Origin of the sequence: Achromobacter pulmonis (assembly GCF_902859765.1) — a bacterium.
Taxonomy (GTDB): domain Bacteria; phylum Pseudomonadota; class Gammaproteobacteria; order Burkholderiales; family Burkholderiaceae_B; genus Achromobacter; species Achromobacter pulmonis.
Window position 1 is genome coordinate 1 of record NZ_CADIJV010000025.1, and the last position, 87,380, is coordinate 87,380.

General features: G+C 67.4%; 75 protein-coding genes. 51 read left to right on the forward strand and 24 right to left on the reverse strand.

Features of this window, described 5'->3' with window-relative positions:
* The 3 genes from HV701_RS19250 to HV701_RS19260 all read left to right on the forward strand — a co-directional run.
* Positions 1 to 838, forward strand: an 838-nt coding sequence (locus tag HV701_RS19250) for an ATP-binding protein (protein WP_420867823.1), incomplete at its 5' end; no start/stop codon positions are given.
* 177 nt (positions 839 to 1,015) lie between these two features.
* Positions 1,016 to 1,189, forward strand: coding sequence for a hypothetical protein (locus HV701_RS19255; RefSeq protein ID WP_175134621.1), 174 nt, complete (start codon positions 1,016 to 1,018; stop codon positions 1,187 to 1,189).
* 163 nt (positions 1,190 to 1,352) lie between these two features.
* Complete coding sequence (locus tag HV701_RS19260; protein WP_175134622.1) at positions 1,353 to 2,228, forward strand: DMT family transporter; 876 nt, start codon at positions 1,353 to 1,355, stop codon at positions 2,226 to 2,228.
* A gap of 132 nt (positions 2,229 to 2,360) precedes the next feature.
* On the opposite strand, the gene HV701_RS19265 is transcribed toward HV701_RS19260, so the two are convergent.
* Complete coding sequence (locus HV701_RS19265) at positions 2,361 to 3,242, reverse strand: hypothetical protein (protein ID WP_175134623.1); 882 nt, start codon at positions 3,240 to 3,242, stop codon at positions 2,361 to 2,363.
* A 488-nt stretch (positions 3,243 to 3,730) separates the two neighbouring features.
* Positions 3,731 to 4,717: a Bug family tripartite tricarboxylate transporter substrate binding protein gene (locus tag HV701_RS19270; protein ID WP_175134624.1), complete on the reverse strand. Its 987-nt coding sequence runs from the start codon at positions 4,715 to 4,717 to the stop codon at positions 3,731 to 3,733.
* A gap of 551 nt (positions 4,718 to 5,268) precedes the next feature.
* Between HV701_RS19270 and HV701_RS19275 the strand changes: the two genes are divergently transcribed.
* From HV701_RS19275 to HV701_RS19355, 17 genes are all read left to right on the forward strand, one after another.
* Positions 5,269 to 8,184 carry a monovalent cation/H+ antiporter subunit A gene (locus HV701_RS19275; RefSeq protein ID WP_175134625.1) on the forward strand — a complete coding sequence of 972 codons (2,916 nt, stop codon included), beginning with the start codon at positions 5,269 to 5,271 and terminating at the stop codon, positions 8,182 to 8,184.
* Positions 8,184 to 8,528 carry a Na+/H+ antiporter subunit C gene (locus HV701_RS19280; RefSeq protein ID WP_175134626.1) on the forward strand — a complete coding sequence of 115 codons (345 nt, stop codon included), beginning with the start codon at positions 8,184 to 8,186 and terminating at the stop codon, positions 8,526 to 8,528. Before HV701_RS19275 ends, HV701_RS19280 begins: the two co-directional genes overlap by 1 nt.
* Positions 8,525 to 10,156 carry a monovalent cation/H+ antiporter subunit D gene (locus HV701_RS19285; RefSeq protein ID WP_175134627.1) on the forward strand — a complete coding sequence of 544 codons (1,632 nt, stop codon included), beginning with the start codon at positions 8,525 to 8,527 and terminating at the stop codon, positions 10,154 to 10,156. The genes HV701_RS19280 and HV701_RS19285 overlap by 4 nt, the downstream gene beginning before the upstream one ends.
* The gene (locus tag HV701_RS19290; protein ID WP_175134628.1) at positions 10,156 to 10,638 is read left to right on the forward strand and encodes a Na+/H+ antiporter subunit E; all 483 of its coding nucleotides are present in this window, start codon (positions 10,156 to 10,158) and stop codon (positions 10,636 to 10,638) included. Before HV701_RS19285 ends, HV701_RS19290 begins: the two co-directional genes overlap by 1 nt.
* Positions 10,635 to 10,916 carry a K+/H+ antiporter subunit F gene (locus HV701_RS19295; RefSeq protein WP_175134629.1) on the forward strand — a complete coding sequence of 94 codons (282 nt, stop codon included), beginning with the start codon at positions 10,635 to 10,637 and terminating at the stop codon, positions 10,914 to 10,916. Before HV701_RS19290 ends, HV701_RS19295 begins: the two co-directional genes overlap by 4 nt.
* On the forward strand, positions 10,913 to 11,254 hold the full coding sequence (gene mnhG / locus HV701_RS19300; protein ID WP_175134630.1) for a monovalent cation/H(+) antiporter subunit G: 342 nt from the start codon (positions 10,913 to 10,915) through the stop codon (positions 11,252 to 11,254). The genes HV701_RS19295 and mnhG overlap by 4 nt, the downstream gene beginning before the upstream one ends.
* A gap of 203 nt (positions 11,255 to 11,457) precedes the next feature.
* Positions 11,458 to 11,979 carry a hypothetical protein gene (locus tag HV701_RS19305; protein ID WP_236756535.1) on the forward strand — a complete coding sequence of 174 codons (522 nt, stop codon included), beginning with the start codon at positions 11,458 to 11,460 and terminating at the stop codon, positions 11,977 to 11,979.
* A 133-nt stretch (positions 11,980 to 12,112) separates the two neighbouring features.
* On the forward strand, positions 12,113 to 12,961 hold the full coding sequence (locus HV701_RS19310; RefSeq protein WP_175134631.1) for an HAD family hydrolase: 849 nt from the start codon (positions 12,113 to 12,115) through the stop codon (positions 12,959 to 12,961).
* A 10-nt stretch (positions 12,962 to 12,971) separates the two neighbouring features.
* Positions 12,972 to 13,463, forward strand: a complete 492-nt coding sequence (gene tadA, locus HV701_RS19315) for a tRNA adenosine(34) deaminase TadA (RefSeq protein ID WP_175134690.1) — start codon at positions 12,972 to 12,974, stop codon at positions 13,461 to 13,463.
* Positions 13,460 to 14,509, forward strand: a complete 1,050-nt coding sequence (locus tag HV701_RS19320; protein WP_175134632.1) for an LD-carboxypeptidase — start codon at positions 13,460 to 13,462, stop codon at positions 14,507 to 14,509. Before tadA ends, HV701_RS19320 begins: the two co-directional genes overlap by 4 nt.
* A gap of 145 nt (positions 14,510 to 14,654) precedes the next feature.
* Positions 14,655 to 16,259: an ABC-F family ATPase gene (locus HV701_RS19325; protein ID WP_175134633.1), complete on the forward strand. Its 1,605-nt coding sequence runs from the start codon at positions 14,655 to 14,657 to the stop codon at positions 16,257 to 16,259.
* Between the two features lie 108 nt (positions 16,260 to 16,367).
* The gene (locus HV701_RS19330) at positions 16,368 to 17,579 is read left to right on the forward strand and encodes an MFS transporter (RefSeq protein WP_175134634.1); all 1,212 of its coding nucleotides are present in this window, start codon (positions 16,368 to 16,370) and stop codon (positions 17,577 to 17,579) included.
* 111 nt (positions 17,580 to 17,690) lie between these two features.
* A complete protein-coding gene (locus HV701_RS19335) occupies positions 17,691 to 18,461 on the forward strand; it encodes an ABC transporter ATP-binding protein (protein ID WP_175134635.1) in 771 nt (256 codons plus the stop codon).
* 73 nt (positions 18,462 to 18,534) lie between these two features.
* Positions 18,535 to 19,533, forward strand: coding sequence for an ABC transporter substrate-binding protein (locus HV701_RS19340; protein WP_175134636.1), 999 nt, complete (start codon positions 18,535 to 18,537; stop codon positions 19,531 to 19,533).
* Positions 19,534 to 19,550: 17 nt separating this feature from the next.
* A complete protein-coding gene (locus HV701_RS19345; RefSeq protein WP_419761653.1) occupies positions 19,551 to 20,306 on the forward strand; it encodes an ABC transporter permease in 756 nt (251 codons plus the stop codon).
* A gap of 8 nt (positions 20,307 to 20,314) precedes the next feature.
* A complete protein-coding gene (locus tag HV701_RS19350; RefSeq protein WP_175134638.1) occupies positions 20,315 to 21,130 on the forward strand; it encodes a transporter substrate-binding domain-containing protein in 816 nt (271 codons plus the stop codon).
* A 74-nt stretch (positions 21,131 to 21,204) separates the two neighbouring features.
* On the forward strand, positions 21,205 to 21,792 hold the full coding sequence (locus tag HV701_RS19355; protein ID WP_175134639.1) for an IMPACT family protein: 588 nt from the start codon (positions 21,205 to 21,207) through the stop codon (positions 21,790 to 21,792).
* A gap of 33 nt (positions 21,793 to 21,825) precedes the next feature.
* On the opposite strand, the gene HV701_RS19360 is transcribed toward HV701_RS19355, so the two are convergent.
* Together HV701_RS19360 and HV701_RS19365 are read right to left on the reverse strand one after the other, a co-directional pair.
* A complete protein-coding gene (locus HV701_RS19360; RefSeq protein ID WP_175134640.1) occupies positions 21,826 to 22,200 on the reverse strand; it encodes a thioredoxin family protein in 375 nt (124 codons plus the stop codon).
* Positions 22,201 to 22,385: 185 nt separating this feature from the next.
* A complete protein-coding gene (locus HV701_RS19365; RefSeq protein ID WP_175134641.1) occupies positions 22,386 to 23,408 on the reverse strand; it encodes an LLM class flavin-dependent oxidoreductase in 1,023 nt (340 codons plus the stop codon).
* A gap of 239 nt (positions 23,409 to 23,647) precedes the next feature.
* Between HV701_RS19365 and HV701_RS19370 the strand changes: the two genes are divergently transcribed.
* Both HV701_RS19370 and HV701_RS19375 read left to right on the forward strand, forming a co-directional pair.
* A complete protein-coding gene (locus HV701_RS19370; protein WP_254595214.1) occupies positions 23,648 to 24,439 on the forward strand; it encodes a helix-turn-helix domain-containing protein in 792 nt (263 codons plus the stop codon).
* 96 nt (positions 24,440 to 24,535) lie between these two features.
* Positions 24,536 to 24,892 carry a VOC family protein gene (locus tag HV701_RS19375; RefSeq protein ID WP_175134642.1) on the forward strand — a complete coding sequence of 119 codons (357 nt, stop codon included), beginning with the start codon at positions 24,536 to 24,538 and terminating at the stop codon, positions 24,890 to 24,892.
* Positions 24,893 to 24,926: 34 nt separating this feature from the next.
* Here HV701_RS19375 and HV701_RS19380 read toward each other — a convergent pair whose 3' ends face one another.
* The gene (locus HV701_RS19380) at positions 24,927 to 26,219 is read right to left on the reverse strand and encodes an NCS2 family permease (RefSeq protein WP_175134643.1); all 1,293 of its coding nucleotides are present in this window, start codon (positions 26,217 to 26,219) and stop codon (positions 24,927 to 24,929) included.
* Between the two features lie 108 nt (positions 26,220 to 26,327).
* Between HV701_RS19380 and tsaD the strand changes: the two genes are divergently transcribed.
* Entirely contained in the window at positions 26,328 to 27,359 is a 1,032-nt protein-coding gene (gene tsaD / locus HV701_RS19385; RefSeq protein ID WP_175134644.1) for a tRNA (adenosine(37)-N6)-threonylcarbamoyltransferase complex transferase subunit TsaD, read from the forward strand.
* A gap of 80 nt (positions 27,360 to 27,439) precedes the next feature.
* On the opposite strand, the gene plsY is transcribed toward tsaD, so the two are convergent.
* On the reverse strand, positions 27,440 to 28,081 hold the full coding sequence (plsY, locus tag HV701_RS19390; protein ID WP_175134645.1) for a glycerol-3-phosphate 1-O-acyltransferase PlsY: 642 nt from the start codon (positions 28,079 to 28,081) through the stop codon (positions 27,440 to 27,442).
* 215 nt (positions 28,082 to 28,296) lie between these two features.
* Between plsY and surE the strand changes: the two genes are divergently transcribed.
* The 7 genes from surE to rlmD all read left to right on the forward strand — a co-directional run bounded on the left by surE (position 28,297) and on the right by rlmD (position 35,012).
* Positions 28,297 to 29,055, forward strand: coding sequence for a 5'/3'-nucleotidase SurE (gene surE, locus HV701_RS19395; protein ID WP_175134646.1), 759 nt, complete (start codon positions 28,297 to 28,299; stop codon positions 29,053 to 29,055).
* A complete protein-coding gene (locus HV701_RS19400; RefSeq protein WP_254595215.1) occupies positions 29,040 to 29,864 on the forward strand; it encodes a protein-L-isoaspartate(D-aspartate) O-methyltransferase in 825 nt (274 codons plus the stop codon). Before surE ends, HV701_RS19400 begins: the two co-directional genes overlap by 16 nt.
* A 17-nt stretch (positions 29,865 to 29,881) precedes the next feature.
* The gene (locus tag HV701_RS19405; protein ID WP_175134647.1) at positions 29,882 to 30,727 is read left to right on the forward strand and encodes a peptidoglycan DD-metalloendopeptidase family protein; all 846 of its coding nucleotides are present in this window, start codon (positions 29,882 to 29,884) and stop codon (positions 30,725 to 30,727) included.
* Positions 30,724 to 31,503 carry a 3'-5' exonuclease gene (locus HV701_RS19410; RefSeq protein WP_175134648.1) on the forward strand — a complete coding sequence of 260 codons (780 nt, stop codon included), beginning with the start codon at positions 30,724 to 30,726 and terminating at the stop codon, positions 31,501 to 31,503. Before HV701_RS19405 ends, HV701_RS19410 begins: the two co-directional genes overlap by 4 nt.
* Positions 31,504 to 31,664: 161 nt before the next feature.
* Positions 31,665 to 32,273: a DNA recombination RmuC family protein gene (locus HV701_RS19415; RefSeq protein WP_175134649.1), complete on the forward strand. Its 609-nt coding sequence runs from the start codon at positions 31,665 to 31,667 to the stop codon at positions 32,271 to 32,273.
* A 329-nt stretch (positions 32,274 to 32,602) separates the two neighbouring features.
* Positions 32,603 to 33,355, forward strand: coding sequence for a TorF family putative porin (locus HV701_RS19420; RefSeq protein WP_175134650.1), 753 nt, complete (start codon positions 32,603 to 32,605; stop codon positions 33,353 to 33,355).
* Between the two features lie 163 nt (positions 33,356 to 33,518).
* Entirely contained in the window at positions 33,519 to 35,012 is a 1,494-nt protein-coding gene (gene rlmD, locus HV701_RS19425) for a 23S rRNA (uracil(1939)-C(5))-methyltransferase RlmD (protein ID WP_175134651.1), read from the forward strand.
* 77 nt (positions 35,013 to 35,089) lie between these two features.
* On the opposite strand, the gene cueR is transcribed toward rlmD, so the two are convergent.
* Both cueR and HV701_RS19435 read right to left on the reverse strand, forming a co-directional pair.
* Positions 35,090 to 35,482, reverse strand: coding sequence for a Cu(I)-responsive transcriptional regulator (cueR, locus tag HV701_RS19430; RefSeq protein ID WP_175134652.1), 393 nt, complete (start codon positions 35,480 to 35,482; stop codon positions 35,090 to 35,092).
* A complete protein-coding gene (locus HV701_RS19435; RefSeq protein ID WP_175134653.1) occupies positions 35,479 to 37,785 on the reverse strand; it encodes a heavy metal translocating P-type ATPase in 2,307 nt (768 codons plus the stop codon). Before HV701_RS19435 ends, cueR begins: the two co-directional genes overlap by 4 nt.
* A 163-nt stretch (positions 37,786 to 37,948) precedes the next feature.
* On the opposite strand from HV701_RS19435, the gene HV701_RS19440 reads away from it, so the two are divergent.
* The 3 genes from HV701_RS19440 to HV701_RS19450 all read left to right on the forward strand — a co-directional run bounded on the left by HV701_RS19440 (position 37,949) and on the right by HV701_RS19450 (position 40,689).
* Entirely contained in the window at positions 37,949 to 38,149 is a 201-nt protein-coding gene (locus HV701_RS19440) for a heavy-metal-associated domain-containing protein (protein WP_175134654.1), read from the forward strand.
* Positions 38,150 to 38,317: 168 nt separating this feature from the next.
* Positions 38,318 to 39,046: a glutathione peroxidase gene (locus HV701_RS19445; RefSeq protein ID WP_175134655.1), complete on the forward strand. Its 729-nt coding sequence runs from the start codon at positions 38,318 to 38,320 to the stop codon at positions 39,044 to 39,046.
* Positions 39,047 to 39,252: 206 nt separating this feature from the next.
* Positions 39,253 to 40,689, forward strand: a complete 1,437-nt coding sequence (locus HV701_RS19450; RefSeq protein ID WP_175134656.1) for a dihydrolipoyl dehydrogenase — start codon at positions 39,253 to 39,255, stop codon at positions 40,687 to 40,689.
* A 104-nt stretch (positions 40,690 to 40,793) separates the two neighbouring features.
* Here the strand turns inward: HV701_RS19450 and HV701_RS19455 are convergent, their stop codons facing one another.
* The gene (locus tag HV701_RS19455) at positions 40,794 to 41,684 is read right to left on the reverse strand and encodes a 23S rRNA (adenine(2030)-N(6))-methyltransferase RlmJ (protein ID WP_175134657.1); all 891 of its coding nucleotides are present in this window, start codon (positions 41,682 to 41,684) and stop codon (positions 40,794 to 40,796) included.
* 12 nt (positions 41,685 to 41,696) lie between these two features.
* Positions 41,697 to 42,446, reverse strand: coding sequence for a glycerophosphodiester phosphodiesterase (ugpQ, locus tag HV701_RS19460; RefSeq protein ID WP_175134658.1), 750 nt, complete (start codon positions 42,444 to 42,446; stop codon positions 41,697 to 41,699).
* A 288-nt stretch (positions 42,447 to 42,734) separates the two neighbouring features.
* On the opposite strand from ugpQ, the gene HV701_RS19465 reads away from it, so the two are divergent.
* Positions 42,735 to 44,702, forward strand: a complete 1,968-nt coding sequence (locus tag HV701_RS19465; RefSeq protein ID WP_175134659.1) for a SurA N-terminal domain-containing protein — start codon at positions 42,735 to 42,737, stop codon at positions 44,700 to 44,702.
* Positions 44,703 to 44,742: 40 nt separating this feature from the next.
* Here HV701_RS19465 and HV701_RS19470 read toward each other — a convergent pair whose 3' ends face one another.
* Positions 44,743 to 45,405 carry an arylesterase gene (locus HV701_RS19470; RefSeq protein WP_175134660.1) on the reverse strand — a complete coding sequence of 221 codons (663 nt, stop codon included), beginning with the start codon at positions 45,403 to 45,405 and terminating at the stop codon, positions 44,743 to 44,745.
* On the opposite strand from HV701_RS19470, the gene HV701_RS19475 reads away from it, so the two are divergent.
* Positions 45,404 to 46,075 (forward strand): ABC transporter ATP-binding protein, encoded by a 672-nt coding sequence (locus HV701_RS19475; protein WP_175134661.1) that lies wholly within the window; start codon positions 45,404 to 45,406, stop codon positions 46,073 to 46,075. The genes HV701_RS19470 and HV701_RS19475 overlap by 2 nt on opposite strands.
* A 121-nt stretch (positions 46,076 to 46,196) precedes the next feature.
* Here HV701_RS19475 and fabV read toward each other — a convergent pair whose 3' ends face one another.
* Together fabV and HV701_RS19485 are read right to left on the reverse strand one after the other, a co-directional pair.
* Positions 46,197 to 47,393 (reverse strand): enoyl-ACP reductase FabV, encoded by a 1,197-nt coding sequence (gene fabV, locus HV701_RS19480; RefSeq protein WP_175134662.1) that lies wholly within the window; start codon positions 47,391 to 47,393, stop codon positions 46,197 to 46,199.
* A 107-nt stretch (positions 47,394 to 47,500) separates the two neighbouring features.
* Entirely contained in the window at positions 47,501 to 48,460 is a 960-nt protein-coding gene (locus HV701_RS19485; RefSeq protein WP_175134663.1) for a DMT family transporter, read from the reverse strand.
* 87 nt (positions 48,461 to 48,547) lie between these two features.
* On the opposite strand from HV701_RS19485, the gene HV701_RS19490 reads away from it, so the two are divergent.
* The 7 genes from HV701_RS19490 (at position 48,548) to HV701_RS19520 (ending at position 55,960) form a co-directional block, all read left to right on the forward strand.
* Positions 48,548 to 49,453, forward strand: a complete 906-nt coding sequence (locus HV701_RS19490; protein WP_175134664.1) for a LysR family transcriptional regulator — start codon at positions 48,548 to 48,550, stop codon at positions 49,451 to 49,453.
* 416 nt (positions 49,454 to 49,869) lie between these two features.
* A complete protein-coding gene (locus HV701_RS19495) occupies positions 49,870 to 50,916 on the forward strand; it encodes a TRAP transporter substrate-binding protein (RefSeq protein ID WP_175134665.1) in 1,047 nt (348 codons plus the stop codon).
* A gap of 82 nt (positions 50,917 to 50,998) precedes the next feature.
* Positions 50,999 to 51,619 (forward strand): TRAP transporter small permease subunit, encoded by a 621-nt coding sequence (locus tag HV701_RS19500; RefSeq protein ID WP_175134666.1) that lies wholly within the window; start codon positions 50,999 to 51,001, stop codon positions 51,617 to 51,619.
* Positions 51,616 to 52,899 (forward strand): TRAP transporter large permease, encoded by a 1,284-nt coding sequence (locus HV701_RS19505; RefSeq protein ID WP_175134667.1) that lies wholly within the window; start codon positions 51,616 to 51,618, stop codon positions 52,897 to 52,899. The genes HV701_RS19500 and HV701_RS19505 overlap by 4 nt, the downstream gene beginning before the upstream one ends.
* A 76-nt stretch (positions 52,900 to 52,975) precedes the next feature.
* Positions 52,976 to 53,659 (forward strand): DUF2848 domain-containing protein, encoded by a 684-nt coding sequence (locus HV701_RS19510; protein WP_175134668.1) that lies wholly within the window; start codon positions 52,976 to 52,978, stop codon positions 53,657 to 53,659.
* 92 nt (positions 53,660 to 53,751) lie between these two features.
* A complete protein-coding gene (locus HV701_RS19515; RefSeq protein WP_175134669.1) occupies positions 53,752 to 55,098 on the forward strand; it encodes an amidase in 1,347 nt (448 codons plus the stop codon).
* A gap of 55 nt (positions 55,099 to 55,153) precedes the next feature.
* Complete coding sequence (locus HV701_RS19520; RefSeq protein WP_175134670.1) at positions 55,154 to 55,960, forward strand: putative hydro-lyase; 807 nt, start codon at positions 55,154 to 55,156, stop codon at positions 55,958 to 55,960.
* A 126-nt stretch (positions 55,961 to 56,086) separates the two neighbouring features.
* Here the strand turns inward: HV701_RS19520 and HV701_RS19525 are convergent, their stop codons facing one another.
* The 4 genes from HV701_RS19525 to HV701_RS19540 all read right to left on the reverse strand — a co-directional run bounded on the left by HV701_RS19525 (position 56,087) and on the right by HV701_RS19540 (position 60,269).
* A complete protein-coding gene (locus HV701_RS19525; protein ID WP_175134671.1) occupies positions 56,087 to 57,157 on the reverse strand; it encodes a porin in 1,071 nt (356 codons plus the stop codon).
* 335 nt (positions 57,158 to 57,492) lie between these two features.
* Positions 57,493 to 58,794 (reverse strand): TRAP transporter large permease, encoded by a 1,302-nt coding sequence (locus tag HV701_RS19530; RefSeq protein WP_175134672.1) that lies wholly within the window; start codon positions 58,792 to 58,794, stop codon positions 57,493 to 57,495.
* Positions 58,787 to 59,287 (reverse strand): TRAP transporter small permease, encoded by a 501-nt coding sequence (locus tag HV701_RS19535; protein WP_175134673.1) that lies wholly within the window; start codon positions 59,285 to 59,287, stop codon positions 58,787 to 58,789. Before HV701_RS19535 ends, HV701_RS19530 begins: the two co-directional genes overlap by 8 nt.
* A 7-nt stretch (positions 59,288 to 59,294) precedes the next feature.
* A complete protein-coding gene (locus HV701_RS19540; protein ID WP_175134674.1) occupies positions 59,295 to 60,269 on the reverse strand; it encodes a TRAP transporter substrate-binding protein in 975 nt (324 codons plus the stop codon).
* A gap of 278 nt (positions 60,270 to 60,547) precedes the next feature.
* Here HV701_RS19540 and nudC point away from each other — a divergent pair, with 278 nt between their 5' ends.
* The 3 genes from nudC (at position 60,548) to HV701_RS19555 (ending at position 65,694) form a co-directional block, all read left to right on the forward strand.
* The gene (nudC, locus tag HV701_RS19545) at positions 60,548 to 61,318 is read left to right on the forward strand and encodes an NAD(+) diphosphatase (RefSeq protein ID WP_175134675.1); all 771 of its coding nucleotides are present in this window, start codon (positions 60,548 to 60,550) and stop codon (positions 61,316 to 61,318) included.
* A 157-nt stretch (positions 61,319 to 61,475) separates the two neighbouring features.
* Positions 61,476 to 61,985, forward strand: a complete 510-nt coding sequence (locus HV701_RS19550; protein ID WP_175134676.1) for a winged helix DNA-binding protein — start codon at positions 61,476 to 61,478, stop codon at positions 61,983 to 61,985.
* 85 nt (positions 61,986 to 62,070) lie between these two features.
* On the forward strand, positions 62,071 to 65,694 hold the full coding sequence (locus HV701_RS19555; protein WP_175134677.1) for a hydantoinase B/oxoprolinase family protein: 3,624 nt from the start codon (positions 62,071 to 62,073) through the stop codon (positions 65,692 to 65,694).
* A gap of 79 nt (positions 65,695 to 65,773) precedes the next feature.
* Here the strand turns inward: HV701_RS19555 and HV701_RS19560 are convergent, their stop codons facing one another.
* Both HV701_RS19560 and HV701_RS19565 read right to left on the reverse strand, forming a co-directional pair.
* Positions 65,774 to 65,926: a hypothetical protein gene (locus HV701_RS19560; RefSeq protein ID WP_175134678.1), complete on the reverse strand. Its 153-nt coding sequence runs from the start codon at positions 65,924 to 65,926 to the stop codon at positions 65,774 to 65,776.
* Positions 65,927 to 66,092: 166 nt separating this feature from the next.
* Positions 66,093 to 67,133: a C45 family autoproteolytic acyltransferase/hydrolase gene (locus tag HV701_RS19565; protein WP_175134679.1), complete on the reverse strand. Its 1,041-nt coding sequence runs from the start codon at positions 67,131 to 67,133 to the stop codon at positions 66,093 to 66,095.
* Positions 67,134 to 67,297: 164 nt separating this feature from the next.
* Here HV701_RS19565 and glnH point away from each other — a divergent pair, with 164 nt between their 5' ends.
* From glnH to glnQ, 3 genes are all read left to right on the forward strand, one after another.
* Positions 67,298 to 68,050, forward strand: coding sequence for a glutamine ABC transporter substrate-binding protein GlnH (gene glnH / locus HV701_RS19570; RefSeq protein ID WP_175134680.1), 753 nt, complete (start codon positions 67,298 to 67,300; stop codon positions 68,048 to 68,050).
* Between the two features lie 166 nt (positions 68,051 to 68,216).
* Positions 68,217 to 68,873: a glutamine ABC transporter permease GlnP gene (glnP, locus tag HV701_RS19575; RefSeq protein ID WP_175134681.1), complete on the forward strand. Its 657-nt coding sequence runs from the start codon at positions 68,217 to 68,219 to the stop codon at positions 68,871 to 68,873.
* Positions 68,870 to 69,598, forward strand: a complete 729-nt coding sequence (gene glnQ / locus HV701_RS19580; protein ID WP_236756546.1) for a glutamine ABC transporter ATP-binding protein GlnQ — start codon at positions 68,870 to 68,872, stop codon at positions 69,596 to 69,598. The genes glnP and glnQ overlap by 4 nt, the downstream gene beginning before the upstream one ends.
* A 140-nt stretch (positions 69,599 to 69,738) precedes the next feature.
* Here glnQ and HV701_RS19585 read toward each other — a convergent pair whose 3' ends face one another.
* The 5 genes from HV701_RS19585 to HV701_RS19605 form a co-directional block, all read right to left on the reverse strand.
* Positions 69,739 to 72,033, reverse strand: coding sequence for a RelA/SpoT family protein (locus HV701_RS19585; RefSeq protein ID WP_175134682.1), 2,295 nt, complete (start codon positions 72,031 to 72,033; stop codon positions 69,739 to 69,741).
* Between the two features lie 23 nt (positions 72,034 to 72,056).
* Positions 72,057 to 72,260, reverse strand: a complete 204-nt coding sequence (gene rpoZ / locus HV701_RS19590; protein ID WP_006219679.1) for a DNA-directed RNA polymerase subunit omega — start codon at positions 72,258 to 72,260, stop codon at positions 72,057 to 72,059.
* A gap of 46 nt (positions 72,261 to 72,306) precedes the next feature.
* The gene (gene gmk / locus HV701_RS19595; protein WP_175134683.1) at positions 72,307 to 72,939 is read right to left on the reverse strand and encodes a guanylate kinase; all 633 of its coding nucleotides are present in this window, start codon (positions 72,937 to 72,939) and stop codon (positions 72,307 to 72,309) included.
* Positions 72,940 to 73,105: 166 nt separating this feature from the next.
* Entirely contained in the window at positions 73,106 to 74,035 is a 930-nt protein-coding gene (locus tag HV701_RS19600) for a c-type cytochrome (RefSeq protein ID WP_175134684.1), read from the reverse strand.
* Entirely contained in the window at positions 74,032 to 74,748 is a 717-nt protein-coding gene (locus HV701_RS19605) for a c-type cytochrome (RefSeq protein WP_175134685.1), read from the reverse strand. The genes HV701_RS19600 and HV701_RS19605 overlap by 4 nt, the downstream gene beginning before the upstream one ends.
* Before the next feature lie 225 nt (positions 74,749 to 74,973).
* Between HV701_RS19605 and HV701_RS19610 the strand changes: the two genes are divergently transcribed.
* From HV701_RS19610 to HV701_RS19620, 3 genes are all read left to right on the forward strand, one after another.
* Complete coding sequence (locus tag HV701_RS19610) at positions 74,974 to 75,744, forward strand: SDR family oxidoreductase (RefSeq protein WP_175134686.1); 771 nt, start codon at positions 74,974 to 74,976, stop codon at positions 75,742 to 75,744.
* Positions 75,745 to 76,041: 297 nt separating this feature from the next.
* A complete protein-coding gene (locus tag HV701_RS19615; RefSeq protein ID WP_175134687.1) occupies positions 76,042 to 77,745 on the forward strand; it encodes a ShlB/FhaC/HecB family hemolysin secretion/activation protein in 1,704 nt (567 codons plus the stop codon).
* Positions 77,746 to 77,783: 38 nt separating this feature from the next.
* On the forward strand, positions 77,784 to 86,882 hold the full coding sequence (locus HV701_RS19620; RefSeq protein WP_175134688.1) for a two-partner secretion domain-containing protein: 9,099 nt from the start codon (positions 77,784 to 77,786) through the stop codon (positions 86,880 to 86,882).
* The last annotated feature ends 498 nt before the right edge of the window (positions 86,883 to 87,380 follow it).

Below are 87,380 nucleotides of genomic sequence, written 5' to 3' on the forward strand. Positions count from 1 at the left end.
CTTGGATGCCGACAGCGCCCGCGCCCAACTGCTGGAGACCCAGGCCGGCGCGCGCGGCGCCGAACTGCAGTCGCCCGAGCGCGCGGCGCAGCGCCAGGCCCGCGCCGGCCGGCTGGCCGAAGCGCGCAATGGCCATGACCTGCTCGAACAACGCCTGCGTCAGGCGCAAGCCGCTTTGGAGGCGCTGCGCCCGGAATTGCTGGAACAGGACGCCCAGCGCTACGAGAAATCCGCCGCGATCGAACGCGACGCGCAGCACAAACGCCATAGCGAGATCCAGCAACTGCTGGGCAAGCTGGAACAGGCCGGCGCGCAAGGCCTGGGCGAGCGCCTGTCCGAAGCCGAGGCCGCCTGCGAACGCCTGCAGCGCCGCCGCGACGAATTCCAGCGCCGCGCGCAGGCGCTGGATCTGCTGTCGACCCTGCTGGCGAGCAAGCGCGATGCCGCCACCCAACGCCTGCAGGCGCCGCTGGCGCGCCGCCTGGGTCACTACCTGGCGCTGCTGTTCCCCGATTCCGCGCTGCGCCTGGACGAGGCCTTGCTGCCTGCGGCCTTGCAACGCGCGGGCGGCGAGGACCCGCTGGACGCGCTCAGCTTCGGCACGCGTGAGCAATTGGGCATCCTGGCGCGCTTTGCCTATGCCGACCTGCTGCGCGAGGCCGGTCGGCCGACGCTGTTGTTGCTGGACGATGCGCTGGTGCACACCGACGATGGCCGCCGCGACCTGATGAAGCGCGCGTTGTTCGATGCCGCCACGCGCCACCAGATCCTGATGTTCACTTGCCATGGCGAAGCCTGGCGCGACCTGGGCGTCGAACAGCGCCGCATCGGCGGTTGACGCATCGGCGCCAAGCCCAAGCCCGGTGCGGACCGGTGCCGGCAAGCGCGTGGGCGGCGGCGTGTGCGGGCGCCGGTCAGCTTGACGCCGCTTTCCGGCGTCGGTAGCCTATGCGGGTTCCTCTCCGAACCTGACGCCTTCCACATGCCCAACTTCACGCCCTCCGCCGAATCTGCCTTGGCTGTCCTCGCAGCCGGCGCCGGCCTGCGCGTGAGCCTGCGGCATGGCGTGCAGTCTCCCGTGGTTTCTCCTGTCGTCTCGACGGTCGTGTCGCCGCCGGCCGCGCCGCCGTGCGATGTCGTCGTCGGTGTCGCGGGCGCCTATCCGCCCGTGGCCGCCGTCGCCGGCTGACCGCCGCACACTTCCCGCTCCCGCTTTACCGCCTGGATCCGCCGCGCTGATGCGCCGACGCGTTCGCGTCCGCCCGCCGCGAGTCCTGGCCTGATCCGTCCGCGCATCGCAAGGCGCGCGGCGCCGCGGGAGCCTGTTCCATACCCGACAGGTAGAAATTCTCATGTCTTCAAATCGCAATGCGTGGGCCGCCTACGGCTCCACCACGTTGTTCGTGCTGCTGTGGAGCGGCGGCGCGATCTTCGCCAAATGGGGCCTGGCGCATGCCTCGGCCTTTGGCTTCCTGCTGCTGCGCTTCGTCCTGGCCCTGGCTGTCCTGCTGCTGATCTGCGCGGGGCGGCGGCGCTGGCTGCCGGCGCCGGGCACGCGCGGCATCGTCGCGCTGACCGGGCTGCTGTTGATCGGCAGCTATTCCATCTGCTATCTGCTGGCGCTGGACCACGGCATCACGCCGGGCGTGCTGGCCACGCTGCTGGGCGCGCAACCCATCCTGACCCTGGCGCTGCTGGAGCGCCGCTTTGCGCCGCGACGGCTGGCGGGCCTGCTGCTGTGCCTGGGCGGATTGGGCATGGTGATGTTCCAGAGCATCGGCATGGCGCGTTTCTCGCTGGTCGGCATGGCCTTCGCTTTCGCGGCGCTGCTCAGCATGACGGCCGGCGCCATCCTGCAAAAGCGCGTGCGCCAGGCGCCCATGGACGTCATGCCGCTGCAGTACGTGGTGAGCCTGGCGCTGTGCCTGCTGTTCGCGCCGTTCCAGCCGCTGCGCGCGGATTGGAGCCCGGGCTTCATTCTGCCGCTGCTGTGGATGGGCCTGGTGATTTCGGTTGGCGCGACACTGCTGTTCTACCGCATGATCCAGTCCGGCAACCTGGTCAACGTCACCAGCCTGTTCTACCTGGTGCCGGCCGGCACCGCGGCGCTGGATTACCTGGTGCTGGGCAACCGGCTGTCGCTGCTGAGCCTGGGCGGCATGGCGGGAATTCTGCTGGGGTTGATGCTGGCGCTGCGCGCGCCGGCGGCGGTGCGCTCGGGCGGTTGACCGGGAGGGGCGTCGCGTGGGGCGGGAGTCTCTCCGCGCCGTGCACGTGGGGTGCCGCGTTGCGCATGGGCATCGCGGCGGCGCCAGCCGCGCCACGCGGGTGTCCACGCGTGGCCTGTCGTTTCGTCCGTGCTACGCGTGCGCGGCTGCTTCCTGGCCGGCCCAGTGTCCGCTGACCAGTTGCAGCGGCCGTTCGCGGGCCTGGACGCGGGCGCAGACCGCCCAGGCGTCCAGGCGCACGTTCAGGCCGGCGTAGACGCCATGGCCGTCGCCGGCCTCGATTCGGCCGTCGGCCTGCACGCCTTCGCCGGCGCGGATCGCGCCGTCGGCGCGGATGTCTTCGCCGGCGATCAACCCCCAGCCGGCGGCCAGGTGGCCGCCGCAGGCGATCGTGGCGCCGGCCTGGATGCCGCAGGCGGCGTTGATGTCCTTGGCGGCCTGGACGTTGCCGCCGGCTTTGATTCCTTGGCCGCACTTGAGGCCGCCTTGCACCTGCACGTCCTGGCCGGCCCGCAGGTGACCGGTCACGGCCAGGTCCTGGCCGGCGCAGATGTCCCACTTGGCGCGCACGTTGCCGCGGCAATCCAGCATCGTGGCGACCTCGATGCCCCATTCGGCGGCAATGTCGCCGCCCGCGCGCAGGTCGCCGGCGCTGGCGATATTGGCGCCGGCGGCGATGTTCTCTCCGGCGACGATCGACTCGCCGGCGCGGATGCCGCCGCCGGTGACGATGCTGCGTCCGGCGCGCACCACGCTGTCGACGTTGATGCCCATGCGCACTTCGAGCGTGCCGGCGAAGACGATGGCGTGGGCATCCAGCGTGTCCAGCTTCAACACCGCATCGGTAGGGCCGAACTGGTCCAGCAGCCAGCAAGCGTCACCGACGCGCCCGTCGGCCACCAGGGCATCGAGGACTGCCTGGTAGTCCCCCTGGCCGTTGTGGTCGCGCAGGAACCATTTGTAGCCGCCCGCGCAGGGGTTCTTGGCTTTGACGAATTTCTTGGTGAGTTGCATGGCGTTCGGTGGCAATCGAGGCGTGGCGCCGCCCGCCGGGCTGGGCCGGCGCGCGGACGAAACAGGGAGCAAAGACCGCCTGGCCATGAAGCGAGGCGGCGGTGCCGGCCGGCCGGGCGCCAGACCGTGCGCTACGTCATCGGGACGTACGGACGTGCGGGCGGCCGGCGGCGGGCCGGGGAGGGCGAGACGGAAGGGAGAGGGAGCGGGCGCTTAGCCGGGCTTGGAACGCGCGTAGGCGCGGCGCGCGGCGACTTCCTGCGAGCTCAACAGGGTCGAGCGCAGGGCGCAAAGGACGCAGGCGGCGTCGGCGGGAGGAGAAAAACGGGTTCGCACGGCCGAGATGGTATCAGAGCGCGGCCGGCGCCGGCGACCCTTGCGGCGCCGGGGCGGCCCTGAATGGTCCGAGTTTCATGCGCCGGGGCCGTTGAACGGGCCGCCGGCCGGCGGCGGCCGGCAACGACGGCCACCGCCCCGCAGCGCGCGGATCAGTTGGTCGACTGGATATGGCGTTCCTTGGCGATGCGCTGGCGCAGTTCCAGTTCACGCTTGATCTGCGCGGCGTACTCGGCCGGCGTGTTGCCGTCGATCAGTGAACCGCCGTCGGCCAGGCGCTGGACGATCTTCGGATCCTTCAGCGCCTTGACGGCGGCGTCGTGGACGCGGTCGATCACGGCCTGGGGCGTGCCCGCGGGGGCCACCAGGCCGTACCAGGCCATGTTGTCCATTTCCGGCAGGCCGCCTTCGGCGAAGGTGGGCACGTCGGGCAGGGCGGGCAGGCGCTTGGGCGCGGCCACGGCCATGGCGCGCAGCTTGCCGGCCTGGATGTGGGGCATGGACGAGGGCAGATTGTCGAACTGGGCGTTGACCTGGCCGGCGATCACGTCGTTGAGCGCGGGACCCGAGCCGCGGTAGGGCACATGCACCATATCCGTCTTGGTCAGCGATTTGAACAGTTCGCCGTCCAGGTGGCCGATGCCGCCGGCGCCCGACGAGGCATAGCTGTACTTGCCGGGATTGGCCTTGAGCAGGGCGATGAACTCGGCCAGCGACTTGGCCGGCACCGCCGGATTCACCGTCAGCACATTGGGCACGTTCACCAGATTGGTGATGGGCGCGAAGTCCTTGATCGGGTTGTACGGATTCTTGGGATTGGTGGCCGGGTTGGTGGCCATGGTGCTGACCGTGGCCACGCCCAGGGTGTAGCCGTCCGGCGTGGCGCGCACCAGCGCATCCGCGCCGATCGAGCCGCCGCCGCCGCCGCGGTTTTCCACCACCACGGGCTGGCCGAGTTCACGGCCCAGGCCTTCGGCCACGATGCGCGCGACGATGTCGGTGGTGCCGCCGGCCGCAAATGGCACGATCAGGCGGATGGGCTTGTTGGGGTAGGCGTCGGCGGCATGCGCGGTGCCGCTGAGGCAAAGGCCGGCGAGGGCGGTGGCCAGGATGGCCTTGGCTTGGGATAGCACGGTCAAGAGTCTTCTCCATATTATTGAATCCGAGCCGGCCGGCTTCGTTGGCCGGCATCGGCGAAGCGCGCCCGGCTCGGGTTCTGGCCAGGCCGACGCTTCGTGGGCGCCATTGCACACAGTTACAGATCGCGGGTCAATCGGGATTCCCCCTGGCCGGCATGGGGGTATTTGCGCGCGGCAAGAAGGCGCCCGGATCGCCGACGTTGTTGCAAAAAAACGCATGCTGACAATAACTTGAATCGATGTCCGGGCATCTCGCCTGCGTAACGATTGCGCATCGAACATGCTGTCATCGCCTCGGTACATGCATAAATTTCTGCATAACTTACAAGAATCTGATATTTTTCGGATGAGATTCCTGGCCGGTCCTGCAAGAAAGTTATTGCGCTTGTTTCTGTCTGCGCCGTTCAATGGGGCGTTGGTCGATGTCCCCGCGGGGCAACGTGTAGTGCTGCGACGCACCGGGCCAGGGTTCCGTCCGTTTTTCAATCCCCGGTCCGTTTCGTCTCTCGCTGCCGCGCTGGCGGGAGGGGCCCGGACACTCTCGGAACGCCATGTCGCTGATACTGATCCTCGCTCTGCCGTTTGCCGGCAGCCTGTGCGCCGCGCTGTTGCCGTCCAACGCCCGCAATGCCGAGGCCTGGTTGGCGGGCATCATCGCGCTGGTCTGCGTGGTGCTGGTGGCGAGCCTCTACCCCGAGGTCGCAAACGGCGGGGTGATCCGCGTGGACATGCCCTGGGCGCCGGCGCTCGGACTGCAATTCACGTTGCGTATGGACGGGTATGCCTGGCTGTTCGCCCTGATCGTCTCGGGCATGGGCGGGCTGGTGGTCCTGTACGCCCGCTACTACATGTCGCCGGAAGATCCGGTGCCGCGGTTTTTCTCGTTCTTCCAGGCCTTCATGGCCGCCATGCTCGGCGTGGTGCTGTCGGGCAACCTGATCCAGCTGGTGATGTTCTGGGAAATGACCAGCCTGGCCTCGTTCATGCTGATCGCCTACTGGCATCACCGCCTGGATGCCCGCCGCGGCGCGCGCATGGCACTGACCGTGACCGGCGCCGGCGGCCTGTGCCTGCTGGCCGGGGTGCTGATCCTGGGCCACATCGTCGGCAGCTACGACATGGACCGGGTGCTGGCCGCTGGCGACCTGGTGCGCGCCGATCCCTGGTATCCCGCGGTGCTGCTGCTGGTGGCGCTGGGCGCGCTGACCAAAAGCGCGCAATTCCCGTTTCATTTCTGGCTGCCCAACGCCATGGCCGCGCCCACGCCGGTGTCGGCCTATCTGCACTCGGCCACCATGGTCAAGGCCGGGGTGTTCCTGCTGGCGCGCTTCTGGCCGGTGCTGGCCGGCACTGATGAGTGGTTCTGGGTCATCGGCGGCGCGGGGCTGATCACGCTGGTGCTGGGCGGCTATGCCGCCATCTTCCAGCAGGACATGAAAGGGGTGCTGGCGTATTCGACCATCAGCCACCTGGGCCTGATCACATTGCTGCTGGGACTGAACAGCTCGCTGGCGCTGGTGGCGGCGGTGTTCCACATGGTCAACCACGCTACCTTCAAGGCCTCGCTGTTCATGGCGGCCGGCATCGTCGACCACGAAACCGGCACGCGCGACCTGGGCCGCCTGTCGGGCCTGTACAAGGCCATGCCGATCACCGCCACGCTGGCCATGGTGGCGGCGGCCTCGATGGCCGGGGTGCCACTGCTCAACGGCTTCATTTCCAAGGAAATGTTCTTCGCCGAAACCACCTTCGTCAGTGGCGATGTGGTGACGAAGGTGGGGCTGCCGCTGGCGGCCACGGTGGCGGGCGCCTTCAGTGTGGCCTATTCGCTGCGCTTCATCCTGCAGGTGTTCTTCGGCCCGCCGGCCACCGACCTGCCGCGCGCGCCGCATGAACCGCCCGGATGGATGCTGGTTCCCAGCGGTTTGCTGGTGCTGATGTGCCTGGTGGTGGGTATTTTGCCGGGCGTGACCCTGGGGCCATTCCTGGCCACGGCGGCGCAGAGCATCCTGGGCGCCGACATGCCCCAATACAGCCTGTCGGTGTGGCATGGCGTCAATCTGCCGCTGGTGATGAGCTTCGTGGCCATGGCCTCGGGCGTGATTCTGTACCTGGCGCTGCGCGCGCACCAGCGCGCCAACCCGGGCCGGGTGCCGTTCATCTACCGCCTGGACGGCCGCCGTTCGTTCGAGGCGTTGCTGGATGGCTCCAGCGTCGCCGCCGCTTGGCTGTTGCGCTGGCTGGCCTCGTCGCGCCTGCAGGTGCAGATGGGGCTGATCGTGCTGGGCACGCTGTTCGTGGCCTGGCTGCCGCTGCGCGGCGGCGGCTGGCTGGACGGGACCGGGCGCGCCAGCGCGGTCGATCCGGCGTTCGCGCTGCTGTGGCTGGTGGGCGGCGTCTGCGCCGTGGCCGCCGCCTACCAGGCGAAATACCACCGCCTGGCATCGCTGGCGCTGGCCGGCGGCGCGGGGCTGGTGACCTGTCTGACGTTCGTCTGGTTCTCCGCGCCCGACCTGGCCCTGACGCAGCTGTCGGTGGAAGTGGTGACGGTGGTGCTGCTGCTGCTGGGCCTGCGCTGGTTGCCGCGCCGTATCGCGCTGGACGAGGACGAAGGCCTGGGGGCGACGCTGCGGGCCCGCGGCCGCCGGCTGCGTGACCTGCTGCTGGCGACCGCCGCCGGCACCGGCATGGCAGCGCTGGCCTACGCGGTGCTGGTGCGGCCGCAGACCGACACCATTTCTTCGTATTTCGTCGATCGGGCGCTGCCCGACGGCGGCGGCACCAATGTGGTCAACGTGATTCTGGTGGACTTCCGCGGATTCGATACGTTTGGCGAGATCACGGTGCTGGGCGTCGTGGCGCTGACGGTCTATGCGCTGCTGCGCCGCTTCCGGCCGGCGCCCGAGAGCGCCGACCTGCCGCGCCAGCAGATCGACCAGGACGGCCCGGTGCCGGCCGCCCCCGACATCAAGTCGGCGGTGCCCAGCGGTTCGATGATGGTGCCCACGGTGCTGGTGCGCCTGCTGTTGCCGACGGCGGCCCTGATCTCGGTGTATTTCCTGCTGCGTGGCCACAACCAGCCCGGCGGCGGCTTCGTCGGCGGTCTGGTCTTTGCCACCGCGGTGATCCTGCAATACATGGTGGGCGGGGTCTACTGGGTCGAATCGCGCAGCCGTCTGAACCCGCAGAACTGGATCGGCATCGGCCTGCTGTTCGCGGGCTCGGCGGCCCTGGCCGCCTGGCTGGCCTACAAGCCGTTCCTGGCGGCGCTGGCCTGGGATATCTCCTTGCCACTGGTGGGCCACGTGCATTTGTCCAGTGTGCTGCTGTTCGACCTGGGGGTCTACATGCTGGTGGTCGGGTCCACCGTGCTGGTGCTGGTGGCGCTGGCTCACCAATCGCTACGCGCGCAACGCAAGGCAGCCGCCGACAGCCAGGCGGCCGCCGCACAACCAGGGGAAGCCTGATGGAATTGATTTACGCCGTCGCGATCGGCGTCCTGGCGGGCTCGGGGGTCTGGCTGCTGCTGCGGCCGCGCACCTTCCAGTTCATCATGGGCCTGTCGCTGGTCTCCTACGCGGTCAACCTGTTCATCTTCGGCATGGGCCGGCTGAACTCGGGCCGCCCGCCGGTGATCGATCCGGCCACGGCCCATGATCCTTCCTGGTATGCCGATCCGCTGCCCCAGGCCCTGGTGCTGACGGCCATCGTGATCGGCTTCGCCACCACCGCGCTGTTCCTGGTGGTGCTGCTGGCTTCGCGCGGTTTGACGGGCACCGACCACGTCGATGGACGGGAGTCCCAATCTTGAGTTTCTGGCTGCAACATCTTCCCATCCTGCCCATCATCACGCCGCTGCTGGCCGGCGCCGCGATGCTGCTGCTGGGCGACACCCGGCGCTACACGCGCGGCGCCATCGCCATGGTGTCCACGCTGGCCCAATTGGCCGCCGCCATTGCGCTGCTGGCGGTCGCCGGAGGCGTGGTGCCAGGCGTCTGGCCGGAGGGCGTCGGCGTCTATCTCGTGGGCGACTGGCCCGCGCCGTTCGGCATCGTGCTGGTGGTGGACCGCCTGGCCGCGGTCATGCTGACCCTGACCGCGGTGCTGGGCCTGGCCACGCTGACCTATGCGCTGGCGCGCTGGGACCGGGCCGGGGTGCATTTCCATTCGCTGTTCCAGTTCCTGCTGATGGGCCTGAACGGCGCCTTCCTGACCGGCGACCTGTTCAATCTGTTCGTGTTCTTCGAGGTGCTGCTGGCGGCGTCCTATGGCCTGCTGCTGCATGGCTCGGGCGTGGCGCGCGTCAGCGCGGGCCTGCAGTACATCGCCGTCAACCTGGTGGCCTCGTTCCTGCTGCTGATCAGCATCGCGCTGATCTATGGCGTGAGCGGCACGCTCAACATGGCCGACCTGGCCTTGCGCGCCGGCAACCTGACCGGGTCGGACCGCATGCTGTTCGAGGCTGGCGCCGCCATCCTCGGCGTGGCCTTTCTGGTGAAGGCGGGCGCCTGGCCGCTGAATTTCTGGCTGGTCAAGGGCTATGGGTCGGCCGGCGCGCCGGTGGCGGCCATGTTTTCCATCATGACCAAGGTCGGCATCTACGCCTTGCTGCGCATCGGCTCGCTGCTGCTGCCGAGCGGCGCGCCCGCCGCTTTCAGCCTGGACTGGATGTTCGCGGTCGGCCTGGCCACGCTGCTGTTCGGCGCGCTCGGGCTGCTGGCCACGCAGCAGCTGGAGAAGATGGTGGGCTATTGCGTCATCGTCTCGGCCGGCACCTTGCTGACGGCGCTCGGCATGCCCGGGGTGACGCTGACCGGCCCGGCGCTGTTCTACCTGATCAGCTCGGTGCTGACCACGGGCGCCTTCTTCCTGCTGGCCGAACTGATCGAGCGCACGCGCAGCTTCGGCGCCAATGTGCTGGCGGTCACGCTGGATGCGTTCGACCTGGACGACCCGGCCTCGGTCAATCGCTCGGACGACGTGGTCGGGGTGGCGATTCCGGCGGCGATGGCATTCCTTGGGCTGGCATTCATCAGTTGCGCCCTGTTGGTGACCGGATTGCCGCCCTTGTCCGGCTTTGTCGCCAAGCTGTCGCTGTTGTCGGCGGCGGTTTCGGCGGCCACCGAGTCGGCGCCGCCGATGGACGCCTGGGTGCTGGTGGCGGCGGTGCTGGTGTCGGGCCTGGCCGGGCTGATCGGCCTGGGCCGCACCGGCATCCGCGTGTTCTGGGCCAGCGACGAGCGCAGCACGCCGCGCCTGCGGGTGATCGAGGCCGGACCAGTCGCGGTGCTGGTGCTGCTGTGCGTCGGCCTGGCCGCCGGGGCCGGGCCGGTGTCGGCCTATCTGGACGACGCCGCCCGCTCGCTCGACCAGCCCAGGAGTTATATCGACGCCGTCATGTCGGCGCAGACGGCGCGCGCCGCGCAAGGGGGACATTGATGCGCCGCCTGTATTTGCTCTTCCTGCCGGTATTCCTGTTCCTGCTGTGGTTGGTGCTGAACCAGAGCCTGTCGGCCGGCCAGATCGCGCTGGGCGCGGCGCTGGCGCTGTGGTTCACCTGGGCCGCTTCGCGCCTGCGTCCGCTGCGGGCGCGGCCGCATCGCCTGTGGAAGGCGATTCCGCTGTTCCTGCATGTCACGCTGGATATCATCAAGTCCAATATCGCGGTCGCCAAGCTGATCCTGAACCCGCGGCGCAATGATTTTTCGCCCGGTTTCATCCGCATCCCGCTCACCATGCGAGACCCGCACGGACTGGCCCTGCTGGCTTGCATCGTGACCTACACGCCCGGCACGGTCTGGGTCGAACTGACCGATGACCACCGCCTCAAGCTGCATGTGCTCGACCTGCAGAACGAGGACTACTGGGTGCGCCTGGTGCAAGACCGCTACGAGCGTCCCCTGATGGAGATATTCGAATGAACGCCATACTGTATTGGTCGGCTTCCTTTGCCCTGGTGTGTTTCGCGCTGGGCATGGTGTTCGCCACCGTCCGCCTGTTGCGCGGCCCCACCGCGCAGGACCGCGTGCTGGCGCTGGACACGATCTATATCAACGGCATGCTGATGATGCTGGTATTTGGCATCCGCTCGGGCACGCCGGTGTATTTCGACATCGCGCTGCTGATCGCGCTGTTCGGTTTCGTCGGGTCCACCGCGATGGCCCGCTTCCTGTTGCGCGGCGAGGTGATCGAGCCATGATCGATACCGCCATTCCGCTGTGGGCCGGAATTCCCGCCAGCATCCTGCTGGTACTGGGCGGCCTACTGACGCTGACCGGGTCGGCCGGGCTGCTGCGCTTTCGCAGCTTCTATGCCCGCATCCACGCGCCGACGCTGGGCAACACGCTGGGCTGCGGCTGCGTGCTGGCCGCCTCGATGCTGGTGTTCTCGGCGTTGTCGGCGCGTCCGGTGTTTCACGAAGTGATCATTACGCTGCTGTTGGTCGTGTCGTCGCCGGTGACGGCGATGCTGCTGATGCGCGCGGCGGTGTACCGTAACCGTTTGACCAAGGCCGATGCCGATCTGGATGCGCGCTGACGGGGACGGAGCAGCGCAAATCCGGGGACGAGTTGCGCTGGCGCAATGAATATTGCGCCGCGGCATCGGAAACTTCGGCTTACGATTGCACGTTGCTGGACATGTCCCCGAAGCCTCATCGTGGGATAGTGGTATCAAGCAGATGGCCGCGGCCTCCAGGCCGCGCCGTCCGGGTTCAATCCTCTTTCTCCAAGGAGCTGGCCATGAATGTACGTCCCATGCACCCCAAACGCCTTGCCGCATCCCTTTGCGCGGCGGGCCTGCTGCTGGCCGCGGGAGCGGCCCAGGCGGCCGACCCGATCGGCCGCGCCGGCATCCAGGCGCAATACGAACAGGATGTGGCGGCTTGCAAGAGCGGCAGCACCGGGCAGGAGCGCACCGCTTGCATGCGCGAGGCGGGCGCCGCTCGCCAGGAAGCCAACCGTCAGCACCTGAGCGATGGCACCGCCGAACAGCACCGCCAGAACATGCTCAACCGCTGCAACCGCCTGCCGGCCGCTTCGCGCCAGGATTGCATTACGCAGATGACTTCGCCGACGCAGGTGCGCGGCAGCGTCCAGGGCGGCGGCGTGCTGCGTGAAACCGTGATTCAGGTGCCGGCCGCCGGTATGCCGCCGCCCCCGCCTGCGCCCGGCATGGCGCCGGCTCCTGGTACGGCGCCCGCCCCGGGCATGGCACCCGCTCCCGGCATGGCGCCACCGCCGCCCGCGCCGATGCGTCAGTAAAGGCGAGCTGCGGGCCAGGAGAGGGCGGCCGCGTCCTTTCCCCGCGCCCCGGGGCGCGGCCGCCGCCACAATCAGGCAAAATGGCGGCTGTTCCCTTCAGGCTGCCGCCTTCACTCACGCATCACGCATAGCCATGTCCGATGTCATCGCCCTGATTTTCGACTTCGACGACACGCTGGCCTCGGACAGCACGTCCGGTTTCCTGGACAGCATCGGGGTGGACACGGCGTCGTTCTGGAAAGACCAGGTCGACCCGCTGCTGTCCAACCAGGACTGGGACCCGGTTCCCGCCTATCTCTACCAGATGATCCAGCTCTCGCGCGAGGGCAGGCACGGCCTGATCACGCAGCAACGGCTGCGCGACTGGGGCGCGCGGCTCGAACTGCATGACGGCGTGACGACGCTGTTCCAGCGGCTGCGCGCGGCGGTACGGGCCGCGCAGCCGCAGGTACAGCTGGGGTTCTACCTGATCTCCAGCGGCATCGGCGACGTGGTCCGGTCCACGCCTATCGCCCACGAATTCACCGAGATCTGGGCATCCGAATTTACCTATGGCGCCGACGGCGGCATCGAGTTTCCGCGCCGCATCGTCAGCTTCACCGACAAGACGCGCTACCTGTTCCACATCCAGAAGGGCATCATCGGCCGCGATTTCCGCAACAAGCCGTTCGAGGTCAACCGCAAGGTGCCCGAGGACCGGCTGCGGGTGCCGTTCGACCAGATGGTGTTCGTCGGCGACGGCTACACCGACATCCCGTGCTTCTCGCTGATCCGGCGCGCCGGCGGTTACGCCTTCGGCGTCTGGGACCCCAAGCACCGTGACAAGCGCAGCCGCGCCTGGGGCTTCATCGAGGAGGGCCGGGTGTCGAACCTGAACCAGGCCCGCTACGACGAGAACGCCGAGCTCTACCAATGGCTCGAAGAGGCCGTGACCAGCCTGGCCGGCCGCATCGCGCTCAAGTCGCGGGTGTACCGTGGTTGAGCCGCTCGCCATGGCGGCGGTGCCGCCCTGGACCGCGCAGGATGCCGATTTCATGACCCAGGCGCTGGCGCAGGCGCAGGCGGCCTATGACCTCGGCGAGGTGCCCGTGGGCGCGCTGGTGGTCTCGGCCCAGGGCGACATCCTGGGGCGCGGCTACAACCGCACCATCATCGACCACGACCCCACCGCGCACGCCGAGATCGTGGCCTTGCGCGGCGCCGCCCGCGCGCTGGAAAACTACCGGCTGCCGGGCATCACCGTGTACGTCACGCTGGAGCCCTGCGTCATGTGCATCGGCGCCATGCTGCACGCGCGGCTGGCGCGGGTGGTGTTCGGCGCCTACGACCCCAAGACCGGGGCTTGCGGCAGCGTGCTGGACGTCGGCTCGGTGCCCAAGCTCAATCATCACACTTCAGTCACCGGCGGCGTGCTGGCGGAACCCTGCGGCGAGCTGCTGCGCCGGTTCTTCCGCGAACGCCGCGCCAAGGAATCCATCGCATGAGCAATACCCGAGGCGCCAAGGCGCGCGGCGCCAAAGCGGCCGCCGCCCCGGCCCAACCGCACGCCAGCGGCGCGCACGACCCCGATCACGAATGCGGCGAGGCCTGCGGTCATGACCACGGCCACGAGCCGGGCCATGTCCACGGCCTGCCGGACGCGCGCGGCATCTATCTGATCTCGCCGTCGTCGGCGGTGCGTGATCCGCGGACCGTCGAATTGGCGCGCGAGCGCCTGGCCGCGCAGGGCTTCAAGACCGCGCTGGACCGCAGCGCGCTGGCCCAGCACCAGCGCTTTGCCGGCACCGATGCGCAGCGCCTGGCCAGCCTGACGCGCGCCACCAAGCAGAAGCTGCCGATCGTCATGGTCACGCGCGGCGGCTACGGCATGGGCCGGCTGCTGCACATGGTTGACTGGAAGGCCATGGCCGACAGCGGCAAGCGCTTCGTCGGCATGAGCGACTTCACCGCGTTCAATCTGGCGCTGCTGGCGCAGACCGGCGCGGTCAGCTACACCGGCGCCACTGCCATCTACGACTTCGGCGGCAAGAAGGTCGACGACCTGACCGAAGCGCTGTTCGGCGAGATCATGCGCGGCGAGCTGGAGATCCTCAGCTTCGAGACCCAGGACGCCGACCCGGTCGATTGCCGCGGCATCCTGTGGGGCGGCAACCTGGCCATGCTGACCTCGCTGGTGGGCACGCCTTACCTGCCCAAGGTGCGCGGCGGGATCCTGTTCCTGGAAGACGTGGCCGAGCATCCCTACCGCATCGAACGCATGCTGATCCAGCTGTGGCAGGCGGGCATCCTGGCCAAGCAGAAGGCCATCGTGCTGGGCCGCTTCTCCGACTACAAGCTGGCGCCGCACGACCAGGGTTACGACCTGCACGAGGTGGTGGCGTGGCTGCGCAAGACGGTCAAGGTGCCGGTGGTGACCGGCCTGCCGTACGGCCACGTGGCCACCAAGGCAACACTGCCGATCGGCCAGAAGGTCGGCATCGCCACCGAGAAGGGCCTGGCCCACCTGGTGCTGGACGAGCACCACCATTGAGGGCTCCGCCCGCCTGGTTTTTCCAGCCGCCCGGCCCGTGCCGGGCGGCATGCCATCCGGGCTTGGTACACTATCAGGTTTCGCCGCATGCCGGCGTTGTCGCGCCATCCTGGCGCCACATCCATTCTCCCGCTGCTAAAACACTGTGATATCCACCGCCAATCTCACCATCCAGTTCGGTCCCAAGCCCCTTTTCGAGAACGTCAGCGTCAAGTTCGGGGAAGGCAACCGCTACGGGCTGATCGGGGCCAACGGGTCCGGCAAGTCGACGTTCATGAAGATCATCGGCGGCGACCTGGAGTCGTCGGCCGGCAACGTTTCGCTGGAGCCGGGCGTGCGCCTGGGCAAGCTGCGCCAGGACCAGTTCGCCTTCGAGGACCTGCGCGTGCTGGACGTGGTGATGATGGGCCATACCGAGATGTGGGCCGCGATGTCCGAGCGCGACGCCATCTACGCCAACCCGGAAGCGACCGAAGACGACTACATGCGCGCGGCCGACCTGGAGGCCAAGTTCGCCGAATATGACGGCTACACCGCCGAAGCCCGCGCCGGCGAGCTGCTGCTGGGCCTGGAGTTGGGCGTCGACCAGCACAACCTGCCGATGCGCGAAGTGGCCCCGGGCTGGAAGCTGCGCGTGCTGCTGGCGCAGGCGCTGTTCTCGAACCCGGACGTGCTGCTGCTGGACGAACCGACCAACAACCTGGACATCAACACCATCCGCTGGCTGGAAAACGTGCTCAACAGCTACCAGAGCACGATGATCATCATCAGCCACGACCGCCACTTCCTGAACCAGGTCTGCACCCACATGGCCGACCTGGACTATGGCGAGATCCGCATCTATCCGGGCAACTACGACGACTACATGCTGGCCTCGACCCAGGCGCGCGAGCGCCTGGTGGCCAACAACGCCAAGGCCAAGGAGCGCGTGGCCGAACTGCAGGACTTCGTGCGCCGCTTCGCCGCCAACAAGTCCAAGTCGCGCCAGGCCACCTCGCGCCTGAAGCAGATCGACCGCATCAAGGCCGAGCAGGTAGTGGTCAAGCCGTCCTCGCGCCAGAACCCCTACATCCGCTTCGAGCAGAACAAGGTCATGCACCGCCTGGCGGTGACCATCGAGAACCTGTCCAAGGCCTACGACGCGCCCGTGATCCGTAATTTCTCGGCCATGATCGACGCCGGCGAGAAGATCGCCATCATCGGCGCCAACGGCGTCGGCAAGACCACCTTGTTGCGCCTGCTGGCCACCGACCTGGCGCCGGACGCGGGCTCGGTCAAGTGGTCGGACAATGCCGATCTGGGCTACATGGCGCAGGACGTCTCGGATCAGTTCCTGCAGACCGACATCAACCTGCTCGACTGGATGGGCGAGCACCGCCAGCCGGGCGACGACGACCAGTCGATCCGTTCGGTGCTGGGCCGCCTGCTGTTTTCGGCCGATGACCTGCCCAAGGCGCCCAAGGTGCTGTCCGGCGGCGAAAAGAACCGCATGACCTTCGGCCGCCTGATGCTGGGCCGCCACAACGTCATGCTGCTCGACGAGCCGACCAACCACCTGGACATGGAATCGATCGAATCGCTGCAGTTCGCGCTGGAAAAATACGAAGGCACGCTGTTCTTCGTCTCGCACGACCGCGAATTCGTCTCCGGCCTGGCCACCCGCGTGATCGAAATCCTGCCCTCGGGCGAGATCGTCGACTACCGCGGCGGCTACGAAGACTACCTGTCCTCGCGCGGCATCGAGGCCTGATACCCGCCTCGGGGCGGCTGGCTGGCTCCCTTTCAGCCAGCCGCAATCCTGCTGGGCTATCATCCGGGTAAACCCTGGCCTGTCGCGCCAGGTTCCACCCTGTCAGCCATGCCTCCCACACCGCATACCACGCCCGATGGCCAGCCCATCGGGACGTTCGCATTGACCGCGCGCATTGTCGCGATCGCCTTCTTCACCTTCATCTGCTATCTGGCCATCGGCCTGCCGCTGGCCGTGTTGCCGGGCTATGTGCATGGCCAGCTCGGCTACGGCTCCGTACTGGCGGGGCTGGCCATCAGCGTGCAGTACGTGGCGACGCTGCTGAGCCGCTCGCACGCCGGCCGCATGGCCGATACCGTAGGACCGAAGCAGACCGTGGTGATCGGCATGGCGGCCTGCGCCGCCAGCGGCGTGTTCCTGCTGCTGGCCTATGCCTTCGAGCGCAGCGCCTGGCTCAGCCTGGGCGCCATCATCGTCAGCCGGCTGGCGCTGGGCTTTGGCGAAAGCTGGGTCGGCACCGGTTCGGCCACCTGGGCAATTGCCCGGGTCGGCCCGCTGCACACGGCGCGGGTGATCTCCTGGAACGGCATCTGTACCTATGGCGGGCTGGCGCTGGGGGCGCCGCTCGGCGTCTACCTGGAAACCGAATGGAGCCTGGGCGCGCTGGGCGGCGCGGTGCTGCTGTTGGGGCTGGCCGGGCTGGCGCTGGCGCGCACGGCGGTGGCCATCGTCGGCGGCCATCGCATGGCGTTCAAGAGCGTGGTGCTGCGGGTGTTTCCGCATGGCATGGCGTTGGGGCTGGGCTCGGTCGGCTTTGGCTCGCTGGCGGCTTTCGTGGCGTTGTACTACGCCAGTTTCTCGTGGGACGGGGCGGCGCGCGCGCTCAGCGCCTTTGGTTGCGCCTTCATCGGCGTGCGCCTGCTGTTCGCGGGCACCATCACGCGCTATGGCGGCTTCAAGGTGGCGCAAGTGTCGTTCCTGGTGGAAGCGGCCGGCCTGGCGCTGTTGTGGCTGGCGCCCAATCCCACCGCCGCGCTGTTGGGCGCGGCCCTGACCGGCTGCGGCTTCGCGCTGGTGTTCCCGGCCATCGGGGTCGAGGCGGTGGCGCGCGTGCCGGCCGGCAGCCGCGGCGCGGCGTTGGGGGCTTATTCGGCGTTCCTGGACCTGGCGCTGGGCGCTACCGGGCCGGTGGCGGGCTACATCTCGGGCGGCTTCGGCTATCCAGCGATCTTCCTGTCGGCGGCGGTGGCGGTGCTGTTCGGCTTCCTGATCGCGCTCGGCCTGCAGCGCCACGCCGGCCGCCAGGCAGTCGTAACCTGAAGACGTTTCATATAACCAAGAGACGTAAGAACATTCGATATTTATCGTTGGGGTTCATATAGCGAATTGTTAGATTAGGCCCGTTTCCCACGCGCGCCCACGATTCGTTCCATGAACCTGACCTTTGACCACGTCCACAAGCAATTCGGCGACCTGCCGGTCGTCGACGGCTTCCGCAGTGAATTCAAGACAGGCGAGCTGGTCGCGCTGGTGGGGCCGTCGGGTTGCGGCAAGTCGACCCTGCTGCACCTGGCCGCCGGCCTGGAAAAACCCACGCAAGGGCAGGTGCTGGCCGACGGCAAGGCCGTGACCGGCCCGCACCCCAGCCGCACGCTGGTGTTCCAGGAGCACGCGTTGTATCCGTGGCTGACGTTGGAAGACAACGTGGCGCTGGCGCTGGAGTTCCAGAAAACCCCGAAGAAGCGCGCGCGGGACGCGGCGCGCGAGTGGCTGGCGCGCGTCAGCCTGGCGGGTTTCGAGCACTATTACCCGCACCAGGTCTCCGGCGGCATGCGCCAGCGGGCGGCGCTGGCCCGCGCCTTCATCGCGCAGCCGCAGACCATGCTAATGGATGAACCCTTCGGCGCGCTCGACGCGCTGACGCGCCTGGCGCTGCAGGATGTGCTGCGCCAGCTGATCGCGCAGGAAAAGCCCACCGTGCTGCTGGTGACCCACGACGTCGACGAGGCGCTGTTCCTGGCCGACCGCATCGTGGTGTTCAGCCCGCGCCCGGCGCGGGTGCTGCGCGAATTCAACCTGGCGCACCGCGCCAAGAGCCACGACCTGTCCGACCTGGCCGCTGAAAAGCGCGAGATCCTGCGCCTGCTGGGCATCGCCGTGGATGGTTCGTCCGCGCACGCCGACCTGGCGCTGGCCGCCTGATTTCCCCGATTCCGCGCTTTCCGGACGGCGCCGCCGGCGCCCCCCCCATCCCCGATTCCCTGGAGCTTTTCCCATGAAATTCAAGCAATGGCTGTCCCTGCCGCTGGCCGCGGCGCTCCTGGCCGCGGCGCCCGCCATGGCCGCCGAGAAATTCCGCGTCGGCTACCTGCGCGTGATGGACGACGCGCAGGCCATCGTGGCGCAGGAAGGCGGCTATTACCAGAAAGCCGGGCTCGATTCCGAATTGATCGAGTTCAAGTCGGGCACCGACTTGATCAAGGCCATCGTCGGCGGCCAACTGGACATCGGCGTGCTGGGCTTCACCAATGCCGTGGCCTGGGCTTCCAAGGGCGCAGACCTGAAGGTGGTGGGCGGCGCGCAGCAGGGCTACCACTCGCTGGTGGTGCGCGATGATTCCGGCATCAAGGACATCGCCGGCCTGAAGGGCAAGACGCTGGCCTCGCAGGCCGAAGGCAGCACGGCGGATGTGGTGCTCAAGGGCGTAGTGCTCAAAGAGGGCAAGCTGACGGCCGATGATGTCAACGTGATGGGCGTGAGCCCCGCCGTGGCGGTGCAGTCGCTGGTGGGCAAGCGCGTCGACGCGGCTTTCCTGTTCGAGCCGTACGACCGTATCGCGCAGTTGGTGGCGCCGGTCAAGCAGATCTACGAAGTGGGACAGGCCTGGCCGTTTCCGTGCATGGTGGTGATCACCTCGGGCGAAACGCTGGCTAAGCGCAAGGACGACGTCTGGAAGGCGCTGGACGCGCAGAACCAGGCCATCGCGCTGCTGCAGCAAGAACCGGCCCAGGCTTCCAAGCTGATCGCCTCGTACTTCATCGCCGAACCCACCCTCAAGACCCTGAGCCGCGGCGAGCTGCCGCGCGAAACGGTGATCGCCGAAGCCATCCGCACCCAGGTCTTCACGCCCAAGCTGACCACGAAAGACACGGCGCGCATGCAGGAAATCGCCGATATCCTGCAGGCCCAGGGTTCGCTCAAAACGCGCGACGGCAAGCCGTATGACGTGTCCAGCATCATCGACCTGTCCTGGCAGGAGGCTCGCAAGCTTTGAGCGCGTCGACCACCCGTGTGACCGGCGCCCGCAAGCATCTGGCGGGTGTGCTGGGCGTCCTGTTCATCCTGGCGCTGTGGCAGGCGGCGGCGTTCTCGCTGCCGGACTTCCTGATGCCCGGCGTGCCCGCGGTGCTTGAGCGCCTGTTCGAGGACCTGGGCAAACAGTCGTTCCACCAGAGCCTGCTGGGCACGCTGGGCCGGCTGGGCGCGGGCTACGGCCTGGCGCTGGCGGCGGGCATCGGCTTCGGGCTGGTGGCGGCGGTGCTGTTTTTCTTCCGTGAAGTGCTGCGCAGCGCCATCGTCATCCTGCAATCGATTCCATCTATCGCCTGGGTGCCGCTGTTCCTGATCGTGATGGGGTTCGGCAGCACGCCGATCATTGTCGTGGTGGCGTTGGCGGCCTTCTTCCCGGCGGCCCTGAGCGTGATGAACGCGACCGAGTCGGTGCAACGCGTGCATGTGTCGGCCGCCCGTGTGATGGGCGCCACGCCGTGGGGTCTGGTCAAGCGGGTGTACCTGCCGGCCGTCATGCCCGAGCTGATCACCGGCGCCCAGCTGGCGTTCGGCAACGCCTGGCGCGCGCTGATCTCGGCTGAGATGCTGATCGGCTTCGGCAAGGGGCTGGGCCGCTCGCTGGCCTATTCGGGCGAGATCGCCGACATGACTGGCGTGATGACCAATATCCTGGTCATCGCGGTGCTGGCGGCGCTGATCGACCAGTTCGTGCTCGAGAACCTCAAGCACCGGCTGCTGCGTTACCAGTACGTGTGAGGCCGGCGATGCGGCGCGGTTTTCATCTCCTGGCCCTGATAGCGGCCTTGCTGTCCGCCTCCAGCGGCGCGGCAGCGGCCGACCGCCTGGCAGCCGCGCGCCAACGCGGCGAGCTGGTGGTGGGCGTGCCGTACCTGGCGCCCGCGCCGGCGGCCGGCGCCAAGATCCGCACCCCGGAAGGGCTGGACATCGCCATGGCCGAGCGGCTGGCGCAGGACCTGGGCCTGCCGTTGCGCCTGCGGCAAGTGGCGGCCAGCGATGCTGCCCGGCTGCTGGGCGCGGGCGAGGTCGATGTGGTGCTGGCGGACCGCTCCCCCGCGGCGCAGGCGCTGCCCGACAATCTGGCTGCGGTGGCCACGGGCTACGCCGCGCGCCCCAAGGCTGTGATCCGCAGCGATACCGGCATGCGCCAGGGGGCCGATGCCCGCGGCCGCAGCGTCTGCATGGCCGAGGCCGCTGCTGGCGCGCAGGCATTGGCGCACAGCTGGGGCGCGCGGGTGCGCACCTTTCGGGTGCCATCCGACGCGCTCGTGGCGGTGCGCGAAGGCAACTGCGATATCGGTCTGGTCGATGACGCGGTATGGGAGCCGCTGATGCGCTTTCCCGAATGGAAGAAGTTCTCGGCCACGCTGCCTGCCGATGGCGCCCGCCATGAGCGCGTCTGGCTGCTGCCGGCGGCCGACTCGGCCACGCGCTCCTGGCTCGATGCCCGCATGCGCGAGTGGGCGCGAGCCGGCGCCTGGCAAGCCCTGCCGGCCAAATGGGCGCGCGACGTGGCCTTCGACGTCTACCTGGACCAGGAAGTGCCGGACTGCCACGGCTGACGGCTGCGCGGCAGGCCCCGGCGCGGCCCATGTCGGACCCTTGGCCGCCGGCCTGGCCCTTACAATGCCGGGCTATGACCTCCACCCTGACTGCTGTCTGCTCGCACGAGGAAGACATCAAGAAAAGCCGTTTTGTCGCCCACGCCGCGCCCGTCGCCTCCATCGACGAAGCGATGGCGTTCTTCGCGGCGCACAGCGATCCCGAGGCCACCCACAACTGCTGGGCCTACCGCATCGGCCAGGAATACCGCTTCAATGACGACGGCGAGCCCGGCGGCACCGCCGGCCGCCCGATTCTGCAGGCGATCGAAGGGCAGGACATGGACCGCGTGGCGGTGCTGGTGGTGCGCTGGTTTGGCGGGGTCAAGCTGGGAGCGGGCGGACTGGTGCGCGCCTATGGCGGTTGCGCGGCCAATTGCCTGCGCCACGGGCCGCGCGCCCAGATCGTGGATCTGGCCACGGTGGCATGCGTCTGCGGCTTTGCCGAATTGCCCCTGCTCAAGTCGCGCTTGGCGCAGGCCGGTGCGGTGATCGTGCAAGAGGACTTTGGCCCGGCGGGGGCGGCGCTGCGCTTCACGGCGCCGCGCGGCGCCTTGGCCGAGCTGGAGATGACGGCCGCCAACATCACGCGCGGCCGTTCGGCCTGGGAACAGTTGGCCTGACGAACCACAAGGGCCCCGCGGGGCCCTTGTGGTTTACGCGTCCTGGCCGTCCTGGGCCGCCGCGATCTCCTGGTGGACTTTTTCCATGTCCACTTCCTTGATCTTGGTGAGCAGCTCGTTGAGCTGGCCGCCCGACAGGGCGCCCGGTTGCGAGAACAGCAGCACTTTTTCGCGGAACACCATCAGCGTGGGAATCGAGCGGATGCCCAGTGCGCCGGCCAGTTCCTGTTCGACATCGGTGTTGACCTTGGCAAAGGTGACGTCGGGATGCTCGGCGGCGGCCTGTTCGAACACCGGCGCGAAGCCGCGGCAGGGGCCGCACCAGGGCGCCCAGAAGTCCACGATCAGGGTGCCGTCCGGCGTGATGGCGTCCTGGAAGCTGTCTTTGGTGAGTTCAACAATACTCATTTTGGATCCTTGCCGCTGGCGCGGCGCAAAGTGTCGGTATCGGCGGCACGGGGAGAATGGCCCGGGCCGGATTCGGCGACGCGGTATTGCCGGTCCATAGTAGAGCGAGGACCGGCCGGGTCGCAATGGTTGGCGCTATGGCGAGCGCAGTCTGCGGCGCAACGAGGCTGTGGCGGTGCCGGGCCTCAGGCCGTGGTTGTTGTGGATACCCCTTCGCCCTGTTTGAGCGAGGCGACGATCTCGAAGGAACGCAGGCGGTCGGCGATGTCGTAGAAATCCGAGACGATCATCACTTCATCGGCCTCGGTCTCGGCCACCAGGGCTTCCAGCTTGCGCTTGACGGTGTCGGGGCCGCCCACGATGGCGGCGCCCAGGCGCTGGTTCACGGCCTCGCGCTCCCATTCGTTCCACAGGCCGTCCATGCTGTCGACCGGCGGTTGCAGCTGCAGGCGGTTGCCGCGCACCAGCGACAGGAACTTGAGCTGCTGTGTGGTCGCCAGGTGACGGGCCTGGTCATCTGTCGGCGCGGCCACCACCGGCACGCCGATCATGGCGTAGGGACGCGCCAGCGTCTCGGACGGCTTGAACAGGTGACGATACAGCCGCATCGCCGCCATGCCCTCGGGCGAGAAGTGCCCGGCGAACGAGAACGGCAGGCCGAGTTCGGCGGCCAGGCGGGCGCTGAAGTCGCTCGAACCCAGCAGCCAGATCGGGATGTCCAGGCCTTCGCCGGGAATCGCGCGCACCGGCTGACCAGGGCGCGACGGCGCGAAAAAGCCGCGCAACTCGTCGACCAGCGCCGGGAATTCGAGGCCACTGCGCGGACCGCGCCGCAGCGCGTGCTGGGTGGCGCCATCGCTGCCCGGCGCGCGGCCCAGGCCCAGGTCGATGCGGCCGGGGTAGAGGGTTTCAAGCGTGCCGAACTGCTCGGCGATGATCAGCGGCGCATGGTTGGGCAGCATCACGCCGCCCGAGCCCACGCGCAGGGTCGTGGTGTGCGAGGCGACATGGCCGATCAGCACCGCCGTGGCGCTGCTGGCCACGCCGTTGATGTTGTGGTGCTCGGCCAGCCAGAAGCGCTTGTAGCCCAGCCGCTCGACGTGCTGCGCCACCGCCACGCTGTTGCGGAAGGCGTCGGCGGCATCGCGGCCCTGCACGATCGGGGCCAGGTCCAGCACCGAGAAGGGGATGCGGGCGAGGGGGCTCATACGCGGCGCTCGATGTGGCGGCGGAGGCAGGAGGAATGCGGGGTGTGGCGAGACAAGGTCGGCTCCATAGTCTTATATACATGGGGAGTGTATCGGCGAAATCAACCGCTGCCGCCAGCAACCATGCGGGCCGGCGGGTTGATAGCGGAGCTCAATGGCGGCGATTGGCCGCACGGCCGGCGAACCCCTGGCAGCCGTACCGGTATAGTGGTCATTTCGGCTTCGCAGGCACCGTTCCCATGGCCGCTGGCCCGACCCCCGATCCCGCCACGCCCGCCGTCGCGGGCATGACCGGCAGCTATCACGAGACCTCGCCGGCGGCGCTGTTGCGTCCGCATTTCCTGTGCGCGTGGCGCAGCGAACTGGCGCCGGGCCAGCCCGCCGATGTCGCGGTGCTGCCCGACGGCTGCGCCGACATCCTCTGGACCGATGGCCGCCTCAGCGTTGTCGGCCCCGACGTGGTTGCCGCGCGGCCGCAGCTCGCGCCGGGCGCGCGGGTGCTGGGCCTGCGCTTCCAGCCGGGCGCCGCCCGCGGCTGGCTGGGCGTGCCGCTTTCCGAGTTGGTGGGGCGCCGGATCGAGCTGGGCGCGCTGTGGGGCGACGGCCGCGCCGGGCGCATCGCGCGGCGCGTGCGCGAGGCCGCCATGCCCGAGGCCCAGATGCTGGCCCTGCAGCAGGCGCTGGCGGGCGAAGCGCCACGCCACGCGTCACCCGCGCCACGGGCCGCTGCCTTGTTCCACTGGCTCGCGGCCGCGCCTCAGCCCGGCGGGCGCGGTCTCGAAGACCGCCTCGAGATGAGCGAACGCAGCCTGCGCCGCCTGAGCCACGACCATTTCGGCTATGGCCCCAAGATGCTCGAACGTATCCTGCGGCTGCAACGCTTCATCGCGCTGCTGCGCGGTCCGGCGGACATCCCGCTGGCCATGCTGGCCGCGGACGCCGGCTACGCCGACCAGGCCCACCTGAGTCGCGAGGTGCGGGCGCTGTGCGGCATGACGCCCTCGGCGCTGCGTGGGCAGGCGCAGGGCTAGTGGCGCATGGCCCGTCGCGCATGGCCGTTTCGTTCAAGACGCGGCCGCGCGAATCGGGGATGATGCGGTTTTCTTCGATATTCGCGGGAGACACGCATGGGCGCCACCGGCAACAACCACCAGATCGACAACATCGAGTTCAACGTCGCCGACATCGCGCGCAGCAAGCGCTTCTATGGCGATGCATTCGGCTGGTCCTGCACCGACTACGGGCCGACCTACACCGAATTCACCGATGGCCGCCTCAAGGGTGGCTTCACCACTGGCGAGCCGGTGCGTCCGGGCGGCCCGCTGGTGATCCTGTATGCCGATGACCTGGCCGCCGCCCAGCGCCGGGTCATCGCGGCGGGCGGCCGTATCAGCCGCGAGGCCTTCGATTTCCCCGGCGGCCGGCGCTTCCATTTCACCGACCTGGACGGCTACGAGCTGGCGGTCTGGACCGCGGTGGCCTGATGGCGGGTTCGCGGAAAGGTGCGCCTGGCGGGCGTTATTCCGGGAAGAACGCGTAGCGGATCACGAACAGGATCGCCACCAGCCAGGTGGCCGGGTGCACGTCGCGCACGCGGCCGGTCGCGGTCTTGAGCACCACGTAGCTGATGAAACCGAAGGCAATGCCGTTGGCGATGGAGTAGGTGAACGGCATCACCAGCGCGGTCAGCGCGGCCGGCGTGGCTTCGCAGACGTCGTTCCAGTCGATGTCGATCAGTTCGCGCATCATCAGGCCGGCCACGTAGAGCAGGGCGGGCGCGGTCGCGTAGGCAGGCACGGCGCCGGCCAGCGGCGAGATGAACAGCGCGGCCAGGAACAGCAGCGCCACCACCAGCGCGGTCAGGCCGGTGCGGCCGCCGGCCTGCACGCCCGAGGCGCTTTCGACGTAGGCAGTGGTGCTGCTGGTGCCCAGCATCGAGCCGGCGACGATGGCGGTGCTGTCGGCGAACAGGGCGCGGCCCAGGCGGTTGGGGCGGTTCTCCGGCACCAGGCCGGCGCGCTTGGCCACGCCCACCAGGGTGCCGGTGGCGTCGAACACTTCGACCAGCACGAACACCAGGATCACGTGCACGAAGCCGGTGTGCAGCGCGCCCAGGATGTCCAGCTTGAACAGCGTCGGCGCCAGGCTCGGCGGCGCGGCGAACACGCCCTTGAATTCGTTGTAGCCCAGCGCCATCGACAGCACTGTGACCACCAGGATGCCGATCAGGATGGCGCCGCGCACACGCAGGGCATCCAGCGCGGCAATGATGAAAAAGCCCAGGATGGCGAACAGCGGCCCCGGCGCGGTCAGGTTGCCCAGCGTGACCTTGGTGACCGGATGCGCCACCACGATGCCGGCGCTGGACAGCGCGATAATAGCCAGGAACAGGCCGATGCCGGCGGCGATGGCGCTGCGCAGCGAATGCGGGATGCCCTTGACCAGCCAGACGCGGATGCCCGAGATCGTCAGGATCAGGAAGATCACGCCCGAGATGAACACGGCGCCCAGCGCCTGCTCCCAGGTGTAGCCCATGGTCTTGACCACGGTGAAGGCGAAGAAGGCGTTCAGCCCCATGCCCGGCGCCATGCCGATCGGCCAGTTGGCGATCAGCGCCATGACCAGCGAGCCCAGCGCGGCGGCCAGGCAGGTGGCGACGAACACGGCGTTGCGGTCCATGCCGGTGGACGACAGGATGTCCGGGTTGACGAAGATGATGTACGACATGGTCAGGAATGTCGTCAGGCCGGCCACGATTTCGGTTCTCGCGGTCGTGCCGTGTTCACGCAGGTTGAATAGCTTCTCCAGCATTCTTATCCCCAGGGTGCTTGCAGGCTCGGGTTGTCGGGAGAGGGCGTGGGCGCCCTCGGTCATTTTGTAAACGGGCGTATTTTCGCATCAGTTGTAAACTCTGCCGCCATGATTATTCTCGGCTTTGAAAGCTCCTGCGATGAAACGGGTGTCGCAGCCGTCTGTACGGAACGCGGCCTGCTCGCGCACGCCTTGCACACCCAGATCGCCATGCACCAGGAATACGGCGGCGTGGTGCCCGAACTCGCCTCGCGCGACCATATCCGGCGCGTGGTGCCGCTGACCCGCCAAGTGCTGCAAGAGGCGGGCCTGAACATGTCCGACATCGGCGCGGTGGCCTATACGGCCGGGCCCGGCCTGGCCGGCGCGCTGCTGGTGGGCGCCAGCGTGGCGCAGTCGTTCGCCTGGTCGCGGCACCTGCCCGCCATTGCCATCCATCATCTGGAAGGCCATCTGCTGTCGCCGATGCTGGCCGATCCGCGGCCTGACTTTCCGTTCGTGGCGCTGCTGGTGTCTGGCGGCCATACGCAATTGATGCGGGTCGACGGGGTGGGGCGCTACGAATTGCTGGGCGAAACCCTGGACGATGCCGCTGGCGAAGCCTTCGACAAATCCGCCAAGCTGATGGGGCTGGGCTATCCCGGCGGCCCGGCGCTGGCGCGCCTGGCGGAGCAGGGCGATGCCGCGCGCTTCGACCTGCCGCGCCCCATGCTGCACAGCGGCGACCTGGATTTCAGCTTCAGCGGCCTGAAGACCGCCGTGCTGACCCGGGTCAAGGCGGCCGAGCAGAACGGCGGGCTGGACGACCCGACCCGCGCCGACCTGGCGGCGGCCACCCAGGCCGCCATTGTCGAGGTGCTGGCGGCCAAGTCGATCCGCGCCTTGAAGCAGACCGGCCTGCGCCGCCTGGTGGTGGCCGGCGGCGTGGGCGCCAACCAGCTGCTGCGGGCCAGGCTGGCGGCTGCGCTCAAGCCGCTCAAGGCACAGGCCTATTTCCCGCCGCTGTCGTTGTGCACGGACAACGGCGCCATGATCGCCTTCGCGGCGGCCGAGCGGGTCAAGGCCGGGCTGGTGACGCTGGACCCGGACGCGCATGGCTTTACCGTGCGGCCGCGCTGGGACCTGGCCGAGATCGCCTGAGACGGCAATGAAAAAAAGGGGCCTTGGCCCCTTTTTTTACCCCGTATTGCGGCGCCCGTGCCGGCCGCGCCCTGTGCGGATCACTTCTTCTTGCCGCCGCCGATGCGGCTTTCGGTGCCCTGCATCAGGCGCGCGATGTTGGCGCGGTGGCGGTAGAACAGCAGCACGCCGATGATGGCCAGGGCGATGCCCATGGCCGGCTGGGCGCGCCAGGCCAGACCGGAGCCGAACACGTAATAGACCGGCGCGAAGAACGCGGCCACCAGCGAGGCCAGCGAGGAATAGCGGAAGAACACCGCGATGATCAGCCAGGTGGCCGCGGTGGCGAGCGCCAGCCACGGCTGGATGGCGACCAGCACGCCGAGCGCGGTGGCCACGCCCTTGCCGCCCTTGAAGCCCAGGAAAATCGGGTACAGATGGCCCAGGAAAGCCGCCACGGCCACCGCCGCCAGCGGGCCGGGGGTGATGCCGGGCGCCAGGCGCTGCGCCAGCCAGACCGCGAACCAGCCCTTGGCGGCGTCACCCAGCAGGGTCAGCGCGGCGGCGGTCTTGTTGCCGGTGCGCAGCACATTGGTGGCGCCGGGGTTCTTCGAGCCATAGCTGCGGGGGTCCTGCAGCCCCATCAGTTTGCTGACCACCACCGCGAAGGGCACGGAGCCGATCAGGTAGGCCAGCAGGATGAGCGCCGCGGAGAACGCCAGGGAGGGTTCGGTGATCGCCATATGGAGGAGGTCCGTTGTTGTCGTGTTGTTGTCTCGATGGCTGCGGATTCTACCCCGCCTGCCGCGACGGCGAACACGGCGGCGGCCGGCGCGCGGGCCGGACAGGGGGCGCGGCGGCTCATCCGGCACCGGTTCCAGGTCGGACATGCCGCTGTCGCCCGCGGACGGTACAATCCAGCCGGTCCACCCGCGTTTTATTTTCTTTCGGATGCACAATGCGAATTCTGGTTTCGAACGATGATGGTTACTCGGCCCCCGGGCTCGAAGCGCTGGTCAAGGCGCTGCAAGGCCTGGGCGACCTGACCGTCGTCGCGCCCGAGACCAACCACAGTGGCGCGTCCAACTCCCTGACGCTGAACCGCCCGCTGTCGGTGCGCACCGCCGCCAACGGCTTCATCGCCGTCAGCGGCACGCCGTCCGACTGCGTCCACGTCGCCCTGACCGGGCTGATGGACACCCGCCCCGACCTGGTCGTGTCAGGCATCAACAACGGCGCCAACATGGGCGACGACACGCTTTATTCGGGCACGGTGGCCGCCGCCAGCGAAGGCTACCTGTTCGGCATCCCGGCCATCGCCTTCTCGCTGGCCGAGAAGGGCTGGGAACACATCGAGTCGGCCGCCCGCGCCGCGCGCCTGGTGGTCGAGCGCCATCTGGCGCAGCCGCTGGCCGCGCCGGTATTGCTGAACGTCAACATCCCCAGCCGCCGCTTCGAGGACATGCATGGCTTCCAGGTCACGCGCCTGGGCAAGCGCCATCCGTCGCAGCCGGTGGTGCGCACCACCACTCCCTACGGCGACGAGGTCTACTGGATCGGCCCGGTGGGGCAGGCGGCCGACGCCACTCCCGGCACCGACTTCCACGCGGTGGCGCAGGGCATGGTGTCGGTGACGCCGCTGCGCCTGGACCTGACCCAGCACAGCCAGCTCGACGAAATCCGGACCTGGGCGGAGCCGCTATGCGCCGACGCATAAGCCAGCCAGACGTCTCGCAAGCCGTGCCCGGGCGCCCCAGCCCGGTGCGTTACGACTCCGGCCGGCTCAGCCCCGGCGTCACGCCGGCCAACAGCAATACCCGCATTTCCGCCGCCACCCTGCAAAGCCAGGCCAAGACGCCGGCGCCCGCCGCCGGCGGCAATCTCGGGCTCAATTCCGACCGCCTGCGCCAGGCCATGGTGCAGCGCCTGCGGACCCAGGGGGTCTCGGACGAGCGTGTGCTCAACGCGATGGCGGCGGTGCCGCGCCACCTGTTCGTCGACGAGGCGCTCGCCAGCCGTGCCTATGAAGACGCGGCCCTGCCCATCGGCCATTCGCAGACCATCTCGCAGCCGTGGGTGGTGGCACGCATGATCGCCGCCATCTGCGAAGATCGCAGCCCCACTCGTGTGCTCGAAGTGGGCGCCGGCTGCGGCTACCAGGCTGCGGTGCTGGCGCAATTCGTGCGCGAAGTCCATTCGATCGAACGCATTCGCGGGCTGTACGAACTGGCGCGCGATCACCTGCGCGCCTTGCGGCTGACCACCCGGGTCCGCTTGATCTATGGCGACGGCATGCTGGGCCTGCCCGGCGTGGCGCCTTTCGATGCTATCGTTGTGGCTGCCGCCGGCCTGGCCATCCCGCAGGCGCTGCTGACGCAGCTCGCGCCGGGTGGTCGCCTGATCGCTCCCGAGGGGGGCGCCAACCAGCGCCTGGTGCTGATCGAACGCACCGGCGCAGCCAGCTGGAAACGTACTGAACTAGAGGCCGTGCGCTTTGTGCCGCTGCGTGCCGGAATACAATCTTGAGCAAACAGGAGAAACGTATGCTCAACGGGCAGTTGCAACTGACCGATATGAACCTTGGCGTGTCCATCACGCGCCTGCGCCGCCCGGTATTCGTGGCCGGCGTCCTCAGCCTGGCCATCCTGGCTGGCTGCGCATCCAAAGGCACGCGTGCCCCGGTCGTGGACCTGACCGGTGGCCAGCCGTCCGCCGTCCAGTCCGGCGGCAGCTATGTCGTCAAGCCGGGTGACACGCTCTACAAGATCGCCCGCGCCAACAACGTCGATGTCGAGAACATCAAGCGCTGGAACAACCTCAGCGATCCCAACCAGATTTCAGTCGGCCAGGTGCTGAAGATGTCGGGCGCGTCCGGTAGCGCCGCGCAGCCGGCGCCGATCGCCAGCTCCAAGCCGCAGCCGCGTCCGCTGGACCAGCCGGACGACACCTCGGCCACCGCCACGGCCTCCCTGCCGCCGCCCGCGCCGGCCGAGACCAAGCCCACCACGCGCGCGGCCGATGCCGGCGTGATCAACTGGACCTGGCCGGCCAACGGCCAGATCATGCAGGGCTTCAACAACAACAGTAAGGGCATCGACATCGTCGGCGCGCTGGGCGACCCGGTCAACGCCGCGGCCGACGGCAAGGTCATGTACAGCGGCAACGGTGTGCGTGGCCTGGGCAACCTGATCATCGTCAATCACCAGAACGGCTTCATCACGGCCTACGCGCACAACCGCACGCTGCTCGTGAAGACCGGCCAGGACGTCAAGCGTGGCGCCAAGATCGCCGAGATCGGCCAGAGCGACACCACCTCGCCGCGCCTGCATTTCGAGATCCGCCGCCAGGGCACCCCGGTTGACCCGATGCAATACCTGCCCGCCAAATGACGCCCACCCTGGTATTCGACCTCGAGACCATCCCCGACGCGGATGGCCTGCGCAAGCTCAACGGCTGGAGCGCCGACGTTCCCGATGCCGAGGTGGTCGAGCGGGCGTTGACCGCGCGTCGCGAAGCCGTGGGACACGACTTCCTGCCGCTGCACCTGCACAAGGTCGCGGTGGTGGGGTGCGTATTCCGCGACGACCAGGGGTTTCGCGTCAAGACCCTGGGCCAGGCCGATGACCCCGAAGCCGCCTTGCTGGCGGGCTTCTTCAAGACCATCGAGCGCTATACGCCCCGGTTGGTGAGCTGGAACGGGTCGGGCTTCGACCTGCCCGTGCTGCACTACCGCAGCCTGATCCAGGGCGTGCCCGCGCCGCGCTATTGGGACATGGGCGAGGAAGATCGCGATTTCAAGTTCAACAACTACATCTCGCGCTATCACAACCGCCACATCGACCTGATGGACCTGCTGGCCAAGTACAACGGCCGCGCCAATGCGCCGCTGGACGAACTGGCCAAGCTGTGCGGCTTTCCCGGCAAGCTCGGCATGGACGGCAGCAAGGTCTGGGAAGCCTGGAGCCAGGGCCGCGCCGACGAGGTCCGCGCCTATTGCGAAACCGACGTGGTCAACACCTGGCTGGTGTATTGCCGCTTCCGTTTCCTGCGGGGCGAGCTGGACCGCACCGCCTACGATGCCGAGATCGCGCTGGTGCGCGAGACGCTCGCGGCCAGTGACGCGGCGCATTGGCAGGAATACCTGGCGGCCTGGGACGCCAACTGAGCGGGCGCGTCCCGCCGCCGATCCACAACGGGGCCTGCGGGCCCCGTTGTCATGCCGGCAGAGGGCGCAATCGACTGAAACATAGCTTGCGGGGGCGAAACCTGAATGAAACCGGGCAAATCGCACAATGGCCTCGCTTTCTTCACTTTCAGGAGACCTACATGTCCCGATTCGCACTCCGCACCAACCTGGCCGCCCTGGCCATGGTCGCCGCCACCGGCGGTCTGCTGGCAGGTCCCGTCATGGCGGCGGCGCCCGCCGACGGCGGCCCGGCCGCCATGCACCAAGGCCAACGTGGTGGCGGTTTCCACAAGGGCATGCGCGATGGCCTGTGGATCCCGGGGCTGGGCCCGGTGTCCAAGGCGCAACTCGATCAGCTCAAGCTGGATCAGAAGCAGCAGGCCCTGGTCAAGACCGCGCAGGACGGCCAGCGCGGCCTGCATGAAGCCATGCGTGCCGCCGGCGGCCAGCGTCACGACCTGCTCAAGGCGCAACTGGACAGCGGCAAGCTGGACCCGCGCGCGCTGCTTGAACAATCCGACAAATCGCGTGACCAGTTCAGCGCCCAGGCCAAGCAGGTGCGCGACCAATGGCTGGCGGTGTGGGACAGCATGAACGACGCCCAGCGCACCCAGCTGACCCAGATGCTGAAGGAGCGCCAGGCCAAGATGCAGGACCGCCACGCCAAGATGGAAGGCCGTCATGGCAGGGGGCCGGGTAATGCACCCGGCGCGGTGCCGCCGCCGCCCGCGCCGCCCGCCGCCAACTGACCTGCCGTCCTGCCGCCGCCCGGCGGCGGGCCGTCCAGCCCCGTTCCGCATACCCGCGGGCCGGGGCTTTCTTTTGTGCGTCGGGGGCCGCCATGGCGCGCCAGGCCCCATATTGAAGCACCGCCTGCCTGCCGGCGCGGCGTGGCGCACCGCGATGGTGCGCAAAGGGCGTGGCGCCAGGGCATCGCCAGCGCGCTGACACGTGAATGAAACCTGGCACGGACATTGCTTCAAAGACGGTGAGCCGGTTACCTGCCGTTGCAAGACCGGCCTGACGGATGCGCCCCCGGCCTTCCTCCTCCTCGTTAAATCCGATCAGGACACGCACCATGAAGAAGACGTTGCTAGCCTTGCCCGCCGTGCTCGCCGCTTGTTTCGTTGCAACGGCACAGGCCGAACCCACTGACCTGGGCGGCGGTTTTTCGCTCAGCGGCAATGCCACGATCGTCAGCGACTACCGTTTCCGCGGCTACTCGCAGACCGACTTCCGTCCGGCCGCCCAGTTGGGCTTCGATCTGACCCACAGTTCCGGCTTCTACCTGGGCAACTGGAACTCGAATGTGTCCAACTTCGTCTTCACCGACGGCAATCTGGAAATGGACTTCTATGGCGGCTGGAAGGGCGACGTGGGCGGCGGGTTCTCGCTCGACGCCGGCGTGCTGCACTACTACTATCCGGGCTCCAGCTCGCCCAAGGGCGGCAACTACAACAACACCGACCTGTACCTGGGCGCGACCTACGGCAACTACACCCTCAAGTATTCGTACACGCCCAGCGATTTCTTCAGCACGCCCGACAGCAAGGGCACCTGGTACCTGGACGGCACCGCCAATTTCGACCTGGGCGATGGCTGGGGCCTGGTGGGCCACGTCGGCTACCAGAAGCTCAAGAACCAGGTCAACATGAACGGCGATTCCATCAGCCACTACGTCGATTACAAGCTCGGCGTGACCAAGGACCTGAAGGGCTGGGTGCTGGGCCTGGCGGCGGTCGGCGCCACCAAGGACAACTGGCTGCCGACCAAGTACGGCCATCCCTCGGGGCGCCTGGGGGCGGTGTTCTCCGTATCGCGTTCGTTCTGATACCCATCCGTGGCGGCGTCCTGACCGGCGCCGGCTTTTGGGGGGCTTGATGGAGACTGCCCGGCGGGCCGTCTCCGGCAAGTCCCCCTTTTTTTGGCGCAGGCGGGGCGCCGCCGAATCCTCATACAATGCCGGGTTGCGTGAATTTTCTGGACTGCGTGAGATGTCTGACGTTTTGAGTATCGAATCCCTGGACCTGGAAGCCCGGGGCATTGCCCGCCGCGATGGCAAGGTCGTGTTCGTGGAAGGCGCCCTGCCGGGCGAGCGGGTCACCACCACGACCGTGCGCCGCAAGCCGTCCTATGAAATCGCGCGGGTGGATCAGGTGCTGCGTCCGTCGTCGCAGCGCGTGGTGCCGCGCTGTCCGCATTTCGGCGTCTGTGGCGGCTGCGCCATGCAGCATCTCGAACCCACCACGCAGGTGGCGATCAAGCAGCGCGCGCTGGAAGACACCTTCTGGCATGTCGGCAAGCTGCGCCCGGCGCGCATCCTGGCGCCGCTGCACGGCCCGACCTGGGGTTACCGCTACCGTGCCCGCCTGTCGGTGCGCGTGGTGCCGAAAAAGGGCGGGGTGCTGGTGGGTTTTCACGAGCGCAAGAGCAGCTACGTGGCCGACATGCGCGAATGCCATGTGCTGCCGCGCCACGTCAGCGACCTGCTGATGCCGCTGCGCGCCATGATCGCGTCGATGTCGGCGCCCGATCGCCTGCCGCAGGTGGAAGTGGCCCTGGGCGAGGGCGTCACGGCACTGGTGCTGCGTCACCTGCTGCCGCTGACCGACCACGACATCGCCGTGCTGCGCGCCTTTGCCGACAAGCACGACGTGCAATGGTGGCTGCAGCCCAAGGGCCCGGACACGGTGCACCCGCTGGTGTCCGAGCACCGCGATGCGCTGACCTACACCATGCCCGAGTTCGGCCTGCGCATGCCGTACCGGCCGACCGACTTCACCCAGGTCAACCACGCCATCAACCGCGCGATGGTGTCGCGCGCGCTCACGCTGCTGGAAGTGCAGCCGACCGACCGCGTTGCCGACCTGTTCTGCGGCCTGGGCAACTTCACGCTGCCGCTGGCCACCCAGGGACGCGAGGCCGTGGGCGTGGAGGGCAGCAAGGCCCTGACCGACCGCGCCCACGAGGCCGCCGCGCGCCACGGGCTGGGCGAGCGCACGAGCTTCGCCACGCTCAACCTGTTCGAGGTCGACGTCGAATGGCTGCGCGGCCTGGGCTTTTTCGACCGCATGCTGATCGACCCGCCGCGCGAAGGCGCGCAGGCGGTGGCGCAGGCGCTGTCGCAACTGACGGTCCAGGAGCGCCCGCGTCGCATCGTCTACGTATCCTGTAATCCCGCCACGCTGGCGCGCGACGCGGCCATCATGGTGCACGAGGGTGGCTACCTGCTCAAGAGCGCCGGGGTCATCAACATGTTCCCGCACACCGGGCACGTGGAGTCGATCGCGGTATTCGAATCGCTGGACGCCGAGGGCGTGCGCGAAGTGCAGGAGCGCGCCCGCCAGCGCGCCTTGCAGCAGGCCGCCGAGGCCCTGGCGGCGGAAGCGGAAAAGGCGGCCGCGGCCGCCGAGAAGGCCGCGGCCAAGCAGGCGGCGACCGACGCCTATCACGCCCGTGTCGCGGCCGAAGGCGAAGCGTCGGCGTAACGCCAGGCGTGAGACTTGCGGTCGGCATACCCCCGGCCCCATGCACGAAGGGCAAGCCAGCTGGCTTGCCCTTTTGCTTACGGGGCGCGCCCCAGGTTTTCCAGGATGGGGCAATCGGGCCGGTCGTCGCCGTGGCAATGGTGTGCCAGGTGCTTGAGCGTGGCCGCCATGTCGCGCAGGGCACAGGCCTTGCGTTCCAGTTCGGCCACGTGTTCGAGCGCGATGCGCTTGACGTCGGCGCTGGCGCGGCTGCGGTCGCGCCACAGCGCCAGCAGCTCGTTCATCTGCTCCACCGAAAATCCCAGGTCGCGCGCGCGCCGCACGAAACGCAGCGTGTGCAGGTCGTTCTCGCTGTAGACGCGATAGCCCGAGTCCTTGCGCAGCGCCGGGCCGATCAGGCCGATGCTCTCGTAGTAGCGGATCATCTTGGCCGAGATGCCGGATTCCTGCGCGGCCTGTCCGATGTTCATGCGTGGTCTCCCAGAGAGGCGGCGCCTGGGCGCGCGGCGCGCGGCGGACGGAAGGTCTTCAGGCGCAGCGCATTGCCCAGCACGAAGACGCTGGACAGGGCCATGGCGCCGGCCGCGAAGATCGGCGACAGGGACAGGCCGTAGGCCGGGTACAGCGCGCCCGCCGCCAGCGGGATCAGCGCGGCGTTGTAGGCGAAGGCCCAGAACAGGTTCTGGCGGATATTGGCCAGCGTGGCGCGGCTGAGCGCGATGGCGTTGGGCACGCCGTGCAGGTCGTCGGCCATGAGCACCACGGATGCGGCCTCGATGGCGACATCGGTGCCGGTGCCGATGGCGATGCCGGTATCGGCGGCCGCCAGCGCCGGCGCGTCGTTGATGCCGTCGCCCACGAAGGCCAGCTTGCGGCCGTCGGCGCGCAGCGCGGCGATGGCCTCGACCTTGCCGTCGGGCAGGACCTCGGCGCGCACTTCGTCGATGCCCAGTTGCCGCGCCACGGCCTGCGCCGTGTGGCGGTTGTCGCCGGTGATCATGGCGATCTTCAGGCCTTGCGCGTGCAGCGCCGCGATGGCGTCCGCCGCGGACGGCTTGACCGGGTCGGTCACGGCCATCATGGCGGCGGCCTGGCCGTCAATGGCGACGTAGATGGGTGTCTTGCCCTCGTTGCCCCATTGCTCGGCGCGCTGGCCGAAGGCGCTGACGTCCACGCCACGTTCGGCCATGAGGCGATCGGCGCCGGCCAGCACGTGCTTGCCGGCCACGCTGGCCTCGACCCCGGCGCCGGTGATGGCGGCGAAGCCTTCGACCGGCGGCAGTTCGATCTTGCGTTCGGCGGCGGCCGCCACGATCGCCAGCGCGATCGGATGTTCCGAACGCGCCTGCACCGCGGCGACCCATTGCAGCACGTCGCGGTCATCGAAGCCGGCGGCCGCTTGCAGATCGGTCAGGGTGGGCTTGCCCAGCGTCAACGTGCCGGTCTTGTCGAATGCCACCACCTGCACGTCGCGCAGCGTCTGCAAGGCATCCCCCTGGCGGAACAGCACGCCCATGTCGGCGGCGCGGCCGGTGCCGACCATGATCGAGGTGGGCGTGGCCAGGCCCATGGCGCACGGGCAGGCGATGATCAGCACCGCCACCGCGTTGACCAATGCGTGCGACAGCGCCGGCGACGGGCCCAGGAAGAACCAGGCCAGGAAGGTCAGCAGCGCCATGCCCATCACCGCCGGCACGAACCAGGCGGTGACCTGGTCCACCAGGGTCTGGATCGGCAGGCGCGCGCCCTGGGCCGCTTCGACCATGCGGATGATGCGGGCCAGCATGGTGTCGGCGCCGGTGTGGGTGATGCGCAGCGTGAAGCTGCCCGAAGTATTGAGCGTGCCGCCCGTGGCCTGCATGCCCGGCTGCTTTTCGACCGGCACGGGTTCGCCGGTCAGCATCGATTCGTCGACGTACGAGCTGCCTTCGATGATCTCGCCGTCCAGCGGGATCTTCTCGCCCGGGCGCACCATGACGATGTCGCCCTTGCGCACCAGCTCGATGGCGATGTCCTGGGGCTGGCCATCGCGCAGCACGCGCGCGGTGCGTGGCTGCAGGCCGATCAGGCGCTTGATGGCGGCGCCGGTCTTGCCCTTGGCGCGCGCTTCCAGCGTGCGGCCCAGCAGGATCAGCGTGACGATGACGGCGGCGGCTTCATAGTAGACGTTGCGGGCCGCCTCCGGCAGCCAGCCGGGCGCGAAGGTCGCCACCACCGAGTAGCTCCAGGCGGCGCCAGCGCCCAGCGCCACCAGCGAGTTCATTTCCGGCGCGCGGCGCCACAGCGCGGTCAGGCCCTTGGTGAAAAAGTGGCGGCCGGGCCAGGCCAGCACGGCGGTGGTCAGCGCGAATTGCAGCAGCCAGCTGTTCTGCTGGCCAAGGGACGTCATGACCCAGTGATGCATGGCGGGAACCAGGTGCGAGCCCATCTCCAGCGCGAACACCGGCAGCGTCAGCACCAGCGCGGCGATGAAAGCCTGACGCAGGCGCTGCGCCTCGGCGTCACGCGCTTCGGACTGGCGCTCGGCGTGATCGTCCTGGGCTGCGATGGGGCGGGCCTCGTAGCCCATTTTGACGACCGCCTCGACCAGCGCGCCGGGCTGTGCCGCGGCCGGGTCGTAGGACACCAGGGCGCGTTCGGTGGCCAGGTTTACCTGGGCCTGGGCCACTCCCGGCACGCGGGTGAGGGCCTTTTCCACGCGCTTCACGCAGGACGCGCAAGTCATGCCTTCGATGGCAAGTTCAAGCTCGACGGAAGGGTTGGCAGCGCTCATGGCAGTCTCGGTTGAGGTAAGAAGACCTCAGTGTCGACCTTCCCATCGTGGGAAGGTCAAGGATTATTCTACGCTTGACCTTCCTATGATAGGAAGGTTTAAGCTGGGTACCAGATCGCACCGGAGGCGGCGCGACCATCCTTGATTCACTCGGAGAAACACCATGAGCATCGAATTCAACGTGCCCGACATGACCTGCGGCCATTGTGTCAAGACCATCACCGGCGCGGTGACGGCGGCGGCGCCGGGCGCCAGCGTGGCGGTGGACCTGCCCACGCATCGCGTCACCGTCAGCGGCACCGACCAGGCCGACAAGGTCGAGGCCGCGATCCGCGATGCCGGCTACGAGCCGCAACGCGTGTGAGGGGCGGCCGCCGCGAGCGTATGATAGATAGCGTCTCGCGGCCGCTCACGTGATATTGCTAAAAACTATTAATCAATTAAGTTAATTAAATTTGATTAATTGATAGCTGGGATTTATCATTCTTTCCATGGTGGTTGATCAGACCCCGCTACCCCAAGGAGAGATTGCATGCTGCAAAACCGTGAAGGCCAACGTGTTCCCACCGTAACGTTCCCCGTTCGCGAGGGCAACACCTGGAAGAAGGTCACGACCGACGACCTGTTCAAGAACAAGACGGTCGTGGTCTTTTCGCTTCCCGGCGCTTTCACGCCGACCTGCTCGTCGACCCATCTGCCGCGCTACAACGAACTGGCCCCGGCCTTCGCCGCCGTCGGTGTCGACAGCATTGTCTGCGTGTCGGTCAACGACACTTTCGTCATGAACGAATGGGCCAAGGACCAGGAATCGTCCAACATCACGCTGCTGCCCGACGGCAACGGCGAATTCACCGAAGGCATGGGCATGCTGGTCGACAAGAGCGACCTGGGCTTCGGCAAGCGCAGCTGGCGCTACTCCATGCTGGTCAAGGACGGCGTGGTGCAGAAGATGTTCATCGAGCCCGAAAAGGAAGGCGACCCGTTTGAAGTGTCGGACGCCGACACCATGCTGGCTCACGTCGCTCCGACGGCCAAGAAGCCCGACCAGGTGGTGGTGTTCTCCAAGCCCGGTTGCCCGTTCTGCGTGGAAGCCAAGGCGCTGCTCGAAGACAAGGGCTACGCCCCGATCGAGATTCCGCTGGAGAACAAGGTGCGCGGCCGCGTGATCGGCGCCGTGTCCGGCAAGGGCACCGCTCCGCAGGTGTTCATCAACGGCTCGCTGATCGGCGGCCTGGACGACCTGAAGGCGCACTTCGCCTGATGCCGGCCGGGAAAGGGGCCGCGCCTCTTTCCCTCGCCGTGGCCGCGCCGACAGGACGCGGTCCGGCGCACCGGTTTCCCTTGTTCCGCATCTTCGCGCGGCCCCGACCGGGCGCCGCGGGACGGCTTTCGTCCCGAGGGTGCGCAACAAGGCGGAACCGCCTTTGACAATATCTGCGCCACGCTACACCCCGGGGGACCCCACTGATGAAGACTCTGCACACCGATATCGCCATCCTCGGCGCCGGCACCGCCGGCCTGGCCGCCTATCGTGCCGCCAAGGCCGCCGGCAAGCGCGCGCTGCTGATCGAGGGCGGTCCTTACGGCACCACCTGCGCCCGGGTCGGCTGCATGCCGTCCAAGCTGCTGATCGCGGCCGCCGAAGCCGCGCACCAGGCGGCACACACCGCGCCGTTCGGCGTGCACGTCGAAGGCGAGGTCACCGTCAATGGCGAAGAAGTGATGGACCGCGTCAAGCGCGAGCGCGACCGTTTCGTCGGCTTTGTGCTCGAGGGCGTGGAGAACATCCCGGCCGAAGACAAGATCCGCGGCTATGCCCGCTTCGAGTCGGATACCGTGCTGCGGGTCGACGACCATACCGAGATCCACGCGTCGCGCGTGGTCATCGCCACCGGTTCGCGGCCCTCGGTGCCGCCGCCGTTCCGGGCGCTGGGCGACCGCCTGGTGATCAATGACGACGTGTTCGCCTGGGATGACCTGCCGCGGCGCGTGGCGGTGTTCGGCCCCGGCGTGATCGGGCTGGAATTGGGCCAGGCGCTGGCGCGGCTGGGCGTGCAGGTGCGCGTGTTCGGCGTCAGCGGCAGCCTGGGCGGCATCAGCGATCCGCAGGTGCGCCATAGCGCCCGCAAGATCTTCCAGCGGGAGTTCTACCTGGACCCGGATGCGCGCGTGCTGGAAACCCAGCGCGTCGGCGACGAGGTCGAGGTGCGCTACGTGGCGCTGGATAACAGCGAACGCACCGAGCGTTTCGATTACGCGCTGGTGGCTACCGGGCGCCGTCCCAATGTGGACGGCCTGGGCCTGGAGAACACCTCGCTGCAACGGAACGCGCAGGGTGTGCCGCTGTTCGACCGCGACACCATGCAGGCGGGCGAGTCGGTCATCTTCATCGCTGGCGATGCCAACGCCGACGCGCCGCTGCTGCACGAGGCGGCCGACGAAGGCCGCATCGCCGGCGAGAACGCGGCGCGCTATCCGGAAGTGCGCCAGGGCCTGCGCCGCACGCCGTTGGCGGTGGTGTTCTCGGACCCGCAGATCGCGCTGGCGGGGCAGGGCCACGCCCGCCTGACGCCGGGCACCTTCGTGACGGGCGAGGTCGATTTCGGCGACCAGGGCCGCTCGCGGGTGATGCTGAAGAACCGCGGCCTGCTGCACGTGTACGCCGACATTGCCAGCGGCCGCTTCCTGGGTGCGGAAATGGTCGGCCCCAGCGCCGAGCACATCGGCCACCTGCTGGCCTGGGCCGTGCAGCAGGAACTGACCGTGGCGCGCATGCTGGAAATGCCGTTCTACCATCCAGTCATCGAAGAAGGCCTGCGCACCGCGCTGCGCGACGCCGCCGCCAAGCTGGCGCGGGCGCAGGAGGCGCTGCGCCAGGTGGAGGCGGAGGACGCCGAGGCCTGAGCGCCGGTGGTGATTGAATGCAAAAAGGGCTGCCCCGGTGTGAGGCAGCCCTTTTGCTTGCCGCGGCGCTCGCGAGCCCGGCCGCGATGTCAACGCGGCCGGTATCAGTCGTCCGACTGCTTCTTGGGCGCGGGGAAGGGATTCTCGCGGAATTGCAGCGTGAAGCCGGCGCGCTCGTCCTGACCCAGTTCACGCGCCAGGTAGGGCATGGCCTGCTTGAGGGCGTCATGCAGCGTCCAGGGCGGGTTGATCAGGAACATGCCGCTGCCGTGCAGGCCGTAGCCGTCGATGGTGGCCTTCTTGACCGTGAGGGTGGCGTGCAGCCAGCTCTTGACCTTCAGGTTCTCGAAGTGGCGCGCCATTTCGCTGGCCTCGCGCCGCTGCACCAGCGGATACCAGACGGCGATGGTGCCGGTGGCGAAGCGCTTGACGCATTCCTTGACGGTGATCAGCGTGCGGCGGTAGTCGTTCTTGTCTTCATAGGACGGGTCGATCAGCACCATGCCGCGGCGCGTCGGCGGCGGCAGCAGGGCCTTGACACCCTCGAAGCCGTCGTCGCCGTAGATGGTGGTCTGGCGCTGGGCGGCGCGGTCCATGTGTTCGAGATTGCCGACCAGGGTGTCGATCTCGGTCGGGTGCATCTCGAACAGGCGCAGGCGGTCGGACGGACGCAGCGCGTCCAGCGCCAGCCAGGGCGAGCCGGGATAGCGCTTGAGGCGGCCGTTGGTGTTGAAGGCGCGAATGCGGGCGACGTAGTCGGCCAGCAGCGGCGGCAGGTCGTCGCGTTCCCACAGGCGGCCGATGCCGTCGGCGAATTCCGAGGTCTTGGCGGCCCAGTCGCTGTCCAGGCTGTAGAGGCCGGCGCCGGCATGGGTGTCGATGACCCAGTAGGGCGCGTCCTTGCGGTTGAAGTAGTCCAGGGTGTGGACCAGGATGGCGTGCTTGAGCACGTCGGCGTGGTTGCCGGCGTGGAAGGCGTGGCGATAGCTGAACACGGGGCGGGGGCCTCAGGCGGCCGGCCGGATGGCGGCCAGTTCGTCGGTGAAGATGCCGTCGATGCCCCAGTCGAGCAGCAGACGCGCGCGCTCGGGGGCGTTGACGGTCCAGGCGGCGATGCGATAGCCGGCGGCGTGCACGGCATCGATCAGTTCGCGCGTGGCGTCCTTCTGGTTGATATTCAGGGCGACGCAGTCGTACTTGACCAGGCGGTCGAGCCAGTCGGCCGGCACCTTTTCGACCAGCAGGGCGCGCGGCAGCTCGGGCGCGGCGTCCTTGGCGGCCTGCAGGGCTTCCTCGGCGAAGGAGGACAGCAGCGGCGCGACGGCGGCGCCTTGCCAGAGCGCGCGGGCGGCCAGGGCGACGGCGGTGCCGGTCTCGGCCTCGCGGCCGGGGCAGGGCTTGATCTCGACGTTGCTGGCGATGCCGTTGGCGACGGTGTAACGGGCCACGGCGGCGAAGGTGGGCAGCGGCTCGCCGACGTAGGCGGCGGAGTGCCAACTGCCGAAGTCCAGTTGCGCCAGTTCGCTGAAGGTCTTGGCGGCGGCGGGGCCGTGGCCGTTGGAGGTGCGGTCGACGTCGTCGTCATGCATCAGGACCAGGACGTTGTCGCGGCTGAGCTTGACGTCGTATTCGAACATCGTGAAGCCGTGTTCGGCGCCGACGCGCATGGCGGCAAGCGTGTTCTCCGGGGCCAGGCGGCCGCCGCCGCGGTGGGCGATGTGGCGGGAATAGGGCCAGGAGGGGAGGGATGCGGACATTTCTTTTGATGCTTTTGGGGTTCTTTGGGATAGGGTGGAAGGATACTCTGTTCTGAGGGTTCTTTCCCTGTGGCGCTTGGCGGGCGCGCGCGGGTTCTTTCGGCGCGGCGGCGGGGACCGGCCGGGCCGATGTAAGCAGACGCTGCGGGACGAATGAGAAATGCTAAAATCCGCCCGCTGACCCGGTTTGACCGGTATGGGAATAGGGCGAATCAGATTCGCCTTTTTTTATGCGTTTTCGTGCGGCCCGGGCGGAAGTCTCCGTCCGAGTGCGGCAACAGGGATTCCATGTTCGAATTTATTCGCAGCCACCGGCGCTGGATGCAGCTGATCCTGCTGCTTCTGATTGTGCCGTCCTTCTTCCTCGTCGGGATCCAGGGCTATGAGAGCTTCATGCGCAAGGAGCCGGAATTGGCGACGGTCGCCGGCCAGCCGATTTCCCGCGCGGAATTCGACCAGGCGCACCGCAATCAGCTGGAACAGTACCGCCAGCGTCTGGGCGCGCAGTTCGACCCGGCCGTGATCGACACGCCGCAGCTGCGCGAAGCGCTGCTGAACCAGCTGATCAACCAGCGCCTGTTGGCGAACGTGGCGGTCGACAACCGTTTCTCGGTGTCCGACGCCACGCTGCGCAACACCATCGCCGCCATTCCGGAAGTGCAGGACAACGGCCGCTTCTCGCCTGAACGTTATCGCCAGGTGCTGGCTGCCCAGGGCATGTCGCCGACCTCGTTCGAGGCCGGCCTGCGCCGCGATCTGGCCGTGGCCCGCGTGCTCGAGCCGGTCGGCCAGTCGGCCCGCGCGCCGGCCGAGGTGGTGGCCTGGCTGGAAACCGCCCTGACGCAGCAGCGCACGGTGCAGTTGCGCCGCTTCGCGGCCGCCGATTTCCGTTCGCAGGTGACCGTCACGCCGGCCGACATCCAGGCCTGGTACGACGCCAACAAGCAGCAATTGCAGATCCCCGAACAGGTGCAGGTGCAGTACCTGGTGCTGAACGAAGCCGCCGCCACCGAAGGGGTGCAGGTCAAGGACGAAGACCTGGCCGCTTATTACGCACAGAACAAGAACCGCTTCGGCCAGCCCGAGCGCCGCCGCGCCAGCCACATCTTGATCGAAGTGCCCGCGAGCGCCTCGGAAGAGGCCCGCAAGGCCGCGCGCGCCAAGGCGGAAGACCTGGCCAGGCAGGCCGCCGCCAATCCGGCGCAGTTCGCCGAGCTGGCTCGCAAGAACTCGCAGGACGCCGGTTCGGCCGCCAAGGGCGGCGACCTGGGCTGGCTGGCGCCGGGCATGCTGTCCGGTCCGCTGGAAAAGGCCATTTTCAGCCTGTCCAAGGACCAGGTGTCGGGCGTGGTCGAAAGCCCGGCGGGTTTCCACGTGGTCGAGGTCACCGAGATCCAGCCGGCCTCGATCAAGCCGCTGGCCGACGTCAAGGAGCAACTGACCGCCGAAGTCCGCAAGCAGTTGGCCGCTGTCCATTTCTCGGAAATGGCCAGCCAGTTGAACAAGCAGGTCTACGACCAGCGTGACAGCCTGCAGCCGGCCGCCGATGCGGTGGGCCTGAAGCTGCGCACCGCATCGGGCGTGACGCGCGAAGGCCTGCTGCCGGCCAATGAGGCCGGTCCGGGCGCCGCCGCGAGCAGCCCCGACGCCGCGCTGCTGGACAATCCGCGGGTGCGCCAAGTGCTGTTTTCGCCCGACGTGTTGCGCGAAAAACAGAATTCCGGCGTGATCGAGCTGTCGCCCGACACCATGCTGGCGGTGCGCGTGGCCGCGGTCGAGCCGGCCCATGTGCCGGCGCTGGCCAAGGTCAGCGAGTCGATCCGCGCCAAGCTGCTGGACGAGCGCTCGGCCGCGGCGGCCAAGAAAGCGGGCGAGGCCGCGCTGGCGGCCGACCAGGCCAATCCGGCCGCGGCGCCGGAAGGTTTCGGCGATCCGCTGTTGGTGTCGCGCCAGGATCCCAAGAACCTGCCGCGCCCGGTGCTGGATGCCGTGATGCGCCTGCCGGCCGGCAAGCTGCCGGCTTATGCCGGGGTGCAGTCGGGCGCCGATTACACCTTGGTGCGGCTGGAGAAGATCGAGCCCGGCAAGGTCGAGGCTGAAGACAAGGAACGCCTGGCGCAGCAACTGGCTGGCGCCTGGGGCCAGGCCGAAAGCGACGCAATGGTGCGCATGCTGCGCGAGCAATACAAGGTTCAAGTGCTGCCGGGGGCCGCCGAGGTCATCCGCGGCGATGCCGAGCAGCAGGCGGCCGGCTGATCGGCCAGTTCGTGCCGCGCGGGCCGGCCAGGCCCGCGCGTCAGCGCAGCAGTGGCCGCAGCACCGGCCAGACATTGTCCAGCAAGCGGGCCTGGGCATCCTCGTTGGGATGGATGCCGTCGGCCTGGAACATCGCCCGGTTCGTTGCGATACCTTCCATCAGGAAGGGCACGAGCCGGGCGTTTTCGTCTTTGGCGACGGTGGGAAATACCTGGGCGAAACGCTGGGTGTAGTCGCGGCCGTAGTTGGGCGGGATCTGCATGCCGACGATGACCACCTCGGCGTCGGCCTTGCGGGCCGCCTGCGCCATGGTGCGCAGGTTCTGTTCCGTCATGGTCAGCGGCAGGCCGCGCAAGGCATCGTTCGAACCCAGTTCCAGCAGCACTACCGCGGGCATGTGCTGGCGCAGCAGCGCCGGCAGGCGCGCCACGCCGCCGCTGGTGGTATCGCCGCTGATGCTGGCGTTGACCACCTTGTACTTCGGGTATTGTTCGGTAAGCCGCTCGGCCAGCAGCGGCACCCAGCCGGTGCCGCGCTTGATGCCGTATTCGGCGGCCAGGCTGTCGCCCACCACCAGCACGGTACGCGGCTGCGCGGAACCCTGGGCCGTGGCGGTGGTCTGAGCGTGGGCGGGTGCCATCAGGCCGGCCGCCGCGAGCGCGGGTATCAGTAGCAAACGGGGAATCAGGGGAATCAGGCGCATGGATAGCAAGAATTCGATCGAGGTGAAAGGGCTGGGCAAGCGGGTGGCCGATGCCGGCGGGACGCTGTCTATCCTGGAAGACATCGATTTTACGGTGGCGGCCGGCAGCGCGGTGGCCATCACCGGCAGCTCCGGCTCGGGCAAGTCCACGTTGTTGGGACTGCTGGCGGGGCTGGATGTTCCCAGCGCGGGCAGTGTGCGCCTGGCGGGCCAGGACCTGTTCGCGCTGGACGAGGACGGCCGTGCGCGCCTGCGGGCCAACCATGTGGGGTTCGTGTTCCAGTCGTTCCAGCTACTGCCGAACCTGACGGCGCTGGAAAACGTCATGCTGCCGCTGGAACTGGCCGGCCAGCCGGCGCGCGAGGCGGCCCAGGCGATGCTCGAACGCGTCGGCCTGGGTGCGCGGCTGCACCACTATCCGCGCACCCTGTCGGGGGGCGAGCAGCAGCGCGTGTCGCTGGCGCGCGCCTTCGTGGTGCGGCCGGACCTGTTGTTCGCCGATGAGCCCACCGGCAGCCTGGATGCCGCCACTGGCGTGACGGTGATCGACCTGATGTTCGACCTGCACCGCGAGCACGGCACCACGCTGGTGTTGGTGACGCACGATCCGCAACTGGCGGCGCGCTGCGGCCGCCAGGTGGTGCTGGCGGCGGGGCGCATGGCCTCGTAGCACGGTGACGCCGTGCCCACGTCCGCGCGGCTTGGGCCGGCACGGGAACGCCACCCTAGGGTGGCGTTTTGCATTGCGCGGGCCCCGCGGTTCACGCGGCGCGGGCCGCCGCGATCCCGCCTCAGGCGCTGATCAGGCCGGGGATCTTCACGTCCGGATCGACGTCGGCGTCGTAGTCGACGCCGTCGATCTCGAACCCGAACAGGCGCAGGAATTCCTGCTTGTAGCCGGCGAAGTCGGTCAGCGCATAGAGGTTGGCGTCGGTCACCTGGTGCCACAAGGCCTGTACCCGCGCCTGCACGGACGGGTCCAGTTCCGGGTAGTCGGCGCGCAGGCGGCCCTCGCCATCCAGGATGGGCGCCGATCCGCACAGGCTGTCGCGGTACAGGCCGTAGACCTGCTCGATACAGCCCTCGTGCGTGCCTTGTTCCTTCATGACCTTGAACAGCAGCGACAGGTACAGCGGCATCATCGGGATCGCCGAGCTGGCCTGGGTCACGACCGCCTTGAGCACGGAGACGCGCGCATCGCCGCCCTGGGCGGCGAGCTTGGCGCGGATGTCCAGCACCTTCTGGTCCAGATCCTTCTTGGCGGCGCCGATCGAGCCGTTCCAGTAGATGTCGTGAGTGATCTTCTCGCCCAGGTAGGTGAAGGCCGTGGTGGTGGCGCCCGGGGCCAGCACGCCGGCCTCGAGCAGGGCGTCGATCCACATCTGCCAGTCCTCGCCGCCCATGACCGCCACCGTGGCGTCGATTTCTTCCTGGGTGGCGGGTTCCAGCACCGATTCCTTGATCACTTCCTTGTCGGTGTCCAGGCCGCGCAGGGTGACCGCCTGGCCGACCGGCTTGAGGGTCGAGTTGAAAACCGCGCCGCTGACCGGATGGGTGCGGCGCGGCGCGGCCAGGCTGTAGATCACCTGGTCGACCTGGCCCAGGTCCTGGCGGATGGCGGCGATGGCTTGCGCCTTGACCGCGTCGGAAAAGGCGTCGCCGTTGATGCTCTTGGCGTACAGGCCCTCGGCGCTGGCGTATTTGTCGAAGGCGGCGCTGTTGTACCAGCCGGGAGTGCCGGCCTTGGCGGCATCGCCGGGGCGTTCGAAGAAGATGCCCAGGGTCTGGGCGCCGCAGCCGAATGCGGCGCTGATCCGGGCGGCCAGGCCATAGCCGGTGGAAGCGCCGATCACCAGCACGCGCTTGGGGCCGCCGGCGAGCGGGCCCCGGGCGCGGACGTAGTCGATCTGGTTCCTGACGTTGGCGTCGCAGCCGGCGGGATGGGTGGTCACGCAGATGAAGCCGCGCACGCGGGGTTTGATGATCATGGAGCCCTCGTTCCGGGAATGGCGGGAGACCGCCCGCATGGGCGGGCGGCGCCGGGCATTGTACGGGAGGCTGGCGCGCAGGCCGCCCGGCGCCGGGCGGCCAAGCTTCAGCGCGCCTGGGCTACCGCGGCGGCGGCCGCCAGGGCGCGGCCGCGGCGCCATTCGACCAGGCCGATGCCGATGCCGCTGGCGCAGATGATGGCGATGCCGAGCCAGGTCAGGGGATCGGGGAAATGCCCCCAGACCAGCCAGCCGACCGTGCTGGCGCTGATGATCTGCAGATAGATGAATGGCGCCAGCGTGGAAGCCGGCGCGCGGCGGTAGGCGGCGATCTGGAACAGGTGCCCCAGGCCGCCGGTGAGGCCGGTGGAAATCAGCAGGGTCCAGTCCAATGGCGTCAGCGACTGCAGCACCGGCAGCGCGGGCGGCAGGATGAAGGGCAGGGCCAGCGTCAGGCAGCCGGTGCCCACCGCGCCGCTCCAGATGAGAGAGGTGAACGGGTCATCGCCGGCCACGCGGCGCGTGGCGATGAATTGAGCCGCGAAACAACAGGCGGTCAGCAGGCCGAAAATGGTGCCGACCGGGTGCAGCCCGCCGCCCGGGCGGATGACGATGATGACGCCGATGAAGGCGATGCCCGCGGCGACGAAACGCGACATCCGGGCCGGTTCCTTGAGGATCCAAGGCGCCAGCGACAGCACCAGCAACGGCGCCAGGAAGTTGATGGCGGTGGCCTCGGCCTGGGGGATATAGCTGAGCGTGGTGAAGAACATCAGCGTGGCCAGGAACATCGAGCCGCCGCGCAGCAGCTGTTCGCGCGGCTTCCTGCTGCGCAGGATGCCGATTCCGCGCGTGGGCAGCACCAGGGCCAGCACCAGCACCAGATGCACCGCGTAGCGGAACCAGGACAGCACCAGCAGCGGCACCCCGGCATTCATGACCCACTTGCCACTGGCGTCCAGGCATGACAGCGTCCACATCGACAGCACCAGCAGCAGGATCCCCACGAGGGGGCCGCTGGTGGCGGGCGCGCCTGGGCGCGGGCGACCCGTATCGGCCGGGGGCATGGACAGACTCCTTGTGCGGGATCAAACCCGGGCAGGGCCCCGGGGGCGGCTGACATGATACGCTCATCGAGGCAGAGGGAACGGTTCATGATCGAACTACGCAACATCGAAACATTTTTCTGGGTCGCCACGCTGGGCAGTTTCCGCGCGGCTTCTGACAAACTGAACACGACGCAGCCGGCTGTGTCGCAGCGCATCGCCTCGCTCGAGGCCGATCTGGGCGTGCGCCTGTTCGAGCGCGATGCCCGTGGCGTCAAGCTCACCGCCAAGGGCCATGAGCTGCTTTCGCACGCCGAACGCATGCTGCAGGTGCGGCGCGACATGTTCGAGGCCGCGCGCGAACAGAACGTCATGACCGGCACGGTGCGCATCGGCGTGGCCGAGACCATCGTGCAGACCTGGCTGCCCGCGCTGATCGAACTGGTGCATGCCTCGTATCCGGCGCTGGTGCTGGAGATCGAGGTGGACACCACCCACGTGCTGCGTTCGCACCTGATGTCACGACAGATCGACCTGGCCTTCCTGATGGGGCCGGTGCTCGAGGCCCGGGTCGAGAACCTGCCGCTATGCGCCTATCCGCTGGCCTGGGTCGCCAGCCCCCTGTTGGAACTCGGGCCCGAACCGCTGACACTCGAACGCATCGGCCGCCTGCCGATCATTACCTATCCCTCCAACAGCGCGCCGTACCGCGTGGTGCGCGACATGCTGACGCGGGCCGGGGTGGGATCGCCCCGCATGTATGGCAGCGCTTCGATGTCGATGGTGGTGCGGATGACGCAGGATTGCATCGGTACCAGCGTGATCGCGCCGGTGTTCCTGGGCAAGGAACTGGCGCGCGGCGAGTTGCGCATCCTGCGGGTCGACGCCGATCCGTTGCCCGAACTGAGCTTCACGGCGACCTGGGTCCAGGGGCCCGACAGCCATGCGGCGCGCCTGATCGCGCAGATGGCGCAGAAGGTCGCGGCGCAGGCCAGCGATGGCGTGCCGCCGTAGTCGCGCCATCGCCGGCCTGCGCGCTCCGGCGGGCCGAATGGCGTTTCAGAGCAGGCTTGGCGTCTAGGTGTTTTCCCGAGCAAGGCCGCGGCGGGCGGTCTGGCGGCGATGCCGCCCGGACCGGGTGCGGGACCGTCCGCCTGCGCGCCAGCCCGCATGGTTGCTGGATCTACGATGCCCGGGCCGGCGCGCCGCGGCCAGACCAAAGAAAAATTTATACCCCCATATCGCAACATACGATTGGACGCTGGGCGGCCCTGGGGCTGCAATGGCGGCACATCAAGAAGATCGCCTGGTTCGACAGGCCCCGGGGGAAAATTTCCGCTCCTCTGACGTTTCGATTTCTACCCACGCGCTCAAAGGGGTAACGGGGACCCGCGCGTGCCAGACCATCCCGCCAGCCTGGAGTTTTGACCATGAAGAAGTCGCTCGCTCTCGCCGCCGTTGCCGCCAGCCTGTTGGCCGGTGCCGCGCAGGCCCAGGACCTGCCCAAGACCCACCTGAAGGTGGTCGGCGGCCTGTCCAACCTGACTGCCTACAACGATTACGAAAAGCCGTTCTGGACCAAGACCATCCCGGAACTGTCCAAGGGGCAGGTCACCGCGGACATCAAGGGTTTCAACGAAATGGGCCTGAAGGGGCCGGAACTGCTGCGTCTGATGTCCACTGGCGTGGTCGAGTTCGGTACCGCCACGCTGTCGTACTTCGCCAGCGACAACCCGATCAATGAAGCCATCGACCTGGCCGGCCTGGCGCCGGACGTGAAGACGGCGCGCGAAGTGACCAACGCGTTCGAGCCGGTCTACGCCCGTCTCTACGGCGAAGGCAGCAACGTCAAGCTGCTGGGGATCTCCACGTATCCGGCGCAGGTGCTGTTCTGCAACGCCGACATCAAGGGCCTGGCCGATATCAAGGGCAAGAAGGTCCGCACCAGCAGCCGTACCACCGCCGAGTTCGTCGAGGCGCTCGGCGGCTCCAGCGTCACCATGGCGTTCGGCGAAGTGGTGCCGGCGCTGCAGAACAAGGTGGTCGATTGCGCCATTACCGGTTCGCTGTCGGGCTATTCGGCCAAGTGGTACGAAGTGTCGACCCACCTGGTGGCGCTGCCGATCAACTGGAACCAGCAGATCCATGCCGTCAACCAGAAGGCCTGGGACAAGCTCGACCCCAGCGTGCGCACCTTCCTGCAGGCCAACATCAAGACGCTGGTCGACAACATCTGGGACGCCGCGGCGCGCCAGACCCAGGAAGGCTATGACTGCAATACCGGCGCGGCGGCGTGCCCGTTCCCGGTCAAGGGCAAGATGGTGCTGGTGCAGCCTTCGCAGGCCGACCGCGACCTGCTCAAGAAGGTGACGCAGGAAGCCGTGCTGCCCAAATGGGCCGCGCGTTGCTCGGCGCAGTGCGTGAAGGACTTCAACGCCACGATCGGCAAGACGCTGGGCGTGACCGCCAGCAAGTAAGCGTGTCGGCGCGCCGCCGTTCGCGGCGGCGCGCCCGCGAATCATCATCCGGGCCGCGATGCCGGCCCCAGAGGTTTTCCCAATGACCCGATCCGAACACTTCCGCCTGCTGGGCGGGTTGCTGCGGCGCGCTGAGACGTTTTCGCGCGTGGCGGTGTGGGCGGGCGGCGCGCTGACCATCGCCAGCGTGCTGCTCATTTCCTTCGACGTGCTGGCGCGCAAGTTCCTGGGCTTCAATACCGGCGGCGCGGACGAGCTGTCCAGCTATGCCTTCGCCATCAGCACCTCGTGGGCGCTGGCATTCGCCACCTTGCAGCGCGCCAATGTGCGGGTGGATGTGCTCTACCAGAAACTGCCGGTGCGCGTTTCGGCCGTGCTCGACTGGCTTTCCATGGTGGCCCTGGCGGTCTTCATGGTGTTCGTGACCTACTACGCCTTTGAAGTGGTGCAAATGTCGTGGGCGCAGAAGTCCACGGCGAATACGCCGCTGGCCACGCCGCTGTGGATCCCGCAGGGCCTGTGGCTGCTGGGCCTGGCCTGGATGTGCATCACCGTGGCCTTGATGCTGGCGCGCGCCTCGGCCGCCCTGGTGACGGGCGACATCGCGCTGATCAAGGAAATCTGCGGCGTGCGCTCGGCGCAGGAAGAGGCCGAAGAGGAAGCCGCCTCGGGTGAACGCATGGTCAAGGGAGCCGCAACATGATCGCCACCGCCCTGACGCTCCTGCTGGTCCTGATCGGCCTGTCGATTCCGGTGGGCGCCGCCCTTGGCGTGCTGGGCTTGATCCTGGACCCGATGTTCTCGATGCTGCCGCTGTCGCGCGCGATCGGCGAGATATCCTGGAGCACCAACAACGAATTCCTGCTGGTGGCCATTCCCTTGTTCATCATGCTGGGCGAGGTGCTGCTGCGGGCCGGTTTCGCCGAACGCATGTACGGCGCCATGAGCCTGTGGCTGTCGTGGCTGCCGGGCGGCCTGATGCACGCCAACATCGGCGCCTCGACGCTGTTCTCGGCCACGTCCGGCTCCAGCGTGGCGACCGCCGCCACGGTCGGCACGGTGGCGATTCCGCAGATCCGCAAGTACGGCTACAACGAACCGCTGTTCCTGGGCAGCCTGGCCGCCGGCGGCACGCTTGGCATCCTGATCCCGCCGTCGATCAACCTGGTGATCTACGGCGTGCTGACCAACTCGTCGGTGCCCAAGCTGTATCTGGCCGGCATCATCCCCGGCTTCGCCATGGCGGCGCTGTTCATGCTGATGGTGGTGATCGCATGTGTCGTCAAACCCTCCTGGGGCGGCAAGAAGATCCAGGCGACCTGGGGCCAGCGCTTGGCCAGCCTGGTGCACCTGGCGCCGCCCATGGGCATCTTCCTGCTGGTGGTGGGCTCGATCTACGCCGGCCTGGCCACGCCGACCGAGGCCGCCGCGCTGGGCGTGCTGGGCGCGCTGATCCTGGCCGCCTGGTTCCGCCGCCTGACTTGGACCATGCTGCGCGAGGCGATGGAAGGGACGATGCGCTCGACCGCGATGATCATGCTGATCGTGGTGGCCGCGAGTTTCCTGAACTTCATCATGTCGGCCACCGGCCTGACCGATGCGCTGACGCAGTCCATCACCGGACTGGGCCTGTCGCCCGGCTGGATGCTGCTGATCGTGGTGGTGTTCTACCTGGTGCTGGGCTGCTTCATGGAGACGCTGTCGATGATGATCACGACCATCCCCATCGTCGCGCCCATCATGATCGCGCTGGGCTTCGACCCGATCTGGCTGGGCATCGTCATCATCATCCTGGTCGAGGCCGCGTTGATTACGCCGCCGGTCGGGTTGAACCTGTTCGTGGTGCAGAGCCTGCGCAAGAGCGGTTCGATGGGCGCCGTGATCATCGGCAGCCTGCCGTTCGTGCTGGCCATGTTCCTGATGCTCGCATTGCTGGCATGGTGGCCCGACCTGGCCTTGTGGCTGCCGCGGGTGTTCGGCTAGCGCGCCGCGTTCGCAGTTGTTGCGGGCGCGGCCGGGGCCGCGCCCATTTCCCCGTTTTCCTCAGCAGGATTTTTTCATGAAAGCCGTATTCCAGATCGAAGCCGATATCCCCCGCCAGATCGAGGTGGATTTCAATACCCTGATCGTGGCTGGTTGGGCCGGCCGCGATATCGCGGCCATCGAGCACCATATCGAGGAACTGGCCGCCATTGGCGTGCCGCGTCCCAGCAGCGTGCCGCTGTACTACCGCATTGCCGACAACCAGTTGACCCAGGCCGCGCGGGTGCAGGCCGTGGGCGGTGACTCCTCCGGCGAGATCGAGACCTTCGTGTTTGCCGCCGGCGGCGAGATGTACGTCAGCATCGCCTCGGACCACACCGACCGCAAGCTGGAGACGGTCAGCGTGGCCATGTCCAAGCAGGTCTGCGTCAAGCCGGTGGCATCGTCGGCCTGGCGCCTGGCCGATGTGGCCGATTACTGGGACGAGCTGGTGATCCGCTCGCATATCGTCGAGAACGGCATCGAAGTGCTGTATCAGGAAGGCCCGCTGTCGTCGCTGCGCACGCCCCAGGAACTGATCGCCGGCTATACCGGTGGCGCCGCGGTGCTGCCCGAAGGCGCGGGCATGACCTGCGGCACGGTGGGCGCCATTGGCGGCATCCGGCCGTCGGTGGAATTCAGCATGGAGCTGTACGATCCGCGCCGCCAGCGCAGCCTGCGTCACCGTTATCATGTCGAGGTCCTGCCGGTGGTGGCCTGACCGCCGGCGGATCGGTTGATCGCCACGGCGCGCCCGGGCAGGGCGCGCCCATTCATGCCTCTCTTGCGCCGCCCGGCGGCACCTGGAACCGTATGTACCCGACCCTGAACGACCTGACCGCGGCTCTGAACGACGGCCGCACTACTTCCGTTGAACTGACCGAAGCCGCGCTGGCGCGGGCTGCCGATCCGGCGGGCGAGGGCGCTCGCGCCTTCACCCGGTTGTATGCCGATGCGGCGCTGGCGCAGGCGCGCGCCTCCGATACCCTGCGCGCTGCCGGCATCGTGCGCTCGGCCATCGAGGGCCTGCCCATCAGCATCAAGGATTTGTTCGACGTCGAAGGCGAAACCACCATGGCCGGTTCGGTGGCGCGCGAAGGCGAGCCCGCGGCCGACGCCAATGCCGAAGTGGTGCAGCGCCTGATCGCGGCCGGCGCGGTGATCGTCGGCCGCACCAACATGACCGAATTCGCCTATTCCGGCCTGGGCATCAATCCCCACTACGGCACGCCGCTGAATCCCTGGGACCGCGCCACCGGCCGCATTCCCGGCGGCTCTTCGTCGGGCGCGGCGGTATCGGTGGCCGATGCCATGGCGGTGGCCGCCATCGGCTCGGACACCGGCGGTTCGGTGCGCATTCCGGCCGCGCTGTGCGGCCTGACCGGCTTCAAGCCCAGCGCCTGGCGCGTGTCCATGGAAGGCGTGCTGCCGTTGTCGGCCAATCTGGATTCCATTGGCCCGATTGCCGCCAGTGTGCGCTGCTGCGCCGAGCTCGATGCCATTCTGTCGGGCGAGGGCGGTCCGGTGCCCGAGGCGCTGCCGCTGCGCGGCCTGCGCCTGGCGGTGCCCAAGACGCTGGCGCTGGACGGCATGGACAAGCACGTGTCCGAGACCTTCGCCCGCGCCGTGGCGCGCCTGAAGGAAGCTGGCGCGCTGGTCGACGAGATCGCCATCCCGGAATTCGCCGAACTGGCCAACATCAACGCCAAGGGCGGCTTCACTGCCGCCGAGGCCTGGGCCTGGCATCGCGACCTGATCGCCCGCGCCGGCAAGCGCTACGATCCGCGAGTGGTCTCGCGCATCCTGCGCGGCAAGGACATGAGCGCCGCCGACTACCTGGACCTGCTGGACGCACGCGAAGCCTGGGTGGCGGCGGTGGACCGCCGCATCGCCGGCTACGACGCCCTGATCATGCCGACCACGCCGATCGTGGCGCCGGCGGTGGCCGACCTCGAGGCTTCTGACGAGGCTTACTACGCCGCCAACGGCCTGATCCTGCGCAACCCGACGCTGATCAACTTCCTGGATGGCTGCGCGCTGTCGTTGCCATGCCACGCCGCGGGCACCGGGCCGGTCGGCCTGATGATCGCGGGCAGCAATGGTGCCGACCGCCGCATCCTGGCCATCGGCCTGGCGGTCGAGGAATTGCTGGCGGCTTGACGCGGTTGCGGGCCTGCGTTGCGCGGGCCCCGTTTTTTTGAAGAAGGACACTCACATGGTTTTCGATCCGGTGGCGCGCGCCAGCGTGGCGCTGGCGCGGCAGGCGCGGCTCGATGCGCGCAGCGGCAAGCTGACCGGCCCCACGGCCAATCTCGCGCCTGGCCACGTGCAGGCCAACCTGGCGATCCTGCCGCGCGCGCTGGCGGCGGATTTCCTGCATTTCTGCCAGCGCAATCCCAAGCCTTGCCCCTTGCTGGCGATGTCCGAGCCGGGCGATCCGGCCTTGCCCGAACTGGGCCAGGACATCGACATCCGCACCGATATCCCGCGCTATCGCATATGGCAGAACGGCGAGCTGGTGGCCGAGCCGACCGACGTGCGCGCGTTCTGGCGCGATGATCTGGTGTCGTTCCTGATCGGTTGCTCGTTCTCGTTCGAGGAAGCCATGCTGGACAATGGGCTGCCGGTGCGCCATATCGAGCAGGGCTGCAATGTGCCGATGTACCGCACCAACATTGCAACGCAGGCCGCTGGCGTGTTCGGCGGTCCGTTGGTGGTGTCGATGCGCCCCTTGAAGGCCGCCGATGCCATCCGCGCCATCCAGGTGACATCGCGTTTTCCGTCGGTGCATGGCGCGCCGGTCCACTTGGGCGATCCGGCGCTGATCGGCATCGCCGATATCGATCGGCCGGACTATGGCGATCCGGTGGAGATCCGGCCCGGCGAGATCCCGGTCTTCTGGGCCTGCGGCGTCACGCCGCAGTCAGTGGTGGCGGCCGTGCGCCCCGATTTCTGCATCACGCACGCGCCTGGCCACATGCTGGTCACGGATCTGGTCAACAGCCGCATGGCGGTCATGTAGGCGCCAGGGACGCGTCCCTGGCGCTGCAAACGGACAGCCCCGGCACGCGCAAGTGATAAAAAAACCCATCGCGCGCGATGGGTTTTTTGCGCGATGGCCCGGTGCGGGCCGTTCGCGGCGGCATACTCAGAAAATGTGGCGGATGCCCACACCGGCGCCGATCTGGCTGGTGCGACCGGCGATTTCGCCCGTGGCGGCGTCGCGGACCTTGTTGTAGTCCACGGTGCCGTACACCTGGGTGCGCTTGGACAGCGCGTACTCGGCCACGGCCACCAGGGCGTAGCGCTTGCCCTTGTCGCCGTCTTCCACGATGTTCTTGCTCTGGTCGTAGTAGGCGGCGCCGGTGATCGCCCAGCGCGGGGTGGCCTGCCAGGTCACGCCGGCGAAGTAGCCGTTGTCCTTGCGGTCGAGCTGGGCTTTGGTGGTGCCGCCCATGATCATGTTGACCCAGCCGGTCTGGTCCTTGCCGTTGAAGTAGCCGGCGAAGATCTTGGCGCTGTCGAACTGGTACGAGGCGCTCAGGTTCCACACTTGCTGGCGCAGATCCGAGTTATTGCCCTCGTAGGTCTTCATGAACGCGCCGCCCAAGCCGAGCTGGCCGACGGTGTAGCGCAGGCTGATGCCCATCTGCTGGCCCGCCTTGCGATCCGACCACTTGTCGCCATTGGCCCACGAGGCGATCACGGCCAGGTCGCCGATCGTGTTCGAGTAGCGGACGGTATTGTCGTTGCGCACGCGGCCCATGGCGGCGGGCAGCCAGGAGTTCTCGGCATAGTTACCGACGGTCAGCGGATCGAAGTAGTCCGCCATCAGGTCCTGGATCACCGTGTTCTGCAGGCCCAGGGTCAGCGCGCCGATGCTGCCGCCATCCAGGCCGACGTAGGCCAGGCGGTTGAAGGTCTTGCCGGAGCTGGACGATTGGCCATTCTGCACGTTGAAGCCTTGCTCCAAGCGGAAGAAGGCGCGGTTGCCGTCGCCCAGGTCTTCCGAGCCGCGCAGACCCCAGCGGCTGTTGGAGATGGCGCCGTTTTCCATCGAGATGCGGCTGCCGTCCACGCCGGTCGAGCCCGAGCTGGTGTTGACATAGCGCATGCTGACATCGGCGATGCCGTACAGGGTGACGCTGGTTTCGGCGCTGGCGGCGCCCGCGGCCAGGCCGAGGCCGGCAGCGGCAAGCGTAAGGGTAATGCGTTTCACGAAGGCTTCTCCTAATGTTTCTGTTTTTAGCGTGAACCGGACTTGTGGCCCGGCTGGATGCGCCGGGCGGTTCGCCTGGCGCTGGGCCGCAGCACCGACGCCAGGGTTGGCGCGGGTCCGGAGCATAGGCCCAGTGGTGGATTCCATGCGCCAACTTGGTGCGCAATGAAATGCCTCGCCGATTCTAGAAAAGTTACGACGGGGAGTGGAGGGTTCTCGTTTTCGTGTTTTCCCTGGGTTTACAGAACCGCAAAAAAGGGGCCGCCCTGAAGCGATCGCCGTGGCGGGCCAAAAAAAACCCCGTTGCGAGAACGGGGTTTCGGCAGGCCATGGCGTCACAGCTTCATATGCAATGGCAGCCAGGTCGCGATGCCCGGCACCAGATACAGCAGCAGCACCGCCACGATCATCAACAGGAACATGGGCATCGAGGCGCGCGCGATATACGGCAGCTCGCGGCCGCTCATGCCTGACAGCACGAACAGATTGAAGCCCACCGGCGGTGTGATCTGTGCCATTTCCACAACGAACACGACGAAGATGCCGAACCAGATCAAGTCGATGCCGGCGGCCTGCACGGTCGGCAGCAGCACGCCCATGGTCAGCACCACGATGGAAATGCCGTCCAGGAAGCAACCCAGCACCACGAAGAACACCATCAGGGCCACGATCAACCAGAACTGCGACAGGCCCAGTCCGCCGATCCATTCGGCCAGCGCACGCGGCAGGCCGATGTAGCCCATCGCCAGCGTCAGGAACTGCGCGCCCGCCAGGATCAGGGCGATCATGCAATACAGCCGGGTGGCGCCCAGCAGCGATTGCATGAACGTGGCGCGGCTGAGCGACCCTTGCAGTCCCGACAGAACCAAGGCGCCAACCACGCCCACGGCCGCCGCTTCGGTGGCGGTCGCCACGCCGCTGTAGATCGAACCCAGCACCGCGCCGATCAGCAGCATCACCGGGATCAGGTGGCGCGAACGCGACAGCTTTTCCTTGAGCGTCAGGCCGGGGTCGGCCGACGGTACCTGCTCCGGATTACGCAGCGCCCACCAGGCGATGTAGCCCATGAACAACAGAGCCAGCAACAGGCCGGGCAGAATGCCGGCGATGAACAGTTTGGCGATGGACACGTCCGCCGCCACCCCGTAGACGATCATGATGATCGACGGCGGGATCAGCAGCCCCAGCGTGCCTGCGCCCGACAGCGTGCCCAGGATCTTCTCCTCGGGGTAGCCGCGGCGCGTCAGCTCGGGGATGGTCATCTTGCCGACCGTGGCGCAGGTGGCCGCGGACGAGCCCGACACGGCCGCGAAGATGGCGCAACCGATGACGTTGGTGTGCAGCAGCCGGCCCGGCAGGCGGTTGAGCCACGGCGCCAGGCCCTTGAACAGGTCTTCGGACAAGCGGGTGCGGAACAGGATTTCGCCCATCCACAGGAACAGCGGCAGGGCGGTCAGCGTCCAGCTGGACGAGGCGCCCCAAATGGTGACGGCCATGGCATCGCCGGCCGGCCGGCTGGAGAAGATCTCCATGCCGATCCAGGCGGTGCCGGCCAGTGTCAAACCGACCCAGACGCCGCATCCGAGCAGCGCGAAGATCGAGATCACCAGCAGGGTAATGACGAGAAGTTCATTCATGGGTTTGCTGCGAGTTGGCGGCGGCCAGGCCGCGCGAACGGCGGACCAGCTCATCGAGCAGGGCGACCAGGAAAAGGACCGTGCCCACCGCCATGGTGAGCTGCGGAATCCACAACGGCGTGGCGTCGTTGGACGTGGAGACGTCGTTGAATTGCCAGGAGTCGTAGGCGAGCTTGACGCTGAAGAAAGCGAAGGCGGCGGCCATCAGGCTGCCCGCCGCCAGCGCGAAGATATCCAGGCGGCGGCTGCCGGCCGGCGGCAGCGCGTTCAGCAACAGCGTTACGCGAATGTGTTCGCCGTGCTTGAACGTGCTGGCCAGCGCCAGGAAACCGGCGGCGGCCATGAAATACCCGGCATAGGCATCGGTGCCGGGGATGTTCAGGCCGAGCTGGCGCGCGATGATCGCGGCCAGCACTGCCACCAGCACGCCGATGGTGCACAGGCCGGCCAGCAGGCCGGCCGCGCCGTAAAGTCCATCCAGAAAGCGGCGCATGGCGATATCACTGCTTCCGGTAGGCGTCGATCATGGCCTGGCCATCGGCGCCGGCCTTTTTGAGCCAGTCATCCAGCATGCGCTTGCCGATCACCGACAGGCCTTCCTTGAGTTCAACCGTCGGCTTGATGGTTTCCATGCCGTTCTTGGCCAGCTCTTCCTGGTACCACTTGTTCTTCTCCTGCGACAGCTTCCAGCCGCGTTCCTCGGCTTGGGCGCCGGCCTTCTTCAGGGCTTCCTGCGTGGCCGGATCAAGCGCGTCGAACGCCTTCTTGTTGACGATCACGGCGTTCTTGGGCAGCCAGGCCTGGGTGTCGTAGAACTTCTTGATGTACTCATATGTCTTGGTGTCGTAGCCGGTCGAGGCCGACGACATGTACGAGTTGATCACGCCGGTGGCCAGGGCCTGCGACAGCTCGGCCTGCTGCACCGTGACGGGTTGCGCGCCGACCAGTTCGGCGATCTTGGCGGTCACCGGGCTGTAGGCGCGCCACTTCAGGCCCTTCATGTCGCTGATCTGCTTGATGTCCTTGTTGGCGAAGATGCCCTGGGGCGGCCACGCCACCGCGTACAGCAGCATCATGCCTTGCGAGTTCAGTTTCTTTTCCAGGAACGGCTTCTGCGCCTGGTAGAGCTTGAAGGACGCATCGTAGCCGGTGGCCAGGAAGGGCAGGCCGTCCAGTTCGTAGACCGGGTCTTCGTTGGCGAAGTTGGTCAGCAGGATTTCGCCGATCTGCGCCTGGTTGCCTTGCACCGCGCGCTTGATTTCCGGCGCCTTGTACAGCGAGGCGTTGTTGTGCAGGGTGATCTTGAGCTTGCCCTGCGAGAGGGTGTCGACGTCCTTGATGAAGGTGGCCAGGTTTTCGACGTGGAAGTTGCTGGCGGGGTAGGCGCTGGGCAGGTCCCACGTGGTCTGGGCCTGGGCGCCGGCGCTGAACGCCAGGACGATGGAGCCGGTCAACAGCGAGAGCTTCTTGATCATGATGGTCCTTCTTTGCGAATGAGGAGTGCGGAACGGGCCCGATAGACAGTGCGAAAAAGCGGGCTGCGCCGAATGCCGCGTTGCGGAAAAGCCGTGCCATTCTATGTTGCCGGACCGCCGCGATGTGCCCGGAACGGCGCGTTTACGGGTAATTCCTAGGCTGACGCGGGCCGTTTGCTTGAAGATTGAAATAGTGTGCCCACAGGCCGGACGCCGCATTGCGCCGACGCTTTTTTCTTCTAAGATCTTGTCATCGCAGTCGTATCGCAGAGGGTCGTGTGAATTTCGTTTTTCGTCGTGACGAGTTGCTGGTCGAGGAAGCGACCAGCGTGTTGCCGGACCTGGACGCCTGTGTGCGCGCCGGGCTCGCGGCCGAGGCCTTGCAGCCGGTCTGGGCCGCGCCCGAATCGCCGGCCCGCGCCGCCCATGTCGAGCCGGGCATCGAGGCGCCGCACGGCTACGCGTTCAAGAAGCTGCGCTCGCTGTTCGGTGTGCTGGACGAGGAACGCATGGCGCTCGCCGGGCGCGCTTACCAGATCGCCGAATGGGCCCGCACCCACCGTTTCTGTGGCGCCTGCGGCACGCCCACCACGCGCGTCAACGGCGAGTTCTGCCAGCGCTGCCCGGCCTGCGGCTTCTCGGCCTATCCGCGCATCTCGCCGGCCATGATGGTGCTGATCCGCAAGGGCGACAGCATCCTGCTGGCGCGCCACACCGCCAATGCCGCCGGACGCTACACCGCGCTGGCCGGCTTCGTCGAGCCGGGCGAGAGCATCGAGCAGACGGTGCATCGCGAAGTGCTGGAAGAGGTCGGCCTGAAGGTCGGCAACCTGAAGTACTTCGGCAGCCAGTCATGGCCGTTTCCGCATTCGCTGATGGTGGCCTACACCGCCGAGTACGTGTCGGGCGACATCCGCGTGCAGGAAGACGAGATCGCCGACGCGCGCTGGTTTGGCCCGGGTGACCCGATGCCCGAGATCGCGGCGCGCATCTCTATCGCCGGCGCGTTGATCCGCGCCCACCTGCCGGCGGGCTGGGACGCGCCGTAGTCACCGCCGGCCGCCGCGTTCCGGCCGGGGCGCGGCGCGCGGCCCTAGGGTATTCCCTCGAAATGAGGGTTTTTTTCCGTCCCTCAATTATTTTTTATTGATGAAATATAGATAAATTATTAGTATTTCGCACAGATAAACTTGTTGCGCGGCCTCTATGACCTCCACGTTGATCGCCTCGTCGGCCCACTTGGCCGGCGGCAGCGCGCCGGACCTGTCCGAAGTCGAATTCGGCCTGATGATCGCCAGCCATGCCTTCGATCGCTGGACCGTGCGCTGCATGGCCGCGGCCGGCCTGCCCGACCTGACGCCCACCGACGTCATGGTGTTCCACCACGTGTTCCACCGCCAACGCCCCAAGAAGCTGGCCGACATCTGCTTCACGCTCAATATCGAGGACACGCACATCGTCAACTACGCGCTGAAAAAACTCGACCGTCTGGGCGTCGTCAAGGGCGAGCGCGCCAGCAAGGAAGTGTTCTACAGCGTCACGCCCGAAGGCGCGGCCATCATCAAGCGCTATGGCGAAATCCGCGAGCAATGCCTGACCGCCGGCCTCGATGCGCCGGGCGGGGGTGGCCTGGAATTCAGCCGCCAACTGGCGCACACGCTGCGCGCCCTGTCCGGCCTGTACGACCAGGCCGCGCGCGCCGCGACGTCCCTGTAACCCGATACGCGGGATCGTTCCCGTACCGCAACCCGCACGCCGCGGCCGGCAGCGCCGTGGCGGCTTCTTGTACCCGAGGATAGTTATGAAGTGGCAATTCTGGATTGATCGTGGGGGCACCTTCACCGACATCGTGGCGCGCCGCCCCGATGGCACCACCACCACCGCGAAGATGCTGTCGGAGAACCCGGAGCAGTACCGCGATGCGGCGGTGGCGGGCATCCGCAAGCTGCTGGGCATCGCGCCCGGCCAGCCGGTGCCGGCCGAGCAGGTCGAATGCGTCAAGATGGGCACCACGGTCGCCACCAACGCGCTGCTCGAACGCAAGGGCGAACGCACGCTGCTGGTGACCACGCGCGGTTTCCGCGACGGCCTGCGCATCGCCTACCAGAACCGTCCGCGTCTGTTCGACCGCAACGTGCTGCTGCCGGAAATGCTCTACGAGGCCGTGGTCGAGGCCGACGAGCGCGTGGCCGCCGACGGCCAAGTGATCCGCGCCCTGGACGAAGCCGCGTTGCGCCGCGATATGCAGGCGGCCTACGACCGCGGCATCCGCACCGTCGCCATCGTGTTCCTGCACGCCTGGCACGCCACGGACCATGAACAGCGCGCCGCCCGTATCGCGCGCGAGATCGGCTTCACCCAGGTGTCGGCCTCGCACGAGGTCAGCCCGCTGATCAAATACGTCTCGCGCGGCGACACCACGGTGGTCGACGCCTACCTGTCGCCCATCCTCAAACGCTACGTTGACCAGGTGGCCGGCGAACTGCCCGGCATCCGCCTGATGTTCATGCAGTCGAGCGGCGGCCTGACCGATGCGCACCGCTTCCGCGGCAAGGACGCCATCCTGTCCGGCCCGGCCGGCGGCATCGTCGGCATGGTTCGCACCAGCGAACAGGCTGGCTTCGACAAGATCATCGGCTTCGACATGGGCGGCACTTCGACCGATGTATCGCACTATGCCGGCGAATTCGAGCGCGAGTTCGAAACCCAGGTGGCCGGCGTGCGCATGCGCGCGCCCATGATGAGCATCCACACGGTCGCGGCCGGCGGCGGCTCGATCCTGCATTTCGACGGCGCGCGCCTGCGGGTCGGCCCGGATTCGGCCGGCGCCAATCCCGGCCCCGCCTGCTACCGCCGGGGCGGCCCGCTGGCCGTGACCGACTGCAACGTGCTGCTCGGCAAGATCCAGCCCGACTTCTTCCCCAAGGTGTTCGGCCCCGACGCCAACGAGCCGCTGGACCGTGATGCCGTGGTGCAGCGGTTTCAGGCCATGGCCGACGAGGTCCGCGCCGCCACCGGCCGCGACATGACGCCGGAACAACTGGCCGAGGGCTTCCTGGAAATCGCCGTCGGCAACATGGCCGAAGCGATCAAGCGCATATCCGTGCAGCGCGGCCACGATGTCACCGAGTACGCGCTGACGGTGTTCGGCGGGGCCGGCGGGCAGCACGCCTGCCTGGTCGCCGACGCGCTCGGCATGACCACCGTGTTCGCGCACCCGCTGGGCGGCGTGCTGTCGGCCTACGGCATGGGCCTGGCGGACCAGACCGACATGCGCCAGAAGACTGTCGAGAAGGTGCTCGATGCCGCGCTGATGGCCGAATTGCAAGGCGAGCTGGATACGCTGGCCGAGCAGGCCGTGGGCGAACTGCGCCGCCAGCACGTCGCCGACAGCGACATCCGCGTGCTGCGCCGCCTGCACCTGAAGTACCGCGGCACCGACACCGCGCTGGAAGTGCCGTATTCGGACCTGGAGCAAGCTCGCCAGGATTTCGAGGCGGCCTACCGCCAACGCTATTCCTTCCTCATGCCCAACCGCGAACTGGTCGTGGAAACCATTTCGGTGGAAGCCACCGGCGGCGGCGAGCGCGTCACCGAGACGCCCGCTTCGCGCAGCCGCGACGGTGCGCTGGCGCCGCGCCGCACGGTGCGCATGTACAGCGGCGGCACCTGGCGCGACACGCCCTTGTTCGTGCGCGAGGACATGGCCGGCGGCGACCGCGTGGCGGGCCCTGCCATCATCTCCGAGCCGAACCAGACCACCGTGGTCGAACCCGGCTGGCAGGCCGAGTTGACGCCACAGGACCACTTCGTGATCCGCCGCGTCGAGGCCCGCCCGCAGCGCCGTGCCGTCGGCACGCAGGCCGACCCGGTGATGCTGGAGGTGTTCAACAACCTGTTCATGTCGATCGCCGAGCAGATGGGCTACCGCCTGCAGAATACGGCGTACTCGGTCAACATCAAGGAACGCCTGGACTTCTCCTGCGCCATCTTCGACGCCCAGGCCCGCCTGATCGCCAACGCGCCGCACATGCCGGTGCACCTGGGTTCCATGGGCGAGTCGGTGCGCACGGTCATGAATGCCAACGCCGGCCGCATGCAGCCGGGCGACGCCTACGTGGTCAACGACCCGTACCACGGCGGCACCCACCTGCCGGACGTCACGGTGATCACGCCGGTGTTCGACCGCAAGGGCAGCAAGATCCTGTTCTACGTCGGCTCGCGCGGCCATCACGCCGACATCGGCGGCACCACCCCGGGTTCGATGCCGCCGGATTCCAAGACGGTTGAAGACGAAGGTGTGTTGTTCACCAACTTCCAGCTGGTCAAGGGCGGCGAGTTCCGCGAGCAGGCCGCGCGCGACATCCTCGGCTCGGGCCGCTGGCCGGCGCGCAATCCGGACCAGAACATCGCCGACATGCACGCGCAGATTGCCGCCAACGAAAAGGGCGTGCAGGAACTGCTGCGCATGTGCGATCACTTCGGCCTGGATGTGGTGCGCGCCTACATGGGCCACGTGCAGGACAACGCCGAAGAAGCGGTGCGCCGCGTGATCTCGGTGCTCAAGGATGGCAGCTACGAGTACCCGCTGGACAACGGCGCGGTGATCCGTGTTGCGGTGCGGGTCGACCAGCAGGCGCGCAGCGCCGTGGTCGACTTCACGGGCACCTCCGACCAGTTGGACAACAACTTCAACGCGCCGGGCGCCATCGCCGTGGCCGCGGTGCTGTACGTGTTCCGCACCCTGGTCAACGACGACATCCCGCTCAACGATGGCTGCCTGGTGCCGCTGTCCATCATCCTGCCGGAAGGCTCGATGCTGCGCCCGAACCCGCCGGCCTCGGTGGTGGCGGGCAACGTCGAAACGTCCATGTGCATCGTCAACGCGCTGTACGGCGCGCTCGGCGTGCTGGCCGCCAGCCAGGGCACGATGAACAACTTCACCTTCGGCAATGCGCGCCACCAGTACTACGAGACCATCTCGGGTGGCACCGGCGCCGGTCCCGTGCGCATCGACGCCGCCGGTCCGCACGACGAGGGCTTTGCGGGCACCTCGGTGGTGCAGGCGCATATGACCAACTCGCGCCTGACCGACCCCGAAGTGCTGGAGTTCCGTTTTCCGGTGCGGTTGGAGTCGTACGAGATCCGCCACGGTTCGGGCGGGGCGGGGCGCTATCCGGGCGGCAATGGCGGCATCCGCCGCATCCGCTTCCTGGAAGACATGACCGCCGCGATCCTGTCCAACAACCGCCTGCACGCGCCGTTCGGCCTGGCCGGCGGCGCACCGGGCGCCATGGGCCGCAACTACGTCGAGCGGATCGATGGCTCGGTGCAGGAACTCGGCCCGCAGGACAGCGCCCAGCTGCATCCGGGCGACGTGTTCGTGGTGGAAACGCCGGGAGGCGGGGGCTACGGCGCCCGTTGAGTCGGCGACTTCAATGCGGGGCGATCCGGATGATCATCATGGGTCGCCCCGTTTGCGCAGGAGCCATGGGATTCGTTTCTCAGCCGAAAAGCCAATTTCGAATAGCGGCGATCGCGACGAGGATGAGAGCGATCACGATCGCCACGATTTGAACCAGGTCAACGATAAACCCGCCCGTTCCCGGGTCGTTCCACTGTATCGAACGCAAGTAGTTGAGTATCTTGTCGCGCATGAGACTTTCAAAAAAAGAGTCTCATTCTATGCAGTGTTGCCCCATTTTCAGCTGGCGATTGATCCGAGATTTGTCGGCGGCGCGTAGGGATCGAGTCCCAATCGACGCGCGGGAGCATCAATCAATGCGAAGGTTGTGCGGTCCGCGTGGAACGATCCGCGTCCCCTCACTCCGGATCGTTCATTACATCCAGCACGATGTCCGCCTTCGGCCTGCGGTCGTAGACCCGCAGCGTCACCTCGCCATCGCCGATCTCGAAGACCGCGGTGGCGAGCGTGTTTTCGCCGTCCGGATCGTTGCGGTCGGTGCGCAGGATCGGCAGCTCGCCTTCGGTATCATGCAGCGCCTTCAGCAGGTCGTCGCCGTTGGTGGCGGGCGACCAGGTATCGACGATGCCCTCGATGCGGCGCTGACGTTCGCGCGACGAATCGGTGATGACCTGCGCCTGGTCGCGGCTGGCCTGGTGCACCATATGATTGGCGTGACCATAGCGGGTGCCGATTTCCTGCGCCGAGACGGCGCCGGGCGTGGCCTCGACGCTGAAGATGCGCGCATCGGCGGCCGAGCCCAGCGTATGGTGGAAGCCGCCGGCGCGCGAGGCGTCACTCAGCAGCGTCACGGCCTCGTCCAGCGTGGCGCAGTCGAGCACGGCGCGGGCCAGCAGCATGCGCGGCACGCCGGGCTGGCGCTGGCGGGTGCGCAGGTTGTTGATGGTCTGCACCAGGCCGGCGCGGTTGGCGCCGAAGGTGTGGCCGGGCAGCGAGCCCGGGTAATAGAAGCTCAGGTAGCCGGGCGCGTCCTCCAGCGCCACGTCGACCAGATGGCAGCGGCCATACAGGAACGGATCGCCGTCCTCGTTGTGGCCGATCCAGCGGGTGCCATCGGCCGCCTTCAGCGCCACCGACGTGCAGCCGTCGCCGCTGCCGCTGCTGTGCAGCAGGTCGCCACGGCAATTCCACAGCAACACGTCCGACAGCGGCATGTCCAGCCCCTCGGCCAGCCCCTCCAGTTCCTCCCAGAGCGCGGGCAGGGCAGCTTGGGCCTGTTGGCCCAATTCCTCCAGGTAAGGATGGCCGCGCCAGGGGCGCAGCGCCTTCCAGGTGGCGCTCTGGTCCAGGTAGGTTGGCATCAACGGGCGGGCCAGCCGGCCGAGCGCCACGCCGGTCTGGCGCCGGTTGCCTGCGATGCGTACATACTTGTAGGGCATGGGGATTCTCCGGGTGTCATGCGGATTGTAATTTTTCTAAGCTCTGTCGGGTGGGGACGGATGCGTTAAGATTCCCAGTAAGTTGCTCCGGCGATCCCGGCGCGGCCCGCGCATCATGTTCCAACTGCAACCCCGGGTGCTATCGGCCCCAAGAGGAGAGTTTCATGATTAAACGTAAAGTCGCCGCCGCCCTGGTCGGCCTGTCCGTGGCCATGTTTGGCGCCGCCTCCGGCGCCTACGCTCAAGGCAAGGAATTGGTGGTGGCCACCGACACGGCATTCGTGCCGTTCGAGTTCAAGCAGGGCAACACCTATACCGGCTTCGACATCGACCTGTGGGCGGCCATCGCCAAGGAACTGAACGTCAAGTACAAGCTGCAGCCGATGGACTTCAACGGCATCATCCCCGGCCTGCAGACCAAGAACATCGACGTGGCGCTGGCCGGCATCACCATCCGTGACGACCGCAAGAAGGTGATCGACTTCTCCGATCCCTATTACGAAAGCGGCCTGGCCATCCTGGTCGGCGACAAGAACACCGACATCAAGGACGCCAAGTCGCTGGCCGGCAAGACCGTGGCGGTCAAAACCGGTACCGCCACCGTGGACTTCCTCAAGGCCCAGGTGCCGGACGCCAAGCTCAAGCTGTTCCCCAACATCGACAATGCCTACCTGGAACTGGCCACCGGCCGGGTCGATGCCGCCGTGCACGACACGCCCAACGTCCAGTACTACGCCAATACCGCCGGCAAGGGCCGCGTCAAGGTGGTCGGTACGGTCAAGAGCGGCGACTTCTATGGCATCGCCTTCCCCAAGGGCAGCGAGCTGGTGCCGCAGGTCAACAAGGCCCTGGCCACGCTCAAGTCCAACGGCCAGTACGACGCCATCTACGAGAAGTGGTTCGGCAAGAAGCCCTGAGCTTGACCGCCGGATCGATACGGCATTTCGGGGCCGCCCGGCAGTCTGGGGCCCTGGCGCTTCGCTACGGCGGCGCCGGGCCCCGGACGGGGCGGCCCCGAGCCGCTTGCGGCGCCGGGCGTTCCCGCCATGAGGCGGCGCCCAGGCGCGCCATTGAGGGGTAATCGTGGATTTTGACTGGAAAGTAGTGATGGACGCGCTGCCCAACCTGTGGGTGGGCACGCAGATGACCATCAAGATCACCTTTTGGGGCCTCGTCGGGGGCTTCCTGTTGGGCGCGCTGTCCGGGGTGGCGCGGGCCTACGGGCATCCGATACTGTCGGGCATCGCGCAGGTATATGTCGCGGTGATCCGCGGCACGCCGATCGTGGTGCAGGTAATGTTCATCTATTTCGCCTTGCCGCTGCTGGCGAATATCCGGGTGGATGCCGAGTGGGCGGCCATTGTCACCCTCATCATCAATTCGGGCGCCTATATCTCCGAGATCGTGCGCGGATCGTTGCTATCGGTGCACAAGGGCCTGAAGGAAGCCGGGCAGGCGATGGGCCTGCCGTTTCACAAGATCCTGTTCCACATCATCGGGCCGGTGGCGTTTCGCCGCATGATTCCTCCGCTGGGCAACCAGTGCATCATCAGCCTGAAGGATTCATCGCTGTTCATCGTGATCGGCGTCGCGGAACTGACCCGCCAGGGCCAGGAAATCATGGCCAGCAACTTCCGCGCGGTCGAGATCTGGTCGGCGATCGCCATCGTCTACCTGATCCTGACGGGCACGATGGCGCTGATCCTGCACCTGGTGGAAAAGAGGATGCGCATACTATGAGCATGGTTGAATTTCACGACGTCACCAAGACGTTCGGCGAGTCCACGGTACTGGATGGCATCTCGCTCAATATCGATGCCGGCGAGGTGGTTGTGGTGGTCGGGCCGTCCGGCTCCGGCAAATCCACCTTCCTGCGCTGCATCAACGTGCTGGAGACCATCAACGGCGGCGACCTGCTGGTCGATGGCCTGAGCGTCAATGGCCCGCCCGCGCAGATCCGCGAGATCCGCCGCGAGGCCGGCATGGTGTTCCAGCAGTTCAATCTGTTCCCGCAGATGACCGCGCTGCAGAACGTCATGTTCGGGCCGGTCCACACGCGCGGACAAAGCCGCGACGAGGCGCGCGAACTGGCCGAACAATTGCTGCGCAAGGTCGGGCTGGCCGAGCGCATGAACCACTATCCGTCCGAACTGTCCGGCGGCCAGCAGCAGCGCGTGGCGATTGCCCGCGCCCTGGCGATCAAGCCCAAGCTGATGCTGTTCGACGAGCCCACCTCGGCGCTCGATCCAGAGCTGCGCCACGAAGTGCTGAAAGTGATGCGCGATCTGGCCGAAGAGGGCATGACCATGGTGGTGGTCACGCACGAGATGGAGTTCGCGCGCAAGGTCGGCAGCCGGTTGATTTTCATCGATGGCGGCAAGATCGCCCATGACGGTCCGCCAGCCGAGCTGCTGGAGAATCCCCCCAGCCAGCGCCTGAAGGACTTCCTGCAGCACGTGGCCTGAGCGCGGATCGCCCCACGCTTCAAAGGCCGGAATGAAAGCGCCCCAAGCGGGATGTCACGGATCCGGCTCCGCCGGTCCGTAGACATGCCCCCTTGAGGGGAAAGCGCGCAGCGCTTCGGGGGTGGGCTTCCTCCCCCCGCTCAGCCCTTCACGCGCACGATCTTCTGCACTTGCGGCACGTGGCGGATGGCGCGGATCACCTGCGCCAGATGCTTGCGGCTGTCGACCTGGATGGTCAGGTGCAACGAGACCGTAGCGACCGCGTCATCGTGCATGGTGACATGCATGATGTTGGCGTCGGCCGCGGTGACTTCCGCCGCCAGCCGGCCCAGCACGCCGCGCTCGTTGCGCGTGACGATGTCCAGGCGCGTGGCCAGGTGCTTGGCGGTGTGGGTATCCCAGGCCACGTTGATCCAGCGTTCCGGTTCGCGCAGGCGCTGGCGCATGGCCACCGGGCAATCGGCGGTGTGCACCACCAGGCCGTGGCCCATGCGCATGCCGGCGATGATCGGGTCGCCCGGCAGCGGGCCGCAGCAGGGCGCCAGTTGCACCGCCTGGCCTTCGTTGCCCTGGATAAGAATCGGCGCGCTGCGTGCCGAGGTCAGCTCGTCGACCGCCGCGGCGGTGGTGGCCACCAGTTGGTGTTCGGGCGCGAAGCGGCGCGCCACGACGGCGGCCAGGCGCTTGCCCAGGCCGATGTCGGCCAGGATTTCCTCGCGCGAGCTGGCGCCGGTGCTGCGCGCCAGCTTCTGCCAGGCCGGATCGTCGGTGGCCGGCAGCGGCATGCGCAGTTCCTGCAGGGCCTGGCCCAGCAGGCGCTCGCCGAAGGCGACCGATTCCTCGTACTTGACGGTGCGCAGGTAGTGGCGGATCTCGGAGCGGGCGCGGCCGGTGCGCACGTAGTTGAGCCACTGCGCGTTCGGCCGCGAAGCCGGCGAGGTGACGATTTCCACCGTGTCGCCGCTGTTCAGTTCGGTGCGCAGCGGCACGAACTCGCCGTTGACCTTGGCCGCCACGGCCTGGTTGCCGATGTCGGTATGGATGGCATAGGCCAAGTCCACCGGCGTCGCGCCGCGCGGCAGGGAAATGATCTTGCCGCGCGGGGTGAAGACGTAGACCGCGTCGGGGAACAGGTCGACCTTGACGTGTTCCAGGAACTCGCCCGAATCGCCGGTCTGGCTCTGGATGTCCAGCAGCGATTGCAGCCACTGGTGGGTGCGCTTTTGCAGGTCGTTCAGCGTCAGGTCGGCGCCCTTGTACAGCCAGTGCGAGGCCACGCCTTCCTCGGCCACGTGATGCATGTCGCGGGTGCGGAACTGGAATTCCACCGGCGTGCCATAGGGTCCCACCAGCGTCGTGTGCAGCGACTGGTAGCCGTTGACCTTGGGGATCGCGATGTAGTCCTTGAACTTGCCGGGGACCGGCCGGTACAGCTGGTGCAGCGTGCCCAGCGCCAGGTAGCACTCGGGCAGCGTATGCACGATGACCCGAAAGCCATAGATGTCGAGCACGTCGGAGAACGACTTCTTCTGGTCGACCATCTTGCGATAGATGCCATACAGGGTCTTCTCGCGGCCCGTGACCTCGGCCTCGATGCCAGCGGCGGGCAGGGCGGCGCGCACCGAGTCGGCGATCTTGCCGATCACTTCGCGGCGGTTGCCGCGCGCGGCCAGCACCGCTTTGTACAGCACCTGGTAGCGGTTCGGATACATGGCCGCGAAGCACAGGTCCTGCAATTCGCGGAACAGCAGGTTCAGGCCCAGCCGGTGGGCGATGGGCGCGTAGATGTCGAGCGTTTCACGCGCGATGCGGCGGCGCTTCTCGGGGTTGACCGCATCCAGCGTGCGCATGTTGTGCAGGCGGTCGGCCAACTTGATGAGGATGACGCGCACGTCGCGCGCCATCGCCAGCAGCATCTTGCGAAAGCTCTCGGCCTGCTGTTCGGCCTTGGTGGCGAAGTCGAGCCGGTCCAGCTTGGACAGGCCATCGACCAGTTCGGCGACTTCAGGGCCGAATTTCTCGGCCAGCTCGTGCTTGGCGATGCCCTGGTCTTCCATCACGTCGTGCAGCAGGGCGGCGGACAACGCGTTCGCGTCGAGCTTCCAGCCCGCGCAGATTTCCGTGACGGCGATGGGATGCGAGATGTAGGGCGAACCGCTGGCGCGGAACTGGCCCAGGTGCGCCTGGTCGGCGAAGCGGTAGGCTTCGCGCACGCGTTCTACATCTTTCTTTTCGAGATAGCTGCCGATGATTTCGGTCAGCGGCGCCAGCGAGGCGACCGGCGAGGCGGTCGCTTCCGCCGCCTCTTGGGCGGCGACGGCGGATGGCGTGGAGGAGTGCTTGTCTTTCTTGCCCGTGCGGCGCCCAAGGCGGGAGCCGGCACGTAGCGCGGCAAGCAGACCAGATGAAGCGTATTTCAGCCCGGGAAAAGCCATTGCTTGCCGCCCCCCGGGGAATGTCAGGTGGGAACTTTACGCAGCATTTCCACGCCGGTGAGGCCGCCCGCGATCTCGCGCAGGGCAGTGACCGTGGGCTTGTCTTTGCTGTCCAGGCGCGGGGCATGGCCTTGCGCCAGCTCGCGGGCGCGGTAGGTCGCGGCCAGCGTGAGCTTGAAACGGTTGGGAATCTGGTTCAGACAGTCTTCGACGGTAATGCGAGCCATTAGGACACCTGGTGCTGACGGAGGATAGGGAGAACGCGGTTTCGTTTCAGTGGGCCGCCGGGATGCCGAGTTGCGCGAACAATTCGGCATGGCGGACGGCCTGAGACGAAAAGCGCAGCCGCGCCGCGCTGACGATTTGAGTCAGTTCCGACAAGGCCACGCTAAATTCTTGATTAATAATAACATATTCGCATTCCGGCGCGTGTGCGATTTCGCCGCCGGCGGCCATCAACCGCCGCGCGATCACTTGTGGCGCATCCTGGCCGCGCGCCTTCAGCCGGCTTTCGAGTTCTTCGATGGACGGCGGCAGCACGAAAATGCCGATCGCGGCGGGGAAGCGCTGGCGCACCTGGCGCGCGCCTTGCCAGTCGATCTCCAGCAGGACGTCGTGGCCGTCGCGGGTGGCTTCGTCGATGCGGTCGCGCGGCGTGCCATAGAAATTGCCATGCACTTCGGCCCACTCCAGCAGGCGCTGCTCGTCGCGCATCTGCTTGAATTCGTCGGTGCCGATGAAACGGTATTCGCGGCCATCCTCTTCGCCGGGACGCGGCGCGCGGGTGGTGCAGGAGACGGACAGGAGGATAGACGGGTCTTGCTGCAGCAAGGCCTTGACCAGGCTGGATTTGCCGGCCCCGCTGGGGGCGACAACCATGAAGACATTGCCGGAAGTGGCGTGCATGAATGTGACGAGCTTGTGATGCCAAGACCCGAAGAATAGCAAATCGCGCGGCGCGGCAGGGGAAAACCCCTTCGTGTCCGGCCGCCGCGGGCAGTCCGGCAGGCGGCGCCGGGGCCGGCGAACGGCGCCATGCGCCCGCCGGTCCGCGGTTGCCTGGGGCGCGGGGTCAGCGCGCCGCCGCCTGTGTCAGCTTGCCGCCGGAGGGCGGCGCATCGCTGCCGAGCAAGTGGCCATTGACCTCGATGCCATACAGCGAATCGGCGGAATCGTGGTACTTGGCGCGGGTCTCGGCCACCGACCCGGTGTAGCGCGGGTCCTGCGGGCGCTCGTGGGCGTTCATGAAATAGGCCACGTCCCAGGCTTCCTGGTCGCTCAGCATGCCGGCCTGGCTCAGCGGCATGTTGGCCTTGATGAAGCCGGCGGCGTTGCCGATCTGGTGCATGCCGGCGCCCCAGTTGAACGAGTCCGGTCCCCACAGCGCGGGGAAGACCCAGTGCTGGCCGTGCTTCTGGCCCTTGCCCTCGGCGCCGTGACAGACGGCGCAGTATTGGGCGTAGACCTCGCTGCCGCGGACATAGTCGGCCTTCTGGGCCGGCTTGGGCAGCTTGGGGTAGCCCTGGCCCTTGAGCGGCACGCCGGTGGGCGCCTTGCTGGCCAGCCAGAACATATAGGTCTGCAAGGCGGTCAGCACCGGATCGTCGGCCGCCGGCGGCTTGCCGTTCATGCTGAAGCGGAAACAGCCCTGCAGACGCTCGGCCAGCGTGTTGACGTGGCCGTTCTTGGCCCGGTAGGCCGGGTACAGCACGTAGGCGGCCCACATCGGCGCCGAATCCGGGCGACGGCCGGCGTCCAGGTGGCAACTGGCGCAATTCAGGTCATTGCCGACGAACTTGGCGGCATTCTGCGGGGTGTGCAGGAAGATCTGCTCGCCCTGGCGCACCACCTTGCCGAATTCCGTGTCGGGCAGCGAGGCGGCGCTGGGCGGCGTGAAGTCGGGACGCGCGTCGGCGGCGAAGGCCGGCGCGCTCGATAGCAACGCAGCGGTTCCCGCCGTGGCGAGCAGGGCATGGGCGATTCGGTGGCGGATCGGGGTCATTGCTTGGCTCCCGCGGCGTTGGCTTGCGCGGCAAGCAGGTCGGCGGCCTTGGGCAGGCCGGCGTAGTAGGCGGATACGGCGTCGATCTCGGCGTCGGTCAGGCGGGTGGCGACGGCCGGCATCAGGCCGAGCGGTCCGGGCGGACGCTGGCCCTGGCGCCAGGCGCGCAATTGGCCGGCGATATAGGCAGCGGGCTGGCCGGCCAGACTGGGGAAATTGGCGCCCACGCCGATGCCGCCGGGACCGTGGCACTGATTACAGGCAGGGACGTTCTTGTCCCAAGCGCCGCGCGTGGCCAGCCAGGCGCCGGTATCGTCGGGCTTGACCGGATGCCGGGCCGTGGCGGCCAGCCGGTCGATGTTCAGGGGCGACGGCAGGCCGGCGTAGTATGCCGCGACCGCCTGCCGTTGCGCCGGGTCCAGGGCCTTGGCGGTGGCGGCCATCACGGGACTCACGCGCGAGCCGTTGGCCATGGCCTCGAGCTGTTCGGCGAGGTAGGCGGCGCCCATGCCTGCCAACTGCGGAAAGCCGGCGGCGGGGTTGCCCTCGCCATTGGCCCCGTGGCAGGTCATACAGGCGGGCGCGCCATTGACGCCCTGCGTGGTGATCTGGCGTGCGTCGGGCGCGGCGTGGACTGGCAGCGCGCCCAGCGTGCCGGCCCCCAAGGCCAGCGCGCTTGCCCAGCGGACAGCGGAAAAGGGCCGTAGTGCCATGGTGTGGACTCCCTGGGTTGGCGGGTTTGGTAATAAGTTAATTTCCAGAAATTATAAGAAAGTTTGTGACATATCAACGCACCCGTTGCGTATTTGCGCCGGCATAACCTGCAACCCTGCCGTTGCCGGCGGCGGTAAACCGCAAGTAGCGAATGGAACGTTCGCTTGCACCACGCCCAGATCGATTCGGGTAGCATTTCGCCGATCGATAACAAGGAGCATCCGATGCACACGAACGAGATCGAACCGCCGCGCGTCGCGCTGGTCACGGGCGCCGGTACCGGCATAGGACGAGCGGTCGCGCTGGAATTCCTGGCGCAGGGGTATCGCGTGGTGCTGGCCGGCCGCCGGCGCGAGCCGCTCGAAGCCACGCGCACGGCGGCGGGCGAAGACGGCGTGCGGGCCCTGGTGGTGCCGACGGACGTGTCCGATGAGCAGGCGGTGCGTGAGCTGTTCGACACCACGCAGCGCGAATACGGCCGGCTCGACGTGCTGTTCAACAACGCCGGCCGCGGCGCCCCGGCCATGCCGATCGAGGAACTGCCGGTCGCGGTCTGGCGCGAGGTGGTCGATACCAACCTGACCGGCATGTTCCTGTGCGCGCAGGCCGCGATCCGGGTCATGAAGGCGCAGACGCCGCAGGGCGGCCGCATCATCAACAACGGTTCGATTTCGGCGCATGCGCCGCGCCCGTTCTCGATCGCCTACACCGCCACCAAGCACGCGGTCACCGGGCTGACCAAATCGATCTCGCTCGATTGCCGTCCCTACCATATCGCCTGCGGCCAGATCGACATCGGCAATGCCGCCACCGAGATGACCGAACGCATGGCCGCCGGCATCCTGCAGGCCGACGGCAGCACCAAGGTGGAGCCGCGCATGGACGTGGCCCACGTCGCCCAGGCGGTCGCCGCCATGGCACGCCTGCCGCTGGAGGCCAACGTCCAGTTCATGACCATCATGGCCACCAACATGCCGTTCGTCGGACGCGGCTGAACGGGGCTGCGCCGGCACCCAAAAAAGCGCCTTCTGAACTGCCCCCCGAAGGTTGGATTTAAGTCCAACTTTCGGGGGGCAGTTCATTCGGGCGCTTTTTTGTTGATTGCCGCTTTCCCGTGCCGGGCATGAAGCCTGAGGCGCTGCCGCCGTTCACCGTCAATAGGTTATGTGATCCGAGATCGCGAGTGACGGCTAACGGGTGGTCCGACAAGCAGGCTCTCCGCATCCTAATGTCCGCGCTACCGCCATCCAATCCCGAAGCATGACTGCGCACGGATATGTAGGAGGGAGAGGATGGTCGGGGAGGTGTGGCAGCGGGCATGGATCTCGTTCAGCCTGCTGCTGTTCATGGTATCGGCGTCCGCACAGACGCAGGCTGGCGCCGCGCAGGAGCTGCTGCGTCAGCAGGAGCGCGAGCGGATACTACGCAAGCAGCAGGAAGCGACGCCGAGTGTACGGGCGCAGCCGGCGCGCGCTCCGTCGCCGGATCTGTTGCCGCGCGACGAGACGCCATGCTTCCCGATTGGCCGCATCCGCCTCGATGGCGAGGATGCCCGGCGGTTTGTCTGGGCCCTGAACGCCGCCGATCCCGACAACGATGCCGCCACGGGGCGCTGCCTCGGCGCCGAGGGCATCAGCGTGGTCATGACGCGCGTCCAGAACGCCGTCGTGGCGCGGGGGTTCGTCACCACCCGTATCCTCGCCGAGCCCCAGGATCTGACGGGCGGCACGCTGACGCTTACCGTCGTGCCCGGCCGCATCCGCGCCATTCGTTTCGCGCCCGGCACGTCGCCCCGGGCCACGGCCTCGAACGCCGTGCCCGTCGGGCGCGGCGACCTGCTCAATCTGCGCGACATCGAACAGGCGCTGGAAAACTTCAAGCGCGTACCGACGGCGGAGGCGGACATCCAGATCGTCCCCGCCGATGGCGAAGACGCCCGCCCCGGCGAGAGCGACCTGGTCATCGCCTGGCGGCAGCGCTCGCCCCCGATCCGCGTGTCCGCGTCCCTGGATGACGCCGGAAGCAAGGCGACCGGCAAGCTCCAGGGTGAGTTGACCGTCTCCCTTGACGATCTCCTCATGCTGAACGACCTGTTCTACGCCAGCCTCAACCATGACGTGTTCAACGGCAACCGCAAGGGCACCAGGGGCTACACCGCGCACTACGGCCTGCCTCATGGCTATTGGGCGCTCAGCGCCACGGCCAGCGGCTACGGGTATCGCCAGACCGTCGCCGGCTACAGCCAGAACTACGTCTACAGCGGCACCAGCGACAACGCCGAACTGCGCCTGTCGCGGCTCGTCCATCGCGACGCCACGCGCAAGACCTCCCTCTACGGCCGCGGCTGGATGCGCAGGTCGAACAACTTCATCGACGATACGGAAATCGGGGTCCAGCGCCGTCGCACCGGTGGCTGGGAAGTGGGCCTGACGCACCGCGAATACCTGGGCGAAAGCACGCTCGATGCGAGCCTGGCCTATCGGCGCGGCACCGGCGCTTTCAACGCGATGCCTGCGCCCGAGGAAGACTTCGGCGAAGGCACCTCGCGAATGAAGGTCATCGCCGCCAGCGCCCAGCTCATGGTTCCCCTGCTGCTCGGGCCGCAACGCGCCCGCTACATTGGCAGTTGGCGCGCGCAATGGGACCGCACGCCGTTGGTGCCCCAGGATCGCTTCTCCATCGGCGGGCGCTACAGCGTGCGCGGCTTCGACGGTGAGCTGAGCCTGATGGGCGAGCGCGGCTGGGTCTGGCGCAACGAACTCGGTCTGCTGCTCGGCGCCGGCCAGGAACTCTATTTCGGCGCCGACTACGGCCACGTCGGCGGCCCGTCCACGCGCTGGCTGCGGGGCCGCAACCTGGCTGGCTCGGTCATCGGCCTGCGCGGCGGCGCGGCGGGGTTCCATTGGGACGTGTTCGCCGGCACGCCGCTTTCCAAGCCCAGGGGTTTCCAGAGCGAGTCGCTGACCGCCGGTTTCACCCTTGGCTGGTCCAGCTGAATCCGCACGGATTATGCGTAAGCAAGGGAAGTGACGGCATGAACAAGAACCTCTACCGCATCGTTTTCAACCGGGCGCTGGGCCTGTTCCAGGTCGTCGCGGAAATTGCCCGGCGCGGCGGGTCGGGCGCAGGCTCGGGGGCGAGCGCAGCGGGCAGCCGCTTCCTGGCAACACTTAGCCCGCTATGCTTTGCCATCGCGCTCGCGCTCGGTCAGGCGGTCATCATTGCACGGGCGAACGCGCAGGTCGCGGCCGACCCCAACGCGCCCGGCAATCAGCGGCCGACGGTACTGGAAGCGGCCAATGGTGTTCCGCTGGTCAATATCCAGGCCCCGAGCGCGGCCGGCGTGTCGCGCAATACCTACAGGCAGTTCGACGTCGATCGGTCAGGCGCCATCCTCAACAACGCCCGCGTGAACACGCAAACGCAGCTTGGCGGCTGGGTGCAGGGCAACCCGTGGCTGGCGCGCGGCACCGCCCGTGTCATCCTCAATGAAGTCAACGCCAGCGACCCGAGCCGGCTCAACGGTTATGTTGAAGTCGCCGGTGATCGGGCGCAGGTCGTTATCGCCAACCCGGCGGGCATTTCCTGCGATGGCTGCGGCTTCATCAACGCTGACCGGGCCACCCTCACCACCGGCAGGCCGATCATCAACAGCGGTTCGCTGGAGGGGTATCGGGTTCAGGGCGGCGCAATTCAGATTCACGGCCAGGGCATGGACGCCAGCGCCACGAACTACACGGATCTGATCGCCCGTTCCGTGCAAGCCAATGCCGGCATCTGGGCGCAGCGCCTGAACGTCACCACTGGCGCCAACCAGGTCAGCGCCGACCACGGCAAGGTGCGAAAGACGGCCGCCAGCGGCGATGCGCCAGCTTTCGCGCTGGATGTGGGCGCGCTCGGCGGCATGTACAGTCAGAAGATTGTATTGGTGGGAACCGAGCATGGCGTCGGGGTGCGCAACGCCGGCGCGATTGGCGCGCAGACCGGGCAACTGGTGGTCACCGTCGATGGACGTCTGGAGAACCGCGGCACGATGCAGGCCAGAACCGACATTCGCATCGACGCGAGTGGCGGCCTTGCCAACACGGGCACGCTCAGCGCCGGCCGCGAACTGGCGGTCAACACCCCGGAAGATATCGACAATCGCCGGGGGACGCTCAATGCGCGGCGCATCGAAGCCACGGCGCGGTCATTGACCAACCGCGACGGGGCTATCGGTCAGACCGGCTTGCAGGATCTGGTACTTCAAACGGGCCAGACCCGTAACCGCGATGGCGGTCGTATCGGTCTCGCCGCGCCGCGGACCGATACGCCTTCGGGCAACGCTGATGTGCCGAAAGCGAGCGCGGACGGCCGTACGGACAACACGGGCGGGAGCCCGCCGCGCGACGGGAACGCGGGCGGCGGCAAAGACCCGCTGGGTTCCGGCGTTGCATCGTTGCCCGATGGCGTGCTCAACATAGCCGCCACGCTCGAAAACGACGGCGGCCGCATCATGGCCGGCGGGCATATCGACCTGACCGCCAGGGACGGTCTGGACAATGACGGGGGGCATCTCGGCGTTCGTCAGCTTGACGTGAGGGGCGGCGGCCTCAGCAATCACAAGGGCCAAATCAAGGTTGCCGCCGCCGCGCGCCTGACCACGGGCCTGCTCAACAACGATGCGGGCCTGATGCAACTGGCCGGCCCCGTTGCATTGAACGCACAGGGCTTCTCCAACCGGGCCGGCGCCTTCCAGCAGAGCGACAAGTCCGACACGCATATCAAAATCAAAGGCCAACTCGACAATAGCGGCGGAACGCTGGCCAGTAACGCCAGGCGCCTGACCCTGGACGCCGGTCAACTGCTCAACACCGGGGGGCAAATCGCCCATTCGGGCGACGCTGGCCTGGCGGTCAATGCGGGAACGTTCCGTGGCGCGGGCGGCAACACGGCTACCATGGGTTCGGCCATTCTGCGCCTGGGTGAAAGCGATCATCGCAACGCCAGCCTCAGCGCAAAACAGGTTGACCTCTCGGCACAGTCCTTCGACAACCGCGGCGGCAGGATCATCGCCACGGGCAACGAAACCAGCCGCCTTGACGTTACCGGCACGCTCGACAACCGCGACAGCGGCGCCATTGCCAGCAATGGCGATCTCCGTATCAACGCCGCCACGCTCGGCAATGCGAACGGCAAGATTCTGCACGCCGGCGACGGCCGCCTCGATATCGAGGCGGGAACCCTGCATGGCGAAAACGGTTCAATTGCCGGCAACGGCGCACTGACCCTGAAAGGCGATACCACCGACCTTACCGGGGCAACCACCCAGGCCAGACAGATCCGTATCGATACCGGCGCGCTCACCAATGCAGGCGGTGCCATCACGGCCACCGGAACTGGAGCGCTGAACGTGCGGGCGCGTGAACGTATCGACAACACCAGCGGCGCCATCGCCGGCAACGGTACGCTGGACTTGCATACAGGAACACTCATCAACCAGGACGGCAGGCTTCAGGCAACTGGCAGCGGCGACAACCGCATCGCCGTCGCGGGTCAATTCGACAATCGTAGCGGCAGTGTCGCCGCCACGGGCAATATCACATTGCAGGCCGACCGCCTGAACAACCAGGGTGGCAGCATCGCCGCCACGGACCAGGCGGCGTTGACCGTAAGCATCGATGGCACGCTGGACAACAGCGCCAGGGGGACGCTCGCCGCCGCTGGCGACCTGACCCTCAGCGCCCCCGTCCTCGACAACCGAGAAGGGGCCATCCGTCATGCTGGTGAAGGCCCGGCCAGTGTGTCCGCTGGCGACCTGCGGGGCGCAAACGGCAGCATCACAAGCAATGGCGCCCTCGATATCCGCGGCGGCAACACCGACCTCAGCGGCGGCAGTACCTTCGGTGAGCGTATTCGTATCGATACCGGCCGCCTGTTCAATACTGGCGGCCAGCTCATCGCCACCGGCGCGGGCCAGCTCTGGGTGCGCGCCGACGATCGCGTCGATAACACCGGCGGCATGATCGCGGGTAATGGCGCACTCGCGCTCCAGGCCGGCTCGCTGGTTAACCGCGACGGCACCGTGCTGGGCGCCCGCATCAGGATCGACACCCGCAAGGCTGTGCTCGACAATGCCGGCGGCGCCATCGCCAGCACCGTCGGCACGCTCGGCATCGACAGCGGCGCCCTGAACAATGCCCGCGGCCTCTTGCAGTCCCGGCAAGGGATGCGCGTGGACACGCACGGCCAGGCACTGGTCAATACCGACGCCGGCAGTACGGGCGGCATCCTCAGCGGCGACGCGCTGGCGCTGAACAGCGGGGATCTGAACAATCGCGACGGCGTCGTGCATAGCCAGGGAGATCTGATCGCCCGTACCGGCGGCATCGACAATACCGCCGGGCAGTTGGAGGGCAGCGCCGATGTCGATATCGGCGCAACGTCGATCGACAACGCCGGCGGCAAGATCCAGGCGGGCCATGACCTGAAGGCTCTCGTCTCCGGTGTTGCAAACAACAATGGCGGCCTGATGGTCACGGGTAACGGCCTGACGCTCAACGCCGCGCAGATCCTCAACCGCGACACGCAAAGCGCGAATGCCAGCCAGCCGCTCGGCTTGCAGGGCGACAGCGTGATACTGACAGCCGCGCACACGGACAACACGGGCGGCACGATCACCGCCGACAGCCGCATCGGTATTCGAGGGGCGGATGCGGCAAGCCAGCTCGACAACGCGCAAGGCAACCTCTCCTCGCGCGGCAGCATCGATGTAGCCGTCAGCCACGTCCTGAATCCGCTCGGCACGCTGATTGCCGGCAGCGCTCTCGACCTGACCGCCGACAGCCTGGGTGGCGACGGCAGCCTGCTGTCTGGGGGCGGCCTGAGTTTGATCATTGGGCAGGATTTCACCAATTCCAGGGAAATCACCGCCAACGGTCACGCGCTCATCAGCACCGCGGGCCTGTTGACCAACCACGGCGTATTGCAGGCTGGCGACCTCGACGTGCGCGGCACTCGCATCAACAACAGCGTCACTGGCGAGATAAGCGGCACACGCACCACGGTCATTGCGCACGATACCCTGACCAACCGCGGCCTCATTGACGGCAGTCAGACCCGCATTGAAGCCGATACCCTGGATAACGTCGGTAGCGGCCGGCTCTATGGCGACCGCCTCGCCATCCGGGGCGGCACCATCAGCAACCGCGAGGAAGATGGCCGCGCCGCCGTCCTCGCGGCGCGCCAGCGCCTGGATATCGGCGCCAGCGTCATCAACAACCGCGAGAAGGCGTTGATTTTCAGCGCGGGCGGCGGCAGCGATGCGCTGAACATCGGCGGCATACTGGACGCCAACGATCAGGCCGCCGGGCGCGCCGGCCTCATCCTCAACGACAGCGCCGTCATCGAGTCGCTGGGCGGCCTGACCCTGGCCAGCGCCCGTCTGCTCAATCGCAACCTGCATTTGCGCACGGAACTGGCGCAGATCGGCGGTCCGACCAAGCACTTCTACATCCAGCCCGAGGGCGATCCCGAAAAACACGATGCCAGCGAGTACCGCTGGGAAAAGTGGAGCGGCGCCGGGCGGTATCGCCACAATCAAACGGGCGCGGACGCCAAGGCTTGGACCGAATACGACGTCACCCAGACCGAGTACGAAACGCAGGTGATGGAAAGCGCGCCCGCGCTCATCCGCGCGAGCGGCAACATGACGCTGCGCGGCGACGAACTGATCAACGACAAGAGCCAGATCATCGCCGGCGGGACCCTGCGGGGCGACCTGGCGCGGCTGGACAACGTGGCCGCCCCTGGCGAGCACGTGACCCATCAGACCGGCACCAGCCGGTACACCTACGCCAAGAAACGCAAATGGCCGCACAAGTCCCATAAACGTCGTTGGGACTCGAAAATTACCTACGCCCCGGCCGACATAGTGAAAACGGTCGAACTCAACGTCTCCAGCGTCGAACAGAACGCCGCTGGCGCAGGCAGCGGCTTCGCGCTGACTGCCCGACGACAGACCGGCCAGGTTGACGCCGCCAGCGTGGACGGCAACGTCCGTGCCCCCGGCGGCACTGGCGCAAGGCAGATCACGGAAGTTCGGGCGCAAGTGAACCGCGTCCACAGTCCGGAAGTTGTCACAGGCGCACAGGTCACTGACGGCAACGGCCCCGTTCAGATCCCGGCCCAGGCGGTGGCAGGCGTCAACGGCGAGACGCCGATGATCATTCGCACCGTCCAGGCGGACACCGGCGCGCCCGCCAACAGCCTGTTCCGCGCCGGGCCTGACGCCGGCGGCTACCTGGTCGAGACCGACCCGCGTTTCGCCGACTACCGTAACTGGCTCAGCTCCGACTACATGCTGTCCCAACTCGGCCATGACCCGGCCACCGTGCACAAGCGCCTGGGCGATGGCTTCTATGAACAGAAACTGGTTCGAGACCAGATAGGCCAGTTGACCGGCCGCCGCTTCCTCGATAGTTACACCAGCGACGAAGCGCAGTATCGGGCGCTGCTGGAGGCCGGGGTGACCTACGCGAAGGCGTGGAACCTGCGTCCTGGGGTGGCCCTGAGCGCCGAACAGATGGCCCAACTCACCAGCGATATCGTCTGGTTGGTGGAACGCGACGTAACGCTTGCCGACGGCAGTACCACGCGCGCCCTGACGCCGCAGGTCTACGTCCGCGTAAAGCCCGGCGACATTGACGGCAACGGTACCCTGCTGGCGGCCAGCGCCATCGACATCAACCTGAAAGGCGATCTCGTCAATGTCGGCGCCATCGCCGGACGCGCCGCGGTCAAGCTGACCGGCGAGAATCTGCGTAACCTCGGCGGGCGCATCACCGCAGATGCCGTGGCGCTTAATGGCCGGACCGATATCGACAATATCGGCGGCACGCTGGATGCCCGCTCGAGGCTCGTGCTCAATGCCGGACGCGACCTCAATGTCGCCAGCACCACCCATAGCGACGCCAGGCAGGCCGGGCGCAGCGATTTCAGCCGGACCAACCTGGATCGCGTGGCGGGCCTCTACGTCACCCGCTCCGGGGGTGTCCTGCTCGCCTCGGCGGGCCGCGACGCCAATCTGATGGCGGCCCGTGTGGTCAACAGCGGCAAGGACGGCCAGACGGCCGTGGTTGCCGGCCGCGATCTGACGCTGAGCGCCGTCAGGACTGCCGAACAGGAAAACAATGTCCGCAACGCCAGCAACTATCTCAGGCAAGGCAGCGAGCAGGACGTCGGCAGCACTATCGCCACGGCAGGCGATGCGCGCCTGCAAGCAGGCCGGACCCTGAGCGCCATTGCGGCCAGCGTCACCAGCGAGCAAGGCGCGCTGACTGCCGTAGCACAGGGCGACGTCAATATCCTGGCCGGCGCGGCCAACAGCAACTGGGCCGAAGGCCGCCAGCACCAGTCAAGCAGCCTGCTGGGTTCCAGCAAGAAGACCACCCGCGACAGCCTGGAGGAAACCCGGGCGGTTGCCAGTACTTTCAGCGGCCGCAGCGTCGCCGTTCAGGGGCAGAACGTCACCGTCACCGGCAGCAATGTGGTCTCCGATGCCGGCACCGTCATCGTGGCGCGTGACGATCTGAGGCTCCAGGCCGCCACGGAAACCAGCAAGGAAAGCCACTTCAAGGAAATCCGCAATAGCGGTTTTCTCTATAACGGCGGGCTGGCCTTCACGATCGGCAGCCAGATGCAAAGCGGCGACCGCCAGGACGTCAGTACCCGCGCGGCCGCCGCGACCGTGGGCGCCACCGGCGGCGGCGTGACGCTGGCGGCGGGCAATCAATACCAGCAGGCCGGCAGCCAGGTGCTGGCGCCGCAAGGCGATATCGACATCCATGCCCAAAAAGTGGACATCGTCCAAGCGCAGGAAACCGGCCAGCGCGTGGAACAGAGCAAGTTCCGCCAGTCCGGCCTGACCGTGGCGCTCTCCGCGCCGGTGCTGTCGGCCATCGAGACCGCCGGGCAGCTCAAACGCGCCGCCAGCCAGACGACTGACGGGCGTATGCAGGCGCTGGGCGCCGCAGCCACGGGGCTGGCGGCCAAGAATGCCTACGATGCCGTCCAGGCCGACCCGCAGGCGGGCGGCGGGGTCAGTATCTCCATCACCGTGGGCGCCAGCAAAAGCGACAGCAAATCCACTGCCACCTATGAGACCGCGGCCGGCTCCACCGTGGCCGCGGGGGGCGACGTGCGCATCCGCGCGACCGGCGGCGGGGGGGATTCCAACCTGACGGTACGCGGCAGCAACATCCGCGCCGGCGGCGATGCCGTGCTCAAGGCCGATGGCGATATCAACCTGTTGGCGGCAAAGAACACCGTCGAAACCGACCGCAAGAGCAGCAGCGTCAGCGCGGGGGTAGGCGTGGCGATATCCGTGGGGCAAGGCGGCGCGTCGTTCGGCGTGACCGCCAATGCCAGCGGGTCCAGAGGCAAGGGTGAAGGCCGTGACGTGACCTGGAGCAACAGCCACGTCACGGCCGGCGAACGCCTGACCCTTGAATCCGGCAACGACACCCGCTTGCGCGGCGCGGTAGCCAGCGGCAGGCAGGTGGTGGCCGATGTGGGCGGCAACCTCGATATCGAGAGCCTGCAAGACACCAGCGCCTTCAAGAGCAAGGATCAGAGCATCGGCGGCAGCGTGACGGCGGGGGTGGGGTTCGCCGCCAGCGGCAGTTACGCCAGCAACAAGGTCGATGGCGATTTTGCCAGCGTCATGGAGCAGTCGCGTATTGAGGCTGGCGATGACGGCTTCCAGATCAGGGTTCAGGACAACACCGGTCTGAAGGGCGCGGCCATCGCCTCGTCCGAGCAAGCGGTCATGCGAGGGTTCAATACCGTGCAGACCGGCAGCTTGACCGTCAGCGACATCGAGAACCACAGCCGGTACAAGGCGACGGGGGTGAGCCTGTCGGGCGGTTTCAGCGTTGCCGGTGATGCCAAGCAGCCAGATGGCAAGAAAGAAGGCGGCAGCAGCGCCAAGCAGGCTGATGCCGCGGCCAGCAATGCCGCCGGCCAAGGCAGTACCTGGTCGGTGCAGAACTTCGGCAACAGCGTCAGCGCCGGTGCGCCGGGCATGAGCGTGCGCGAAGGCAGCGAAAACAACGTGACGCACAGCGGTATCAGCGGCGCGGCCGTGACCATCACCGATATGAACGCCCAGTGGGAGCGCACCGGCAAGACCGCCGACCAGGTGCTGGCGATGCTTGATCGAAGCGTGCTGGCGGGCGCTGGCGGCGTCGGCCTGACGAAAAAATGGGACGGCGACAAGCTGCGCGGGCAAGTCCAGGCCGAAGCGCAAATCGTCGCGGCGTTCGGCCAACAGGCCGGCGCGGCCATCGAGCGCCACGCGCAACAGAAACGCGCGGACCTGCGCCAACAGATCAAGGCCACGCAAGACCCAGAAAAGATCAAGGCGCTCCAGGCGCAAATCAACGAGATCAATACACAGGAGCGGCTGCTGAACGTGGCGGTGGGCGCGCTGAGCGGCTCGGGCGGCGTGGCGGCGGTGCAGGCGGGGTTGTCGGAGGCGGCCGATCGTATGCGGCGCTACACGATTGCGGATTCGGAGAAGTTCGCCGGTATTACCGATGGCGAGACGACATTGGATAACAAGAGCGGGAAAAGCGCGGGCATTCGTGGCGATGGATTCAAGACGGCGGGGACGCGGGTGGTGTTGGACAAACTGTGCGGCGATGTGAATGAAAGGTGCAAGACTCAGCTCGACGCGAACGGCATTCCGAAACTTGAGTTGGATGGAAACGGGTTCGTTCGGTTTGATCCATCCAAGGCTGGAATGTCGTTGGCCAAGTTTCTTGAATCCGACCGAGGCAAGGACATGGCCGGGCTTACTGGCGGAAACCAAGGCGGACCGGGAACACTCTTCGGTTTTCCGTATTCGCCTGGGGGGATTCTTGATCTGGTGCACGAGGCTTATGGCGGTTCACATGACTTTATCAGCGGCACGCTGAGCGGCTATTACGACGAGCAGGGCAATGCCCGGCGCGGTCTGACGCCCGTGCAGAAAGGTCTGTACGAAGTCTGGACCGACATTGCGCTCGTGCCAGCCACTCCATTTGCGCTGTCGGAAGCGCTGCCGCCCCAGGCATGGAAAGCGCTGGATATTTTGTTGAGGATGAAGCGATGAAAACGACGATAAGACTATTTTTTGCTTCTGCTTTCTTGCTATTAGCGGCGGGCTGCTGCCTCACATCTCCGCGATATATGTGCAGATCGCCCACAGCACAAGCCTGGAGTTTGTATTGGGTCCACCCGATGGAGATGTATTGGCCGTTGAGTGGACAAACAGAGGAAACCCGTTGGACGGATTGGAAGGAATGCGGCGGAAGTGAAGACGGATACTACGAGGTTAAGAACCAGAACAAGCTTACTGACAAACAGTATATGAGCGAGTCAAAGGCATTGTTCGCTGAGCTTAAAGGCTGCATGCTGAAGAAGAGCTACCAGTTCGTTCCCCAGTGCAACGAACTAGAGAAGTGCGGCCCCCCCCCCCCCCCCCCCCCCCCCCCCCCCCCCCCCCCCCCCCCCGCCCCCCCCCCCCCCCCCCCCCCGCCCCCCCCCCCCCCCCCCCCCCCCCCCCCCCCCCCCCCCCCCCCCCCCCCCCCCCCCCCCCCCCCCCCCCCCC

Excerpts from the sequence above, each read along its gene's own strand:
- mnhG (WP_175134630.1), top strand. The coding sequence starts at position 10,913 with ATGATCGATACCGCCATTCCGCTGTGGGCCGGAATTCCCGCCAGCATC.
- ugpQ (WP_175134658.1), bottom strand. The coding sequence starts at position 42,446 with ATGTCCGCATCCCTCCCCTCCTGGCCCTATTCCCGCCACATCGCCCAC.
- HV701_RS19335 (WP_175134635.1), top strand. The coding sequence starts at position 17,691 with ATGAACCTGACCTTTGACCACGTCCACAAGCAATTCGGCGACCTGCCG.
- HV701_RS19350 (WP_175134638.1), top strand. The coding sequence starts at position 20,315 with ATGCGGCGCGGTTTTCATCTCCTGGCCCTGATAGCGGCCTTGCTGTCC.
- plsY (WP_175134645.1), bottom strand. The coding sequence starts at position 28,081 with ATGGCGATCACCGAACCCTCCCTGGCGTTCTCCGCGGCGCTCATCCTG.
- HV701_RS19560 (WP_175134678.1), bottom strand. The coding sequence starts at position 65,926 with ATGCGCGACAAGATACTCAACTACTTGCGTTCGATACAGTGGAACGAC.
- HV701_RS19520 (WP_175134670.1), top strand. The coding sequence starts at position 55,154 with ATGGTTTTCGATCCGGTGGCGCGCGCCAGCGTGGCGCTGGCGCGGCAG.
- HV701_RS19605 (WP_175134685.1), bottom strand. The coding sequence starts at position 74,748 with ATGGCACTACGGCCCTTTTCCGCTGTCCGCTGGGCAAGCGCGCTGGCC.
- HV701_RS19540 (WP_175134674.1), bottom strand. The coding sequence starts at position 60,269 with ATGATCAAGAAGCTCTCGCTGTTGACCGGCTCCATCGTCCTGGCGTTC.
- HV701_RS19615 (WP_175134687.1), top strand. The coding sequence starts at position 76,042 with ATGGTCGGGGAGGTGTGGCAGCGGGCATGGATCTCGTTCAGCCTGCTG.
- HV701_RS19475 (WP_175134661.1), top strand. The coding sequence starts at position 45,404 with ATGGATAGCAAGAATTCGATCGAGGTGAAAGGGCTGGGCAAGCGGGTG.
- HV701_RS19535 (WP_175134673.1), bottom strand. The coding sequence starts at position 59,287 with ATGCGCCGCTTTCTGGATGGACTTTACGGCGCGGCCGGCCTGCTGGCC.
- gmk (WP_175134683.1), bottom strand. The coding sequence starts at position 72,939 with ATGCACGCCACTTCCGGCAATGTCTTCATGGTTGTCGCCCCCAGCGGG.
- HV701_RS19320 (WP_175134632.1), top strand. The coding sequence starts at position 13,460 with ATGAGCAATACCCGAGGCGCCAAGGCGCGCGGCGCCAAAGCGGCCGCC.
- HV701_RS19440 (WP_175134654.1), top strand. The coding sequence starts at position 37,949 with ATGAGCATCGAATTCAACGTGCCCGACATGACCTGCGGCCATTGTGTC.
- HV701_RS19310 (WP_175134631.1), top strand. The coding sequence starts at position 12,113 with ATGTCCGATGTCATCGCCCTGATTTTCGACTTCGACGACACGCTGGCC.
- HV701_RS19275 (WP_175134625.1), top strand. The coding sequence starts at position 5,269 with ATGTCGCTGATACTGATCCTCGCTCTGCCGTTTGCCGGCAGCCTGTGC.
- tadA (WP_175134690.1), top strand. The coding sequence starts at position 12,972 with ATGGCGGCGGTGCCGCCCTGGACCGCGCAGGATGCCGATTTCATGACC.
- HV701_RS19490 (WP_175134664.1), top strand. The coding sequence starts at position 48,548 with ATGATCGAACTACGCAACATCGAAACATTTTTCTGGGTCGCCACGCTG.
- HV701_RS19360 (WP_175134640.1), bottom strand. The coding sequence starts at position 22,200 with ATGAGTATTGTTGAACTCACCAAAGACAGCTTCCAGGACGCCATCACG.
- HV701_RS19500 (WP_175134666.1), top strand. The coding sequence starts at position 50,999 with ATGACCCGATCCGAACACTTCCGCCTGCTGGGCGGGTTGCTGCGGCGC.
- HV701_RS19305 (WP_236756535.1), top strand. The coding sequence starts at position 11,458 with ATGAATGTACGTCCCATGCACCCCAAACGCCTTGCCGCATCCCTTTGC.
- HV701_RS19370 (WP_254595214.1), top strand. The coding sequence starts at position 23,648 with ATGGCCGCTGGCCCGACCCCCGATCCCGCCACGCCCGCCGTCGCGGGC.
- HV701_RS19485 (WP_175134663.1), bottom strand. The coding sequence starts at position 48,460 with ATGCCCCCGGCCGATACGGGTCGCCCGCGCCCAGGCGCGCCCGCCACC.
- HV701_RS19375 (WP_175134642.1), top strand. The coding sequence starts at position 24,536 with ATGGGCGCCACCGGCAACAACCACCAGATCGACAACATCGAGTTCAAC.
- HV701_RS19410 (WP_175134648.1), top strand. The coding sequence starts at position 30,724 with ATGACGCCCACCCTGGTATTCGACCTCGAGACCATCCCCGACGCGGAT.
- glnQ (WP_236756546.1), top strand. The coding sequence starts at position 68,870 with ATGAGCATGGTTGAATTTCACGACGTCACCAAGACGTTCGGCGAGTCC.
- HV701_RS19380 (WP_175134643.1), bottom strand. The coding sequence starts at position 26,219 with ATGCTGGAGAAGCTATTCAACCTGCGTGAACACGGCACGACCGCGAGA.
- HV701_RS19550 (WP_175134676.1), top strand. The coding sequence starts at position 61,476 with ATGACCTCCACGTTGATCGCCTCGTCGGCCCACTTGGCCGGCGGCAGC.
- HV701_RS19415 (WP_175134649.1), top strand. The coding sequence starts at position 31,665 with ATGTCCCGATTCGCACTCCGCACCAACCTGGCCGCCCTGGCCATGGTC.
- tsaD (WP_175134644.1), top strand. The coding sequence starts at position 26,328 with ATGATTATTCTCGGCTTTGAAAGCTCCTGCGATGAAACGGGTGTCGCA.
- HV701_RS19610 (WP_175134686.1), top strand. The coding sequence starts at position 74,974 with ATGCACACGAACGAGATCGAACCGCCGCGCGTCGCGCTGGTCACGGGC.
- HV701_RS19340 (WP_175134636.1), top strand. The coding sequence starts at position 18,535 with ATGAAATTCAAGCAATGGCTGTCCCTGCCGCTGGCCGCGGCGCTCCTG.
- HV701_RS19405 (WP_175134647.1), top strand. The coding sequence starts at position 29,882 with ATGCTCAACGGGCAGTTGCAACTGACCGATATGAACCTTGGCGTGTCC.
- HV701_RS19400 (WP_254595215.1), top strand. The coding sequence starts at position 29,040 with ATGCGCCGACGCATAAGCCAGCCAGACGTCTCGCAAGCCGTGCCCGGG.
- HV701_RS19585 (WP_175134682.1), bottom strand. The coding sequence starts at position 72,033 with ATGGCTTTTCCCGGGCTGAAATACGCTTCATCTGGTCTGCTTGCCGCG.
- HV701_RS19600 (WP_175134684.1), bottom strand. The coding sequence starts at position 74,035 with ATGACCCCGATCCGCCACCGAATCGCCCATGCCCTGCTCGCCACGGCG.
- HV701_RS19510 (WP_175134668.1), top strand. The coding sequence starts at position 52,976 with ATGAAAGCCGTATTCCAGATCGAAGCCGATATCCCCCGCCAGATCGAG.
- HV701_RS19620 (WP_175134688.1), top strand. The coding sequence starts at position 77,784 with ATGAACAAGAACCTCTACCGCATCGTTTTCAACCGGGCGCTGGGCCTG.
- HV701_RS19265 (WP_175134623.1), bottom strand. The coding sequence starts at position 3,242 with ATGCAACTCACCAAGAAATTCGTCAAAGCCAAGAACCCCTGCGCGGGC.
- HV701_RS19420 (WP_175134650.1), top strand. The coding sequence starts at position 32,603 with ATGAAGAAGACGTTGCTAGCCTTGCCCGCCGTGCTCGCCGCTTGTTTC.
- rlmD (WP_175134651.1), top strand. The coding sequence starts at position 33,519 with ATGTCTGACGTTTTGAGTATCGAATCCCTGGACCTGGAAGCCCGGGGC.
- HV701_RS19435 (WP_175134653.1), bottom strand. The coding sequence starts at position 37,785 with ATGAGCGCTGCCAACCCTTCCGTCGAGCTTGAACTTGCCATCGAAGGC.
- HV701_RS19470 (WP_175134660.1), bottom strand. The coding sequence starts at position 45,405 with ATGCGCCTGATTCCCCTGATTCCCCGTTTGCTACTGATACCCGCGCTC.
- HV701_RS19280 (WP_175134626.1), top strand. The coding sequence starts at position 8,184 with ATGGAATTGATTTACGCCGTCGCGATCGGCGTCCTGGCGGGCTCGGGG.
- HV701_RS19495 (WP_175134665.1), top strand. The coding sequence starts at position 49,870 with ATGAAGAAGTCGCTCGCTCTCGCCGCCGTTGCCGCCAGCCTGTTGGCC.
- cueR (WP_175134652.1), bottom strand. The coding sequence starts at position 35,482 with ATGAACATCGGACAGGCCGCGCAGGAATCCGGCATCTCGGCCAAGATG.
- HV701_RS19330 (WP_175134634.1), top strand. The coding sequence starts at position 16,368 with ATGCCTCCCACACCGCATACCACGCCCGATGGCCAGCCCATCGGGACG.
- HV701_RS19365 (WP_175134641.1), bottom strand. The coding sequence starts at position 23,408 with ATGAGCCCCCTCGCCCGCATCCCCTTCTCGGTGCTGGACCTGGCCCCG.
- HV701_RS19515 (WP_175134669.1), top strand. The coding sequence starts at position 53,752 with ATGTACCCGACCCTGAACGACCTGACCGCGGCTCTGAACGACGGCCGC.
- fabV (WP_175134662.1), bottom strand. The coding sequence starts at position 47,393 with ATGATCATCAAACCCCGCGTGCGCGGCTTCATCTGCGTGACCACCCAT.
- HV701_RS19530 (WP_175134672.1), bottom strand. The coding sequence starts at position 58,794 with ATGAATGAACTTCTCGTCATTACCCTGCTGGTGATCTCGATCTTCGCG.
- HV701_RS19260 (WP_175134622.1), top strand. The coding sequence starts at position 1,353 with ATGTCTTCAAATCGCAATGCGTGGGCCGCCTACGGCTCCACCACGTTG.
- rpoZ (WP_006219679.1), bottom strand. The coding sequence starts at position 72,260 with ATGGCTCGCATTACCGTCGAAGACTGTCTGAACCAGATTCCCAACCGT.
- HV701_RS19565 (WP_175134679.1), bottom strand. The coding sequence starts at position 67,133 with ATGCCCTACAAGTATGTACGCATCGCAGGCAACCGGCGCCAGACCGGC.
- HV701_RS19295 (WP_175134629.1), top strand. The coding sequence starts at position 10,635 with ATGAACGCCATACTGTATTGGTCGGCTTCCTTTGCCCTGGTGTGTTTC.
- glnH (WP_175134680.1), top strand. The coding sequence starts at position 67,298 with ATGATTAAACGTAAAGTCGCCGCCGCCCTGGTCGGCCTGTCCGTGGCC.
- surE (WP_175134646.1), top strand. The coding sequence starts at position 28,297 with ATGCGAATTCTGGTTTCGAACGATGATGGTTACTCGGCCCCCGGGCTC.
- HV701_RS19505 (WP_175134667.1), top strand. The coding sequence starts at position 51,616 with ATGATCGCCACCGCCCTGACGCTCCTGCTGGTCCTGATCGGCCTGTCG.
- HV701_RS19465 (WP_175134659.1), top strand. The coding sequence starts at position 42,735 with ATGTTCGAATTTATTCGCAGCCACCGGCGCTGGATGCAGCTGATCCTG.
- HV701_RS19450 (WP_175134656.1), top strand. The coding sequence starts at position 39,253 with ATGAAGACTCTGCACACCGATATCGCCATCCTCGGCGCCGGCACCGCC.
- HV701_RS19555 (WP_175134677.1), top strand. The coding sequence starts at position 62,071 with ATGAAGTGGCAATTCTGGATTGATCGTGGGGGCACCTTCACCGACATC.
- HV701_RS19445 (WP_175134655.1), top strand. The coding sequence starts at position 38,318 with ATGCTGCAAAACCGTGAAGGCCAACGTGTTCCCACCGTAACGTTCCCC.
- HV701_RS19355 (WP_175134639.1), top strand. The coding sequence starts at position 21,205 with ATGACCTCCACCCTGACTGCTGTCTGCTCGCACGAGGAAGACATCAAG.
- HV701_RS19290 (WP_175134628.1), top strand. The coding sequence starts at position 10,156 with ATGCGCCGCCTGTATTTGCTCTTCCTGCCGGTATTCCTGTTCCTGCTG.